Origin of the sequence: Sphingomonas caseinilytica, from assembly GCF_023516455.1 — a bacterium.
GTDB lineage: Bacteria > Pseudomonadota > Alphaproteobacteria > Sphingomonadales > Sphingomonadaceae > Sphingomicrobium > Sphingomicrobium caseinilyticum.
On record NZ_JAMGBA010000002.1, the window covers coordinates 830379 to 942788 of the forward strand.

Here is a 112410-nt window from a genome sequence, read left to right on the forward strand (position 1 = left end):
GCGATCAAGCTTCCCATGAAATCGGGCATGTCGACCAGGTCGGGCGACTGGCCCGCCATGCCTGCGATCCGGCCGACGAGTTCGTGCATCGTCAGCACGTCGGGGCCGCCAAGCTCATAGATTTTGTCGCCATGGCTGCGCGGGTCGAGCGCGGCGGCGGCAATCGCCTGGCCCAGGTCGCGGACAAACACCGGTTGGAAGCGGCTCTTCGGCGCGAAGACCGGGAAGATCGAGTACCCCGCGAGACCGGCGAAGCGGTTGGTGAATTCATCCTCGGGCCCGAATACCACGCTCGGCCGGATGATCGTCGCCTTTGGAAAAGCGGCGCGAACGGCCTGTTCGCCCAGTGCCTTGGTCCGACTATAACCGGACTCGCTTTCGGGGTCGGTGCCGATCGCACTGATGTGCACGAACGAACGCGCACCGGCCGCCTTGGCAGCAGCGGCGAGCTTGCCAGCTCCTTCGACGTGCACGGCATCGAGATTGCCCTTGAATATGCCCACAAGGTTGATGACCGCATCCGCGCCTTCCACCGCCGCGGCGATCGTTGCCGGGCGCTCCAGATCGGCTGCGACTGCGGAAAAGGTCCCGATCGAGCCAAGCGGTTGAAGGAACCAAGCGCGGCGCGGATTGCGTTCCGCGACGCGAATGCGGGCCCCGGCCTTGAACAATGCCTCGCAAACATAGCGGCCGATGAAGCCGCCTCCGCCGAAAACAGTGATGAGTGGCGGAGTGCCGGGGTTCCTCATGGGATGTCAGTCCTTGGCCGGGTTACGCTCTTGGAATCGGCGTGACCCTTGGGCCAAGCGGCCCGCGCTGGCAAGGGGCGCGGGCCGTACATTTCAGGCCGTCAGTAGTAATTGGCGAGTGTCACCTTGACGGTTGCACCGTCAGCCTTGGTCAGAGCGACCTCGGTCCCCGGCGCACCGCGGAACCAGCTGGCCTGCGGGCCGGCGAAGAAGGCTGGTCCGACGCGTTCGCCGCCGATCGCTACCAGCTTGTCGCCCTTCTTGAAGCCTGCGCGGTCGGCCGGGCTTCCCGGCGATACGTGCAGGACGTTGAAATGGTCGCCTTCGAGCAGGGTGAACATTCCGCTGCGATCCTTGGTGAATTCGGCCGGCTTGCCATTGCGTTGAAGCCACAGCCGGTCATTGCCGAGATCGAGCGTCAGCCTGAACGGCTTGAACATCTGGATGCCGACATTGGCCCGGTCCTTATAGGGCCCCTCGGGAAGGGCACCGAGATTGGCGGGCACGCCTTCAAAGGAGAATCCGGCCATGTCGACCTTCGGCACGGTGACCATCTTCATCTCGTGAAGCCCGCCGACGCCGCCGCTCAGGCTGGTCGCAGGGGGGAGGGCGGCGAACTCGCGGTGCGCCTCATGATATTCCTTGGAGATGCTGAGCGCTCCGCCGTTGCCGAGATCGAAGGCGGCATCGACCGGCGGCAGGCCCGCGAGCGATACCGGCATATAATGCAGGGTTTCGTCGCGCTTCAGCTTGACCTCCGTCGCACCGGCCGGCGCCACGAAGCCTTTCGATGGCGACAGGCTCATTTCCTTGCGGTCGAAGTCGATCGAAACAACGCTGTTCACCAGGATCTCGCGACCCAGGATGACCGGCATCGGGCGGCCGACGCCCTTGGCGATCTGGCTTAGGTCGATCGCGACCACGGTGGCCCCAGACAGTTTCAGGTTGCCGGCCTCGATGGTCACGTTCTGGAACAACTCGGCGTCTTGTTCGCCGCCGGTGCCGAACGCGCTGATCTTCTGGCCGTTCGTCAGGCCGATCTTCTGCGCGAACGCCTTGTCGAGCGTGGTCACCCCGGCGCCGCTATCGAGGACCATGGCGGTTTCCACGCCATTGATGCTGCCCTTCAGGAACATCCGATTGCCGCGATAGAGTTCGAACGGGATCGTCGCCGAACGTTCTGCAACGGCGGTGACGGTCGGTGTCGCGATTGGGGGCTCGGCGACCTGCGCGGCCACTCCGGCAGCCGCCGCAATCAACAATGCACCAAGTGCGATTCGCTTATAGCTTTTCATCTTGTTAGCCTTTAAGAGTATGCTGTGAATGAAGAAGAAATTATCGCAAAACGATAATGAGGTCAATATGCAGAATTTTGCCATCGCCCGTTCGGCACGTCGGCTACGGCTCGCGGTGCTTGTCGCGATCGGGCTGATCGTCGCGGTTTACCTGCTGGCCAGGTTCGGTCTCGATGTCGGACCGGTGCGCGTCGAATCGCGCGAAGTGGTCGATGGCTGGGTGGGTCGGGCACTGGTCGACGCGACGCTGGCACTGTTCGTTGTCGCGCTGATACGGCTTGCCCAGATGCTAGGTGCCGTGGCGGATGGGCCCCTATTCGGACCGCGCGTCACAAAGGCATTTCGCGGTTTCGCCTTCTGGCTGTTCCTTGCCATGCTGGTCGAGGTTGCCGCGGGGCCCGTGAGTGCCATCGCCAAGACCGTTTCGGCCGGTGGCGGACGCACCGCGATGGCATTCGAGCTTCGCGACCTGCTGGTGCTGGCCGGGGCCTTGTTCCTCTTCCTGCTGGCCCGGATGCTGGAGCAAGCCCGCGCCATCGAGGCCGAGCTGGAGGAGATCGTCTGATGGCGATCGTCGTCCGTCTCGATGTCATGCTCGCGCTGCGGAAAGTCCGGTCGAAGGAGCTGGCCGATGCGATCGGAATCACCGAGGCCAATCTGTCGCTACTCAAGTCCGGCAAGGTGAAAGGCGTCCGGTTCGCGACCTTGGAAGCGATTTGCGAGCAGCTCGATTGCCAGCCCGGAGACCTGATCGAATATGTCCCGGGCGAAAGCTCGGCATGAGCCTGTTGACAGAATCAGCCGCTGCCATCTAAGCGCCGCGGCCTACCGGCAATCAAATGCACCTGTGCCCAGGTGGCGGAATTGGTAGACGCACCAGCTTCAGGTGCTGGCGCTCGCAAGGGCGTGGAGGTTCGAGTCCTCTCCTGGGCACCACCGGCCATGCGCCGGATCCCGATACGCTAAGCGCTCCAACTGGTCAGGAAGTGGCGGACGAGCTGCGGCTTGTCGATGAGGAACTCATCGTCGAAATCATAATAGACGGCCTTGTCGATTTGCGGACCGGCAAATGCCTGGATCGCGTCGCGGTCGGTCCACAGCGTGACCATCTGAAATTCTGACCATCGAGGATGCTCGTCACTGCGGAGACACGCTGCCATTAGGTTGCCGGGCGTGTCGCGGTAATCGGGCAGCGCCACCTCTTCCATCAGCAATTGATAATCGTCCGCCCGGTCCTTTGGAACGAGCCCGATCCAAATCCTCGCTACGGCACTGCGGATCATCTACTTGGCTCCTGTCTGAAAATCGAAGTCATCAAACGAAGCCGGATCATATTGATGACCACTTCGAAGTTCCTGCATGCAGGACATGACGGTGATTATTAAGACAGTCAGAGTGCTGAACAGCGGAGACTATGCCAAATCGTCGCGCCAAAGTGACAAATTGTCACCGATCAAGAGATCGCGATCGCAGGATCAGGAATATATTGGCGTCGCGTTTGCCGTCACGGTTGGGCGATCCATGACGGGAGAGGTCCTTCCATACATCCGCCGAAAGGCAGCCGGCGCGATCCCGACGACCTTCTGGAATTGTAGCCGGAGCGCGTCGCCGGATGAAAAGCCGACCGCATCGGCGACCTGGTCGACGTTATTGCTGCCCTGCTCCAGCAATTGCATCGCGAGGCCGACTCGTTCCCTCAGGATCCAGTCGTATGGCGTATGGCCGGTGACCGCCCGGAAGTGGCGGTAGAAGGTGCGCGAACTCATCGCGACCCGAGATGCCATCTCGGCGATCGAAAGATGTTCCCGGCAGTTTTCGCGAATCCAGAGGACCAGCCGGTTGATGCGGTCGTCGCTGATCTCCGGAACCGGACGCGGGACGAACTGCGCCTGACCGCCATCGCGGTGGGGAGCGATATTGAGCCTTCGCGCGACCATGTTGCACGCTTCGAAGCCAAGGTCGTGCCGGGTGACGTCGAGCATCATGTCGAGGCCCGCTGCGGACCCCGCGGACGTGATGACCTGTCCCTCGATCGCGTAGAGAATATCGGGTTCGAAATCGACGTTGGGGTATCTGGCCCTGAACAGGTCGGAGTACAGCCAGTGTGTGGTGGCGCGCTTCCCATCGAGGATGCCGGCGGCGGCGAGCAGGAACGAGCCTGAGCAAATCGAGAGGATCCGGGCGCCCCGCTCGTGAGCCCGTTGGATCACCGCAATATCCTTGGCCAGTGGGGGCGTCTCAACAGGATAGGCCGGGACGATGATCGTGTCGGCGGTCTCGAAAGCTTCCGGGCCCTCGATCGAAGCCAAGTGCGCCGAGGTCCCGTATATAGCGAGAGGCGAGGGGCAGTTGCTGGCCAGCGAAAACCGGTATCGGTCGGGCATGTCATCGCGCTCGATCCCGAAAATCTCAATGACGCAGCCCACTTCGAAAAGTGAAACTGGGGGCGTCACCAGTGCGACAACGCGATGTGCAGCCATGGCGGGATTATGCGCCTTTCATCGAATTCCGCCAATGGCGCCTTCCTTGAATTGGCATCGGAATGGCAGTTTTCACGGCAAAATAGGCAAGATTTGATAGATTTGTCCCGACCTTACGATCAGGTCGGTGGGATGTGGCGGGAAAGCTTCGAAGTCCGGCAGGATCTGATGTTCCAACGCTCATCCTGCCATGAAATTGATGCCAGGGCGCCGCGCTGGCGATCCTAGACTGCTCAATGAACTGATTGTCGTGGCTTATTCCGAGATCCAATTGCGAGACTTGCGTGCAGGCGCAGTGGACTCGCTCGCCGCCAGCCCAGCTGTCCTGTTTTTCGGCATTGCATTCGGCGCCGCTTCGACGGCCGCAGGTGTTTCCGCAACCAGTGCGCTTGCGATGAGCATCCTGGTTTGCGCCGGTACCGCGCAATTCTCCGCGCTGTCCGTTTGGACCCAGAATTTGCTTTGGCCCCTGGTGATGATCACCTTCGTGGCCAACGCGCGCTACCTCGTGATGAGCGCCAGCATGGCTCCTCAATTGAAGGGCACCAGCTCCCGCGAAATCGCGCTTGGCTCCGCCTTCCTGTTCGATGCGAACTGGGCGGCGACGCGTGCCAGCGGACTGACCGGTAAGGCCGCGCTGATGCACCTCATCGGGGGTGGCCTGCTGATCTGGGCCGTGTGGGTTGCCGGAACCTGGTTGGGATTGGTTGCGGAAGTGGATCCGGAAACGTCGACGCGCTTTGGCCTCGACGCGATCATACCCGCCTTTTTTGGCGCCCTGCTGCTGGCGATGCCGGGAGGCGGAGCGCGAATCCATCCGGCAATTCCGGCGGGCCTGGCGTCCCTGGTGGCGCTTCAATTCCTCGAGCCGCATTGGGCCATATTGGCAGGGGTTCCGGTCGCGCTGATGACTCTTTGGAGCCGCCGTGACTGACGCGCTTGCCTTGTTCGGGATGGCGCTAGCTGCCTATGCGACGCGCATCGCTGGCCTGGTTGTGGCGCGCAAGGCTGCGCTCGACGAACGCGCGAAGGCGTTCCTGGACACGGCGTCGATCGCCATCATCGCTTCATTGCTGGTCGTCGGGCTGGCGCAACTCAGCTGGCCTGTGTGGGTCGCGACTGCGGCCGCGATGGCCGTCATGCGCCTCACTGGAAATGTCCTCGTAAGCATGGTCGTCGCGGTCCTTGCGACGTCCGCTCTAAGGAGCTTGCTCTAGGTGAACCGGATATCTCAATTTTCAGCCAGTGAACTCCGATCATTCTCGGCCTTGCTGGGCGATCATCTAAAGCCGCTCTCCCTTCTGGAGATTGCGGTGATCTTGGGCGCCGGATGCGTCGGAGGTGCCTTCTTCGCATTCTCGTCGTTCGTGATGCCGGCGCTCGAGAAGATTGACGGGCCGGGCGGAATGCTGGCGATGAAGCAGATCAACGCGACCGTTTTGAATTCAAGCTTCCTCATCGTTTTGATGGGCACCGGCCTGCTGATGGTTGTCATGCTCTACTTTGAGCCGTCGCTTAAGGGTGCGTCCGGCAAGCTCATTGTCGGGTCCTGCTTGCTTTACCTCGTTGGCACGCTTTGCGTGACGATGCTCTTCAATGTTCCGCTGAACGTGAAGCTTGACGAGTTCCGGGGCGACGACGTTTCCAGGTGGAAGGAATATGTGCGCGACTGGACGATTTGGAACTCCGTCCGGGGTCTTGCGGCCGCCGGTTCCTCGGCGATGCTACTATTGGCGGTCGTGCTGAGAAGGCCCGTCTAGCGCCCGAGCGCGCTGGATCCCGCCGGATCGAAGCGCAAGGATGGCAGCTTATCTTCGAAGTCTGGCACCAATTGGCGTTCCATTGAGCCCATCCTCGGCGGATGATCTGGATGCGGCGGACGGGCGCCTATGACCATTTTGCCCCCGGTTGCTCGCGTCAGGTCCGTCGCACCATGCCAAGGACAGGTTGGCGAATAGCTTGCGCCCATACTCAGCAAATTCTTCGGAAGACCGGGCAGGTTCGCGCAGTAAACCAGCTGGCCGGGGCATCGAACCGATTTTGGTTGAACCGAAGGATCTTGGATGAAGGCGCATTTGCTTGGTTGCTTGATATTGCTGGGCTTCAGCTCGTCGTCACTGGCGGCGAGCTCGAACACGAAGAAGAATGCGCCCGCTTCAGCGCCATCGCAGTTCCGGGATTGCGATGCTTGCCCGGAGATGGTCGTTATCCCGGCAGGCCGGTTCCTGATCGGCTCGCCGGCACAAGAACCTGGCCGCGGGCAGGATGAGGGCCCGCAGACCGAGATCGTTTTTGCCCAGCCCTTTGCGGTCAGCCGGTTCGAGATAACACGCGCGCAGTATCAGGCATTTCTCCGTCAAAGCGGTCACCCCATCAGCGGCGGCTGCATTACCGATCGCCGGAAGCCGGGCACCTGGGCTGCAGACGAGCAAACGAACGTCGAAGACCCGGGATTTGAGCAGGACGACAATCACCCGGCCGCATGCGTCAGCTGGAACGATGCGATGGCTTATGTGGGCTGGCTGAACAGCCAAACCGGTGGCGGCTACCGCCTCCTTGCCGAAGCCGAGTGGGAATATGTCGCGCGGGCCGGTTCGACGACCGCCTACCCTTGGGGACCAAGCATTCATGACGGCTGCACGCACATGAACGGCTATGACGAACAGATATTGGGGAAGAAGGGCAATCTCTATCAGGGAGAGCAGGTTCCTTATGCGGCCTGTTCGGACGGCTTCGTCAACACCGCCCCGGTCGGGTCGTTCAAGCCCAACGCCTTCGGCGTTTATGACATGCTCGGCAATATGGGCGAATGGACCGCGGACTGCGCGACGCCGTCCTATGCGGGAATACGGCCTGACGGTGCTTCAGAAGGTGGCGATTGCACCAAGAAGATGGTGCGGGGCGGCTCCTGGGGATCGCAGCCGAGGCAAGTTCGGTCGGCGGAAAGGTACCGCTACCGCCCAACGGATATCGACGATTCCATCGGCATCCGGGTGGCGAAGACCATAAAGCCCGCCGCGCGGGCCAAGTAGCTGTCGCGGTCCCTCGGCTATTGAGGTGTCTAGCCGGGCAAGGGCTCGCCTTCGGGGGCGCCCCTGTCGAGCTTGTCGGGTAGCGGGTCGCCATTGGCCGTGAACGCCAGCGAGACGGAGTTGATGCAATAGCGCTCGCCCGTCGGCGGCGGGCCGTCGGGGAAGACGTGGCCTTGATGGGCGCCGCATCGTGCGCAGACGATTTCGGTGCGGATCATCCCGTAACTGGTGTCGCGGATGTAAGTCAGATGATCTTCCGCGAAAGGCGTGGTGAAGCTGGGCCATCCGGTCCCGCTTTCGAATTTGTCGCCCGCGGTGAACAGCGGCAGCCCGCATAGCCGGCAATTGTAGACGCCCTCGCGCTTCTCATGGAGGAACACGCCGCAGAACGGCGCCTCGGTGCCATGCTCCAGCAGCACGTGGCGCTCCTCATCGGTCAGGTCCGCGGCTAGTTGCTGCAGTTGGTCGTCGGTCGGCCGGGTAAGATCGAATACAGTTGCGGCGACGTCATTCATGGCAATTCCCTTCGACTGGAATGTTGGTCTGGCGCAGTTCGGCTGCAAGTACCTCGACGAGCTTGCCTGCCGGCATTGACCGGAATCGCGGCGCACCTTCTCCGGCCCACTGTGCGCCAAAGCCATATTCGCCGCGAGCCTTGGCCGCCGAGTTCAACGCCTTTCCGAGATCGTACGCGATCGGATAGGCGGGGATTTCGCTGTCCGCGATGTTTTGACCAAGCGCGGTGAATCGGTTGGCGAGACAGCGCGCCGGACGCCCGGAAATAGCACGCGTCATCACGGTTTTATGCGCCGCAGGGCTGACCAAAGCCGCCCGGAAGGCTTGATCCGCCGCGCTCTCATCGCAGGCGATGAATGCGGTCCCCAGCTGCGCCGCGCAGGCTCCGACTTCGAGGGCGCGAGCAATGCCGGCGCCGTCCATGATTCCTCCCGCCGCGATTACCGGGATATCGAGCTCGCCGAGAATCAAGTGGACAAGATCCAGTGCAGGCAGCCGTTCGTCTTTCGCGTCGGGATCCAACATCCCGCGGTGCCCGCCGGCCTCCCATCCTTGCGCGACGATGGCGTCGGCGCCGGCGTCCGCTGCCGCGCGGGCTTCGGCAACACTTGTCGCAGTGGCCAACAGGATGATCCCCGCGTCCCGGAGTGAATGGCACCACTCGCGGCGCGGCAGTCCAAAGTGAAAGCTGACGACCACCGGCCGAACCTTGATGAGAAGGCTGAACATCTCCTCATCCCCGACGAAGCTGCGATAGATCTCCGTGAGCTTGGCAGGGGGCAGCGCGCCAAACTCCGCGAACCGGGGCCGGAAGCGCTCGATCCAGCGACTTTCGATCTCCGCGTTGGCTTGAGCCGGCCGGTGACAGAACAAATTGACGTTGAAGGGTAGCGCGGTCCGCTCGCGCACCTCGGCGATCATTACCTCCGCTCCGGCCGCGTCGGTTGCGCCGACAGCAATCGATCCAAGTCCGCCTGCCTCGCTGACCGCTGCCGCCATTGCCGGCGTGGAGACGCCCGCCATCGGGGCCTGGATGATCGGTAGGGCTATGCCGATCCGGTCGAGAAGACGGGAGTGAGCCATTAGTTGAGTCCGTTTAGCGCTCCTCGCGGCGGACTCGCCAGCATCATCGCTTTTCGCTAGCGTTTCGCCTTCGCTGGGGGTGCGGATGCAGAACGAGCCGTCAGAGCCGTCAGATTCCAAGCGCGCGACGCTGTTCCTCAGCTATTCCCATGCTGACGACGCGAAGGCCCGGCGTATCGCAACCTTGCTTGAGGAGGCCGGCTATACGGTCTGGTGGGACGCGCTCATCGAAGGTGGCGCGGCTTATGCCCGATCGATCGGATCGGCACTGGAAACCGCCGATGCCGTGATCGTCATGTGGTCGGCCAATTCGGTCGAGTCCGACTGGGTTCGCGACGAGGCGGCGCTAGGCCGCGACCGGCAATGCCTGATCCCGATTTCCCTCGACGGGGCGCGTCCGCCGCTCGGCTTCCGCCAATATCAGGTGATCAAGTTCCGCAGCTGGCGCGGCCGCCGCGATTCACCTCAGTTCGAGGCATTGGAGCGTGCGATTTCCTCCTGTTCGGGGGCGCCCGCTCCGGCCGTTCGGACCCGCCAACGTGGGGTGTCGCGCCGCGCCGCTCTGATCGGAGGGGCAGGCGCAGCGGCGGCCATCGTCGGCGGCGGCGCTTACCTCGCCATCGATCGCGGGCTGTTCGGCGGCAAGGCTGACGAATCCAGCATCGCGGTGCTGCCGTTCAAGAATTTGAGCGGCGACAGTTCGCAGGAATATTTCGCGGAAGGCCTGACCGAGGAAATTCGAGCCGCGCTGATCCAGCTGGACGAATTGAGGGTAATGGCGGCGGCATCGTCGGAACGGGCAGGCGAGGATGAAGACGATCTTCAGGCGGTCGCGAAGAAGCTGGGGGTCGGCTATCTGCTGGGAGGGTCCGTTCGCAAATCGGGCGACCTGTTCCGGATTTCGACCGAACTGACCGACGGCAAGACTGGCTTCAGCATGTGGTCGACGACCGTCGATCGACGGCTAAACGACATTTTGGCGCTGCAGGGCGAGATTGCGCACATGGTCGCGGAGGCGCTGTCGATCCAGATCGCGACCGACGAGCCGGTGCCGGGCGGCACGAAGAATGCCGAAGCCTATGATCATTATCTGCAGGGCAAGTCCCTCTATCATCTGGCAAAGGACGAGGAGAGCGATCGCCAGGCGCTTGCCAATTACGATGTCGCGATCGCGGCAGATCCAGATTTCGCGATGGCCCATGCCGCCCGTTCACGGGTGCTCGCGTCCATCGCCGCCGAATATGGCAAGGCGAACGAATTGAAGCCGCTTTATGCGGAGTCGACCGCGGCCGCGCGGCGTGCGGTCGAATTGGCACCCAATCTTGCCGACGCCCAGCTGGCGCTCGGCTTCGTGCTTTTCACCGGTCACCTGGACGTCAAGGGTGCGCGCCCCTCCTATGAGCGGGCTTACCAGCTTGGCCGCGGCAACGCGGACATCATCCTTCTCTATGCCCTTTATTGTTCGCGAGCCGGCCTTCCAGACCAGGCGCATGCCGCCATCGAACGGGCGCTCGTTCTCGATCCGCTGAACGCGCGAGTTCACCGCGCCGCCGGCTCAATCGATTATGCCGCACGGCTCTACGCCGACGCCTTGCCGCCGCTCCACCGGGCGCTGGAGCTCAATCCCAAGATCAGCAACGCCCACGCCTTTCTCGGCTACTGCCTGATGCAACTTGGAAAACTGAAGGAAGCCCGCGCGGAGTTTGATGCGGAGCCAACCAACTTCTTCCGCCTGTCGGGCCTTGCGATCGTCGATCACAAGCTGGGCGATAAGGCCGAGGCCGACAAGGCGATGGCCGATCTCGTCAAGGAAATGGGCGACGCATCGCTTTACCAACAGGCGCAGGTCCTTGCCCAATGGGGAAGTGCCGACGAAGCGGTCGCCAGGCTCGAGCGAGCGAGGCAGGTCGGCGACTCGGGGCTCATCTATCTTGCGACGGACCCCTTGCTCGATCCGATCCGAAAGCATGTCGGATTTTCCAAGCTTATCAGGGAGTTGAACCTCAACTGAGGTCGCAGGCTATCGTTAACCAAGCTTCCATGCGACAATCGGGCATCCCAAGCGAGGGAAGGAAGACTAGGATGGCCAAGCAGCAACGCGGGTCCACTCCCACTGGCGATGGCGAACAGGCACTTGCCCCGTCATCGAGCAGTGGCGATACCCGTAGCCCCAGGACGTCGAGCGGCGATACGCGCAGTCCCAGGACATCAAGCGGCGATACCCGCTAAGTAGACTAGTCCATTTGCCGAATTCCTGACTCGCCCGGCTCCAGGCCGGGCGGGGCCGTTCGTCGTTCAAACGCGGCTCAGCGCGTCGCTCCAACCGGCCAGTCGCCGTTCGCGCTCGGCGCTCGGCATCCTCGGCTCGAAACAGGTGACTTCGCTATCCATGGCCCCTGCCGCCGCGGGCAGGTTGGGATGGATCCCGGCTCCGACCGCTGCCAGCATGGCCGCCCCGAGAGCCGTGGTTTCCACCATGCTCGGCCGTTCGACCTCCAGGTCCAATATGTCGGCCAGGTCCTGTGCCAGCCAGTTGTTGGCGACCATGCCGCCGTCGATGCGAAGCCGCTCCCATCTCACGCCGTCCGCCTCGAACGCCTTCATCAGGTCGTGGATCTGGTGCGCTTGCGCCTCGAGTGCCGCCCGCACGAGATGCGCCCGGGTGGTTGCGAAGCTGATGCCCTTGATCAGCCCCCTGGCTTCGGGCCGCCAGTGCGGAGCGCCCAGCCCCGAGAGCGCCGGCACCATATAGACCCCGCCATTGTCCGGTACGGAGGCTGCCAGCGCTTCGCTTTCCGGGGCACTGACGAGCAGGTTTGCCGAATCGCGGAGCCATTGCATCAGGCTTCCGGCGACGAAGACGCTGCCTTCCAGCGCGTAGCTCCGCCTCCCTTCTTCCTGGAAAAGGACGGTCGACAGCAGGCGATGGGACGAATGTAGCGGCTCCATCCCGCTGTTGGTCAGGACAAATGCTCCGGTTCCGAACGTCGCCTTGGTGTGACCTGCGTCGAGACAGCCTTGGCCGATGGTCGCCGCCTGCTGGTCGCCGGCCATGCCGCAGATCGGGATCGACCGACCGAACAGCGAAGGATCGGTTTCGCCGATTTGTCCGAGGCAATCGACGATTTCAGGCAGGCTGCCTGCATCGATGCCAAACTGCTCGCAAAGCTGCGGGTCCCAGCCCTTGGCGTCCAGCGCCATCAGCATCGTGCGGCTGGCGTTGCTGGCATCGGTGGCATGGGTCGTGCCGCCGGTCAGATTCCACATCAACCAGCAATCGATCGTCCCGAAGGCTAACCTCTCTCCCGCCGCGAGGACGTCCGGCCGGTTGACCAGCATCCACTCCATCTTCGTCGCACTGAAATAGGGATCGAGCAGAAGTCCGGTCCGCTGCTGGATCATCGGCTCCAGTCCAGCGGTGACCAGTGCCTTGCAGCGGTCGGCTGTGCGGCGGTCCTGCCAGACCAATGCGGTCCCAAACGGCCGCCCAGTCGACCGATCCCATGCAACGACTGTTTCGCGCTGGTTGGTGATGCCGATGGCGGCGATCGCCTCCGCGCCGCCCGCCGTCGCAACCATTTCGCGGGCGACGGCCAGGCTGCTGTTCCAGATCTCCGCGGCGTCATGCTCGACGTGGCCGGGCTCGGGGTAATGCTGGGTCAGCGGTCGTTGGGCGGTCCCTGCGATAGTGCCGTCCGCCCGGAACAGCATGGCCCGAGTCGAGGTTGTCCCCTCGTCAATGACCAGGATGAAGTCGGTCACTCGCCGCGGCGCATCCGCTGCTCGACCATGTCGAATACCGCTGCGTGAAGCGGATTCTTGAATTCAATCCCCGCTACCCATTCGTCCACCCAGCAGACCTTACCCTGAATCGCTTCAAGGCCCGGGAAGGTGACCCAGATCAAGTCGTCCACTTTCACGCGGACTGGCAGTTCGACCCTGCAGCCCTGCGGCGAAATGTCGACGACGTTGACTTTCCAGCGATGCTCGCCGGTGCGGCGGAAATCGATATCCGCCTGCAATGGGATGCGTTCTGCCTTGCGTCCATGACTCTGCATGGTTGTCCCCCGCGATTTGGCTCGGCCCACAGTAGCCCCCCGACGCTTCCCGCGCTAGCTTGCTGCGATGTCACTATTCGAAATGGATGGAATTTCACCGACGCTGGGCCAGGGTGCCTGGGTCGCACCGTCGGCCGATCTCATTGGCGACGTTCGTCTGGGAGCACGGGCCAGTGTCTGGTTCGGCTCGATTATTCGGGCGGACAACACACCCATTTTGCTGGGCGAGGAAAGCAATTTCCAGGATGGCGCCGTCGGCCATTCCGACCCTGGTGCGCCGCTGACCATCGGAGCGCGGGTCACCGTCGGTCATCAGGCGATCCTTCACGGGTGCACGATTGAGGATGAGGCGCTGGTCGGGATGGGTGCCCGAATCCTCAATGGGGCGGTGATCGGGGCGCAATGTATCGTCGGCGCCGGGGCACTGGTGACGGAGGGCAAGCGTTTCGAACCCCGAAGTCTCATCGTGGGATCGCCGGCACGGGCCGTTCGTCAGCTCAGCGATGAACAGGTCGAGCTGCTTCGGTTGTCGGCCGCGCACTATGCGGAGAAGGCCGCACGCTATGCCAATGGACTGCGGGCCATCGATCCGTAGCCATCGAAAGCGATGCAAATCGGTACCGGTCGACGCGCGTTAAGCATCGGCTCAGCCCGGAAATGCTTGTCTCGGCACTGGTTTATCGCCAATAGCGCCCTACATGGCGCCGGTCGTGGGGACAGACGGGCTGCTTATCCAGCAACAGCAGGGTGGGGGAGAATGACGGCATTGCGCCGCATGACGATTGGAGGATTTGGCGGCATGGCCGCCGCGCTCGCGCTCGCCTTGGCGGCGCCTGTTGGCGCGCAAAGCACGGATGCCCCAATCGATGTGACCGCGGCGCCGCCGCCATCGGCCGAAACGATCGGCCCGTCCCAGCTTCGCGACTTCAACCTCCAGGGAACGGTCACCCGGCCTGCGGACCGGCCGGCGGCAACCGCTGCGCAGCCGGTGGATACGGCGACCGCGCAACCGCGCCGCGGTGAGGCCGTGCCCGCCGAGGCAGCGGCTCCTTCTCCAGCGCCCGGCCGCAATCTGGCGCAACGCGCGGCCCCCGTCACCGTCAGTGGCAGAACGGCTTTGCCGGCAGGTGTTGCCGCCAACGGGCGTCCCCTGACGCCGTCGTTACCGCTTGAAGTGACGACTGATCCTGCTCCGCAACCCGATGCGATCGATCCCGGCCTTGCCCCCACTGCGTCGAATACGGGCGGCGGGCTTATTTCATGGCCCTGGCTGGCGGCGCTTGTCGCGCTGATCGGCGGAGGCGCGTTCCTGTTCTGGAGCCGCCGCGATCGTGATCGCCGTCATGGAGATCCGGGCCGCATGGCCTTTGCCGGTCTCGCTCCGGACATTGCCGAACCGGACCTTCCGCGGGCTCAACCTCGGCCAGATCCGGTCCCCTCCCGGGGAGGTGCATCGGCTGGTCCACGAGCTGATCCCGTACCTCCGGCAGGAACGGCTCGTCCATCGCCTGCGCCGAAGCCCGCCGGCGATGGGACCATCGTGGCAAGCAAGCTGAAGCCGCAGCTCAATGTCGAATTCGTGCCCGATCGCGTGGTCATCACCGAGAAAGAGGTGATGCTCATGTTCGAAATCGTCATTGCGAACGTCGGCTCCGCCCCCGCTCGCGAGGTGCTTGTCGAGGGGCATTTGTTCACCGCGCATGTCGGGCAGGATCGGGAGATCGCGACCTTCTTCCAGAATCCGACCGCAAGCGACGACCGCATGACGTTGATCGCGCCGCTTGGCCGCGTTTCGCTGAAGAGCGTTGCGCGCCTTCCGCTCGATGAGATTCACCAATTCGAGGCGGGCGGACGGAAGCTGTTCGTGCCGCTGATCGGCTTCAACATCCTCTATCGCTTCGGCGGAACCGAAGGGCAGGCGTCGGCCAGCTTCCTGGTGGGCCGTGGCAATGTAGAAGATGAGAAGCTGGCCCCGTTCCGAATCGACCAGGGTCCGAAGATCTTCCGCGGCCTCAGCTCACGCCCGCACAGCATCGGAATGCAGAACGCCTAATAGCTTCGGATTAGCCCGCAGCTAGTCCAGCGGCGGAGCATTATAGCTGTGCCAGGCGAGAACCGCTGCAGCCCCGCGGTGCGGTCGCCAGTTCTCCGCCATTTCGCGCAGCTGCTTTTCGGTAGGCTTGCCTTCGAGGCCCATCAGCTTGCCGATCTCGATCTGGACGGCGAGATCGCCCGCGGGCCAGACGTCGCCGCGCCCTTCCGCGAACAGCAAGTATATTTCGGCCGACCAGCGCCCGATGCCCTTGATCTTAATGAGTTGCGCGATCGCTTCCTCGTCATCCTCGGGAAGGTGTGCAAGGTCGAGCTCGCCCGACAGCACCAGTCCGGCGAGGCTTCGCAAATAGCCCGCCTTTTGCCGGGACATTCCCGCCTCCCGCATTTCCTCGTCGCTCGCGGCAAGCATTGTCTTGAGGTCGATCGGCTGTCCGAACTTTGCGGCAAGCTTGTTCCACATCGACCGGGCGGCGTGGACGCTGACCTGCTGGCCGACGATGGTTCTCAGCAGCGTTTCAACACCCGGCTTGTTGGCTCGAGGTTCGGGATGGCCGTGCGCCTTGAGCACATTGGCAAAGGCCATTTCGCGCTCGGCGAGTGCGTTGAGGCTTTCGGCCAGCGATTCAGGTGTCCGGACCATCAGGCGACACTAGCGGCGTAGAGCGCCACCGCTGCCGCATTCGAAACGTTCAAACTTTCCACCTGATCAGAAATAGGTAGGCGGGCCAGGGCGTCGCAATGTTCTCTCGTATTGGGCCGCATGCCGGGTCCCTCGGCTCCCAGCACCAGTGCAACCCGCTGCGGGCCTAGAGCGTCCTTGAGCTCCGTCTTCGTTTCACCGGCCAAGCCAATCCGCCAGAACCCCGCCTCCGCGATTTCCTCCAGCGCGCGGGCAAGGTTGACGACGCGGACCCACGGAACCCGCTCCAACGCGCCGGATGCGGCCTTCGCCAAGGCACCGCTTTCCGGTGGGGCGTGCCGATCCTGGGTGACGATGCCGATGACTCCAAAGGCTGCGGCAGATCTAAGGATCGCACCGACATTATGAGGGTCGGTCACCTGATCCAGCACGAGAAGGACCGCCTTCTCCGGCGCCTCCGCCAGCACATCGCCAAGCCAGATTTCCTCAAGCGGCTCGACCTCAATGACGACGCCCTGGTGGGGTGCGTCATGCGGGACCATCCGGCCAAGGTCGGGCGCCTCGGCCATCACGACCGTCAATTCCTTTGGAAACTGCATGAACTGCGCTGCCTCGCGGGTTGCCCAGGCCTTCAGTACCTTGCGGTCGGGATTATCGAGCGCGGCAGCCACCGCATGCTTGCCCCAGAATCGGGGCCGGTTCGGATTGCCGCCGGACTTGCCTTTGTTCTTGCGCGCCATTGCGCCGCCCTAGCGCAGCTTCTTCGTCATTGCGAGGAGCGCCGCTAGGGCTAGTTCAGCCCCTCGGAGTCCAGCGCATATCCTGCAGATCGCACCGTGCGCACCAGATCGGGCTCACCAAGCGCGAGACGCAGGCGGCGGATGTGGACGTCGACGGTCCTCAATTCGATGTCTTCGCTATGTGGCCAAACCGTTTCAAGCAGCTGCTGGCGCGAGAAGACCCGGCCGGGGTTCTCGAGGAAATGGCGCAGCAGACGATATTCCGTTGGTCCAAGCTGGATTGGCTCGCCGTTCCGCCGAACTCGATGGGCGACCAGGTCCATGTCGAGCCCGGCATAGGACAGGGCCTCGGCGGCCAGGGCCGGACGAACCCGGCGCAGGACTGCCCCGGCGCGCGCCACAAGCTCCTTGGGGCTGAACGGCTTGGTCATATAATCGTCGGCGCCGGTATCGAGGCCGCGGATCCGGTCGTCTTCCTCGCCCCGCGCTGTCAGCATGATGATCGGCACATTGGCCGTGGTCTGGCGCCGGCGAAGGCGGCGGCAAACCTCGATCCCGCTGATCCCCTCGATCATCCAGTCGAGGAGGACGAGGTCGGGCTTCACCTCCTCGGCCAGGATCAAGGCTTCCTCGCCGTCGCCGGTACGAGTCACCGCATATCCGGCCCGGTCGAAGTGGAAGCTGACCAGCTCGGCCAGCGCCCGGTCGTCCTCAACCAGCAGGAGCCGCTTGGGCAACATCAGGCCTGTTCCACCATCATGTCATCGGCGCCCTTCGGGCGATCGGTGATGTGCTCGCCCGTGGCCGCATAATAGACCATCTCGGCGATATTGGTCGCATGATCGCCGACGCGCTCGACATTCTTGGCGATGAACAAGAGGTGCGCCGACTGCCCGATGTTGTTCGGATTCTCCATCATGTACGTCAGCAGCGTGCGGAAGATCGAATTGTAGAAATCGTCGACCGCCTTGTCGCGTTCGATCACCCGGATTGCGGTTTCGGCATCGCGCTCGACAAAGGCGTTGAGCACGTCGTGAACCATCTGGGTCGCGATCTTGGCCATTTCCGGCATCAGCGAAACGGGCTCGATATCGCGGTCGACGAGGAGTGGGACGCGCTTGGAAATATTCTTGGCATAGTCGCCAATCCGCTCGACAACGCTGGAGATCTTCATCGCCGCGACCACGTCGCGAAGATCGGCGGCCATCGGTGCGCGCAGCGCGATCAGCTGGACCGCTCGGCGTTCCGTCTCGATCTCCAGCGCGTCCAGCTTCTTGTCGTCCTCGACGATCTTCGCAGCGCCGTCGAGGTCATGCTGCACGAGGCAACGCATGGACTCGCGGATGGCATGTTCGGCCAGTCCGCCCATCTCGCTGATGAGCGCGCGCAGTCGGTCGAGGTCTTCGTCAAACGCCTTGATCGTATGTCCACTGCTGGTGGCCATGTTGCTCTCTCCGATCAGCCGTAACGGCCGGTGATATAGTCCTGCGTGCGCTGTTGGACCGGGTTGGTGAAGATGTCCTTGGTGCGGCCATATTCGACCATCTCGCCCAGGTGGAAGAATGCTGTCCGCTGCGAAACGCGCGCGGCCTGCTGCATATTATGGGTGACGATGGCGATCGCATAGCGGCCGCGCAGCTCGTGGATCAGCTCCTCGATCTTGGCGGTCGCGATCGGATCGAGCGCCGAGCAGGGCTCGTCCATCAGGATAACTTCCGGGTCGACCGCGATGGCTCGGGCGATGCACAGCCGCTGCTGCTGGCCGCCCGACAGCGCCGTCCCGCTCTCCTGGAGGCGGTCCTTGACCTCTTCCCACAGGCCTGCACGCTTCAGCGATTTCTCGACGATCCCGTCGAGATCATCCTTTTTCTCGGCAAGGCCGTGAATGCGCGGGCCATAGGCCACATTCTCATAGATCGACTTGGGGAAGGGGTTCGGCTTCTGGAACACCATTCCGACGCGGGCGCGAAGCTGCACGACGTCCATTCGGGACGCATAGATGTCGTCGCCGTCCAGCTCGATGTCGCCGACCACACGGGCACCCGCGATCGTGTCGTTCATCCGGTTGAGGCAGCGCAGGAAGGTCGACTTGCCGCAGCCCGATGGGCCGATGAACGCGGTAACCTTGTCGTCATGGATGTCGACGCTGACGTCCTTCAACGCCTGCTTCTCGCCATAGAAGACGCCGACCTTGCGAGCGCTCATCTTTGCCGGGCCGTCGACGACCGACGGCTCGTCGGATTCGGTCGGGTTGGGAACGATGGTTTCGATCATTTTCATTCTGCCTACCAGCGACGCTCGAATTTGTTGCGGAGATAAATGGCCAGCCCGTTCATCAGCAGCATGAACACCAGCAGGACGATGATGGCCGCACTGGTCTTCTCGACGAAGCCACGATCGACTTCATCGGACCAGAGGAAGATCTGGACCGGAAGCACGCTCGCCGGCTGGGTGATGCCTTCGGGCGGTGACGCGATGAAGGCGCGCATGCCGATCATCAAAAGCGGGGCGGTCTCGCCCAGAGCTCGGGCCATGCCGATGATCGTTCCGGTGAGAATGCCGGGCAGCGCGAGCGGAAGCACATGGTGGAAGACCACCTGCATCTTGGATGCGCCGACGCCAAGCGCCGCGTCGCGGATCGAAGGCGGGACCGACTTGATCGCGTTGCGGCCGGCGATGACGATGACCGGCATGGTCATCAGTGCCAGGGTGAGGCCGCCGACCAAAGGTGCCGAGCGCGGCAAGTGCATGAAGTTCAGGAACACCGCCAAGCCGAGCAGCCCGAAGATGATCGACGGCACCGCGGCGAGGTTGTTGATCGAAACCTCGATGATGTCGGTCCAGCGGTTTCGGGGCGCAAATTCTTCGAGGTAGAGCGCCGCGAGGACGCCGATCGGGAATGCAAGGGCCATCGTCACCAGGATGGTGAGAAAACTGCCCTTGAGCGCTCCCCACACTCCGACCACCGATGCGTCGGTCGCGTCGGACGCGGTCAGGAATTCGCTGTTGAAGACACGCTTGGTGTCCACCTTGTCCAATAGCTTTTCCAGCGCCGGATCGCCTTCGCCCTTGGCCGCAACATCGGCCTTCGACGACAGCGGAATCCACAGTTCAGCCTTTTTGGTCAGGAGCGACGGATCTTCGATGAGTTGATCGCCCAGGGAGCGGGCGCTGGCGCCGCCGAACAGCTCGCCGGCGCCTTCGCCGAACTGGGCGACCGCGGCTTGCTCGATGACGCCTTCCAGACCGGCGGAGGCAACCGCCTCCTGTGCTTCTGGTCCGCGAAGCGTCGCTTCCTCGAGGAAAAGGTCCGACGTCGCGAAGTTGACGGTCAGCCTGGCTTCGGTCCGGCTGAACCCGCCCAGGCCCTGCCAGGCCATGGTGATCAGCAGGAAGGCGAGGAACGCAACGGAGATACCGATCGCGAAGAAACCGAAGAAGCGGAATCGACGCTCCGCGCGATAGCGGCCGGCGACGCGCTTCTGCATCTCCTCGCCGGTCCAGCGGGATGCGGCTGCGGAGGCGCTATTCATATGCTTCCCGATACTTGCGCACCACACGGAGCGCGATGAGGTTGAGGATCAAGGTGATCACGAACAGCAGCAGTCCGAGCGCGAAGGCCGCGAGTGTCTTGGCGCTGTCGAACTCCTGATCGCCTGTCAGAAGCTGGACGATCTGGGTCGTGACAGTGGTCACGCTTTCGAACGGATTGATGGTCATGTTGGCGGCGAGCCCGGCGGCCATCACCACGATCATCGTTTCGCCGATCGCGCGGCTGACGGCCAGCAGGACGCCGCCGACAACGCCCGGGAGAGCGGCTGGAAGCAGCACCTTCTTGATGGTTTCGGACTTGGTCGCGCCCAGCGCCAGGCTGCCGTCGCGCATCGCCTGCGGAACGGCGGCGATGCTGTCGTCGGCCATCGAGCTCACGAACGGGATGATCATGATGCCCATCACCAGGCCGGCGGCCAGCGCGCTCTCGCTGGAGGCGGAGCTGACGCCGATGGCGATGCCGAAATCGCGGATCACCGGCGCCACGGTCAGCGCCGCGAAATAGCCGTAGACCACAGTTGGAACGCCGGCGAGGATTTCGAGCATCGGCTTTAGCCAGGCCCGAAGCTTCGGCGGTGAATATTGGGTGAGGAAGATCGCGCTCATCAGGCCGAGCGGAATGGCGACGATCATCGCGATGATCGCGCCGATGAAGGCGGTTCCCCAGAATAGCGGGATGGATCCGAAGGCGCCCGACGATCCGGCCTGATCGGCACGGATTGCGGTTTGTGGGCTCCAGGTCGTTCCGAACAGGAATTCGGTGATCGGAACCTGCTGGAAGAAGCGCAGCGATTCAAAAAGCAGTGAAAGGACGATTCCAAGCGTCGTCAGGATCGCGATCAGCGAGGCGGCGACCAGAAGCCCCATGACCCAGCGCTCGACGCTGCTGCGGGCGCGGAAATCGACGCCGATGCGACGCATCGAAAGAAAGGCGCCGAGCAGTGCGAAGACGATGGCGATGCTTCCGCCGACCGCTGCGTAGCGGCTCGTGGCGGCGTCATAGATGGGGGCGAGCTCGGAAGATTCTGCGTTGAAACCCGCTTCTCGGTCACCAGCCGCAATTTCTCGCGCCTCGGTCAGGATGGTGTCGCGGGCAAGATCGAATGCCGGCAGCTTTTGGCCAACGGGTGAGGACAATACCGATTGTTCGATGAGGCCGGTCTGGACCGGCGTCCAGATCGCCAACAGAAGCAGTGCGGGCAGGGCTGCCCACAGGGCGACATAGAATGCGTGGTAGCCCGGAAGGCTATTCAGCCTGGCGCCCCCGCCGCGCAGCCCCACTGCCCGGCGACGGGCAAAGAGGCCGGCGGCGAACGCCAGCAACAGGACTGCGACGAGCGCAATTGAGAGCGTCATGACGCCCGCCGCTCCTGCTTACTTGAGGCTCGAAGGATCGAGCGGCTTCAGGCCGGTCGCCTGGGCCGTCGCTGCCGTTGCTTCGGCGTCGTGAAGCGGAACCAGGCCCTTCTTCTCGAGCGGACCGCCCTTACCCCATGCCTTGGCATAGGCCTCGATGAACGACTTGATCGACGGCTTCGCCGCCAGATGCTCGCCCTTCACGTAAACGTAGAGCTTGCGGCTTCCCGGATAGGAAAGGTCGCTGATGGTCGCTTCGGTCGGCGCAATGCCGGCAATCGACACAGGGCTCACGCGATCGGCATTTTCCTCAAGGAAGCTGAAGCCGAGCACGCCCAGCGCACCGGGGTCGGCCGAAACCTTCTGAACCAGCAGGTTGTCGTTCTCGCCCGCCTCGACATAGGCGCCGTCCTCGCGGATCTTGGTGCAGACCGACTTGTGCTTGTCCTCGTCCGTCTTCTTCAATTCCTTCATCGCCGGATCGCTTTCGCAACCCTTGGTGAGGATCAGCTCGGCCAGGCTGTCGCGAGTGCCCGACGTCGGCGGCGGGCCAAGCACGCGAATCTTGGTCGCGGGGAGCGACGGATCGACGTCCTTCCAGGTCTGTGCCTTGTTGGCGCCTTTGCCGAACGGATCGGCCGCAAGGGCCTTGTAGATCTGGTCGACGGTGAGATTCAGCGGAGCCTGTTCCTTCGCCTGGATCAGGGTCAGCCCGTCAATGCCGATCGGAACCTCGATGACATTCTTGGCCCCGTTCTGAGCGCAAGTTTCATACTCGCTGGCCTTCATCTGGCGCGATGCATTGACCATGTCCGGCGTCTGGCCGCCAACGCCTTCGCAGAACAGCTTGATGCCCGCGCCGGTGCCAGTCGATTCGACGATGACGCTGGATCCCGGGTTCGCGCGCTGGAACACTTCCGCCACCGCGGTCGTGAAGGGATAAACTGTCGACGATCCGACGACCTTCATCTGCGCCGCCGCGTTTCCGCTACCGCCACCCGATCCGCAGGCCGCAACCAGCGCCACCATCGGCAGCGCAACCAGCATCTTCCTCATCGCCAAACTCCCATAAGGTCGGTCTCAAGCCGACGTGCTGCGCCCACTAGCGCCGAGTTCGTCGCGTCCCTGTGACGGTTCTGTTACGGTTTCGTGACAGGGGTCGCGGGAAATTTAGTCGATCGGCAGGGAAATGCTGACTTCGGTGCCTTGCCCAGGTGCGGAATCGATCCGCATCTCGCCCCGGTGGCGCTCGACGATATGCTTGACGATGGCGAGGCCGAGCCCGGTACCGCCGGACTCGCGGCTGCGCGCCGAATCGACCCGGTAGAAGCGCTCGGTGAGCCTCGGCAGATGTTCGGGTGCGATCCCGTCGCCGCCATCCTTGACGGAGAACAGGACCCGCTGGCTATCGCCCGCGACCTTCACCGTGATCGCGGTGCACTTGTCGTTGCAGCCATAGCGGATGGCATTTCCGATCAAATTGTCGGCGAGCTGGAGGAGCTGGCCAAAGTCGCCCTTCAGGATCGGAACCGGATCCTCGATCCGCGCCTCGACGCGGCAACCACGCCGGTCGGCATGGACCGTCGAATGCTCGATCGCGATTCGGGCGATCTCACCCATGTCGACTTCTTCGCCGGGGACCCGGTAACGGTCGGCCTCGATGCGCGACAGGCTCATCAGATCTTCGACGATCCGTAGCATTCGCCTCGCTTCGGCCTCGATCGTGGCACCGAATTTCGCACGCATCTCATCGTCGACCGGGCCATTCTCGCCCAGCGTTTCGGCATAGCCGATGATGGTTGCCAAGGGGGTGCGCAGCTCGTGGCTGGCATTGGCCACGAAATCGGTCCGCATTCGCTCGGCGGCCCTGACGATCGATCGATCGGACAGCAGCACCAGCGTGCCGCCGGGTACCGGACGTACCGACAGATGCCACGGCCGCTCCGCCGATCCGATCCCGATCAGTTCCAGGTCCGCCTGCCGGCCGGCCAGGATGGTATCCAGCGCCAGGGGGTGGCGGATTGCAAAGCGAAGGTCGCGGCCCTGGATCATGTTGCCGAGCAGCGACTGCGCCGCCTGGTTCGCGCCCTTGACCTTGCCGGAACCGACGATCAGCGCCGGCTCGTCGATGGCATCTAGGATGGCCTGGGAAATGACATCGACAGTCGGCACGGCGCCGATCCTTAATCGGCGATTGAGCGCTGCGCTAGGCTGAGCGGCGAACGCGCTGATGGCGCCGATAAGTACCGACGACGAGAATGAGGAGGATGGGGTAGCTCCAGAACTGGAGCGCCGCACCATAAGCGCGCGGCAGCAGGTCCTGGTCGATGCCCTTAAGCAAATGGCCGATGGACGTCGTCAGCTGCAGGCCTGCCACCCACAGCGGCCAGAACCGGTCAGACCGGAGGGCAACAACGACGAATCCGGCCAATACGGCGAGGTCGACCAGCATCAGGCCTTCCTCGACGCCTGCATAGCGTTGGTGGAGCGGCGAGATGGCGAGCAGCGTCGCTAGCGTACCGGCAAGGCAGGTCGCGGCGACGATGCGCTCATCGGTGCCTCCGCGCAGCCAGGCGTAGAAGCAGACTGCGGCTAACAGCGGGATGAAGATGAATGCGCCAAGCATAGAGACGGAAAGCCGGACCACGAAGTCCGTGGTCCGGTCAATTCCTTTTCCCGATCAGGCGACGACGCGGAGGTCGGCGTGGGCGATTTTCGGCGGGCATTCCTGCGCGTCGCCAAATCCGACGGTACGAAGCCCCGGAACCAACTGCGTCGTTTCCTTCAAGGTCATGTGGCAGTGGGCCATTCCGCCGCGGGCCGTGACCAGGCTCTGAAGCGCGATCGCCAGCTGCTCGAAGGCCTCGTGACCGGTTGCGGTCGAAACGCCCATTGTCGCTCGGGCGCGGATCATCCGGCCTTGCAGGTCGGCGATTTCCGCCAGTGCCGTCTCAATGGCGTCTTCGACAGTGCGAACCTGGGTTGCTACATCGAAGGCGGCGTTTTCGATCATCTGTTTGCGCATGGCATATCTCCCCTTGGCGCGAGGAGACCCGCGCCAGGCCGTAATCAGCAATATTGACTGGAGGTGACGGCCTAGCCGCTGATCATCCTGGAGAGGCTTTCCAGACCGGCAAGGTACATTCCCGCCGAAAAGGTCGCGCCCATTGCGATCAGGACGATCCACACGAGCCGGAGGCCAACGCTCATCTCATTGCTGGGATGGCTCCTCGTTGCAAACGGCAGTTGCAGGGGGGAGCTTCGTCCTTCCGGACTTTGCTCGGTCAAGTTACCGGGGGACTGAGCCCCCCCTGCACGGTCTGCGTGCCGAATCTGAGTGCGGACCGTGCCGTCTTCCTGACCTTGCCGAGCGTCGGGGTCGATGTACGGCGATTGATGTATCAAACGCTGATATATGGGGTGATCGACGGGAAGCTCATCCGCGACCATGCGCGCGGCGTCGCCCCGGCGCTCTACGCCAAGCTTGTCCAGGGCGCCCCGGATCCGTTGATCGACCGTATGGGGGCTGATCCCCAGCTTGGATGCGATTTCCTTGCTGCTGTAATGGCGGTCAACCAACAGCAGGCACTCGATCTGGCCTTCAGTAAGCCGAGCGACTGGCGAATCCTGATTATTGATTCGGCCGGGCTCTTCAACGCGATCAGACACCATCAGGTGCACCAATATTCCTTCCGAGCATGGAACAAGTGCTGGAACAGACTCCCCCGTGAAATCCCTTAGTCGAATCCGCAGAAATGCTCAAATTTTGATTGATGTTAACAAGCATCAAGTTGGCTGGTTAGGAAGTCCAACGCTTGACTGCCAAGATTAGCTGTCGAGCTGCGCCAGCAGAGCTTACGAACTGCCGAATTCTGCTGCTGGCGAAGGGTGATGGTGGACAGGGCTGGATTCGAACCAGCGTAGGGCGAAGCCCGGCAGATTTACAGTCTGCTGCCTTTAACCACTCGGCCACCTGTCCAGGTGTTGCCAGGCATCGCCAGTCCGGGGACCGGCAAGCATGACGGGCAGGCGGGCCATGTGGCCGCCAGAAGGTGCGCTGTCAACCTAGGGTTGAACGAGGTTGTTGCCGCTTCGCTTTCGCTCTGCGCGCTCCAGTCGCCGCGCTCGTTATACTCGCGCGCGCTCCAAATTTTTTCAGTCCCCCGGACTGATAAAATTTGGAGCGGGTGAAGGGAATCGAACCCTCGTCGTAAGCTTGGAAGGCTTCTGCTCTACCATTGAGCTACACCCGCCCGGTGCGCCTCGGGCCGAGGGCCTTTGCCATTGCCCCTAGCGATCCGTCAATGGTCAGTTGCCGGCCATCTTCACCAGCACGATCCCCGAAGCCATGATCGACGCGGCGACCAGAAGGATCAGCAGGACCATGAAACCCTGGCCCTCCTTGCGGTCGGCGATGGCGCGCTCGTTGAGATAATAGCGCCCGTCGCTCGTGGTCTTGACCGTCCCTTCGGCCACCGCCTGGTCGAGCAGTTCCTTTTCCTTGCCAGTAAGGTCCAGCGCCACCGCGCTCGTCGGCCCGGTGGCCTTGGCCTTCGTCAGGCGGCCCTCAATGGCCTCTTCGACTTCCTGTTGCCGGGAAGCGGCGATCAGCGCGGCAGTGATTGCAGGGTTGGACATGATGGCTCCCTCTTGTTCCCAATCTAGGCAATTGCGGTTGCGCCGCCAAGGAACGACTCCGCGCTCCGTCGATTGAATCGCGCGGACAGGCTTTGGAGATATTGAATGGCTGCGCGTCCGACCTGGCGCGGGATCATCAAGCTGGTGCTGGTTTCGATCCCGGTGGAAATCTATCCCGCCACCAAATCCGGAAAGTCGATCGCCTTTCACCAGGTGCATGAACCCAGCGGCAAGCGCGTCCGCTACGAAAAGGTCGTGCCCGGGATTGGGCCGGTCGACCGGGACGAGATCCTCAAGGGCTTTGAGATTTCGAAGGGCAATTACGTCCTGCTAGACCCCGAGGAGATCGAGAAGGTCAAGCTGGAGAGCCGCAAGACGCTCGACCTCACCCAGTTCGTCGACCTGACCGACATCGACCCCATCTATTACGACAAGCCCTATTATGTGGTGCCCGCCGACGATTTGGCGGAGGAAGCCTTCGTCGTCCTTCGCGAGGCCCTCAAGAAGACCAAGAAGGTCGGCATTGGCCAGCTCGCAATGCGGGGCCAGGAATATGTCGTGAGCCTTAAGCCTTGCGGCCGCGGCATGGTGCTGGAGACGCTCCGCTACGCCGACGAGGTCAACAAGGCGGCGAGCTATTTTCGCGACATTGGCGACGCCAAGCCCGACGCCGACCTGCTCGAAATGGCGGAAAGCCTGATCGACAAGAAGTCGAGCGACTTCGACGCCAAGGAATTCGAGAACCGCTACATCGACGCCCTGAAGAAGCTGATCGCGGAGAAGCAGAAGAAGAAGGGCAAGCGGGTCATCCAGGACGATGAGCCTGACCGCGTCCCGAAGGGCTCCAACGTCATCGACCTGATGGCGGCGCTCAAGAAGAGTCTTGGCGACGACAAGCCGAAGGCGAAGCCAGCGGCCAAGCGTACCGCGGCGAAGCCGGCACCGCGCCGTGCCGCGGCGAAGAAGTCCGCTCCGAAGCGTGCAGCCGGCCGACGGTAGACATGGCCTCTCGCAAGCTCGACATCCAAACCTACAATCGCAAGCGCGACTTCTCGAAGACGAAGGAGCCCAAGGGCCGCAAGCTCAAGGGGAAGGGCGACAGTTTCGTTGTCCAGAAGCATGATGCGTCGCGACTTCACTGGGACTTCCGGCTGGAGCTGGACGGCGTGCTGAAGAGCTGGGCAGTGCCCAAGGGCCCGTCGCTGGACCCCGACGACAAAAGGCTTGCGGTCCGGACCGAGGACCATCCGCTCGACTATGGCGAGTTCGAAGGGGTCATTCCCAAGGGCGAATATGGCGGCGGCACGGTGATGCTCTGGGACAAGGGCCGCTGGGAGCCAGAGCCCGGCAAGGACCCGAGTAAGACGATCGAGGAGGGCCACCTCCACTTCACGCTCGATGGCGAGCGGATGAAGGGCGAGTGGGTGATGTTCCGCCTGAAGCCGAAGCCCGGCGAGCGGCAGGAACCCTGGATGCTGAAGAAGGTCGACGATGATTTCGCCAAGCCGGACGAGGGCGAAGCGCTGGTCGAGCAATGCGTCACCAGCGTCACGACCGACCGCAGCATGGCGGAGATCGCGGCGGCGGCCGACGTGTGGCATTCCAACCGCAAGGCCACCGGCAAGACCGGGCGCGCCAAGCGCAAGACCGGCGTCGGGCCGCCGCCTTTCCAGGCGCCGCAGCTCGCGACGCTGGTCGATGAGGTTCCGGCCGGCAGTGATTGGCTCCACGAGTATAAATATGACGGCTATCGCCTGCTGGTTTCGACTGCTGGCGGGGCCGCTACCGCGTGGACGCGCAACGGCAACGACTGGAGCGACAAGTTCCGCTCGATCGTCCGCGCCGCCGCCAAGCTTCCACCCGGCTGCCTGATCGATGGCGAAGCCGTCGCGCTCGACAAGAAGGGCAAGCCAAGCTTCCAGCTGCTCCAGGCGACGTTGAAGGGAGGGGACGCGGAGCTCGCTTATTATGCATTCGACCTGCTGGTGGATCAGGGCGAGGACATCACCGGCCTTCCCAACATCGAGCGCAAGGAGCGGCTCGCGGCGCTGCTTAAGCCTGTCAGCCCGCCGATTCTTTATGGCGATCATGTAATCGGCAAGGGCGAGAAGCTGTTCGACGCCATCTGCAAGGAAGGCGGCGAAGGCGTCATCTCGAAGAAGGCCGAGGCGACTTATGCCGGCAAGCGATCGAAGAACTGGCTGAAGATCAAATGCATCCAGCGGCAGGAATTCGTGATCGTCGGCTGGCAGGACAGCGACAAGCGAAAGGGCTTCCGCTCGCTCCATCTGGCGGCGCGCGACGGGCGCAAGCTCAAATATGCCGGAAAGGTCGGCACCGGCTTCGACACGAAAATGATCCAGGACCTGCGCGACCGGATGGAACCGATGGAAATCCACGAACCGGCGGTGGACGTGCCGCGGTCCGCGCGGCGCTCGTCGCACTGGATCGAACCGAAGCTGGTCGCCGAGGTCGCGTTCACGGAATTCACCCGGGATGCTACGCTTCGCCATCCGAGCTTCATCGCGCTTCGCGAGGACAAGCCGGCAAGGGAGGTCGTGCTGGAGAAGCCGAAGAAACTCTCGACCGTCGCCAAGTCGAAGAAGGCGGACGCGGCGTCCGACAGTTTCGGGATCGAGATCAGCAATCCCGACCGGGTCATTTATCCGGGGGACGGCCTGACCAAAGGCGACCTTGCCGCCTATTACGCTGCGGTCGAATCCCTGATGCTGGTCGACATGGCCAAGCGGCCGATCAGCCTGGTCCGCTGCCCGCAAGGCCGCGCCAAGCAATGCTTCTTCCAGAAGCACGACAGCGGGGCGATGGGTCCGCACGTAAAACACGTCCCGATCGAGGAAAGCGACGGCGACGTGGCGGACTATCTCTACGTCCAGGACGCGAAGGGGATTCTCGCCTGCGTGCAGATGGGGACGATCGAATTCCACGGCTGGGGAAGCCGCGTGGCCAAGCTGGAATACCCAGACCGCCTGGTGTTCGATCTCGATCCCGACGAAGGCCTCGACTTCAAAAAGGTGAAGGAAGCGGCACTGAGGCTCCGCGCCCTACTTGCCGACCTTGGCCTCGTCACTTTTCCGCTGCTGACCGGCGGGAAGGGCATCCACGTTATCGCCCCACTCGACCGTTCAGCCGACTGGCCCAAGGTCAAAAGCTTCGCCGAACGGTTCAGCCGCGCCATCGCCGAGGCCGAGCCCGATACCTTCACCGCCAACATCCGCAAGAACCAGCGTAAGGGCCGCATCTTCCTCGACTGGTTACGCAACCAGCGCGGCGCGACGGCGATCATGCCCTATTCGGCCCGCGCCCGCGACGGCGCACCGGTTGCCGCGCCGATCGCCTGGGAGGAGTTGGAGAAGGTCAAAAGCGGGGCGACATATTCGATCCGCGATGCAGACGAACTGATCGAGCGGGCGAGTTCCAAGCAACTCGCTGGCTGGGGAGAGGCCATGCAAAAGCTTCCCAAGGCCTGACTTGGCTTGGCGATCGGCGTCGCCTAGCAATTGCCGATGCGTCCGCTTGTACTACCGCTCGCCCTGTTCCTTGTCGCCGCAGCGCCGCCGCCGGAGCTTTCGACGTGGCAAAGCCAGGCGGCGAAGGTCACCATCACCCGCGACGATTTCGGCATCGCCCATATCAATGGCCCGACCGACGCCGATGCCGTGTTCGGAATGATCTACGCGCAAGCCGAAGATGATTTCCCGCGGATCGAAGCCAATTACCTGACCGCATTGGGCCGCACCGCCGAGGCGGAAGGGGAGGCAGCGATCTGGAAGGATCTCCGCGCCCGACTCTATGTCAGCGAGGAGGAGCTGAAGGCCGGCTATGCAAACAGCCCCGACTGGCTGAAGAAGCTGATGGATGGGTGGGCGGCGGGCCTCAACTATTATCTCGCCACCCATCCGGAGGTGAAGCCGAAGGTGCTGAAACGGTTCGAGCCCTGGATGGCGCTGAGCTTCACCGAAGGAAGCATCGGGGGCGATATCGAACGCATCGACCTGAATGGGCTGACACAATTCTACGGTGGCAAGGCGGTGAAGACCGCGTTCGCGGCCTATGATCCGGAGCCCCGAGGCTCCAACGGGATCGCGATTGCGCCCTCCCTGACCCGCGACGGCAAGGCGCTGCTCCTCATCAATCCGCACACCAGCTTTTTCTTCCGATCGGAATCGCAGGTCACAAGCGGGGAAGGGCTCAATGCCTATGGTGCAGCGACCTGGGGGCAGTTCTTCATCTACCAGGGCTTCAACGCCAAGGCCGGGTGGATGCACACGTCCAGCGGCGTCGACAGCACCGATGAATTTGTCGAGACCGTTTCGGAGAAGAAGGGCAAGCGCTCCTATCGCTATGGATCGGAGTGGCGCGACATCAAAACCCGTCCGATCGCCATCAAATATCGGAAAGCCGACGGCAGTATCGCGGAACGGCGCTTCACGACTTATCGGACGCACCATGGTCCGATCGTCCGGGCAGAGGGGGGCAAGTGGGTCGCCTTCAGGATGATGGACAATCCGGTTTCGGCGCTGCAGCAGAGCTATCTTCGCACCAAGGCGACTGATCTTGCTCATTTCCTCGAAATCGCACGGATCCGCGCCAACAGTTCGAACAACACGATCTTCGCGGATTCGACGGGCACGATCGCCTATTTCCACGCGCAGTTCGTCCCGCGCCGCAACGATCGCTTCGACTATACGAAGCCGGTCGACGGCAGCGACCCTGCAACCGATTGGACATCTCTCCATAATCTGGTCGACCTTCCGAACGTCATCAGTCCGCCCAACGGATGGGTGCAGAATACGAACAACTGGCCCTATTCTTCGGCCGGCGCCTTCAGTCCCAAGGCGAAACATTATCCGCGCTACATGGATACGTACGGAGAGAATTATCGCGGGCTTCATGCGGTCAGGCTGCTGGAGCGTAGCAAGGGTTGGACGCTCGAAGGATTACAGGCGGCCGCCTACGACAGTCTCCAGCCTGGCCTCGAGGTTCTGATTCCTGGGCTGGTCCGGGCGTGGGAGCAGTCGCCGGACAGCGAACGCAAACGTGCGTTGGCGGCGCCGATCGCGCTGCTTCGTGACTGGAATTATCGCTGGAGCAGCGAATCCACCGCCGAATCGCTGGCGATGTTCTGGACGGATGAAATGATGAAGGCGCTCGGCGGCTCTGCCGACGAACCGATCAATCACAAGACCATGCGGCTTGCCAGGGACGTCCCGCCGGACGGTCAGTTGCAGGCGCTGGACAAGGCCATCGCTCGCCTCACCAGCGACTTCGGCGGGTGGCAGGTGCCGTGGGGCGAGATTAATCGATTCCAGCGGATTTCGCCGGCAATCGATCATCCATTCAGCGATAAGGCTCCCAGCATAGCGCTGCCCTTCGCGTCCGGTCGCTGGGGATCGCTGGCGTCCGTCGGTTCCGAAGCAAAGCCGGGTACCAGGCGCTGGTACGGGACGAGCGGCAACAGCTTCGTTGCGGTGGTCGAATTCGGGCCGCGCGTTCGGGCAAGGGCAGTCAGCGCCGGCGGCGAGAGCGGAAACCCGTCATCGCCCCATTTCAATGACCAGGCGGCGCGCTACGCCGCGGGCGCCCTTCGGCAGGTCTATTTCTATCCCGACGAGCTACAGGGCCACATCGAGCGGACCTACACGCCGGGCGAGTGACCCGTCATTGCGAGCATAGCAGCAATCCAGTCTGGATTGCCGCGTCGCTGCGCTCCTCGCAATGACGGCTTAATTCCCCGCGAACTTGTCCGTCGCGCGGATCAGGCCGTCGAGGACGCCCGGCTCGTTGTAAAGGTGTCCGCCGTCGGGGACGATGTTGAGCTCGACCTCCGGCCAGGCGCGCTTCAACTCCCAGGCCGCGCGGGGCGGGGTGCAGCAGTCGTGCCGGCCCTGGACGATGACGCCGGGAATTCCGCGCAGCTTTTTCGCGCCCTCCAGCAGCTGGCCTTCTTCCAGCCAGCCGCGATGAAGCATGTAGTGATTCTCGATGCGAGCGACCGCGATCGCATGTTGGTCCTCGGTGAACTCGGCCAGCATTTCCTCATCGGGCAGCAGGGTGACGGTAACTCCTTCCCACTTGCTCCATGCCTTCGCCGCACGAAGCTGCACCTGGTGATCGTCGCTGGTCAGCAGCCGGCGATAAGCACCCACCAGATCGCCGCGTTCCTCCTGCGGCACCGGGGCCAGGAATTCGTCCCAGCCGTCCGGATAAAGCTCCGACGCGCCGTAGCGATAGAGCCAGTCGAGCTCGCTCTGTCCGAACAGGAAGATGCCGCGGAGAACCAGTTCCGTGACCCGGTCAGGATGGGTCTGGGCATAGGCAAGGCTTAAGGTCGAACCCCAGCTTCCGCCGAACACCATCCATTTTTCGACGCCGCACATTTCGCGCAGCCGCTCGATGTCGTCGACCAGGTGCCAGGTCGTGTTGGCATCCAGGTTGGCATGCGGGGTGGAATTGCCCGCGCCGCGCTGGTCGAATAGCAGCACGTCATATTTGGCCGGGTCGAACTGGCGGCGATGGTTGGGGCTGATCCCTCCGCCCGGGCCGCCGTGCAGGAAGACGGCCGGCTTGGCGCCCGGCGTCCCGCTCCGCTCCCAGTAAAGCTGGTGACCTTCGCCGACGTCCAGCATGCCCGAGTCATAGGGCTGGATTTCCGGGTAGAGGGTGCGGCGTTCGGTCATCACATTCTCCGGACAGAAAAATGGCGGCGGTTGCCGTAACGCACCCGCCGCCACTTTGCGACTGTTTAGAACTTAACGCCCAGCTCGACGCCCCATATGCGCGGCTCGTTGACCATCGCGGTGAGGTTGTTGAAGTCGATGGCGCTGACCGCGCTTTCGTCGTTGGTGATGTTGCGGACGAAGCCGGCGACATCATAACGATCGGTCTTGTAACCGATGCGAAGACCGCCCTCGAGCAGCTGGTCGTCCGTGAACTCCACCGATTCATAGAGGAAGAAGTTGATCTTCGAGCGGTGGTACCAGTCGGTGAAGACGTAAAGCGAACCCGGCCCGACCGGATATTCGTAACCGGCGGTCCAGTTGATCGTCCACTTCGGTGCCTGGGGCAGCGAGTTGCCGTCGATGAACACGTTGGTTGGATGAAGCGGGTCGATCGGATCGAGCACCGTGCAGGCAGGAACCGAGCCGCAAGGTTCGACGGTCAGGTCGTCGTCGTGGATCTTGGTCTTGTTGTAGCTGAGACCGGCCGTCAGCGAGAGGCCGGTTACGGGGCGTGCCTCGAGCTCGGCTTCGAAGCCGCTGCCCTTCACCGCATCGGCGTTGAGCAGCAGGTTGGCGTTCTGCACGCCGCCAACCGCTGACAGCTGCAAATCCTTGGTCTTGAAGAAATAGCCGGTCAGGTTGAAGCGCAGTTTGCGATCGAACAGGACGGTCTTGATGCCCGCCTCGTACGACATGGTCGTTTCGCTGTCGGCGATCGAGGGATCGCGATCGAACAGGATGCGGCCCTGCAGCGACGGTGCGCGATAGCCCTTGGCGATGCGCGCATAGATGTTGATGTCCTGGTTCAGCTCATGGATTGCGCTGACGTCCCAGGTGAGGACGCTGTCGTCGGCCTCGATTGTCTGTTCCGGAACCGGGCCGCCGCCGATGAAATCGGGACGGAGGTCGAATTCGCGGTCGGCAGTCAGCTCCTTGTCGTCGCTGTTCCAGCGCGCTCCGGCCTGCAGCTTCAGGCCGTTGTCGAATGCATAGTTCAGCGAGCCGAAGACGCCCCAAGCCTTGCTGTCCTGGTGCTGACGAACGATAGCCGACGGGTCGGTCGCCGTTGGCGCGCCGAAGTCGAAGCTTTCGATTTCCAATTCTTCGTTGAAGTAGAAAACGCCGGCTTGGTAGCCGAGGCCGCCGCTGTTGTTCGAAGCGATGCGGACTTCCTGGGTGAACTGGTCGAGGTCCGGAATGTCGTCCTGGCTCTGCGCCGCGAACGGAATGAAGCCCGGCTCGCTGTTGTCCGTGAAGCCCGGCCCGCAGAATGAGCAGCCGAAGCCGCCATCGATGTCGCCGCGGCTCTTAAGCTTTCCATGCCAATAGCTGGTGATCGAATAGAGCGTTACCGGACCGAAATCATATTCGATGTTGCCCGCGATATTCTGGGTCTTCAGCTTCTGGAAGTTGAGGCCGTCAGTAATCACCTCGTCGCGCTTGAAGTCGCCGCCGTCGAGCCCGATCAGGTTGTTCGTGCCTGGCTCGATCGCATTGGCGCGGAAAATGCGTGCGTCGCCGTCAAGGTCGCGCAGCTGGCCGGTCACGCGAAGCGTCAGCTGGTCGTTCGGCTGCCACTGCATTTGGCCACGGATCGCGAAATCGTCATATCCCTCGAGGTCGTTGCTGCCTTCCTCGGCGAGGTTGTCGATCCAGTCACTCCGGTGCTGCCACAGGCCCGACACACGGACGGAGACGCCTTCGCCGACTTCGCCGCCGACCGCGGCCTCGGCATTGACCGTCGAATAGCTGCCGTAGCTCAGGCGGGCATAGTTATGGTTGTTCCGGTCCGGACGAACGGTGTCGAACTTGACGATGCCGGCGGGTGTGTTGCGGCCGAACAGCGTGCCCTGCGGGCCGCGCAGCACTTCGATCCGGTCGACGTCGAACGCCGGGAAGCCCTTCAGGATCGGGTTCTCCAGGACGACGTCGTCATAAACCAGGCTGACGGGCTGCGACGCGTTCAGGTCGAAGTCGGTGTTGCCGAGGCCGCGAATGTAGAAGCGCGGGAAGGTCCGGCCGAAAGAGCTTTCGATGTTGAGGCTGGGAACGCGTCCGGAAAGGCCGCGAATGTCCGCGCCGCCCGACATGACGGCATCCAGCGTCTTCTCGTCAACGGTCGCAACCGACACGGGAATGTCTTGCAGGTTCTCGGCGCGGCGGGTTGCGGTGACGACGATATCGCCGACGCCCTGGTCGCCCGCGGTGTCAGCAGTCGGAGCGGGCTGCGCAGCTTCGGTCGTCTCCTGGGCGAATGCCGGCGTGGTTGCGAATGCGCAGGCGGTTGCCAGCGCGATGAGCGAAGTCTGAGAGGTGCGGCGCATCGTCGTCTTTCTTGAAAAGCCAGCGGACGCGGCCCCGTTCAAGAAGTGCCCCGCCCCGATGCGTCTAGTGCCTCTACGTGTGCTTACATGCGAGTCAATGTGACGGGCGCGTTACGTGACATTTTCGCGCGCGTTGCGATGAATCCGCCACAGCGTTTTTAGAAGCTGAATTCCTCGTAAACATGAGAGAGATCGCCGTGCCAATCGCCATGGTAGCGATCGAGCAGGCGGTCGGCGAATGTCTTGCCGCTGGCGACCACGTCGCGCAGCGGATCGAGGAAGCCGCCCTCATTATCGCCTGCCGAATTGAGGTTCGCCCGCTCGGTGAGGCCGGCTGCCGCGATCTCCAGTACCTGCTGCGCAAGGTCACGGACGGTGCCGCCACCCGGCACCTCGGCATCGAGCGCCTGGCGCGGGACGGCATGGCGCAGCGCCTCGCGCTCCTCGATCGACCAATGTTTGCACAGGTCCCACGCTGCATCGAGCGCGCTCTGCGAATAGAGAAGGCCGACCCACAGCGCGGGGAGGGCGCAGATCCGGCCCCAGCGCCCGCCGTCCGCTCCGCGCATCTCGAGGAAGCTCTTCAGCCGCACTTCGGGGAAGGCGGTGGACAGATGGTCGGTGAAATCGGCGATCGTCGGCTTTTCACCCGGAAGCGCGGGCAGCTTGCCTTCAAGGAAGTCGCGGAAGCTTTGGCCGGCCGCGTCGATATATTGGCCGTCGCGGAAGACGAAATACATCGGCACGTCGAGCGCATAGTCGCAATATCGTTCGTAACCGAAGCTTTCGTCGAACACGAAGGGCAGCATGCCGGTACGGGCCGGGTCCGTGTCTTCCCAGATATGGCTTCGAAAGCTCTTGTAGCCGTTGGGCCTGCCTTCGGTGAACGGCGAATTCGCGAACAGGGCGGTCGCGACCGGCTGCAGCGCTAGTCCGACGCGGAATTTCTTTACCATGTCGGCTTCAGAACGATAGTCCAGATTAACCTGAATGGTACATGTGCGAAGCATCATGTCCAGGCCGAGGTTGCCGACTCTCGGCATGTGGCGAAGCATGATGCCGTAGCGGCCCTTCGGCATGATCGGCAGTTCGGAGCGCGCCTTGTCCGGCCACATGCCAAGGCCGAGGAAGCCAAGGCCCAGCCGGTCGCCGATCGCCTTTACCTGCTGGAGGTGCCGTCCACTCTCCGCGCAGCTTTCGTGCAGGTCGCGGAGCGGCGCTCCCGACAGCTCCAGCTGCCCGGCCGGTTCAAGGCTGATCGTGCCGTCCACGCCCGTCAGCGCGATGATCTTCCCGCCTTCCTCGACCGGCTGCCAGCCGAACTCGGTCAGGCCGACGAGGAGGTCGCGAATGCCGCCGGGCTCGTCCCAGCTGGGCGCGCGATGATCGTCGAGACGGTAGACAAATTTCTCATGCTCCGTCCCGATCCGCCATGCCTCGCGCGGCTTTTCCCCGCCCTGGAATACGGAAAGCAGATCGTCGCGGCTCTCGATCGGCGGGCTCGCCGACAGGTCGGTACGGGTCGTCATCGGCGACGCGTCTAGCCGGGAGCCGCAACCCGCGCCAGCACCTTCCGCTTAATGACCCAAGCAATGCCGCTTATCGCCAATCGCCGGCCGCCGACATCCACGCCGCGACCGCGGCCAAAGCCGCCGTTTCGGCGCGAAGGATGCGGGGTCCAAGACTGACGGCGGTCGTATTCCGCGCGGAACGGATTGTTGCGGCTTCCTCAGAAGTGAATCCGCCTTCAGGGCCGGTCAGGATCAGGGCAGGGCCGGCCTTGAACGTCACTGCCGCCTGTTCACCGCCTGTCTCGTCGGCGAAGTAGAGCGTGCGGCCCGTATCGCGCTGCTTGAGGAACGCATCGAGCCGCACCGGCTCGTCGATATCCGCCAGCGCGGTCCGGCCGCATTGCTCCGCCGCCTCGATGATGTGCGCACGCATCCGGTCGAGGTTCAGCTTGTCGACGATGGTCCTTTGGGTGACGACCGGCAGCAGGCGCGCGACACCGAGCTCCACGGCCTTCTCCACTAGCCAGTCGACGCGGCCTTTCTTGACCGGAGCGAAGGCAAGCCAAAGATCAGGCGCTGCTTCCTGCGGGCGGGTCGGCTCCGTGACCGATAGCGTCATGCGCTTCTTGCCCGCCTCGGCAATCTCGGCCAGCCATTCGCCGGACATGCCGTCGAAGACGAGCAGCCGGTCGCCTTCCTTCAGGCGCATGACATTGCCGAGATAATTGGCCTGCGCTGCGTCCAGGTTGACGCGTGCGCCAGCCTCGAGCGGAGTCTCGACATAAAGGCGCGGAAGGCTTTTCGGCGGCCAGGCGGGCGTAGCGGGCATTGGCGCTTCCTAGCCGAAGGCCTGGTGATAGGCGACGGTGCCGCTTGGCATGCCGCCACCAAAGGAAAGCCCCTGGAAATATTCGGGCGGTATCCCCGGAAAGGCGAGGCGCGCGACAGTCTGGAACCCGAAGCGCTGGTAATAGGCGGGTTCGCCGACGAGCACGCATCCCGCCGCACCCTCGTTCCGCAGCATCTCGAGACCGCTTCGGATCAGCCGCGAACCGATCCCGTCGCCTTGTCGATCTGGCAGCACCGCAACGGGGCCAAGGCCGAACCAGCCCAGGTCCGCGCCGTCGATGGTCACCGGGGAAAATGCGATATGGCCGACGAGCTCGCCCGCATCCTCGGCGACCAGCGAAATGTTCAGCGCCCCGGCCTCGCGAAGCCTTTCGACGATCGAGGCCTCCGTACCGTCGCGGTGCGGGGCGTTCAGAAACGCGGCTTCGATCACCGCAGCAATCGCGCCCTCGTCTCCGGGCCGCTCTGGTCGAATGTTCATGTCCTCATAATCGTCATTCCCGCGAAAGCGGGAACCCAGCGCGACAAAAAAACTGGGGCCCATGGCGAAAACCAGCACCGTTTGGGGAACGGTGCGTTTTCACCATTTCGCGGGGATGACGAAGAGGATTAAGTGGCCCCATGCCCATCGACCTTATCTGCCTCGATGCCGACGACACGCTTTGGCATAATATGCGCTTCTTCCACGCGACGCAGGACGCGCTGGTGCGGATGCTGGAGCCGTTCGCGGATGCCGGGATCGCGCGGTCATCGCTTGAGGCATGCGAGATCCGCAACCTCGGCCTGTTCGGCTACGGCGCCAAGGCTTTCACCCTGTCGATGATCGAAACCGCGCTGGATCTCAGTGGCGACGATGTTCCGGCGTCCGTGATCCGAGAGATTCTGGAGGCGGGGAAAGCGCTTCACGCCCATCCGGTAGAACTATTCGAGGGCACGGAGGAAACACTGACCGCATTGGCCGAGCGGGCCCGGTTGGTGCTGGTGACCAAGGGCGACCTGTTCCATCAGGAGGCCAAGCTCGCCGCCTCGGGGCTCGGCGACCTCTTCTCCGGCATTGAAATCGTCAGCGACAAGAAGCCGGAAACATTCACCGGCATTTTCGACCGCAACGCCGTGGAGCCCGGGAACGCGCTGATGGCAGGGGATTCAATGCGTTCCGACATCATCCCGGCACTCGAGGCCGGGGCATGGGCCGCCTACATCCCGCAGCCGCTCGGCTGGAGCCATGAGCAGCGACCGGCGCCAAGCGACAATCCCCGCTTCGTCGAGCTTCCGTCCTTGGCGGCTCTGGTCAACTGGCTCGACCGCGCCGAGGCTGCGTGACAGTCACGGACCTCGTCCCCGACAGCGAGCGAACTGGGCTTATCGGCGGATTGCCGCGTGCAATGCGGCCCTACGCTTCCTTGATGCGGCTCGACCGGCCGATCGGCACCTGGCTGCTATATTGGCCATGCGCGTGGAGCGTTGGACTGGCAGGAGTACGAGGCGAATGGACCTTATTCCTCTGGTTCCTGCTCGGGGCCTTCGCGATGCGTTCGGCGGGCTGTGTTTACAACGACATCGTCGACCGGGACCTGGACCGCCGGGTCGAGCGCACCCGGCTCCGCCCGCTGGCATCGGGACGTGTATCGCCAAGGGCGGCATGGGCGCTGACGATTGGTCTATCGCTGATCGGCCTCGTCGTGCTGCTGCAACTCCCTCGCGTCGCGCAGCTTGTCGCACTTCTCAGCATTCTCCCGGTCGCCGCTTATCCGTTCATGAAGCGGATCACCTGGTGGCCGCAGGCCTGGCTCGGATTGGTGTTCAGCTGGGGGGCGCTGGTTGGTTGGCCCGCGGTCACAGGCGAGTTTGCGCTTACTCCACTGCTCCTCTGGATCGGCAGCATTTTCTGGGTGATTGGCTACGACACCCTCTACGCCATCCAGGACATTGAGGATGACGAGCTTGTCGGCGTGAAATCCAGTGCCCGGGCGATGGGCGACAAGGCCAAGCTTGGCGTGGGCATTTGCTATGTCCTGGCACTTGCCGGCTGGTCCTCGGCCATCTGGACCGTACGGCCAGACTGGCTCGCGTTGCTTTCGCTGCTGCCCGCCGCGATCCACCTTGCGCAGCAGGTGGCCAGAATCGAACCGCGCGACGGTGCGGGGTCGCTCGCCCTGTTCCGGTCCAATCGCTTCGCCGGCCTGCTCCTTTTCATCGGCTTCCTTGTCGTCGGCTTGTCGTCGCTCGATTGAGGGCCTAGTCGCGCCCCATGCTCGATCTCCCCGCCGCCCGCGACCGCGCCGCGTCGCTTGTCGAACTCGCCAGAAAGAAGGGCGCCGACGCTGCTGACGCCGTTTACGTCGGTGACCGCTCTCAAGGCGTCAGCGTCCGGCTTGGCCAATTGGAGGACGTTCATCGCAGCGAAGGCGAGGAAATCGGCTTCCGCGTGTTCATCGGCAAGCGCAACGCGACGGTAGCCTCGTCCGATCTTTCCAAAGAAGCGATGCAGACCTTGGTCGAGCGTGCGCTGGCAATGGCCGCCGAAGCGCCGGAGGATCAATATGCCGGCCTGGCACCGGAAGAATTGCTGTTTCGCGGCGTTCCGGCCGACCTCGACCTCGACGATGGCGGAGATCCCGATCCGGCCGAGCTGCGCCAGCGAGCACTGGCCGCCGAGGATGCCGCGCGTGCCATTGAAGGCGTGACGAACAGCGGCGGCGCAGGCGCTTCCGCTTCGGCTTCGACCCTCGCCATCGCCAACAGCAACGGCTTCGCCGCGGCTACAAGGGCCACCGGCTACAGCAATTCGGTGAGCGTCGTCGCGGGTACGGGTTCGACGATGCAGCGCGACTACGCCTGGCATTCGGCGCGGCATCTGGCCGATCTGGAGGCAGCGGAGGAAATCGGCGACCGGGCCGCCCGACGCGCGGTTTCTCGCCTCAATCCGGTCAGCATCAAGGCTGGTGTCATGCCGGTCCTGTTCGATCCGCGCGTCGCGACCACGCTTCTCGGTCACTTCGTCGGCGCCATCAGCGGATCGGCGATCGCGCGGCAGACCAGCTTCCTTCTGGACGCGCTCGAAACGCAGGTTTTCGCGGAAGGAATCACCATCCACGATGATCCATTCCGTAAGCGCGGGCTACGCAGCCGGGCATTTGACGGCGAAGGCCTTCCCGTCCGCGCGATGAATCTGGTCGACGATGGCGTCCTCACCAGCTGGCTGGCAGACAGTGCATCCGCCCGGCAGCTCGGCATCCAGCCTACCGGACATGCTATCCGCGGAGTTTCCGGAAGCCCGGGTGCCGGACCTGCGAACCTTACCATTGCCGCCGGCCAGCGCAGCCGCGAAGACATGATCGCCGGCATCAAGAAGGGCGTTTTGATCACCGAACTTATCGGACAGGGGGTCAATGGGGTCACCGGCGACTATTCACGCGGCGCTGCGGGCTACCTCATCACCGACGGTGAAATCGGCCCGGCTATCGCGGAGATCACCGTCGCGTCCAACCTCAAGCAGATCTTCGCGACCCTTGAGCCGGCGAACGATCTGAGGCTGCGGCGAGGGATCGACAGTCCGACATTGCTGGTGCCGGAAATGACCGTAGCGAGCGCCTGACGCCGTTTGCCCCAGTCCCGGACTGGGAAATCCGTTGAATCGCCAATGGTTTGCAACTGGTAAATGATTCGATAACCTCCCCCGCGGGACGACTCAGTCGGGGGCAATCATGCGCAAGATCAATCAACTGCTTTGCTTTGCAGCGACCGTAACGATTCTGGGGGGAGCGACGCCGGCTTTTGCCAAGGCGGGCGACAAGATCGAGGGAAGCTATATCTGCGTCTTCAAGGAAGGCGCGGTCGGCAAGGACAAGGTGCGGGAACAGGCCGGCAAGGCTGCGGGCAACGGCGTAAAGCATGTCTATGCCAATGCCATTCGCGGATTCTCGGCCTCGGCGCCGGGCCTCACTGCGCAGTTGCTGCGGGGCAAGAACCCGAACATCGCCTATTGCGAGCAGGATCAGGAAGTGGAGGCGATCCAGTCTTCTGACCCGTTCGAGTTCCGCGTGCTCGGCAAGCCCCCAGCGCCCCAGCCATCAGGACAGACCACGCCGTGGGGGATTACGCGCGTCGGTGGCGGTGTGGGCGTTGAGACAAAGGTCGCCAATGCCAGGGCCTTCGTGATCGACACTGGTATCGACCTCACCCACCCGGACCTCAACACGACGTCCAACCTACACGCGAATTTCGTGGCTCGGGAAACATCGCCCAGCGATCTTCATGGGCATGGCACCCACGTTGCGGGAACGATCGCGGCGAAGGCCAATACGATCGGCGTCATCGGGGTAGTGCCGGGCGCTCAGGTAGTTGCCGTTCGTGTGCTCGACCGCCGTGGCAGCGGCACCAACTCCGGCGTCATTGCCGGTGTCGAATATGTCGCGTCCGTGGGGAGGGCCGGAGACGTCGCCAACATGAGCCTCGGCGGGGGCGTGTCTCAAGCCCTCGACGATGCGGTTCGAGGAGCCGCGAGTGTCGTGAAATTCGCGCTGGCCGCCGGCAATGAATCCGAGTCCGCGATGAACCACTCGCCTGCGCGGGCCGGCGGCGTCAGCAATACCGACAATGTCTATACGATCGCATCCTTTGCGCAGGGCGCGAGTGCAACCGACCTGGTCGATCCCTGGTCGAGCTTCTCCAATTACGGAAAGCCGCCGGTTTCGTTCGCTGAACCGGGATCGAGCATCCTGTCGACCTACAAGGGCGGCGGCTATGCAACCATGTCGGGAACGTCGATGGCCACGCCCCATTTCGCGGGCATTCTGCTCGCAGGCAGCAACGCCATCGATGGCCAGGCCGCGGATGGTCGTGGCGGTTCCTACGACATCGGCGTGGTCAAAGCACCGATACGTAAGTGAAACGGCGGTCAGTCGGCCGCCGGTTCAATCTTCGCTAATCCCAGTCTCATGATCTCGATCTTGGGGCAGTGATCCATGACGACCTTGAGGCCTGCCGCTTCGGCGCGGGCGGCGGCCTCCTCGTCGACGACGCCCAACTGCATCCAGACCGCCTTGGCGCCGATGGCGATGGCCTGGTCGACGATCGGGCCGACTTCCGAACTCCGTCGGAAAATGTCGACCATGTCGATCGGTTCGCCGATCTGATCCAGCTCCCGCCAGACATATTCGCCGTGGACATGTTCGCCGGTGATGGTCGGATTAACCGGAATTACGCGATATCCCTGATTTTGCAGGAATTTCATCACCCCATTGCTGGGGCGGTCCGGCCGGTCCGAAGCGCCGACCATGGCAATGGTCCGGACGGACTGCAGGAGGTCGGCGATATCCTGGGAATTGGTTAGCGGCACTTTCTTGAGACCTTTGCTGTGTCCGCCAACAATGCTCTAGGCCGAAACTTTCTCCAGTTCGGCCAATAATTTGATCGCGATGGCCGAAAATGCTTCGGCTGCCGGCCCTTCCCCTGCAGCCGGCGGGCGGCCAGCGTCCGATGCCTCGCGAAGGCTTGTCGACAAGGGCAGCCGTCCCAGGAAGGGCACGCCGAGCCTGGCCGCCGACGCCTCCGCGCCGCCCTGTCCGAACGGATCGCTGGCCTCGCCGCAATGGGGGCACTGATAGCCCGCCATATTCTCGATCAGCCCCAGCACGGGAACACTGGTCTTGCCGAACAGGTCTATGGCACGGGTCGCGTCGATCAGGGACAGGTCCTGGGGCGTCGACACGATCACGGCGCCGGCCGGACGCGCCTTCTGGACCAGCGACAGCTGCACGTCGCCGGTGCCGGGCGGCAGGTCGACGAGGATCAATTCAGCGTCGCCCCAGTCGCCCTCGACCAGCTGATTGAGCGCGCTCGATGCCATCGGCCCACGCCACGCCAATGCGGTATCGGCCGAGACCAGTTGCCCGACCGACAGCAGCCTGATGCCCTGCACTTCGACCGGGATCAGCTTCTCCTTCACCGCCTGCGGCTTTTCGCTGGTTCCAAACAGAGTGGGCTGCGAAGGGCCATAAATGTCCGCGTCGACGATGCCGACGCGCTTGCCCATGCGCGCCAGTGCGACGGCGAGGTTGGCGGTAAGGGTGGACTTGCCGACGCCGCCCTTGCCGGACCCGATGGCGATCAATGTGCGATGCGGCTTGGCCGCGGTCATCGCAACACGCGCTTCGGTAACGCCCGGTACGGCCAGCGCGGCCGCCTTCAGCTTCGCTTCCAGCGATTGCCTTTCCTCGGCGCCAAGCCCGCTGGCGTCTGCAACGATCGTCGCCACATTTCCCGTCAGCTTTCGCGACCGAATCCGCTCCGCTTCCGGCAGCTGATCGAGGGCGGTCAGGACGTCGTCATTAGTCATGGAGCGCGCCTTAGTCGCCTTTTCGACAGGCGGCACTGTTTTTCGGCGAAACCCCTCCTATTATGGGGCCATGACAATCTTTTCCGAATGGGGAGCACGGGGTCGCGCCCTTTTCAGCGACAGCAAGGGTCCCTGGGGCGCGCCGCCGGGATCCGGCGGAGGCGACGAGCCTCCTTCAGGCAATAGCCAAGGCGGCGGACCATGGGGCGAAGAACCGCGCCGTACCGGGCGGGGATCGGTGAGTTCGCTCGACGATTTCCTGAAGCGCAGCAAGGGTCGCTTTGGCGGACCAGGCGGCGGCAACTTCAATTTCGGTGGTCGGCCGGATCGTTCGCTATTCGGTTGGGCGGCGATCGCCGTCGCGCTGGTGTGGCTCCTGCTCACCACGATGCATCGGATCGCGCCCGAAGAGCGCGGCGTCGTCACCCGCTTCGGTCGCTACAGCCACACGCTTTCGCCGGGCATCGGCCTCACCTTGCCGTCCCCGATCGACCGGGTCGAAAAGGTCAATGTGGAGGAAATCCGCAACGAGGATATTGGTTCGGCCGCGGAAGAAACGCTGATGCTGACCGGCGATCAGAACATCATCGACATCGCCTATCAGGTCCGCTGGAACATCCGCGATCCCGAGCAATATCTCTACGAGCTAGCGACGCCGCAGGAAACGATCCGCCAGGTTGCCGAGAGCGCGATGCGACAGATCATATCCCAGGTCACCCTGCAGGATGCGATGGGCGCCGCTCGCGGATCCATCGAAACGCGCGTCCAGGAAGAAATGCAGCAGACGCTCGATGCCTATCAATCCGGCGTCGTGATCCAGGGTGTCGCGATCCGCCAGGCCGATCCGCCGGCTCAGGTAAATGAAGCGTTCAAGCAGGTTACTGCGGCCCAGCAGGCCGCCCAGAGCGACATCAACCAGGCCAATGCCTACGCCCTCCAGCTGCGCCAAATCGCGCAGGGCGAGGCGACGGCGTTCGACAAGGTCTATGAGCAGTACAAGCTTGCGCCGGAAGTGACCCGCCGCCGCATGTATTATGAAACGATGGAGCGAGTGTTGCGTAACGTCGACAAGACGATCGTCGAAACGCCCGGCGTAACGCCGTACCTGCCCTTGAACGAAGTCCGGCGCAGCCCGGCAGGAGCGCGCTGATGGACGCCCTTCGCCGTCACCCGATCGCCGCTGCCGCCTTTGGCTTCCTGCTGCTAGTCCTGTTGCTAAGCAGCGTGTCGATTGTCCCCGAAACTCGGCAGGGAATCATTGCCCAGTTCGGTAAGCCCGTACGGATTATCAATCGGTACAAAGAGGGCGACCAGTTCGGCGGAGTCGGCGCCGGCCTCGCAATCCGCATACCGTTCGTCGAAAATATCGTCTGGATCGACAAGCGCGTCCGCGACCTCGACATGGACAAGCAGCAGGTACTTTCGACCGACCAGCGCCGGTTGGAAGTCGACGCCTTCGCCCGTTACCGCGTCGTCGATCCGCTCCGCATGTATTTGGCGGCTCGGTCGGTCGACCGGGTTGAACTGGCATTGAAGCCGATCCTGGGCTCCCAGCTTCGCAACGAGCTTGGCAAGCGTCCGTTCGCCTCTCTCCTGTCGCCCGAGCGCGAGGGCGCGATGGAGAATATCCGTGGCGGACTCAATCGCGTTGCCCGGCAATATGGCGTCGAAATCGTTGATGTGCGCATCAAGAAGGCAGACCTGCCGAGCGGGTCGCCGCTCGACTCCGCATACGACCGGATGCGCACGGCGCGCGAGCAGGAGGCTCGTTCTATCCGTGCCGAGGGTCAAAAGCGCGCACAGATCATTCGTGCGGAGGCCGACGCTGAAGCTGCCCAGGTCTACGCCGCGGCCTTCGGCAAGGATCCGCAATTCTATGATTTCTACCGGGCGATGCAGTCCTACCAGACTACCTTCCTGCCGGAAGGTCAGGGCAAGGCGGGGCAAACCAACATCATTCTGTCGCCAAACAACGAATATCTGAAGGAATTCACTGGACGATAGGACCCGGTACTGTTCAATTCGCGTTCATGCGCTTGACCTAGCGTCGCTGCGTGCATCGCGAAGCCAAGCGAGGATGAGAATGAATTCGACGAAGGAGTTTCGACCCGTGCGCTACGCCTATGGGGTCGCCATGGCCCTGCTTTTGGGAGGTACCGCTTTTTCTGTCGCAACCGGCCAGGCCGGTGCGCAGGTGGCGCAGAATGCGCCGTCCGCCATCGTTCCGCGCGCCGGCGCGCCGGTGTCATTTGCGGACTTGGCGGCGAAGCTTGCGCCGGCGGTAGTCAACATCTCGACCAAGCAGCGGGTGCCCGTCCGGCGACAGGTCGATCCGTTTGAAGAATTCTTCCGCCGTTTCGGCGGGCAGTCGCCGCAGGGCCAGGGACAGGGACAGGGTCAAGGCCAAACGCCGGGGCAGGATTCGCCGCAGACCCGCGAAACCGGTTCGCTCGGCTCCGGCTTCATTATCTCGCCGGACGGCTACATCGTCACCAACAATCACCTGATCCAGGGTGTGGACGGTACAGGTACCGTCGACAGCGTGACCATCACCTTGTCCGACCGCCGCGAATTCCCGGCCCGGATCATCGGCCGTGACAGCGCTTCCGACCTCGCCTTGCTCAAGATCGAAGGCGCCGACCTTCCCTACGTCAATTGGGGCGATTCCACCCGGTCGCGGGTCGGCGACTGGGTGGTCGCGATCGGCAATCCCTATGGCCTTGGCGGAACCGTGACGGCCGGAATCATCTCCGCGCTGCATCGCGGAATCACCGGCATCGGCGCCTATGACCGCTACATCCAGACGGATGCCAGCATCAACATGGGCAACTCCGGCGGTCCGATGTTCGACATGGCTGGCAACGTCATCGGCATCAATTCGGCCCTGATCTCGCCGACCGGCGCAAGCGTCGGCATCGGCCTCGCCATTCCGGCGGAAGCTGCCAAGCCGGTCATCGAGGCGCTTCGCCGCGGCCAGCGTCCGGAGCGCGGCTATCTCGGTGTTTCACTGCAACCGCTCGACGAGAATATCGCGGGCGCCCTGAGCTTGCCGAAGGATCGTGGCGAACTGGTCCGCTCCGTTGTCCCGGGCGAAGCTGCGGCGAAAGCCGGGATCCAGCAGGGCGACGTCATCCTGAAGGTCGGCGGGCGCGATGTGACCCAGGACGAAACGGTCAGCTACCTGATCGCCAATTCGGGCGTTGGCAGCCGCGTGCCTCTGGAGATTGTCCGCGATGGCCGACGGCAGACCTTGCAGGTCCAGGTCGGGCAGCGCCCGACGGATGAGGAACTGGCCAAGCAGGCCGGCGGCGGCCAGGACCAGGAACAGGTGCTGGGCGAGGAAACGCCGGTTGCACCAGGCACGGCACTCGGCCTGTCGATGCAATCGCTCAACGAGCAGATCATCCGCGCGCTCAACCTTCCCACGGGCACGCGCGGCGTGGTCATCACCTCGATCGACCCGAGCAGCGACGCAGCCGAAAAGGGCATTCGCCGCGGCGACGTGATCATTTCGGTCAATCGCCAGCCTGTAAGCAGCCCGGCGCAAGTCCAGGCGGCGGTCGACGGTGCACGCCGCGCAGGGCGCAGCAGCGTCCTTCTACTGGTCAAACGCGGCCAGGCGCCGGAAGCCTTCGTGGGCGTCAACATTTCGGCTCGGTAAAGGTCCGGGTTGTTGACAGCTTCCCTTCGGCCTAGGCTTTCATTGCCTAGGCCGAAGGAGCGTGCTCCGTAGGCGTTTGAGCCGAAGGAGTGACTCGACCTGATGGCAAGCCAGTCTTCGACCAGTATCTTCATTGGTGCCGGCCCCGGTGGGGCCAATCCACAGCAGCTCGAGTTGAAGCGCGCCAACCGGCACGGACTCATCGCCGGCGCTACTGGTACGGGCAAGACCGTCACGCTGCAGGGGATCATCGAAGGCCTGTCTTCGGCCGGTGTCCCGACGTTCGTCTCCGACGTTAAGGGCGACCTCGCCGGCCTCTCGATGCCCGGCGCCGCCACCGCCAAGCCCCATGAAGCCTTCGCCGCCCGTGCGGCGGAAATCGGATATTCCGACTGGGCCTATGAAGGCTATCCGGCGCAATTCTGGGACCTGTTCGGGGAGCAGGGCCATCCGGTCCGCACCACCGTCAGCGAGATGGGGCCGTTGCTCCTGGCCCGCCTGATGAACCTCAACGAGGTTCAGGAAGGCGTCCTAACCATTGCCTTCCATGTCGCCGACAAGGAAGGGTTGATGATCCTCGACCTCGACGACCTGCAGGCAATGCTGGTCAATATCGGGGAGAGGGCGGACGAGCTGACCCTCGAATATGGCAATGTGTCGAAGCCGAGCGTCGGCGCGATCCAGCGCTCTCTGCTTCAACTGCGCGCCCAGGGCGGCGATCATTTCTTTGGTGAGCCTGCGCTCGATCTCGAGGATTTCCTGAAGCTCGACGAAAACGGCAAGGGGATCGTCAACATCCTCGCCGCGGACAAGCTGATGCAGAGCCCGCGGCTTTATTCGACCTTCCTGCTGTGGCTGCTGTCGGAACTGTTCGAGCTGCTTCCCGAGATCGGCGATCCGGACAAGCCCAAGCTCGGCTTCTTCTTCGACGAAGCGCACCTCCTGTTCGAAGATGCGCCGCCGGCGCTCCAGGAAAAGGTCGAGCAGGTCGTCCGGCTGATCCGGTCCAAGGGCGTCGGCGTCTATTTCATCACGCAGAATCCTATCGACATCCCCGACGATGTGGCGGGACAGCTCGGAAACCGTGTCCAGCATGCCTTGCGCGCCTTCACGCCGCGCGACCAGGCGGCCGTGAAATCGGCCGCCGAAACCTTCCGGCCCAATCCCGAAATCGACGTCACCAGCGCGATCACCGAACTGAAAGTGGGTGAGGCACTCGTTTCGCTGCTGATGCCGGACGGGGCGCCGACGCCGGTCGAACGAACCCTGATCAAGCCGCCGGCTTCCAGGGTCGGGCCCTTGACCCAGCAGGAACGGGCGATCCTGATCCAGACCGATGCGATCGGCGCCAAATATGACACGCTGCTCGACCGCGAGAGCGCCGAGGAGATTTTGAAGGCGAAGGGCGATGAAGCCGCCGCCGCCGCTGCCGCGACCAAGGCGCAGAATGATGCGGAGAAGGCGGCTGCGGAAGCAGCGCGGCTACAAGCCATCGCCGACAAGGAAGCCGCTCGCCAACGCGCCGCCACGGAGAAGGAAGAGGTACGCCAGCAGCGCGAAGCCGATCGGCTGGAAGCCCAGCGCCAGCGCGAACTGGAGCGCGAGGAAGCGCGCCGTGCCCGCGAGGCCGCAAAGCCCAGCATGGCTGACAAGATGATCCAGTCGGCCGGACGTTCAATCGCTTCATCCGTAGGCCGGCAGCTCGGCAATTCCTTGCTGCGCGGCATTTTTGGAGGTCTGCTTCGTGGCCGCTGATGCACCCTGCATGGATGTTCGGGACCTTGAACGGGACTGGCGCGACGCGCTCATCGATAAGGATGAGGCTGCGCTGCGCCGGCTGATCCACCCGCAATATAAGCTGGTGGGAATCCGCTCGACCGGCTCGGTTGCGGTCAATCTCGAACAGTGGATCGAGGCGCTGAAGCGAATGGATATCGCCAGCCTCGAGGTGAGGGTGATCGAATGCGTCGCCCTCGATAATGTGATCGTCGCGACGGTCGATGCCCAATGGAAGGTGCGTTACCTCGGGCAGGTCATCGACGAACGCGTTCTCCTGACCGATGTCTGGGTCAGGGTGGGCGATAGTTGGCAGGTAGTGCGGCGGCATAGTTCGCCGGTCCCGCCGGGGATCACTATCGGCGCCTGAGAATGGGCGCTGGCCCCAGCTCCGGTTGATTTTCCGTAAGGATCAGGCATTCTCTTCAAACGTTGATTGTCCGTGGAGGGGACGGGTATGATCACGTTTGTGCTGGCGCTCGCGTTGGCGGCGCCCAATCCTGCGTCAATCGACGCTCCACGCCATACGTTTCAGGCGTGCCTGAAGACGTTCGAAAGCAACCAGTCGAGAGCAAAGGTCGCGCCCGATGCCTATGCGACGGCGGTGAAATCCGCTTGTCCGACAGAGGCCCAGGCGCTGTCAGACGCGCTCGTCAAATTCGATACGGCGATGGGGACGAAGCGTCCCGCCGCGCTCGCCAATGCCGAGCGCGACGTCGACGATTATCGGCTGACCAGCGAGGAACGGTATCGCGACCTCAACGCGCCGCAATAGCGCGTTGAGCATGAGAGATTGTGCGGCTAGGCTTCCCTGATGGGAGTCCTGATCGCAGCGCTGCTGCTTGCCGCCACTGATGCGCCTCCGGTCACCGGTTTCTATCGTTCCAATCAGATGGAAGTGGGCGCGGCGCTCGAGCTCGATCCCGATGGCCGCTTCATGTACCAGCTCGATTATGGCGCCGTGTCCGAAGCGGCCGAAGGCACTTGGGTTTCCGATGGAGCAACAGTCTATCTGACGGCCACGCGAATGGAGGGTGCGTACAAGACGCATAACTTCAACCGCGAGCCGCTTAAAATCGATGGTGACCGCCTGCTGCTAGGCCGGTACGACACCGTCATCCGTTTCGAGCGGGAAGATTTGCCCGCTCCACCTGACAAGAAATGAGTGGAGGCGCTTGATGGCAACCGTGGCCGCACCAACGATGGGCATCAGGGAATTGACGCTTCGCGGCGTCATCCTCGGCGGCCTCATCACCCTGCTGTTCACGGCGGCCAACGTCTATCTTGGGCTCAGGCTCGGCCTCACCTTCGCCACGTCGATCCCGGCGGCGGTCATCTCCATGGCCGTGCTGCGCTATTTCCAGGGCGCGACGATCCAGGAAAACAACATCGTCCAGACGATCGCTTCGGCGGCCGGCACGCTTAGCGCGATCATCTTCGTGCTTCCCGGCCTGGTCATGGTCGGCTGGTGGACCGGCTTCCCCTTCTGGCTGTCGGTCGCGGTGATCGCCATCGGCGGCATCCTTGGCGTCATGTATTCCGTGCCGTTGCGGCGCGCGCTGGTGACAGGCTCCGATCTTCCATATCCCGAAGGCGTCGCGGCGGCCGAGGTGCTGAAGGTTGGCGCCGGCGTGGGCGGCGTCGAGGAGAATAAGCGCGGCCTTGCGGCGATCCTGATCAGCTCGCTGGTCGCGGCCGGCTATGCCATCCTCGCTCAGACCCGGATTCTTGCCGCCGACGCAGCCAAGACCTTCAAGTTCGGAGCCGGTGCGACGACCGTCTCCACCAGCCTGTCGATGGCGTTGATCGGTGTCGGCCACTTGGTCGGCCTTGGCGTCGGCATCGCCATGCTGGTCGGCATGATATTGAGCTGGTTCGTGCTGGTGCCCTGGCAAACCGGACTTGGCGGCGTCACAACCGCAGTCGATGTCGAGACGATCGTCGGGACGGTATTCCGGGAGAAGGTCCGCTTCATCGGCGCCGGAACCATCGGCGTCGCCGCGATCTGGACTCTGCTCAAGATCATCGGCCCGATCATCAAGGGCATCATGAGCGCCATCGCCGCCAATCGCGAACGCCGCGCAGGGCGGGGCGAAGGATTGGCGCTGACCGAACGTGATTTGCCGATCACCATCGTCGGCGGCGTCATCATCGCCTCGATGATCCCGATCTGGTTCCTGCTGGCCGCCTTTGCGCAATCCGGCCCGATCGCCGACGCGGCGGGCAGCACGCTCATCGTCACCATCGTCTACATATTGTTCGCTGGTGTCGTGATCGCGGCGGTCTGCGGTTATATGGCCGGCCTGATCGGTGCTTCGAACAGCCCGATTTCTGGTGTGGGCATCCTTGCCGTCCTCGGCATTTCACTGATCCTCGCCGCGCTGTTCCCAGCTGTGGACGCGACCGCGACGCAGAGCCTTGTCGCGTTCGCCCTGTTCGTGACCGCCATCGTGTTCGGCGTTGCGACCATCTCGAACGACAATCTTCAGGATTTGAAAACCGGCCAGCTGGTCGGAGCGACGCCATGGCGGCAGCAGTTCGCGCTGGTGCTGGGCGTCCTGTTCGGTGCGGTCGTCATCCCGCCGATCCTGACGCTTCTCAACGACGCATTCGGATTCCAGGGTGCTCCGGGCGCGGGCGAGAACGCTCTTGCCGCACCGCAAGCGGCCCTGATCTCCGCAATCGCGCAGGGCGTCCTTGGCGGGAACCTCGACTGGAACCTCATCGGCCTCGGCGCAGCGATCGGCATTGCCGCTTGCGCGATCGACGAGATATTGCGCGTGACCAAGCGCGGCATGCTCCCGCCGCTGGCGGTGGGCATGGGGATTTACCTGCCGATGGCCCTCACACTGCTGATCCCGGTCGGCGCTCTGATTGGCCACTTCTACGATCGGTGGGCCAAGACCGCGCCGAACCCGGCGTTCGCCGAACGGCTCGGCGTATTGATGGCCACCGGCCTCATCGTCGGAGAGTCGCTGTTCGGCGTTGCCTTCGCTGCGATCGTCGGCGCCACTGACAACTCCGCGCCGTTGGCACTGGTTGACGAATTCCAGTGGGCGGTCCCGCTCGGGCTCATCGTCTTCACCGGATCGATCCTCTGGCTCTACGCCAAGACCCGATCGGGTGCCGCGAAGCCGCTAGCGGCCTAGGACCTCGCGGCGAAGCGCGGCGGGCGGCAGCGGCGGCGCACCGCTCTCCGCCTTGCGGATCAGCTCGACGACCTTGCGATTGACGGGGGCATCGACGCCGAGCCGGTCGGCAAGCCGCACCAGTTCGCCATTGATATAATCCACCTCGGTCTTTCGCCCGGCGGCGAGGTCGTCGGCCATGGAGGATCGCGCCTTCTCGTCGATCTTCCACGCCTTCATGAAAAGGTTGCGGAACAGCCAGTCCGGCGATCCGATTACCGTGGGCAAAAGGGCCGGGCCCACCGCGCCGACCTTGGCGGGTTCGATGCCGGCCCGCTTCAACAGTTTGACGCCCTCGCGCTGGGAGGCCGCCACCACCCGGCGATAATCGCGCTGTAGAAGCTGTTCGACCAACGGCCGTCCCGAAAGTGCATTCACGGCATTGTTGAGATTGATGAGCAACTTGCCCCACGCAATCCCAAGCATGTCGTCCGACAGGTTCAAGGTGGCCGGGGAGGTGCCGATCGCCTTGGCCAGCGCCTGCGTTACCGGCATGTCCCCGGCATAAAGATCCCCGGCAACACCCTTGTGGAAGCGTCCATCGCCCAGATAGGCGACGTTGTAGGGCACCATTCCTCGAACGACGATAAAGCGATCCGCCAATTGCCGCTCTAGCACCTCGACGTTGCTGATGCCGTTCTGGAAGCTGATTACGGTGGTGCCCGGCCGTCCATGGGCGGCGATTTCCTTCGCCGCTTCCTCCGTCGCACCGCTCTTGACGCAAAGCGCGATAACATCCGCATCGGCAAGCGCGTCCGGATCGACCCGGTAATCGACTTCATCGGGCGCGAATGACTTTTGCCAGCCGTTATAGTCGCTGACCGTCATCCCGTTTCGGCGGATGTCGTCCGCGAAACCCTTGCGCCCGATAAAGCGGACATCCAGCCCCGCGGCCTGCCAGCATCCGCCGACAAAGCAGCCGATCGAGCCGGCCCCGAACATGGCGACCTTGGTCAGCCGCGGCCCCGATAGGAACTGACACCCTGTTCAGGCAGCCACAGCCCCTTGGGCGGCTCGCCCGATTGCCAGAAGACATCGATCGGCATCCCGCCGCGCGGATACCAATAACCGCCGATGCGGAGCCACTGCGGCTTCATCTCTTCGAACAGGCGCTGGCCGATGCCGACCGTCACATCCTCGTGGAACCCGCAATGGTTGCGGAACGAGCCGAGGAACAGCTTGAGGCTCTTCGACTCCACGATCGTTTCCGCGGGCGCATAATCGATCACGAGATGGGCGAAGTCGGGCTGCCCGGTGACCGGGCACAGCGAAGTGAACTCCGGCGCGGCGAAGCGCACCAGGTAGAGCGACCCGGCGCGCGGATTCGGCACATAATCGAGTTCGGCCACGTCGGGAGAAGAAGGTAGGGCGCTGGCCTGGCCCAGATGTTTCGGTGTAGTCGACATGGCGCGCCTCTTACGCCGCACTCACGCATTCCGGCAACGCCCAGTCGATCGGCGCCATCCCGTGGCTTTCGAGGAATGCATTGGCCTTGGAGAAATGCCTGCAGCCAAGGAAGCCGCTGTGGGCCGACAGCGGCGAAGGGTGGGGAGCCTTCAGCACGAGGTGGCGGGACTGGTCGACGAACGCTGCCTTCTTCTGCGCATAGCTGCCCCACAGCATGAAGACGACCGGCTGCTCCTTCGCATTCACCAGCCGGATCACCGCATCGGTAAACCGCTCCCACCCCTGGTCGCGGTGCGATGCGGCAAGGCCCATCTCCACGGTCAGGACGCTGTTGAGCAGCAGCACGCCCTGCTTCGCCCAATGCTCCAGAAATCCATGTGCAGGCCGGCGGATACCGAGATCGCTTTCCAACTCCTTGTAGATGTTGACCAGGCTCGGCGGCGGCCGGACCCCCTCAGGGACCGAAAAGCACAGGCCGTGCGCCTGCCCCGGCCCATGATAGGGATCCTGGCCGAGTATCACGACCTTGACCTCATCGAGCGGCGTCAGGTCGAGCGCTCGAAACCAATTGGCGCCCGCCGGGAAGATGCGCTTCCCTGCCTCGCGCTCGGCCATCAGAAACTGCTTCAGTTCGCCCATATAGGGCTGGTCGAACTCCGCCTGCAGCGGGGTGAGCCAGTTCGGGTGAAGCTTTACGTCGCTCATACCGTCGTCATTGCGAGCGCCGGAGGCGCGTGGCAATCCAGCAAATTGAACTGGATCGCTTCGCTCCGCTCACAATGACGGGAGAGAAACTATGGACTCGCTGGTTTCCACCGAATGGCTGGCGCGCAACCTCGGCGCAGCCGACCTCGCGATCGTCGATTCCAGCGCCTTCATGCCGAACGACGGCCGCGACGGAGGGGCGGAATTCCTTGAATCTCACATTCCGGGCGCGCGGTTCCTGGATATCAACCGGGTTTCGGACCGCTCGAACCCCGCGCCGCACATGTTGCCCTCGGCGGAAGATTTCGGCCGGGCGATGGCGGAACTCGGCGTTGGAAGGGACGACCGCATCGTCGTTTATGACAATTCGCCGCTTCGGACTGCGGCGCGCGGATGGTTCATGCTCCGTCATTTCGGCGCGGATCAGGTCGCGATCCTCGACGGCGGCTTCCAGAAATGGCGTTCCGAAGGGCGGCCGATCGAAGCCGGCGAGGCTTCGCCGCGCCAAGCCCGCTTCGATACTGAGGTCAGGAGTGGGGAGGTGGTGACGAAGGAGCAGATCCTTGCCGGCGTCGGCGCTCCAATCCTTGATGCCCGAGGGAAGGCCCGTTTCGAGGGCAGCGAACCCGATCCCCGGCCCAATGTCGGCACGGGCCATATTCCCGGCTCGAAGAACCTGCCCTTCGCGTCGCTATATCGCGAGGACGGTACGTTGAAGTCCGATGAGGAACTGCGTGCGGCGTTTGAACAGCTTCGGGTAGATCCGACCCAGGATTTCATCGCTACCTGCGGTTCAGGAGTAACCGCCAACTCGCTGATCTTCGCGGCTCAGCGTCTCGGCTGCCGGCGAGGCAAGCTCTACGATGGCAGTTGGAGCGAATGGGGCGCCGATCCGTCTACGCCCAAGGAGCAAGGCCCAGCCTAGAGGCTGAACAGCAGGTCGATCGAATTGACGCCGTCACGCAGTTCGCGCTTCAACCGTTCGAGCGTCGCGGCATGCGGCTCGCCGCCATTGTCGTGCAGCCTTGCAAGCGCCTCGAGGCCCGCCGCTGCCGCGGCGGCAGTCCGCGTCGACCGCGCATCATAGACGCGCTGCCTCGCTGCAGACGCTCCCGGCCAGGCCGCTGCCAGCTTGGCCTCGGCCATGCTGTCCGATGGCGCTTCCCCCGAAAACTGCTCGACGCAGGCCAGCGCCTGGCGAATCGACGCCAACCGCGCGACTGCCTCCGCATATGGCCCGGCATGCCCGCCGATAGCCTCGGCGGCGTCCACTTCCGATGCCTCGTCGGCCGATTCGGGTATGAAATGAATCATGCCCGACCGTTTGCCACGGTCGGGTAAATCTTCGGTAAATCAGCAAAACCGATTAAGCTGCGGTCGCTGCCTCGATGTCACGGAGGATCCAGCCGCGCTGCGGGATCGTCTCGATGAATTCCGCTCCGCCGCTGGCCGAACGAAGCTTCTTCCGAAGCTTGGAGATGAACACGTCGATGATCTTCGGCTGCGGCTGGTCGTCGGCGCGCCGGTAGAGATGCTTCAGCAGCATCTGCCGGGTGACGACGTTGTTGCGGGCGAACGCCAGCAGCTCGAGCACGCGATATTCCATCTCGGTGATTCCGATCGGATGACCGTCGATGCGGATGAGGCGCTGGATCGGGTCGACCGCGAGCCGGCCGCCGCACAGCGTCTCCGGCAGTTCGCTGCCGCTCGCCTTGAGGCTCGCCAGAAGCCGCGATGCCGCTTCTTCATTATCCTCGGGGCTCAGCGAAACCGGCGATCCAAGGATAAGCTGCTGGACCTCGGCAAGCGCCTGGTGCGCTTCCTCGACCAGCCGGCTGCCTTCCTCGAACCGGCGGCGCGAGCGATCAAGCAATGCCTCGATTTCGACGAGGCGCGTAGACAGGTTATCCGAACTCATGCTCCCCCTTTCGCCGCTTACTGCGGCGTCTGGGCCGAAGCGGTTTCGCTGTCGGCGGGTTGGGCGGCGATGATCGCCTGGGTCGACTGACCCTTGTCGAGGACCTTGGTCTCCGGATCGCCGGCGGTCGAGCGGATGCCGATAGCGGCACGATCGCGGCCGGCGCGCTCAAGTACCGACGTCTCGGTCGAGCTGCGCGGTGCCGGGCCGCCGAACAGTGCTTCGATCGCCTGGGTCTGCGCATCCTGCGCCGACATGCTGACGGTGCCGGCGACCGGCGGGGTCAGCGAATAGTCGGGCGGGATCACCAGCGGCGCGTTGCGGGCGACGGCGAATTCGTCGAGCGACTTCTGCTTCGGCCCGAAGGCGCCGCAGCCGGCAAGCAGGATCGCCGGTGCCAGGACGAAGAGGTACTTACGCATGTTCATTCATTCCTTCAGGCGCCTTGTCGCGGATGAGAAAGGCGCGGAGCAGCAAGATCACGACGCCGATGCTAATCGCCGCGTCGCCGACATTAAAGACATAAAACGGCCTGAACGTGCCAAAATGGAGGTCGAGGAAGTCTACCACATATCCGTAGCGCGTCCGATCGACGATATTGCCCAGCGCTCCGCCCAATACCATTGCCAGCGCAAGCTGGTCGCCGCGGGCCTCTTCCTTGCGAATCCATACAGCGACTCCGACCGCGATCGCGGCGGTGACGGCGACCAGGATCCAGCGGTGAGTCTCGTTCTGCGCCTGGGCGATTCCAAGGCTGATCCCGCGATTCTCGACCCAGGTGAAATCGAAGAAGGGGAGCAGCTGGATGTTCTGCACCGCCTCAAGGTTCAGCGGCCCGATGATGTACCATTTGCTGATCTGGTCGACGGCGAAGATCAGCAGCGCAAACAGGTATGCAGTAGTACGCTTATCCATTCACGACTTCCTCGCAACGCGCACACAGGTCGCCGTCCTCGACGACTTCTGGCAGGAGCCGCCAGCAACGGCCGCATTTGTGATAGCTGGACTTGGCCACGGACAGCTCATTGCCCCGACTGACTGACGACACAATGAACAGTTCCGCAAGCAATGCCGGGGCGGCATCGCTGGCCACCGTAACCGCAGCTTCCAGGCTTGATCCCACCACCTTCTCGCGGCGCAGCGGCTCGATCGCTTCGGTCACGCTTTCGCGAAGCTGGCGAAGTTCGGCCCAGCGGGCCTCCAGCGCCGTGTCTTCCCGCCATTCGGTGTCGATCAACGGCCATTCCAGCAGGTGGACGCTACCTTCTTCCGGATAACGCGTGCCCCACACTTCCTCCGCCGTGAACACCAGCACCGGCGCGGCCCAGCGGACCAGCGCATGGAACAGCGTGTCGAGCACCGTCCGATAGGCGCGTCGCCTGGGATCGCTCGGGGCGTCGCAATAGAGGCAGTCCTTGCGGATATCGAAGTAGAAGGCGCTGAGGTCGTTATTCGCGAAGTCCGTCAGCGCGCGGGTGTAATCGTTGAAGTCGTAATCGCTGACCGCTTTTCTGAGCCGCGCATCGAGCTCGGACGTCAGCGCCAGCATATAGCGTTCAAGCTCGGGCATCTCGGCGACCGGCAGCCGCTCTTCCTCCGTGAACCCGTCCAGCGCGCCGAGCAGGTAGCGGAACGTATTGCGCAGCTTGCGATACTGGTCGCCGACGCCGGCCAGGATTTCCTTGCCGATGCGGTGGTCCTCGGTGAAGTCGACCGACAGCGCCCACAGCCGCAAAATGTCCGCCCCATAATCGCGCATCAGGTCCAGCGGGCTGATCGTATTGCCAAGGCTCTTGGACATTTTCATGCCCTTGGAATCCATGGTGAAGCCATGGGTCAGCACCTGGTCGTAAGGCGCCCGACCCCGAGTGCCGCAGCTTTGCAGCAGCGACGACTGGAACCAGCCTCGATGCTGGTCGCTGCCTTCCAGATACAGGTCGGCGGGCCAGCGCTGCTCCGGCCAGTGCCCGCTTTCCAAGGTGAACACATGGGTGCAGCCACTGTCGAACCAGACATCGAGGATGTCGGTCACTTGCTCATAATCGTCGGCGTTATAAGCGTTGCCGAGGTATTCCTGGGCGCGGTTCTCTTCCCACGCGTCGACGCCCTCGGCCCGAACCGCGGCCACGATCCGCTCGTTGACCTCATGGTCGACCAGCAGCCTGCCGGTCTTCTTCTCGACGAACACGGCGATCGGAACGCCCCAGGCGCGCTGGCGGGACAGCACCCAGTCCGGGCGGTCCTCAACCATCGATCCGATACGATTGCGGCCCTTTTCGGGGACGAAGCGGGTCTCGCTGATCGCCTTCAGCGCGAGGCCGCGCAGGGTTGCGGTCTCGTCGGCAACATGCTGCTCGGGATCGAGCAGCGCACCGCCCTCATTTTCCCAGCGCTTCTCGGCCTTCGACTTCAAGTGATGGAGCCCCAGCGGCTTGTCCATCGCCACGAACCACTGCGGCGTGCAGCGGTAGATGACCTTGGCCTTGGACCGCCAGCTGTGCGGATAGCTGTGCTGGTAGTCATAGCTTGCCGCGAGCAGCGCCCCGGCGTCGCGCAGGTCGTTGTTGATCGGGCCATCCGGCGCGTTGAACTTGGGATTGATGACACTTCCCTGGCCACCCAGCCACAGCCAGTCGGACCGATACTTGCCGTCGCCCTCGACCGCAAAGACCGGGTCGATCCCGTTCGCCTTGCATAGTTCGAAATCGTCTTCGCCATGGTCAGGCGCCATGTGGACCAGCCCGGTACCGCTGTCCGTGGTGACGAACTCGCCCGGCAGGAACGGACGGGGTCGCGCGAAGAAATCGCCGAGATTGTGCATCGGGTGCCGGGCCACCGAGCCGGCAAGGTCGGTGCCCTTGTACGTCCCAAGCGCGTGTTCTTTAATATCGAACGGCTCGGTCAGTCCTTCGGCATGTGGGCCCATTCCGGTACGTTCGAAAAAGCCTGCGAGCAGCTCGGTAGCGACGAGGAACTTCCGGCCGTCAGGTTCCGGTGCGCGATACAGGTGATATTCTACCTCCGGACCGTAGGCGATGCCTTGGTTGACCGGAATCGTCCACGGTGTCGTCGTCCAGACGACTGCATAGGCGCCGACCAGTTCCGGGATCGGACTTTCGACGATCTCGAACGCCACATCGATCTGGGTCGAGGTGATGTCTTCATATTCTATCTCGGCTTCGGCCAGCGCGGTCTTCTCGACCGGCGACCACATCACCGGCTTGGCGCCGCGATACAGCTGGCCGCTCTCCGCGAACTTGTAGAGCTCGGAGACGATCGTCCCCTCGGCTTCGAAGTTCATGGTGAGGTAGGGCTGGTCCCACTGGCCAGTGATTCCGAGCCGCTGGAACTGCTCGGTCTGGACCGTCACCCAATGCTCCGCATAGGCGCGGCACTCGGCCCGGAACTCCTTGATCGGCACCTCGTCCTTGTTGAGCTTTTTCTTGCGATACTGCTCCTCGATCTTCCATTCGATCGGCAGGCCGTGGCAGTCCCAGCCGGGCACATAGGGCGCGTCCTTCCCCAGCAGCGTCTGGGTGCGGACGACCATGTCCTTCAACGTCTTGTTGAGCGCATGGCCGATGTGGATGTCGCCGTTGGCGTAGGGCGGGCCATCGTGGAAGATGAACTTCTCGCGCCCCTCGCGGTGCGCACGAACCTGCTCGTAAAGGCCGCTCTCCTGCCATTTGGCAAGGATGACGGGCTCCTTCTGCGGAAGGCCGGCCTTCATCGGAAAGTCGGTCTTGGGCAGGAAGACGGTGGACCTGTAGTCGGGTTTCACGGGCGTATCAGGCTTATCAGACATCGCGCGCGGCATTAGCGGGCGGTTTGCCGCTTGCAAACCTTTCCGTCATTGCGAGGAGCGCAGCGACGCGGCAATCCAGCCTGGATTGCTTCGCTACGCTCGCAATGACGGCATTAGCAACCGCCTCGCCTCTCTCGCATCCGCATCCATCTGCGCCTTCAGCGCATCGAGGCTATCGAACTTCATTTCAGGCCGCAGATAATGGTGAAGCGCGATCTCGATCGTGCGCCCGTACAGGTCGCCGTCGAAATCGAACAGCACCGCTTCCAGCAATTCGGTAGGCGGATCAAAAGTCGGCCGGACGCCAAGGTTTGCGACGCCCGCATGCTCGCTGCCGTTATCCAGCGTCACGCGCACCGCATAGATGCCGTACTTGGGTCGAAGATATTTGCCGAGTTCCACATTGGCCGTCGGCCAGCCAAGATCGCGGCCGCGCTTGTCGCCATGGATGACGGTGCCCTGGATCGCGAACGGTCGGGTGAGCATCTTTGTCGCGGCTCCGGGATCGCCCGCCTGCAGCGCTTCGCGGACCCGGCCGGACGAGATGCGCACGCCGTCGATCAGCACGGCTTCCACCGTCTCTGCACCGATTCCATATGTGGCGCCTTGCACCCGAAGCACCTCGGCATTGCCACCTCGGCCCTTGCCGAAGGTGAAGTCCTCGCCCGTGACGACTCCCGCGGCGCCGAAGCGATCAGCCAAAATCCCGGCGACGAAATCCTCGGCTGTCGTACTGGCCAGCTCGGCGCCGAAGTTGAACACCAGCATCGCGTCCGCGCCCGCCTGGGCGAACAGCCGCTCGCGCTGGTCCAGCGTGGTCAACCGGAATGGCGGGGTATCCGGCCTGAAGTGGCGAACCGGGTGCGGATCGAAGGTTGCGACGATGACCGGCCGCCGCTCGTGGGCACCGCGCTGCACCGCCCTGCCGACCACCGCCTGGTGACCGAGGTGAAAGCCATCGAAATTGCCAAGCGCGATGATCGCGCCGCGAAGCTCGTCGGGGATCGGCTGGTCATGGAACAGGCGCTGCATCGCCGCTTGCCCTAATGGCTAGCGCTTTCGGCGGCAATCTTGGGGAAAATCCTGTCCTACAGGGTACGCGATCTGGCATGGACAACGCTCGCTGCTCTTTCTTATCGTCCGCAACCTGTCGAGTTTCCATTCGGATTGCCGTAAGGTCACTAAGGTCGCACGAAATGGCCTATGTCCTTGAGACATTTGTGACCTTAAGGGCCAACGGGTCGCTTGACTCTCTTCGGGGCCACTCCTACATGCCCGCCATCCCGTTTCACCGGTTGACCGGCGGCGCATTCGTGCGCGCGCCGTTTTTCCATTGGAGCGGGTCAACGCTTTGAGATGGGATAGTCGGGTGCCCGCTGTCCTGTGGAGCTAGGAGAATATCGTTCATGGCACGTATTGCGGGCGTCAACCTGCCCACCAACAAGCGCGTTGTTATCGCGCTCCAGTATATCCACGGCATTGGCCAGGCCAAAGCCAAGGAAATCACCGAGAAGCTGTCGATCGCTCCGGAACGCCGCGTTCAGGACCTGACGGACCAGGAAGTGCTGCACATCCGTGAAGCAATCGATGCCGGATACACCGTCGAGGGTGACCTTCGTCGTGAGACGGCGATGAACATCAAGCGTTTGATGGACCTCGCCTGCTATCGCGGCCTGCGTCACCGCAAGGGCCTGCCGGTCCGCGGCCAGCGCACGCACACCAATGCGCGCACTCGCAAGGGCAAGGCCAAGCCGATCGCCGGCAAGAAGAAGTAAGCTCGAAGTGAGTGACCGCGTGGGACGCGGTTGCGAGACCGAGCTCAGCTAAAGATTTAGGGATTTCCTATGGCACAAGCACCACAGCGCATTCGCCGCCGCGAGCGCAAGAACATCACTTCTGGCGTCGCGCATGTGAACGCCAGCTTCAACAACACCATGATCACCATCACCGACGCGCAGGGCAATGCGATTGCCTGGTCCAGCGCCGGCATGATGGGCTTCAAGGGCAGCCGTAAGTCCACTCCGTACGCGGCACAGGTCGCGGCGGAAGACGCAGGCCGCAAGGCCGCCGAGCATGGCGTCCGCACCCTCGAAGTCGAAGTGAAGGGCCCGGGTTCGGGCCGCGAGAGCGCGCTTCGCGCACTCCAGGCGGTCGGTTTCCAGATCACGTCCATCCGCGACGTGACCCCGATCCCGCACAACGGCGTCCGCCCGTCCAAGCGCCGCCGCGTCTGACCGTTTCGCCCGAACTCATCCTTCGGGCGAGTGGTTGGAAAGAAAGTAGTTCAAAATCAGGAGTTTAGCGGGACGCCGCGACTCCGCACTGCCAAGGAAGAAACATGGCCGTCAACGCAAAGAACTGGCAGGAACTCAAGAAGCCGAACGCTCTGGAGCGCAAGCCCGGCACCGACGTTCGCCGCAAGGCGGTGTTCGTGGCCGAGCCGCTGGAGCGCGGTTTCGGCATGACGCTCGGCAACAGCCTGCGCCGCGTGCTCCTGAGCTCGCTGCAGGGCGCCGCCGTCACCTCGATCAAGATCGAAGGCGTGCTTCATGAGTTCTCGAGCCTCGCAGGGGTTCGCGAGGACGTTACCGACATCATCCTCAACGTGAAGCAGATCGCGCTGAAGATGGAAGGCGAAGGCCCGAAGCGGCTTCAGCTGTCGGCCACTGGCCCGGGCGAAGTCACCGCCGGCCAGATCGCCACCACCGGCGACATCGAAGTCACCAATCCGGAACTGGTCATCTGCCACCTGGACGATGGCGCGACGCTCAACATGGAGCTGACCGCGGACGTCGGTAAGGGCTATGTCCCGGCCGCCGCCAACCGTCCGGCCGATGCGCCGATCGGCCTGATCCCGGTTGACGCTCTCTACGGTCCGGTCCGCCAGGTCGCCTACAAGGTGGAAAACACCCGCGTCGGCCAGGAACTGGACTATGACAAGCTGACCCTGACCATCGAGACTGACGGCACGATCACGCCGGAAGACTCGCTGGGCTACGCCGCCAAGATCCTTCAGGACCAGCTGCAGCTGTTCGTCCACTTCGACGACAGCCAGATCCGCATGGCTCCGGCCGCCGGCGTGGTTGGCACCGCTGGTGTCCCGGGAGCACCGGAAGGCGCAACCACCGACACCAACCAGCTCAACCGCTACCTCCTCAAGAAGGTCGATGAGCTGGAACTGTCGGTCCGCAGCGCCAACTGCCTGAAGAACGACAACATCATCTACATCGGCGACCTGGTCCAGAAGACCGAGGCCGAGATGCTCCGCACGCCGAACTTCGGCCGCAAGAGCCTCAACGAGATCAAGGAAGTCCTTGCCTCGATGGGCCTGCGCCTCGGCATGGACATCCCAGGCTGGCCGCCGGAAAACATCGAAGAGATGGCCAAGAAGCTCGAACAAGAGCTCCTGGGTTAAAGCCCAGCCGCTTTTTCAGTTTGCGTAAAGAAGGGTCGTGGCGAAAGCCGCGGCCCTTTTTGCTTGGGCTCCGGTGACAGGGCGGGCCTCGCATCGGACAGGCCGAGCGCCCGCGTCCAACTGCCACTCGTTCATTACCTTTCCCCGAAGATCGAGGAGTGTACGAGTATGAAACTCATTCTTGCGGCCATCGCCGCTGCCGGCCTAGCCGCGCCCGCCATGTCACAGGGCGTGGGCGGAATCATCCTGACAAACACCGAATTCCAGGGTGGATTCAGCAACAACGGCCAATGCACCGCTGCGCTCGCCAAGGTGCGCAACAAGCAGCGGCTCGACGCGTCCCTGCGCGGCGAAGCCTATCGCAGCCTGTCCGCTTCGGCCTTCCAGAAGGCCAGCCTTCGCACGACCCGATGCGAACGGATCGACGGGCGCCATCGTGTTGTGTTCTATGCCGACGGCTTTCCGGGGTAACCGGACGCCATGAATCAGAAGGCCCGCGGCAATCGCTGCGGGCCTTTGCTATTCCGGTCTTAGCGGACGGTCAGGCCATTTCTCTGAAGCAATAGGCGCCAGCCGTGCGATGGGCCTGCGCCATTTCCGCGTCGCTGAACGGAAGCGGCGCCTTCAATGCCTTCAGATGCTGGAGATAGGTCTCGACCAATTGGAGCCGGCGAAAGCGCGCGGCTTCGGTGACGGCGCGCGACGCGGCAGCCATCTCCTCATAGGCGCGGCGTCGATAATAGCGAATGTCAGACTCCACGGCCGTCCCCTCCCAAAGAACAGTCGCCTCGTTAACGCACGAGTCGGAGCGCGCAATTTAACGGATGCTTGCCCAACGTCGAGTCCGGACGCTTAACCAGCCACTGCTTGGCGTGGGCTTGCGCGGAAACCGACAACGCAAAGAACCAGCATCGCCAAGTTCGCCGCGAAGTCGAGCATCATCCACTCGTTGAACAGCGGCACGACGAAGACGAACCAATAGTTGAACCAGAAGAACGGGAGCAGCGCCAAGCCGTAGGCCAGGAAGGTGGCCCGGGTGAACCGGCTGAAGGCGGCGAAAATTCCGGCCAGCATCGCTTGCGCCCCGAAACAGCCCATCATCACCGCAGAGGTCGCAGTGCCATGGTAATGTTCGGGCCGGAAGGTCAGTCGCTCGACCATTTGCGGGAAGAACAGGCACCAGGCACCCAGGACAAGGAACGGTACGGCGATGAGCCGTTGCGCGACGATCGGGGTCATTGCGCGCGGCTAAAAACGGTGCCGTGAACCATTGCCTTGCCTGACGCGCCATGCGGCCAGTCGGGGCGATCGAACTGGATGCCGCCGCCGGTCCCGAACCGCTCGTCCAGGGCAAGCTGGCCGGTTTCCTGGTCGAACTTCAGCATAGCCAGCCAGCTATCGACCATGCCGGTGACAACGACGCGGTCGCTATTCCGGTCCGCGGCAATCCAGTGGGGCACGTGGAAGCCATGGGGCATCGTCAGCCTTGATACCTCGACCGGCTTATCGGGATTGCTGGTATCGAGGACGACCAGGCCGTTAATGGCGCCGACCGTCTGGATCCAGTATTTGCCGACGACGAGCGGGACCGCGCACATGTCGTGTAGGCCCGGGCCTGACGGAAAGGCGTGCACTTGCCTGGCGGTGGGCTTCGCGGAGGTGATCCCGTCGATCTTGAACAGGCCGCAGGTGAAGGTGTTCACATAGACGCTTCCGTCGGCGAGCAGGCGCGGCTCCGCCGGGAAGATATTGTGCTTGCCCTTGTCGCCGTCCGGAAGCGCGACGCTGGCCAGCAGCTGCAATTCGCTCAGCGACCAGACCTGGACGTGGCTGGTATCCGGGCTCTTCCAGCTTGGTCCCATGCCCATATCGGTGCTGGTGGTGATGACGCGGTCGGCGGCCGGTGCGATTGCCAGGCTGTAGGGCCAGTTGATCGCGGTTGGAATGTCGGGCGTGGCGGAAGGCGTCGCGCGGACCAATTGACCACGCTCGTCGAGTTCGACGAGCCCGCCGGGCGGGGCATATTTGTCGCCGATCGACTGGAAGGTGACGAGCGTGTTCCCGCTCGGCAAGCGGGCAAAGCTGTGCGGATAGCTATACTGACCGGCGCGCTTGAAATCGGCCGCGACACGCGGTTTCAGCGGGTCGGCGATGTCCAGGACGAAACTGTGGCTCGCCTTCCAGCCGTTGGCGAACAAGGTCGTGCCCGGCGGCGTTTCATATTCGATGTGATGCGGCATCGTCGCCTTGGTGCCAGTCGGCGCGGTAGCAACGACCTTGCCATAGCTCGCACTTGCCGGATCGGCATCGATGACCGCGAGAAAGTCGCTGTCCTTCTCATCCGCATCGCCTGCCCAGGCGTAGAGATATTGCGCCGGTCTTGTCGTTTCTGCAGCCGCAGCAGCACCGCTGAAACCCGCCAAAAAAATAGCTGAAATTACTAGTGCAGCGTTCGCCATGGCCTGCCCCTCACGGCTGTGGAAAATTCGCTGGCGTCGAGGCTGGTCCCGGGAGGGGCACTAGTCAAGGTAAGCGAGCCGTCCGGCCCAACCGTCCCGTCCCGTCATTCCATCTCCGAGCCCTTGGCCGCGCCCCGATGGCCGAGCACGAAGCCCGCAATGCCGCTGAGAAGCGCGATCACCGCTTCGCCCTCGATGACGCCCATCAGGCCCAGCAAAGATGCTGCCAGCACGATCATCATGATGGTCGCAAGCTTGGGAACGTCCGTCTGCCGCAGGATCCCCGCAATACCGGACGCGGACAGATTGCCCTTCCAGAACATCGTGATGTAAACGATGGCCGCGCCACCGATCAGAATTCCAAATGCAATCAACAGGAACTGGGCGAGCTGGAGGATGAAATCCAGAAGCTCGGGGGTTACGCCATTCGCCATCGCAGGTCTCCCACCGTCCTCATGCCGGAATTTATCCGATGCCGTTGAAGTCGCCAATGAAATAACGGGGCCGGAATGAGCGCCGCTCAAACTTGACTCCGCGCGCGTAATCGGGTTGAGGAGCCCGCGACGGCGGGGCTCGTGGCCTCGCCATTGCTTTTTAAGGGAAAAGGGGCGGCTCCCAATCAAGTCCGCCTGGCTGGGGTTACCTTACACGGACCCCTGACGAACGAAGGAAGAAGATCATGCGTCATCGCGTCGCCGGCCGTAAGCTGCAGCGCACCTCGGCCCACCGTGCGGCAATGTTCCGCAACATGGCCGCAGCCCTCATCAAGCATGAGCAGATCACCACCACCACCGCCAAGGCGAAGGAGCTCCGCCCCTACGTCGAGAAGCTGGTCACGCTGGCCAAGAAGGGCGGCCTTTCGAACCGCCGCCTGGCCCATGCGCGCCTGATGGACGACACGCAGCTTGTGAAGCTGTTCGACGTCATCGCCGCGCGCTACGCCGACCGCAACGGTGGCTACACCCGCGTCATCAAGGCCGGCATCCGCGCGTCGGACGCTGCCCCGATCGCGATCATCGAATTCGTCGACCGCGACACCTCGGCCAAGGGCCAGGATTCGGGTCCGGTCATGATTGACGAGGAAGCCGAAGCCTAAGCCTTCGCTTTCACAGCCAGGAACAACGAAGGGTCGCGGCCGATGCCGCGGCCCTTTTTGCATGCTGGCATGAAGGGGCGTGGGCGCCTATCTGAGCCCCATGAGCAAGCCCATCAAGATCGACTTCGTTTCCGACGTGTCATGCCCGTGGTGCGTCATCGGCCTTAAGGGGCTGGAACAGGCTTTGGAACGTGTCCCTGAGGTGCAGGCGGAAGTTCGGTTCCAGCCGTTCGAGCTTAATCCGAATATGCCACCGGAAGGGCAGCGGCTGGTCGATTATGCGGCGCAGAAATATGGCTCGACACCTGAGCAGCTGGCTGAACGGCGGGCGATGGTCCGGGAACGGGCGGGGGATCTTGGGTTCACCATCGCGCTGCCCCCGGAAGAAGGGCGGGTGTACAACACGTTTGATGCGCACCGCTTGCTGCATTGGGCGGGGCAGGAAGGACGGCAGCGGGAGCTGAAGCTCGCGCTGTTCGATGCCTATTTCACCCAGTGCCTCAATCCTGCCGATCACGGCGTGCTTGCCGATGCGGCGGAGAAGGCCGGCCTGGACCGCGAAGCCGCTGCGGCACTGCTCTCGTCGCATCGGTTCGCGCGGGAAGTGCGGGAAGAGGAAGAGCAATGGCGGGCAAAGGGCATCAACGCGGTGCCAGCGGTCATCATTAACGATCGCTACCTGATTTCCGGCGGCCAGCCGTCCGAGGTATTCGAGCAGGCGATCCGGAAGATCGCCGCGGAAGGTGCCGAAGCGCCAGCCGCCTGATCCAGCCTAGAATTGCCGGACGGTCTCCCCCATATGTCCGCCATGCAGAACGAACGGAAAGCGGCCGAAGCGGAATTCTGGCGGATGGCCCGATGGATCGCCGTCATCGGCGTTGTCATGGCGGCCGGTGCGATCGCCTACCTCGCGGCGACCGGAGAGCTTTATTTCCATCTGGTCGTGGCGACGATCCTTGGCGTCTTCTTCTCGGTGCTGCTGGGTTGCGGACTGTTCGCCTTGTCCTTTTTCAGCGACAAGAGCGGCCACGACCAGTCGGTCAGCGACGCGACCAGCCGCAAGGAATAACCCGGCATTTCGGCAATGTGACAGTCATGTTGCCTCGAATCTGGACAAGTTGAACTTTCGGCTGGAAAGTATCCCGGTTGCGGGCGTTATTGCCGTTCACAACTCGGGATTTCTGACAGCCTATGAAGCTTTCCTATTTCGCAGCCGTGCCCGCAGCATTTGTGGTCGTGGCGGCTGTTAGTCCAAGTCTGTGGGCGGCCGAGCAGAAGTCCAGCGCAATGAGCTTCTTCGAAGGGCGGACGGAAAGCCTGGCGACGATCAAGCTGGTCATGAAGAAGCCCTACAAGTCGCGAAGCATCGGACGCGGCGAAATCAAGCCTGACGGTTCCCTGCTCCTCGTCCAGCGGGTCGAGGATGAGGGGAAGCCGCCCCATGAGCGGCGATGGCATATCCGGGAGACTTCGCCGGGCAAGTTCACCGGAACCATGTCGGAGGCCAAGGGCCCGATTACGGTCGACGAGGTGGGCGGTCGATATCGCTTCCGCTTCAAGATGAAGGGCAATGTCTCGGTCGAGCAATGGATCGCGCCATTGCCGGGCGGAAAAACCGCGAGCACCAAGGTCACGATCCGCAAGATGGGGATCACGGTCGGCCAATCCGAAGGCACGATCAAGCGGCTCGACTAAAATCGACCTGCGCCCGCGTTCAGAAAGCTGAACGCAAGGCATCAACCATATTCAGCATCGATGCAGCCGATGACGCATAAAAAGCGTTTCATAGGCGGGCCGAAAAGTGTGGCCCGAGTTTGAGTAGGAGGATGTCTCATGTCGGTGACGACGAAATTACTGACCGGTGCAGCTGGTCTTGCGGCTCTCGCGGGTTTCGCGACCCCGGCAGCGGCGCAATATTATCCGGGCTACGGATATCCCAATAACAACAACAATATCGTTGGCGCGATCATCAACAGCGTCACCGGTTACGGCCGCTATCCGTACGGCAACTATGGGTACAACCAGTATGGCAACCAATATGGCAACCAGTATGGCGGCCAGTACGGGTACAACCAGAACGCGGCGGTCGACCAGTGCGCCCGCGCGGTCGAGGCCCGCTTGAATGGCGGCAACGGCTATTACGGCTACGGCAACATGCCTTATGGCGGCGGTTACAATGGCTACGGCTACAACCAGGGCAATGCCGGCGGTCGCGTCCAGGGCATCACCCGGGTCGACCGCAAGAGCTACGGCCTGAAGGTCCATGGCGTCGCCAGCTCGGGTTACCGTGGCTACGACGGTTATGGCCGCCAAGGTTACGGCAACTACGGCTACAACGCAGGTGCGGACCTGAGCTTTAACTGCGAAGTCCGCAACGATGGCCGGATCCGCGACATCGATATCAACCGCCGTTCGGCTAGCTGGCGCGGTTACTAATCGATTGACTTGAGTTTCCCCTTTCCGGGGGAACGGGGTGCGCCGGGCTCGAAAGATCCCGGCGCATTTTCTTTAGACCGAACGCAGACGCGGTTTGCCGCGGGGGGATCGCCCCTCGCTGCTAAGCAGAGCGGCAACGGCGCGCGCCAGGTCCGCTTCCCGAAACGGCTTCGACAACCTTGGCAGGCCAGCCGCTTCTCCCTTCGCGAGATTGGCGTATCCGGTCAGCAACAGCACCGGTAAGCCGGGCCGGATAGCAAGCGCATCTTCCGCCAGCTCGCTGCCCCGCATCCCCGGCATCAGATAGTCGGTGATCAGCAAATCGACCTGCTCGCCGGAATTGAGCCGATCGAGGGCGGCCGAGCCGCTTGCGGCCTCGATTACCGAATGGCCCATTTCGCGGAGCATTTCGGCCGTTGCCGAGCGCACCAGATTTTCATCGTCAACGATCAGGATCGACGCGCGGCGCGGCTGTTGCGGCAATTCGCCGTCGGCCGTGTCCGGCGCTTCCACCCGGCCATCGGCAACCGGCAGCCACAGTTCGGCCGTAGTGCCCTGGCCGACCTTGCTTCGGATCTTGAGTGCGCCCCCGGATTGCGCGGCCAGACCATGAACCATGGAGAGGCCAAGACCGGTGCCTTCGCCTTGCCCCTTGGTGGTGAAGAACGGCTCGATGGCACGGCTGAGAGTGGCTTCGTCCATGCCCGTGCCCGTGTCGGTCACAGCCAGGCGGATATAGCGGCCAGGCCGCAAGGATTCGTCGTCTGCTGGAGTTACCTCGACGTCGTCCAACGCCAGGCGGATTTGACCGCCGCCCGCCATGGCATCCCGGGCGTTGACCGCCAGATTCAGGACCGCCAGCTCGAGCTGGCCGGGATCGACCCGCGCGGCGGGCACATTGGCCGCCGTATCAACGCGAACCGCGATATGGGGGCCGATCGTTCGCTGCATCAGGTCGTGCATGCCTTCGACCAGCGATTTCACGTCGACCGTCCGCGTCTCAAGATGCTGGCGTCGGGCAAATGAGAGCAGTCGCTGAACCAGGGTCGCGGCACGTTCGGCGGCCTGCATGGCGCCCGAGATCAGCCGATTTGAACGTTCGTCGGCTTCGTGTTGCCGACGGAGCATGTCGAGCGCGCCGACGATGGGCGTGAGGAGATTGTTGAAGTCGTGGGCAACGCCGCCCGTCAGCTGCCCCAGGGTTTCAAGCTTGGCCATCTCATGCATTTGGGCGGTCGCTTCGGCCAGCCGTTGATGGTCGCGAACGCGGTCCGTCACGTCATAGGCGAACTGATAGGCTCCGACCTGCTTGCCGCTTGGGCCGTAAAGCGGGTTGAACTTCATCTCAAAATGGAGAGTGCCGCGCCGCGGATCGTTGACGTGCGAGATCTCGGTGAAGGCTTCGCCATCGATGGCGCGTTGCCAGACCGTTTTGGCGTTTCGAAGCAAGTCCGGGTGGTCCGCCAGGAGCGCAAGCTTGTCGTCGCCGACCTTGGGCCGTTTTCCCGTAAGCCGTTCGGTTTCGTCCGCCGCGGCCTTGTTGATCGCCAGTATGCGGAAATTCTTGTCGACGACCTGGACGATCGCGTCCGTCCCTTCGACCAGTTCCGCAAGCAGCTTCCGTTCAGCCAAAGCCTCTGAGATGCGCTGCTCAAGCGTCGCATTGAGCTGCTGCAGCGCGATCTCGGCATGTCGACGGGCCGTGATGTCCTGGAACAGCACTGCCACCTGTTGCTTCGAGGATGGTTCGACACGGAAGGCCGCCAGTTCCAAATGCCGGCCGGTTGCGACCAGCTCCTGCTCGAAGCGGATCGGCTCACCAGTTTCAAGGACTGCCCGGTACCGCTTCACCCAGCTGTCGGCTTCGTCCGGCACCATGTCCCGGACCCGCTGGCCCACGACGTTCGGAATGCCGGCATGCCGCTCATAGGCAGCATTGGCATCGACATGGATATAGTCGCTCAATGGCCCATGCGGACCATCGAGAAACTCGATGATGCAGAAGCCTTCGTCCATCGTGTCGAAGAGCGTCCGATACTTGGACTCGCTTTCCCGAACGAGCTGCTGGCTCTGATGCAGCTCGGCGATGTAGGTTTCGGCCTCATGCTGCCTGGCGCGGGCGCGCAGGGCCGCGCGGGCCGCGGAAACGAGTGTAACCGGGTGAAGCGGCCGTTCAAGGATGGTGACGTTGCCGAGACGGCCCGCCAGGCCGAGGTTCGCTTCCGGCCCTGAACGGCCACGGGTCAGCAACACGATCGGCAGGTCCGACCATGGCGGTTGCGCCGACAGATATCGTTCAAGCTGGACCAGCCCCTCTTCACCCAAGGCTTCCTCGGCAAGGATGATTCCGCCGGCGCGCGGCTCCTCGAGCGCGTGGATCAAGCTGTCGATGCCCGCTTCCACGGTCGTATCCAGCCCCGCACCTCTAAGAATGCCGTTGATGACCGTGGAATCGCGCCCGGACGGCGCCAGAATTGCGAGGCATTGCGGCACGAGGCTAGGCGTCCTCTTTCAGTTCGAGGAGCTTTTCGTTCGCCCCCGAGAATTTGGGAACGCCCGTCAGGATGCCGCTGAACTGGGTAAGCGGCTCACCTACCTTCACTCCCGATTTGTCGATACGATATTCGCGAATTGACGGCTCATGGTCGCCAGTTCGCTTCTTCAGTACAGAGATTGCGCGACGCAACTGGCCGGCGGCCTCAAAGTAGCGGAGCAGCAGGACGTTATCCGACAGGTAGGTCAGATCGACCGGCGATTGCATCGCGCCGACAAGTCCGTGTTGCGCCAGAACGAGGATCGTCAGCACGCCTTGCTGGTTCAGGTAGGTCAGCATTTCATGCATCTGAAGCAGCAGGAACTGCTCTTCCGGCATCGCATTCTGATAACCGGACAAGCTGTCCAGCACGACGATGGTGGTCCCTTCCGCAACATGATCCCGGACGATGCCCGACAATTCGCCCGGGCTTAGCTCGGCTGGATCAACCTGTTGGAAGCTGAAGTTCTCTTTCCGCTGATCGAGATTGATGTGCAAGCCGCCCGCGCGCTTGTAAAAGTTGCGGCGTGTTTCGTCGAAGCTGATGAACAGCGCCTTCTCACCGCGTTCAAGCGCTGCGCAAACATATTGCATGGCCAACGTCGACTTCCCGCACCCTGCCGGCCCCATAATGAGGGTGCTTGTGCCTCGGTCGATCCCGCCTTTCAACAAGTTGTCGAGGTCGGGCAGCCCGCTGCTGACCGGTTGATCTTCTTCAAATCCGATATTGTGGTCAGAGGCCACCAGGCGCGGGAAAATGCGCAGGCCGCCGGTGCGGATGATATAGTCGTGAAAGCCCCCACGAAAGGCGCGGCCGCGCATCTTGAAGACCCTTAGGCGGCGGCGCTCGGCACCATAGGCGATGGTAAGCTGTTCCAGGCGGGTGACGCCGTGGACCAGGCTATGGAGGTTGGCATCATCCATCTCCTCCGTGAGGTCGTCGACGAAAATGGTCGTGACCTGCTTGCCGGTGAAATAATGCTTCAGGGCCAGCACTTGCCTTCGGTAGCGAAGCGGAGATCCGGCAAGCAGCCGGATGTCTGAAAGGCTGTCGAACACTACGCAGTCGGGTTTGAGACGCTCGACGCAGTCCATCACCAACTTGACGGTTTCGCCAAGCTCCAGGTCGGACGAATAGACCACCGATTGCTCGCGCGTCGGATCGAGGCTGAGCTCTGCCGGGACTAGCTCGTAGATTTCGATGCCGTCCAGCGACCAGCCGTGGGTCGCGGCCGCGGCGATCAATTCATCGCGTCCCTCCGATAGAGTGACGTAGAGGCTGGTCTCACCGCGTTCTCGCGCGGCCATCAGGAATTGAAGGGCGAGGGTTGTCTTGCCCGATCCTGGCCGGCCTTCAATCAAATGTACGCGCGATCGGGCGTAGCCGCCGGCCAGGATGTTATCAAAGGCTTCGATGCCGGTCGGAATGCCGACTTCCGGCTGAACGTCGTTTTTGGCTTTCATAAATTCCTGCTTTAACCCCCGCCACATTCCCCCTTGTCGGGGGAACGCAACGCAGGAATGCAGGAAGGGTTTCCGTTAATTTACCGAGTGACGGAATCCATGTTCAGTGGTCTCAGGCGTGAGCCGCCAAGCCCTGGGCAAGTTCCTCAAGCTGCTCGGCACATTTGCCCCAGCCGCCCTCGAAGCCCATTTCCGCATGGGTGTTGCTGTCGGCTTCGTTCTTATGCAGCGCAACGGCACGATAATTGGTCTTTCCGTTTCCGGCGTCTGCCAAGGTGACGATCACGGTCATCGGGAAAGACTCGCAACCTTCACCGACCCCTTCCGCGGGCCGATATTGCGGCGCCAGTGCGCTGGTCCAAACCAGCTTTTCGCCATCGACCACTTCGAGGAAGCAGCCTGGATTACCATGGCCGGTGTCGAACCCGTCGGGCCCAACCATGCCGATCCGGAACACGCCGCCCGGCTTCAAATCCATTTCGACTTCGCTGATCTCATAAGGCTTGGGCGCAAACCACTGCTTCAAAAGCGCAGGGTCGGTCCACGCCTTCCATACGAGGTCGCGCGGGGCGTTGAGCGTGCGTTCCAGCACCAGGTCATGTTTACCAGTCATCGTCATCCTCCTTGAACCTAAAGTTTGCTGAGAAATTTTTCGAGGCGATCGGCCTGGGCTTCCCATTCCTTGCGCCGGTCGGTGAGCCATTGCTCCGCCTCCGCAATCGCATTGCCTTGCATTTGCGCGGTCCGGACCCGGCCCTTCTTTTCCGTTCGGATCAGTCCGCTCTCTTCCAGCGCCTTCAGATGCTGCAGCACCGCGGGAAGGCTCATGGGCAGCGGCTGTGCCAGCTCACTGACCGAAGCGGGTCCGCGTGACAGGCGCGCCAGCATCGCCCTCCGCGCCGGGTCAGCCAGCGCGGCGAAGGCATTGTCGAGAAGTGATTCGTTAAGCATGGGCTTAACTATCGACTCGGCAGCCCCGCTTGTCAAGATAGTTAAGTCACTACCTAACTATTGCGTGGTTAGCCCCCCGGCGGAGAAGGTGGTTCGGGCAAGTCCTTCGGCTCGGACTCGAACTTCGCATTCTGTCGGGCGCCGGTGATCGCGATTGCCCCAAGAGTGATGATAAGGGCGAGAAGGAGGATCCACCTGCCCAGCGCCTTCCAGTTCACCGATTGAACCGGCAAGGCCGTCATTTGCTGAAGTGTAGTATGGTCCGCAATATCACCGCCATTCGAGGCGGCCGGGTCGATGTGAATCCGAAGATCACGGACGAGCCTCGTCAACTGTGCATGGAAATCGCGGCCGCTGTCGACGGGCAGTGCGTTGCGGCGGAGAAGGGGCCAGAGGCTTTCCGGAAGCTGGTCGCGAGTTGGCAGTGAGGCTCCGTCGATCAGCAGCGGGACCACCGGAATGCCGCGATCAAGTGCGGTCTCAACTTCGATGCGGACCCAATCGTCCGGATCCATGATCCGCGCTGGCTGCCCCTTGCGCTGCGACCGCCACGACTTGCCGACGACGACCAGCAATGCGCCGCAGTCGGCGAGGATCGCTTGCAAATGTTCGTGGAAGTCGACGCCGGCGGGCATGGAATCGATGTCCATAAAGACGCGGTCCGTGCCGAATTCCTGGGTGAGACGGTCAAATATCCGCCCGGTTACGCCCGCGCTGTCCTCGCGGCGGTAAGAGAGAATGACGGTCGACTGCGCCCCGGACATGAGCGCGGCGTAGCAAGAATTCGGAAGTGCGAGAAGCACGCCCGGCGGTTTACAGCGCCAGATCACCTCACTATCGGCCCGCCATGCAGCCCAACGAATCCATCCTCATCGTCGACTTCGGCAGCCAGGTGACGCAGCTGATCGCGCGCCGTGTGCGCGAGGCCGGCGTCTATTGCGAGATTGCGCCCTTCAGCCAGGCCCTCACCGCCTTCGAGCGGATGAAGCCGGCCGGGATCATCCTTTCGGGATCGCCCGCCGGAGTGCCGGAGGAGGGGAGTCCCCGCGCTCCTGTCGAGCTGTTCGACGCCGGACTGCCGATCCTCGGCATCTGCTACGGCCAGCAAGTGATGAGCCACCAGCTTGGTGGCCGGGTAGAGCCTGGCAACCAGGGCGAATGGGAAGGCGAGTTCGGCCGCGCCTTCATCGCCATCACCGAGGAATGCGCGCTGTTCGATGGCCTATGGGCGGTTGGCGAGCGGCACCAGGTGTGGATGAGCCACGGTGACAAGGTCACCGCCTTCGCGCCCGGCTTCAAGATCGTCGCGGTCAGCGACGGCGCGCCGTTCGCGGTGATCGCGGACGAAGAGCGCCAGTTCTACGGGACGCAATTCCATCCCGAAGTCGCCCATACGCCAGACGGCGCCAAGCTCATCGCCAACTTCGTCCACCGCGTGTGCGGTTTGAAGGGCGATTGGAGCATGGCCGCCTATCGTGAGACCAAGGTCGCCGAAATCCGCGAGCAGGTTGGAACTGGCAAGGTGATCTGCGGCCTGTCAGGCGGCGTTGACAGCTCGGTCGCCGCGATCCTGATCCATGAGGCAATCGGCGACCAACTCACTTGCGTCTTCGTCGACCACGGCCTGCTGCGGTTGAACGAGCGTCAGCAGGTCGAGAGCCTGTTCCGCGATCATTACAACATCCCGCTGGTCGTGGTGGACGCTGAGGAGCGCTTCATGGCCGGCCTCGCCGGCGTTACCGACCCCGAAGCCAAGCGCAAATTCATCGGCGGCGAGTTCATCGCCGTGTTCGAGGAAGAAGCGAAGAAGCTCGGCGGCGCCGACTTCCTGGCCCAAGGCACGCTCTATCCCGACGTGATCGAAAGCGTCAGCTTCACCGGCGGGCCGTCGGTGACGATCAAGAGCCACCACAATGTCGGCGGGCTCCCTGAGCGGATGAACATGAAACTGGTCGAGCCGCTTCGCGAACTGTTCAAGGATGAGGTCCGCGATCTCGGCCGCGAACTTGGGCTCAACGAGCTGTTCGTTGGCCGCCATCCCTTCCCCGGACCGGGCCTTGCGATCCGCATCCCGGGTGAGGTGACCAAGGAGCGCTGCGACATCCTTCGGAAGGCCGACGCGGTCTATCTCGACGAGATCCGCAATGCGGGCCTGTACGACGCGATCTGGCAGGCTTTTGCGGTCCTTCTTCCGGTCCGGACGGTCGGCGTCATGGGCGATTACCGAACCTATGACAGCGTCTGCGCGCTTCGTGCGGTGACCAGTGTGGATGGAATGACCGCTGACATCTATCCGTTCGACGCCGCCTTCCTGTCGCGCTGCGCGACTCGGATCATCAATGAGGTGAAGGGCATCAACCGGGTGGTGTACGACTATACGTCGAAGCCGCCCGGCACCATCGAGTGGGAGTAGGGGCTAGCCCTGGAGCTGCCCGCGAAGAGCACCGTCCGGATATTCAGTGGTGTAAAGGTTCACGTAGAAGTCCGACGGGTTGGCGACGATCTCGGTCAGCCACTTTTCGACCCACATCACGCAATCGTCGAGTTTGCCTCCAGGGCCGGTGAAGAGAGTGACGACGGTGGGACCGGTGCTGTGCTCGCCGCCCTTGTGGATATGCGCCATCAGCGGCGTTGCGAGATGGGACAGGGTGAAACCGTAGCAGATCTGGTTCTTGTCGAGGTCTACCGTCAGCCTGACCTGGCCTGACCCGTCCATGTCGCCGCTCCATCGGTGCGATGGCGCCACCTCGGCTTGCCCGGACAGAGCGACTACGTAGGTCGCGGCATTGCGATGAGTCGGAATAGATGGGGACGCGGCGCCGAGAAGCGCTGGCGCGGCGATCGCGGCGCAAGCGACGCGGGGGAACGAACTCATGGCAATACTCCTGCCCGTCGCTCACGGTCACGAACCGTCGGGGCGTCGGTCAGTTCCACGCGTCAGCCGGGCTGTGACTAAGCTTGGACAATTACGCCCTTCGTCGAAAAAAGCGGTGACGGAAGGCCGGCCTCGGCTAGGCTTTACCCCATCGTCTGGAGGGTTTTCCCATGCTTCGCCATGCTGCTTTAGCTTTCAGCCTTGCGGCCTCATCCATCGCTTGCGCCGCGCAATCGCCCAAAGGCCCAGTGCTGCTGATCGGCAACAAGGGGGAAGACACGGTCAGCTTCGTCGACCTTGGGACCGGGACGGAACTGGGCCGCAGCCCGACGGGGAAAATGCCGCATGAGATCGCCATCTCGCCCGACGGGAAGCAGGCGGCAGTTGTCGCCTATGGCGACCAGACCATCGACCTGTTCGATATCGCGACCCGGACCAAGCTGAAGACGATCGACCTTGCACCCAATGAAGGCCCGCATGGCATCGCCTGGCTAAGGGACGGGCGGATCGTGGTTACGACTGAGCGAAGCCAGTCCCTGGCGGTGGTCGATCCCGCCGCCGGCAAGCTTCTGTCGAGCATCAAGACCGATCAGGCGGGGACGCATATGGTTGCCGTCACGGCGGACGGAACGACTGCCTACACCAGCAACATCCCGGCAGGCACCGTTTCGGTTCTCGATCTGAACCGTGGGAAGAAGCTGCGCGACATTACGGTTGGCGGACGGCCCGAGGGGATCGCGCTGAGCAGGGATGAATTGGTTCTGTGGGTCGGCGACCTGGAAGGTAGCCGGGTGCAGGCCTTCGATACGGATACGTTCGACAAGCTTGCGGAGGTCAAGACCGGCGGCGTCCCGATCCGGGTCGCGGCCAGTCCCGACGGCCGTTGGATCGTCACCTCCAACCTTGGCGCGGGAGGGATTACAGTGATCGATGCGGTTTCGCGCGCGCACGTCCGTGACGTGCCTCTGTCCGGCGATGAAAAAGCGGGCCAGGTCACCATCATCTTCTCAGCCGACGGGCAACGCTTGTACGCGGCCGAAACCGGATCCAACGTCATTGCGGAGGTCGACCTCAAAAGCGGCACAGTCCTTCGACGCCTTCCGGCCGGAAAGAATGGTGACGGCTTGGCGATCGCTCCCAAGCCTCAATAGCCATGTCGCCGCCGATCAGGTGAGGGCGCGCCGCCTTGCCTGCTGCAAAAGCACCCACCCAAGGATCGCCAGATAGGGGATTCCGATGGCGGTGTTGATCCGTTGCCAGATGCCGACATTGGCACGGGTCACCAGCCCGCCGACCCCCATCATGATCGCGAACAGCGCGAAGCTGGCCACGAATATCGCGATGAGGAACATCTTTAGTCCGGACAGGCCCTCGACCCTGCGCAGGGCTATCCATGCGAACAGCGACGTGAATTGACCGGCGATCGCCAGCCCGTAGGCGCCGTGGCGATCGTCTGGCATCGGATAAAGACCGGCCACGACGATCGCGAGGCCCCACAAGGAAATGCTGACCCCCGCTGCGACCGACCATGCGCGGTTGCTCGTCAGGCGGGTTAGAACATGGGTAAGGCCGAAGCCGCCGATCAGCGCAGAAAGCCCACACAGGATCACATTGCCATTGAAGAACATCGGATTGGGCGAAGCCGACGAGCCCAGCTCGCTGGCATATTGGGTAACATGGCTATAGCCCGGCCAAAGCAGCGATCCGCCAATCAGTGCGACATAGTAGAAGAGCGGAGCCAGGATCAGGCCCCACAGCAACGTCGAACGGTCCATCGCAATCCCTCCCCAGTTGCGAGACCCATCGGGTCATTTCACTTGCTAAACGGATTCGCACGTCGGACAAGTGCCTGGCCAAAATGTGAGGGAGGCGCGCGTGGACGAAGGAGCGACAAGGGCAGCGGTGCCAGCTTGGTTCTGGGCCGTGGCAATCGGAGCGCTCCTGTTCGAGGGGGCGGGCGCATTTCTGTTCGCCAACAGCCTGACGCTCGACCCCGCGACCCTCCCGCTCGACCAGCGCGCGATCTACGATGCGACACCGCAGTGGATGACGATCGCCTGGGCGGTGGCGATCGGCGCGGGCCTGTTCGGGGCCGTCGGCCTCATCATGCGGCGGCGCTTTGCGGAGCCTGCACTGCTGCTCTCGGTGATCGCGGTCGCCGTGCAATTCTCCGGCCTGTTTCTGGTCAAGCAACTCCGGGAGCTCACTCCAGAAGATCATCTGCTGGTGCCGGTGGTCATCCTCGTCATCGCTTACGCCCTTTGGCAGACCGCCAAGCTCGCGCGCCGAAAGGGCTGGCTAAGCTAGCCGGGGTTGGCTGTCCCGCCAGCGAGCGGCTAGAAGGAAACCCATGTCGACCTTCACCATCGATACGGCGACCAGCCGCGCCACGCCGACGCCGGTTCCCGGCAAGCGCATGACCGTTCCCGCCATCCGCGCACACAAGAAGGACGGCAAGACCGACCAGCCGCTCGTGATGCTGACCGCATACACGATGCGAATGGCGCAATTGCTCGACCCCCATTGCGAAATGCTGCTGGTCGGCGACAGCCTTGGCCAGGTGATCTACGGCCTGCCGTCGACAGTTCCGGTGACGCTGGAAATGATGTGCGCCCATGGTGCGGCCGTGGTGCGAGGGAGTTGGCACGCCTTGGTGGCGGTCGACATGCCGTTCGGAAGTTATGAGGGCTCTCCGGAGACAGCGTTCGAAAGCGCATCGCGGATCATGAAGGAAACCGGCTGCGCCGCCGTGAAGCTTGAAGGCGGCGAGGCTATGGCGCCGACAATCGATTTCCTGACGCACCGCGGAATTCCGGTGATCGGACATGTCGGCCTGACCCCGCAGGCGGTCAACGTGCTTGGCGGCTACGGCGCCCGCGGCAGGAGCGCCGACGAGGCGAAGAAGATATTGGCAGACGCCAAGGCGGTGTCCGATGCGGGCGCTTTCTGCATCGTCGTTGAAGGCGTGATGGAGCAGATCGCCGAGCAGGTCACCGAGGCGGTTCCGGTGCCGATCATCGGGATTGGCGCGTCTCCCAGGTGCGACGGGCAGGTGCTGGTCACGGAGGACATGCTGGGCCTGTTCGAGCGCACTCCCCGGTTCGTAAAGCGCTACGCCGACATGGCCAGCGAGATCGGCGATGCCGTCGGCCGCTATGCCGACGAAGTTCGCAATCGCTCCTTCCCGACCGACGAGCAGACCTACCGGCCGAAGGCCTGACCCATCCATGACCGGCGCCGCGCCCTTTCATGCCCATATCTATTATTCGGATGCAGAGCGCCCAGTCGCCGAGGCACTGCGCGCGAAATTCCAACAACGCTTGTCGATCGAGGGCGATGGGCGCCTGCTCTTCGTCGGAGCGATGACGGATCGGGCAGTCGGGCCGCATCCGATCCCGCAATATGAGATTCACTTCCTGGAAGCCGCGCTACCATCAGTTGTTGAAGCCATCGAAGTGTCGGGCCTCCAGGCACTGGTCCATCCGCTGACCGATGACGATCTCGCCGATCATACGAGCCTCGCCCGCTGGATTGGCGAGCCGATCGATCTCGATCTCACCGTCCTCGATCCGCCGGGCATGAATCAAGGCGTCGAACGCTTCGGCAAGGCGGACTTCTAGCCACACTTGCTCGGGCCAGTTCAACGCCGGTTCATGCGCCCGGGCGACTATTGCCGTCCATGACTAGTCTGCCTCAAGTTCAGGCCCTGCCGAGTGAAGCCGAGCATGATGGGCCGGCGCGTGGAGTAAGCGAAATGCCAGTTCAGACCCAGCTCAAGCAGGTCAGCGAGCCGTCCGTGGAGGATATGGTGATTGGCCCGCCGCGGCAGCTTCCGCTGTTCGAAGGGCTGGAAGATGAAAGCCTGGTCTGTCCGGGCTGCGGCGATGAAATCACGATCGGCGTGTCGGCACTGACGGTGCAGGCGCTATTCAAACCGCCAGGGCGATTGCTGTTCCATTGCAACTGCGATGCCTATGGCGAAGTCGACCGGCCAGGTTCCTTGTCCCGTCAATGAGGCGTGGGCTCTGAATGAGAGAGCGACGGTGGGGCTTTGCCTTTCGCCGCGCGCGCGCTAGACGGAGCGCCGCCAGCTTCTGTTCAAACGGGGTGGGGAACGAAGCGATTGGCGCCCCACCGGTAATTTTTGAGGACCCCCTTGGCGCTTCCTAACGATCCGGCCGAAAGTTTCGTCCGCGAAGTCGATGAAAATCTCCGCCGCGACCAGCTTCGTGATATGGCCAAATCCTATGGGAAATGGCTGATCGTCGCGGTCGTCCTGCTGCTCGTCGCAGTGGGCGGCTACCTCTTTTGGCAGGATCGCCAGAAGCAGGAGGTTGCCGAGCAGACCGAAGCCATGTCCGCCGCGATCGACAAGATCGGCGAGGGAAATGTGAAGGGCGCGACGGCCGACCTTCAGTCTCTGTCGAACGCGTCCAACGACGTCGTTCGGGCTGGTTCCGAACTGGCACGGGCCGCCATGGCGCTTCGTCAGAACGACCGAAAAACGGCGCTCGACATCTACAAGCGAATCGCGGCCGACGATGGCATGCCCCAGCCGTATCGCGATCTTTCCACGGTGCGCGGGACGATGATCGAATATGATCAGCTGAAGCCCGACGAGATTATCAGCCGCCTGTCGCCGCTGGCACAGCCCGGCAAGCCCTTCTTCGGGACCGCTGGTGAAATGGTCGCGCTCGCGACGCTTGCCAAGGGTGACCGCAATGGCGCTGGTCAGCTGTTCGCCCGCATCGCGGAAGACCGCCAGGTTCCCCAATCCATCCGCAGCCGCGCCGTTCAGTTCGCGGGCTCCCTGGGAGTCGACGCTAGCGCTGCCCTTCCGGCGGAACCCGCCGCCAATCCTGCTCAGTAGGACGATCACTCATGCGTCACGTATCTCGCGTTACCCTGCTTCTCCTGTCGGCTTCGATGCTGGCGAGCTGCGGCGGCGGCCTCGGACTGTTCAAGAAGTCGGACAAGATCACGGTTCCGGGTGAGCGGACGCCGGTCCTCGTCAACGAGGCGGACATCGACATCGACACCGCCACCGCGACGGAGCCGATGACCCTGCCGGCGGCGGTCACAAACGACAGCTGGGCCCAGTCGGGCGGCAATGCCAACAAGTCGGTCGGACATCTAAGCCTGGGCCAGTCCCTCGGCGTCGCCTGGACCGTTTCCATCGGCCGGGGCAGCGACAAGAGCGGCCGGCTGGGCGGCGGGCCGGTCGTGGCCGATGGCAAGGTCTTCACGATGGATACGTCCGGAACGGTTCGCGCCTTCAGCACCCAAAATGGCGGTCAGCTCTGGTCGACCCGGTTCGGCGAAGTCGGCGATAATGCTGCGTCGATCTACGGCGGCGGCGTCGCCTATGATTCGGGCAGGGTCTACGCGACCAACGGCATCGGCTATGTCGCCGCGCTCGACGCCACGAACGGCGGAATTGTATGGACGGTGAAGCCGGCTGGTCCGCTTCGCGGCGAACCGTCGGTCGATGGCGGCTCTGTCTACGTGATGAGCCAGGACAATCAGATCTACTCGCTCAAGGCCGCCGATGGGACAACCAACTGGTCGAACGCCGCCGCGCTGGAAATCGCGGGTGTGTTCGGTTCGGCCGCCCCCTCGATCGGACAAGGCACCGTAGTCGCCGGATTCTCGTCGGGTGAGCTCAACGCCTATCGATATGAGAATGGCCGCCAGGTTTGGCAGGACGCGCTGGCCCGGACGACCATGTCGACCAGCGTCGCCTCGCTGTCGGACATCGATGCGGACGCGGTGATCGACAATGGCGTGGTCTATGCGATCGGGCAGGGCGGACGAATGGTCGCCCTCGACCTCTTCTCCGGCCAGCGCATCTGGGAACTGAACTTCGCGGGTATCGCCACACCATGGGTTGCCGGCGACTGGATTTTCGCGGTCAACGACAAGGCCCAGCTGGTGGCGATCGCTCGCCGCACCGGCAAGATCCGCTGGATCAACCAGCTGCCCCGCTACCGCGACCAGAAGGACCGCAAGGGACCGATCACCTATGTCGGACCGGTCCTCGCCGGCGAGCGTTTGATCGTCGCCGGATCGAACGGCGCACTGGTCAATGTCAGCCCGGTTGACGGCACCTTCCAGAGCCAGGTCGACCTCAAGGACGGTGTTAGCTTCCAGCCGGTCGTGGCCAATAATACGCTCTACCTGCTGACTGACGCAGGTCGGCTGATTGCCTACCGCTAGTTGACGCCTGCGCAGCGGGCGGGCAGGGGCGTCCACATGTCCCTCCCCACCGTCGCCATCGTCGGCCGCCCTAACGTCGGCAAATCGACGCTGTTCAATCGGCTGGTCGGCAAGCGCATCGCGCTGGTCGACGACCGGCCCGGAGTCACGCGCGACCGCCGCGAGGGCGAGGGGCGGTTGCTGGACCTCGAATTCCGCGTGATGGATACCGCCGGTTTCGAGGATCATGACCCGGCCAGCCTGCCGGGCCGGATGCGGGCACAGACGGAAGCGGCGGTGCGCGAGGCGGACGTTGCGCTGTTCCTGATCGATGGCCGCGAAGGCCTGACGCCGCTGGATGAGGAAATTGCCCGCTGGCTTCGCTCCGGCAAGACGCCGGTGGTGGTTGCCGCGAACAAGGCGGAAGGCAGCGCCGGCGAGGCTGGCCGGCTCGAAGCCTTTGCGCTTGGCCTTGGCGAACCGATCGCCATCAGTGCCGAACATGGCGAGGGACTGGTCGACTTGTTCGAAGTGCTGCGCCCGCATGTCGAGCATGAGCATTTCCAGACAGAGGCGGAGGAGGTCGAAGAGGGCACCGGCCCGCTGAAGATGGCCATTGTCGGTCGTCCTAACGCCGGCAAGTCGACACTGGTCAACAAAATGCTGGGCGAGGAACGGATGATCACCGGTCCGGAAGCCGGCATCACCCGCGACAGCATCAGCCTTGACTGGCAGTGGAACGAAAAGGCCGTACGGCTTGTCGACACCGCTGGGCTCCGGAAGCGGGCCAAGGTCGAAGACAAGCTGGAAAAATTGTCGGCGATGGATACGCGCCGCGCGATCGACATGGCCGAGGTCGTCGTCCTCCTGCTTGATGCTACGCGCGGTTTGGAAGCGCAGGACCTCAGGATTGCGGACCAGGTGATCGAGGAAGGTCGGGCACTCGTCATCGCGATCAACAAGTGGGACGTAGCCGAACATGCCTCATCGCTGTTCAACGGGGTCAAGGCCGCGCTCGAGGAAGGGCTGAGCCAGCTGAAAGGCGTTCCCGTGCTCACGGTTTCCGCCAAGACCGGCAAAGGAATCGACCAGCTGTTAGGCGCGGCGTTCGAGGTCCGCGACAGCTGGTCGAAGCGAATCCCGACCGGCGAACTCAATCGCTGGTTCGAACGTGCGATCGAGCAGAATCCGCCGCCAGCGCCCGGCGGCAAGCGGATCAAGCTGCGTTACATCACCCAGGTGAAGAGCCGGCCGCCAAGCTTTGTGGTGTTCGGGACGCGGGTCGACCAGCTGCCGACCAGCTACCAGCGCTATTTGCTCAATTCGATGCGCCGCGACCTTGACCTGGGCCCGGTGCCGCTTCGCCTGACGATGCGTGCTCCGAAGAACCCGTTTCACAACAAGGGTTAAGACGGAAAATAACCGGTCCTTTACCCTTTGCGCGTACGCAAGGCATGTGGACCCGCGCCTTCATTGAGGGCGTCACGGAGATTGGAACAAGTGGAAGACGGCTCGGACATCATCGACTGGGTGCATTTCGAGAAAAGCCGGGGCGAGCTCGGACCGGGCTTTATTCGCATTCTCTCCTATTTTCGCGAAGATGGCGAAAAAAGCCTCTCGGCGATCGAATTGGCGATGCACCAGCAGAATACCGTGGCCTTGGTCATCCCCGCCCACACGCTAAAGGGTGAGGCTCGTCAGTTCGGTGCGGAGCCGTTGGCCGCAGTAGCTGAAAAGATCGAGCAGACGGCCCGCTTCTGCATCGAGACCCATCGCTTCCCGGACGAGCTGGTGCCCGACGTTGTCGAGCTGCGCCGGCTGTGGAACCGGACGATCGAATTTTTCGACAAGGCGACCAATCCGTTGCAGAGCCGCCCGGGCTCGCCCGGTGGCTTTGGCCGCAAAGTCGCCAACCAGGGCTTCGGCAGGATCTAGACGACGGCCGGCAGGGCGGGCTTGCGCATGGGCTGCAACGATCCTCGTGACAGGCTTCGCCACAGCCATTCCAGCGGGCCATATTCGAACCGTTCCAGCCACGGCTTCGACCAGGCCAGCATCACCACCCATGCGGCAATGACGACGAGCCAGAGCTCGGCGCGGCTCAGCTCTCCGAACAACCCAAGCCCCCATCCGTAGAACAGGCCGGTCATCAGGATCGACGTGCCGAGATAGTTGGTGAACGCGGCGCGGCCGGCGGCGGCGATCCGTTCGACGAGCCAGCCTCCCTGGTCGGTCAGGATGATGATCAATGCGGCAACGGCGACGATCATGATCGGGCGGACCAGGACAGTGGCCACCATGGCCAGCCAGAAAAGGCCCACTGGAGAGAAACCGTCGAGGAATATCAGCGAGACGATGACGAGATAAATCGGAATGCCGATCAGGAAGCCACGGACGGCAACCCGCGTATAGGATTGTTCATCCCAGCTACCGGCAAAGAAGCCGCTCTTCAACGCCGCCATCCCGAACAGCATGTACCCAAGTGTCTCGGGTCCAAACGTCAGCGAGAAGATAAGGGGTTCCCACCGATGTTCGGTCAACTGGTAGTGGACCAGGCTGGTCCAGGGTCCGAGCGCGCGGCCCATTTGCTCGGCCAGCTCGACACTGCTCGGGACGCGCACCCACAGCGACATTTCCTTCCAGGCCGCGACGGTATCGGCGCTCGCGCCCGGTTGGGAGGCCGCCACCGAAAGGCCCTGGGCGCTGTAGGCGAAGCTGGCCATGATCAGGAATTGGAGGAAAATGAGGGTGGCGCCGAGGGCGATCAGCTTGCGCGGCGCCATGTTGCGGAAGAACCAGGCGACCATTCCGATCAGGGCGTAGCCGAACAGGATGTCGCCAAACCAAATCAGGTAGAAATGCATCGCTCCGAATAGCAGCAGGACGAGCATCCGGCGGTAGTGGACCGATGCCGAGTTCAGGCCCTTCGCCTCAGCCTTCTCGATCACCAGCAGCATGCTGGCTCCGAACAGGAAGGAGAAAAGGCCCCGCATCTTTCCGTCGATCAGGATGAAGTTGAAGGCGTAGGCGGCAAGGTCGAGCGACGTCTCGCTGCCGTATGCCATGGGGTTCATGTAGGCCCCGACAGGCATTGCAAAGGCGACGATATTCATCGCCAATATTCCCATCACCGCGACGCCGCGGACAATGTCGAGCGTTGCGATGCGGTCCGGCGATGATGATGTCGTGGCCATGGGTCCCCCGGGGGCGTCACCCTGAACTTGTTTCAGGGTCCATTTTCTCGCCCGGTACCACACTCCCCCAAGATGGATGCTGAAACAAGTTCAGCATGACGGCAATGCGGGGCATTGCCGGCCCGGTGAACTCAGCATGACGAATTCCAGGCTAGTCTTCCGAGCCCTCGCTCTGAAGCTGGATATAGTTCTGAAGGCCCATGCGCGCGATCATGTCGAACTGGGATTCCAGCGTATCGACATGCTCTTCCTCATTCTGGAGTATCTCGCTGAACAGGTCGCGACTGACATAGTCCTGGACCTTTTCGCAGTGGGCGATTGCGCCCTTGAGCTGGACCAGCGCCTCCATTTCGAGAGCCAGGTCACACTTCAGCATTTCCTCGACATTCTCTCCGATGCGGAGTTTGCCGAGCAACTGGAAATTGGGAAGTCCGTCGAGGAACAGGATCCGCTCCGCCAATTTGTCGGCATGCTTCATCTCGTCGATGGATTCGTGCCGCTCGAACTCGGCGAGCTTGGCGATGCCCCAATTGTCGAGCATCCGATAATGCAGCCAATATTGATTGACCGCGGTCAGCTCATTCTTGAGCGCTTCGTTGAGGAGTTGGATGACCCGTTTATCGCCCTTCATCGCGACCTCCCTTGGCTGTCACGGCTCTAACGCCTTGGTGGCACAAAAGGAAGCAAGAATTTGGCGGAAATCAGGGAAAAATAATGCGACTTAGTCGCATTACGCGGCGCGCGGGAACTCGATGACCACGCGGCTCGACTTGGACCGTGACGCAACACCGCGTTCCTCGTCGATGATGTCCTGCGCGCAATTGAGGCAGCAACCACACTGCGGCTCAAAGCCGAGAGCCTTATAGGCCTCAAGCGGACATGTAGCGCCCTTGCGAGCTTCGGCCCGGACTTCGTCTTCGCGAATCGCATTGCAGACACAGACGATCATGAAGATCGTTTACACGATAATGCGAACCATTCGCAAGAGTAAATTGGAATCCGATCAGGCGATCAATCGGCCCCGCAAATTCTTCGCGGTGATAAGCGCGATCGGGATACCCACCAGCGCAATATGCGCGAACAGCTGGGAGACGATCGCGCGTGTCTGCGGAGGCAATGGCGAGTCAAAGCGGATCGGCACGACGATCCAGTTCATCACGACATAGGTAATCAGCCCATAGGCAACGCCCGCGTGAATGGGCTTGGCAATCACTGCAGGCCAATTGCGCGCCGCAATCACAAAACAGGCCGCCATGATCGCCATCAGGACGAAATGGACGACGAGGCCGAGTATGGATCCGGTCGCTCCCCATTCGGTCGCTCCGGGGAAGGGGCCCGATGCCACCGTGCGCAGCATTGATGCCGGCCCGCGGCCAAAGATCGAACTCATCAGAGCCGCGTAGAGAATATCCAGTGCGCCCGCGACCAATGTCGCCATGGCGATCGTTCGACCCATTCTTGCCTCCCCTTGTATCGGACTGGAAGGCTGCCTTGGGTCGGGCCGAAGTCAAGTTGGCGCTCGTTGAACGTTGCCGCTGCGTCGCTCAACGTTCGAGCGGGACGCTAGATCGGCCATTGGCTGTCAGCGATGCTCCTTGCGGATCACCAGCTTCAGCCCGGACCAGATCTCATCCACTGCGCAAACCTTCACGTCGACCAGTTGAAGCGGCAAGGCGACTTCCCGAATGACGTCTTCGGTAATGTCCGTCGGCACTTTCGACGCCTTCTTTGGCCAACTGACCCAGATCATCCCGGCGGGGTCGAGAAGCGGAAGAAGCATGCGCAGTTCGCAATCAAGCACGGCGCAGCTTGTCACAAATATATGGGCAAATTCGATCGGCGGTTCTGGAAGGCTCAGCCGCTGCAACGATGGCGCATCGCGGTCGATCGCCGCGCGGACGGCGTCCGGCACGTCCTGGAACCAGGCGCGCATACCGGGCTTCAGGCCGAGCTTCTGGGCTAGCGGCCTGGCTGAATAGCCCGCCGCCGCCATGGCTCAGAGTTCGCCCGACATCAGTGCGGGGAAGAAGCCCTCATGCGCCGCACGCAGGTCGGTGAGGCTGACTTCGCCATCGGTCGCCGCTTCCTTTGTCCCGATGTAGATCGTCTCGCCGCCGGTCCAGCCGACGAAGCAGCAACCGATGCCGTGCTCCGCCGCCAGCTTTTCGACGATGTCGCGGTCGAGCGGCTCGGTGACGATGTAGCGCCCCTGGGTTTCGCCAAACAGCGACCAATCGTGGCGGATGACCTCGCGGTCGACATACTCTTCGAAGCTTCGGATCATCAGCCGCGCGCCGATATTACCGGTGAGCGCCATTTCCGCGACGGCAACGGCGATGCCGCCGTCGGAAACGTCGTGGACGGCGGTGACATATTCTTCTTCGATCAGCTTTCGCACGAATTCGCCATTGGCGCGCTCGCGGGCCAGGTCGACCTTGGGCGGTTGTCCGTCGCGCGATCCGCGGCAGACGTTCAGCCACAGGGACTGGCCAATCTCGGTGTCCATGTCGGGATCCGCGCCGATCAGCAGGATCTTCTGCGCTTCTGCCTTGAATGCGATCGTCGCCGACTTCTGCCAGTCATCGAGCAGGCCGACGCCACCGATTGCCGGCGTTGGGAGGATGGCGCTGCCGCCACCGGTCGCCTTGCTTTCGTTGTAGAGGCTGACATTGCCCGACACGATCGGGAAGTCGAGCGCGCGGCACGCTTCGCCCATGCCTTCCAGGCAACCGACAAACTGGGCCATGATTTCCGGCCGCTGGGGATTCCCAAAGTTCAGGCAGTTGGTCACGGCGAGCGGCGTTGCGCCCACCGAAGAGAGGTTGCGATAGGCCTCGGCAATCGCTTGCTTCCCGCCCTCATAGGGGTCGGCATAGCAGTAGCGAGGCGTGCAATCGGTCGTGACGGCGAGGGCCTTGTCGGTCCCATGCACGCGGACCACAGCTGAGTCGCCGCCGGGCCGTTGCACGGTATCCGCCCCGACCTGGCTGTCATATTGCTCCCAGATCCAGCGGCGCGAGGCGAGGTTGGGCGATCCCATCAGTGTCAGCAGGTCCGCGGCACAGTCGCTGCTCTTGGGGATGTTGCCCAGCGGACCGACCTTCGCCCAGGCCTTGTAATCGTTGCGGGACAGATAGGGCCGCTCATATTCGGGAGCCTCGTCGGCCAGCGGGCCAAGCGGGATGTCGCAAACCGTCTCGCCGTTCCAATCAAGGACCATGTGGCCGGTATCGGTCACTTCGCCGATCACCGCGAAATCGAGTTCCCATTTGCGGAAGATCGCTTCTGCCTCGCCCTCGCGGCCGGGCTTCAGCACCATCAACATGCGCTCCTGGCTTTCGCTGAGCATCATCTCATAGGGCGTCATGCCTTCTTCGCGGCACGGCACCTTGTTCATGTCGAGCCGAATGCCCGCTCCGCCCTTCGAAGCCATTTCAACCGAGGAGCTGGTGAGGCCTGCGGCGCCCATATCCTGGATGGCAACGATCGCGTCGGTCGCCATCAATTCGAGGCAGGCTTCGATCAGCAGCTTCTCGGTGAAGGGATCGCCGACTTGCACCGTTGGGCGCTTCTCGTCGCTGTTCTCATCGAAATCGGCGGATGCCATGGTCGCGCCGTGGATGCCGTCGCGCCCCGTCTTGGAGCCGACATAGACGATCGGATTGCCCAGCCCGGTCGCGGCCGAATAGAAGATCTTGTCGGTATGCGCGACGCCGACGGTCATCGCATTGACCAGGATGTTGCCGTCATAGGCGGGGTCGAAATTGACCTCGCCGCCGACGGTCGGAACGCCGACGCAATTGCCGTAGCCGCCGATCCCGCTGACCACGCCGGCGATCAGGTGGCGCATCTTGGGATGGTCGGGCCGCCCGAAACGCAGCGCGTTCATATTGGCGACTGGCCGCGCCCCCATGGTGAACACGTCGCGGAGGATTCCTCCAACGCCGGTCGCCGCGCCCTGATAGGGTTCGATGTAGCTCGGGTGGTTGTGGCTCTCCATCTTGAAGATGGCGGCCTGCCCGTCGCCGATGTCAATCACACCGGCATTTTCGCCGGGACCCTGGATGACCCAGGGCGCCTTGGTCGGCAGCTTCTTCAGATGGAAGCGCGACGATTTATAGGAACAATGCTCCGACCACATGACCGAGAAGATTCCGAGCTCGACCAGGTTGGGCTCGCGGCCCAGCGCGTGGAGAACGCGGTCATATTCTTCCGGGCTGAGGCCATGTTCGGCGACGATCTCGGGGGTGATGCGGGGGGCGTCCAAAACGGTCATGCGCGGCCCCTTAGCCTCGGCGAGCCGTTACGGCTAGCCGCGGAGACGCAAGTCGGAGAACTATGGCCAAAGAAAAAGCCCCCGGCATTGCCAGGGGCTTCCCAAATCTACCGAGCTGTAAGGCTTAGCCCTTACAGACCTGCGCGCCCTTGCCTGGGAGGGTAAGGTTCACAGTCGACGCGGTTGCACTGCCCTTCAAGACATAGCCGCCTTCGGCAGTGAGATCGGTGCTTGCGGGCTGGCCTTCAACGGCCTCTGCCGGCTTGACGTGCGTCTGCGTCCGGTCGGCGCCGTGGACGTAGGCACCCTTGTTTTCAGCAAGCCAATCAATCTGCACCAGGCTGTTGTCCTTGCAGCGATAGGTCTTGCTCGCCGCGATCGACGGCGGCAGCTCGACCGGCGCCGCATTTGCCAGTTCGTGAGCCATCGGATCCGGCTGCTCGCCACCAGTGATGGTTTCAGGTTTGCAAGCGGCCAGAGCCAGCAAGCCAACGGCGATGAGTGAAAGATTGCGAATCATGGATTCGCCTTTGTCAATGAAATGCCTCCGCGTAAAGCACCTGATCGACGAGCGTCACTTCGTTGCAATGAAACGTCCGGGCGCATAGTGTGTCGCAATGAACCGCGCCCAAGGCGAAGAGCGGATGCAGCGCATCCGCATCGGACTGACCGGCCTGGCCTTCGTTTTCCTGCTCGTTTTACTCGGCACGGCGATCAGCCGATCCAGCGAGGACAGCGTTGTCTCGCCTGCCCAGAATGAGCTGGCTGCCGACAAGGAGCCGAACGAACCGTTGGCCGAGATCGGCGCAGCTCCAGGCGCCACGCTGGAAAATGAAACCAGCGAGGGCGCTGCCAGCAACAAGCAATGAAGCGCTCGACGATCGCGATGCTGGGCGCGATTGCGTTCCTGGCGGCGATCGCCGCCTGGGCGGTCACCGGATCCAGCGATCGCCTGGGGCCACGACCGGAAGCGGAGCGGGCTCCACTGGCACTCATCACCAGCCTGCCGCTGCTATTCGGGGAAGAGTTCGGGTTGGACAATGGCGGATCGCCGGCACTGACCCGGCTTGAGCAACGCTATAATATCTTGCCGGTCGGGGTGGCGGATCAAAAAAGCCTGCAAGGGAAGAGCCTTTTGTTGATGGCACACCCGCGCGCGCAGCCTGCAGACGTCCTGGTTCAGCTCGACCAATGGGTGCAAGGTGGCGGGAAGCTTCTGTTGCTTGCCGATCCCAAGCTCGACTGGCCAAGCAGCCGCCCGTTCGGTGACAAGCTCCGTCCGCAACCGGCGTTCGCCGATACCGGCTTGTTACAGCATTGGGGATTGAAGCTGAGCGGTCCGGAAGCCGACGGATCCGACACCAGAGGGCATCTCGCAAGCACTGGCAAATGCATCGTGGTGGGCGGAGGGATGATTGCTCGCTGCTCCATCGGTCGCGGCTGGGTAACAGTAATTGCGGACGCGGACTTCCTTAATGTCGACGACAGCGAAGCCGACAATCTGAGCTTGCTGGTCGGGGAACTGAACCGGCTCGAATCCCGCTAAGTCCACGAGTCATGGCCAATTCCAACAGACTTATCCACAGGGTTGGCCGACCAGAACAGGCGAAGAACAAATCCCTAACAGACCCTTAAAAAACCGTTGAAAATCCGCCACACGGCATGGAATCCCGCTGTATGGCATGAAAATCCATTGTATCCCGCACCTCGTTGAGTTACCAACATCAACTGTAGCGCGGGGCATTCCTGACTGAGTCGATGGGACGCAGGGCGCACGGGGAACCGTGCATCCTGCGAACGGGAAAGCTTGTGCCCGCGCCAAGGGGTGTAGGACGTGGCACTAGAGCATCTGTTTCAAGGCAGTGCTTTGAACGCGGTAGACGCGAAGGGTCGCGTTTCCGTGCCCGCTTTCCTTCGCTCCGTGATCGAGCGCCGCGGCGATGCCCGCACCATCGTGCTCGCCAAACATGACGCCTTCACCTGCCTCAGTGCCTACGACCCCGCCTACGCCGCGCTGAAGCATCAGAAGCTTGAGCGACTGCTGGAGAAGCAGGAAACAGATCCCAGCGCCGAGCTCGACTATGCCCGCCGCACAATGATGGCCTTCGGCGCTACCGAGGAGGTCCCCTACGACAGTTCAGGCCGCGTCATCTTGCCCCCGATGATGCGCCGGAAGGGCCAGGTCGACGACCTGGCCCTGTTCATCGGTGTTGGCGAGACGTTCCAGATCTGGAACCCGAAACTGTTCCTCGCCGACCCCAATGTGCCCGAAGACATGAAGGATATCGCCCGCTTCCGTCTCGAGGAGCGCGGCCAGTGACCGACAAGGCTCCACATTTACCCGTCCTGATCGAAGAGGTCGTTGCGGGTCTCGCCGTCGTCCCCGGCGAGACCCTTGTCGACGGCACGTTCGGTGCTGGCGGATACACGCGTGCCTTGCTGGGGGTGGGAGCGGGACGAGTGATCGGCTTTGACCGCGATCCCGACGCGATCGCCAGTGGTCCGTCACTCGTCCCAGATCCCCGCCTTACACTGATCAACGAACGCTTCAGCCAGATGGACCGGGTGCTCGCCGAGCGCGGCCTGCTTCCGGTCGATGGTATCGCGCTCGATATCGGTGTGTCGTCGATGCAGCTCGACCAGGCCGATCGCGGCTTTTCCTTCATGAACGATGGTCCGCTCGACATGCGCATGAGCCAGTCGGGCCAGACCGCAGCTGAATTCCTCAACCATGCCGATGAGGGCGAGATTGCCCGCGTCCTCAAGGAATATGGGGAGGAGCCGCGCGCCCGCGCGGTTGCCCGCGCCATCGTCGCTGCGCGGCCGTTGACCCGAACGGCCGAGCTCGCGGCGGTGGTGCGGAGGGCTCTTGGGTTCCGCCAGGGTCAGAAGAGCGACCCGGCGACCCGCACCTTCCAGGCGATCCGAATCCATTTAAACGCCGAACTCGACGAACTTGAGCAGGGCCTGAGGGCCGCCGAACGCTCGCTTCGTCCTGGCGGGCGTCTGGCCGTCGTCACCTTCCACAGTCTTGAGGATCGCATCGTCAAGCGCTTCCTCAAGACCCGCAGCGGGGATGTTCCTTCCGGATCGCGCCATCGTCCGATGGTCGCCAAGGGGCCCGCCCCGACATTCGAACAAGTTGCCAAGCCGGTCTCACCGTCTGAGGCCGAGCTGGCCCGTAACCCGCGCGCGCGCTCGGCTCGTTTGCGAACTGCGGTCAGGACCGATGCGCCCGCGTGGGACCAGGAAAAGGCAGTCTCTGCCGGGAGGGCAGTACAATGAGCGCGCGCGGATTCGGTTCGGTCATTTGGGCCGGAGCAGTCGCTGGCGCCGCGCTCGGCTTTTATCTGGTCTCGTTGAACGTTGCCTCGGAGCGCGCCGAGCTGGAGCAGGTCGAGACAAAGATCGCCCTCGCCCAGCGCGACATCCGGCTGCTGCAGACCGAAATCGGTACGCGTGGTCGGCTGGCGCAGCTTGAGCGCTGGAACGTCAAATTCATCCGCCTGTCGGCGCCGACCGCCGACCAGTTCGTCGAAGGCGGCTTCCAGCTGGCGACGATGGTCACGCCGCATAAGAAGCCGGCGATCGAAGCGCCGGTCGTGCTCGCCTCTGCTCCTGTTGAGCAGGCCATTTCGAGTCGCCCGAAGCTGACTGGCGATGCCGATGGCCCAGCGGTCCCGGCGACTGCACCCAAGTCGGCAAGCGACATGATGTACGTTGCGAGCTACGGCGTCTCGAGCAAGGCGATTACCAGGCCGTCCTCAGTCAAGCCGCAACCCATCAAACCGACCGCGACCGCACCGGCCAATACTGTTGCCGACAAGCCGCAAAAACCCGCCGCTGCGACGAAGCCAGCCAAAACCGCGACGGCTGATCCGCTCGCGCCCTTGCCAACCGCCAAGCCCAAGGCCAAAGGCGGCGCGCCCACGGCATCCGCCGGGGCGGCAACCCCGAAACGCACTCACAAGGACAGCGATTCCGACTGATGAACGCCCCGACGCCCGCTCTCGTCGCACGGCCCGAGCGGCTCCGTCTGGTCGGACAGCGGCGGCAGATACTGGCGCTGATGCACCAGCGGCTGATGTTTGGCATGCTCCTCTTCGCCGGCATCATCGCGATTATTTGCCTTCGGCTCATCTGGCTCGCGGCCTTCGGCGACCATGCCGGGCGGAAGGGCGGGGCACTCGACCTTACTCCTGAGCGCGGCGACATCGTCGACCGTGAAGGCCATGCGCTGGCGCGGACGATCGACGCCTGGATCATCGGTCTCCAGCCCGCGAAGGTGATCGGCAACAAGCTCGACCTGGCGCGCAAGCTGGCCCAGCTCATGCCGGAGAAGGATGAGGCACAGTATCTGGCGATGCTGCGCTCAGGTCGCAGCTTCTATTACCTTCGCCGCCGGGCGAGCCCCAGTTTGGTTGCCGCGATCAACTCGCTCGGCGAGCCGGGCCTGGCCCTGCAGCGGGAGCCCGACCGGCTCTATCCGCAGCTTAGCCTCGCCGCCCACGTCGTCGGCTACACCGACATCGACGGCAAGGGTAATGCGGGCATCGAACGCGCCTTCGATGAACAGCTCCGCGATCCCGCACGGCGCGGACAACCGATCGTCACCAGCGTATCGAGCCGCGTGCAGCAGGCGCTGGAGCATGAACTCGACGCGGCCAAGACCCATTTTTCCGCGATCGGCGCGGCCGGCGTCATCATGAACATACATACTGGCGAAATCCTGGCGATGACGTCGTTGCCGCAGCTCAATCCGAACGCGGCGGGGCAGGGCACGCCGGAAGCCCGCTTCAATCGCGCTACGCTTGGCGTTTACGAGCTTGGCTCGACCTTCAAGCCGTTCACTGTGGCAATGGCCATGGACGCCGGTGTCGTGAAGTCGTTCGGCCAGATGTATCCTTGTCCAAAGTCGCTTCGCGTCGGCAATCGGTCGATCAGCGATACCCATCCATTCGGTCGCGCCTGTTCCGTTGCCGAAATCATGAAGGAAAGCTCGAACATCGGCACGGCGCAGATCGCCGACCAGCTTGGCCCGACGCGGCAAAAGGAATTTCTTCGCAAGATGGGGTTCCTCGATAAGGTTGAGATCGAGCTCAAGGAGCGCGGCCGGACTCTGACCCCGGGCAACCAGTGGAACCAGGTTGAAACGATGACCGTCGGTTACGGTCACGGCATTGCGGTCACTCCGCTGCACCTGGCGACCGGATATGCGACGCTGTTCAACGGCGGCATCTATCGCCCGGCGACCTTGCTCAAGGTCGACAAGAACCACGCTCCGGGCAAGGGCCACCGCGTGTTCACGGAAGAAACCAGCTACAAGATGCGCTCGCTGCTGCGCCTCGTTGTCACGGAAGGCACCGGCAAGAAGGCCGACGCGCCGGGCTACCGTGTCGGCGGCAAGACCGGCACCGCCAACAAGCCGGTCGCCGGCGGATATTCGAATACAAGGGTTGTAACCAGCTTCGCCGGTGTGTTCCCAATGGACGAGCCGCGCTATGTCATGGTGGTGATGCTGGACGAACCCCAACCGACCAAGGAAACCTACGGCTTCCGAACCGCCGGTTGGAACGCCGCACCGATCTTCAGCAAGACGGTTAGCCGGATCGCGCCGATGCTTGGCGTGCGCCCCGACAAGAATCGCGAGCCCAACATGGCCGAGGTGCTGCCCTTCGTTCACGAGGACAAGTAAGGGCATGAACCTGGGCGCACTGGCCGGCATCACCAGCGATTCCAACGTTACCGGTTTTGCGCTGGATCACCGCAAGGTGGCCGCCGGCAATGTGTTCGGTGCCTTCCGCGGCGCGCGTTTCAACGGCGAGGATTTCATTGCTGAGGCCGTGCGCCGAGGTGCGGTCGCGATCGTCGCCCGCCCGGAGGCCGTCGTTGAAGGCGTTCCCCACCTGAAGGGCGACGAGCCGCGCAAATTGTTCGCCGATCTTGCCGCCCGCTACTTTGCGCCATTTCCCGAAACGATCGTCGCGGTGACGGGTACCAATGGGAAAACGTCGACCGTCGAGCTGACCCGGCAACTGTGGCGGATGGCGGGGCATCGATCGGCGTCTATCGGCACGCTCGGCGTCACAACTGCCGACGATCAGGTTTCCACCGGGCTCACGACACCAGATATCGTCACCTTTCTCAGCAACATGGCAGGCCTCAGGAAATTGGGGATCAGCCATGTCGCCTATGAAGCTTCATCCCACGGACTCGATCAGTTTCGCGCCGAGGGTGTGAAGGTGAACGCGGCCGCTTTCACCAACTTCAGCCGCGATCATCTGGATTATCACCGCGACATGGACTCCTATTTCGCGGCCAAGATGCGCCTGTTCGACGAGGTCGTCGCGCAGGACGGCGTAGCGGTCGTGTGGACCGGCGACCCTAAGTCGCAAGATGTGATTGGTCGCGTTGAGCGGCGGGGGCTGAAGCTTATTACTGTGGGACCGGGCGCCCGGACGATCGAGCTGGTCTCTCGTGCATCAACCCCGCTTGGACAGCAGCTCATCCTTCGCCACGAAGGGAAGGAGTATAAACTCAGCCTTCCGCTCATCGGCGCTTATCAGATGAACAATGTGCTGACCGCGGCGGGACTGGCCCTGGCGACCGGCGCGGATTGGTCGACGACATTGTCCGGCATGGGGCGGGTAGCGCCTGTCCGAGGCCGCCTGGAACGTGCCGTCATCAGCCGCGCCGGGGCGCCAGTCTATATCGATTATGCGCATACGCCCGATGCCATCGAAGCGGCGATTGCGGCACTTCGCCCGCACGTCGAGGGACGCTTGATCACCGTGCTTGGCGCGGGCGGCGATCGCGACCATGGCAAGCGGCCCGAAATGGGCGCGGTTGCGGCGCGACTTTCGGACGTCGTGATCGTTACCGACGATAATCCGCGAAGCGAGGATCCAGGCGTGATCCGGCATGCCGTGCTTCAAGGGGCGCCCGGAGCGATCGAGGTCGGTGACCGGCGGGCGGCTATCGGCGAAGCAATCGCGATGGCGAAAGCGGGCGACATTGTGCTGGTGGCCGGTAAGGGCCATGAGCAGGGACAGATAATTGGAGACCAGGTGCTTCCCTTCGACGATGTGACCGTGGCGCGGGAGTGCGCCGCTTGAACGCCCACCAGACAGCGCTGTGGACCAGTGAAGAGATCGTCGCTGCGACCGGCGGAGCCCTTCATGGCACGGCCTTTGAAGTATCGGGGGTCACCTTCGACAGCCGCGAGGTTGAACATGGCTGGCTGTTCGTTGCCATGCCGGGAACGGTCGCGGACGGGCATGATTATTGCGCGAAGGCTTTTGCCGCCGGTGCGCCCGCCGCGCTTGTTTCGAAGCCTGTCGACGGCCCGCACATCCTCGTGGATGATGTACCCAACGCGCTCACGAAGCTAGCAGTTGCTGCCCGCAATCGTTGCCACGGAAAAATAATTGGAGTGACCGGATCAGTCGGCAAGACGTCGACCAAGGAGGCCCTCTATGCGGCGCTGGAGCGCTATGCGAAGGGCAGGGTCCACCGTTCGGTGAAAAGCTATAATAATCACACCGGCGTGCCGCTGAGCCTGGCGCGGATGCCGCGCGACAGCGAGTTTGCGGTGCTGGAAATGGGCATGAGCGCCAGGGGCGAGATTGCTGCGCTGACCAGGCTGGTTCGGCCGCACATTGCGGTGGTGACGACGATTGCCTCGGCACACATCGAACATTTGGGATCGATGGAAGCGATCGCCGACGCCAAGGGCGAGATCTTCGAAGGGCTGGAGCCGGAGGGGATCGCCATCGTTCCGGAGGATAGCGATCACCGCGACCGGCTGGTGAAAGCGGCGCGGAAATATGCGGGGCGGACCGTAACTTTCGGCCAGGGCGAGGCCGACGTCGTGGCATTGCATGCCGTGAGGTCTGAGAGTGGCGGCAGCCTGGTGACTGCCCAGCTGCTCGACAGCGAGTTGACCTATACGATCGCCCAGCGCGGCGACCATTGGGTGCAAAATTCGCTCGCCGTGCTGGCAGCAGTTGAGGCCGCCGGCGCGGACTTGGCAATCGCCGGCCTGGCACTGGCCGACATGGGCGGCCTCAAGGGCCGGGGCGAGCGTCACCGGCTGGAAGTCGCCGGCGGTAGCTATCTGCTGATCGACGAAAGCTACAATGCCAATCCGGCGTCGATGGCCGCGACTTTGAAAGCCCTTGGCGAAGAGCGCGACGTCGGTCGGCGGATCGCCGTCCTCGGCCCGATGCGTGAGCTTGGCACCCATTCCGCGGCACTTCATGCCGGCCTCGCTTCGTCGGTTCGGGAGGCTGGCGTGGACCGGTTGATCCTGGTCGGTGAGGAAATGGCGCCGCTGGCCGACGCGTTAGGCGACGACCTGCCGATCGAACGGGCCGAAACCGTCGAGCAGGCAACCCGGATGCTTTCGCAGCTCGTTCGCCCCGGCGACGCTGTTCTGGTCAAGGCGTCCAATTCGATCGGGCTTGCGAAGCTGGTCGAACGGATGGCAGGGGGATTGCAATTGGCGGACGCTGGTGAGGGGGCCAGGCACTAATGCTCTACATCTTGGCCGAGCAGCTGGGCTTTCCGGGTCTCCTCAACCTCATTCGCTACATCAGCTTCCGTGCCGGCGCGGCGACCGCGACCGCGCTGATGATCGGCCTGCTGATCGGCCCTGCCTTTATCAACTGGCTTCGGGCCAAGCAGGGCAAGGGCCAGCCGATCCGCGCCGACGGTCCGCAAAGCCACCTCGCAAAGCGCGGCACGCCGACCATGGGCGGGCTGATGATCCTGATCTCGGTCGGCATTTCGGTCCTTCTCTGGATGGACCTCGCCAATCCCTATGTATGGGCCTGCCTGCTCGTGACGGCCGGGTTCGGCCTGATCGGGTTCCTCGACGACTACGACAAGGTGAAGAAGGCGCATCATGCCGGCCTCAAGGGCCGTACGCGCCTGTTGCTGGAGTTCCTCATCGCCGGTGCCGCCACCTGGCTGATGGTTCGTCATTCAGGAACGCAGCTGTACCTGCCCTTTGTCCAGGGCGCGGTAATCGACCTTAGTTGGGCGTACATTGCGTTCGGCGCTTTCGTCATTGTCGCATTCGGCAATGCGGTAAACCTGACCGACGGGCTCGACGGGCTGGCGACAATGCCCGTGATCATCGCCGCGGTAGCTTTCACCCTGATCGCCTATCTCGTCGGCAATGCCGTCTATTCGCAATATCTCGGCATCCCGAACGTGAAGGGTGCCGGCGACCTTACCGTCCTGCTGCTCGCCATCGTCGGCGCAGGGCTCGCCTTCCTCTGGTTCAACGCACCGCCGGCCGCGGTCTTCATGGGCGATACGGGCAGCCTTGCACTCGGTGGGGCGCTAGGCGCGGTCGCGGTTGCGACACATCACGAGTTCGTGCTTGTGATCGTCGGCGGCCTGTTCGTGCTGGAAGCGGTTAGCGTCGTCGTCCAGGTCTTCTGGTTCAAGCGATACGGCAAGCGCATCTTCCGGATGGCGCCGATCCATCACCACTTCGAGCATCTGGGCTGGAGCGAGCCGACCGTGGTCATCCGCTTCTGGATCATCAGCTTCATTCTTGCCCTTGCCGGCCTCTCCACCCTGAAGCTGAGGTGATCACCGCCAGGGCCTTCGCCGGAAAACATTATGCTGTCCTTGGTCTTGCGCGAAGCGGCCTGGCGACGGTCGAGGCGCTGCTTGCCAGCGGGGCGCGGGTTACGGCCTGGGACGACAAGGAAGAGGCGAGGGCGAAGGCGCCTGTCGGCGTCGAGCTTGAGGATTTCGTCGGTGGCGATCTCTCACGCTTCGACTCCATCGTTGTAACCCCGGGCCTGCCGCTCAACCGGCACCCAATCGCGGGCCAAGCGAAGAAAGCCGGCGTCGAAATCATCGGCGATATCGAGTTGTTCGCCCGGGCGCGGGCCGAGCTACCGGCGCACAAGGTCGTCGGGATCACCGGCACCAATGGCAAGTCGACCACGACCGCGCTGGTTCACCACATCCTGAAGACCGCAGGCGTGCCGACGGAAATGGGCGGTAACATCGGCCTTCCGATCCTGGCGCAGGACCCACTGCCGGAAGGCGGAGTCTATGTGTTGGAGTTGTCGAGCTACCAGATCGACCTGACCCAGAAGCTATATTGTGAAGTTGCCGTGCTTCTTAATGTCACCCCTGACCACCTAGATCGGTATGACAGTTTCGAGGCCTACACTGCTTCGAAAATCCGCCTGTTTGAAATGCAAGAGGCGGGAGACTGGGCCGTATTCAACGCGGACGATCCCGTTGCCGATGATTGGTACATGCGCATCGAGCAAGAAGAGTACATGGGCGACAAGTGGCAGTGGACTACGTTCTTTGAGGCTTACCAAAACGACAAGTTCAAACGGGCGCAGGAACATTGGCCTTCGCTCCAAGGCCCTCACAATGCTCAGAATGCTGCAGCAGCCATCAAGATCTGTGAGCTGCTGCGCGTCTCGGAAAATGACATTGAAGAGGGACTTTGCACCTATGCCGGCCTTCCGCACCGGATGGAACGCGTGCGCGAAAAGGGCGGCGTCCTGTTCGTCAATGACAGCAAGGCGACCAACCCAACCGCGACCGCTCCGGCGCTGGCTGCCTTCCCGAAAATCCGCTGGATTCTTGGCGGGCAGGCCAAGACGGACAATCTCGACGAATGCGCTCCGCACTTCGGCCATGTCGTCAAGGCCTATACCATTGGCGAAGCGGGAGAAATGTTCGCCAGCCTCTTGTCCCCGCATATGGCTGTGGCAGAGTGCGGTACGCTGGGCGAAGCGGTCAGGACAGCCGCGTCGGAAGCTGAGGCAGGTGACACGGTTTTGCTGTCCCCTGCCTGCGCTTCCTTCGACCAGTTTCGGGATTTCGAGGCGCGGGGCGATGCCTTCCGCGACCTGGTGGGGGGATTATGAACCAGACGATCACCGGCAGGATCAAGGCCAGCACCGCCTGGGCTGATCCCAACCGCTATGGCCGATCCGACCGGTCGGCGACGGGCCGTTGGTTCTGGGAAATCGACCGGGTCCTGCTGTTCATGCTGGCACTGCTGATCGGCTTCGGCCTGATCGCGGTCGCGGCAGCGTCGCCTGCCGTGGCACAGCGCTACTCGGGCGGCTCGGTCCGGATCGACGAACTCTATTATTTCTACCGGCAGATCGCCTGGATCGCACTGTCGATGCCGGTGATGATCGCTATCTCGATGCAACCGCGTGAGAGACTCAAGCGGCTTTCGCTGATCGGCGCGATGATCTGTCTTGTCGCACTGGCCCTGGTTCCCTGGCTGGGCACAGAGGTCAACGGCGCCAAGCGCTGGTTCAACTTGGGCGTCGGTTTGTTCCAGCCGTCCGAATTCTTGAAGCCCTTCTTCGTCGTGTCGATGGCTTGGCTGCTTAGCCTCAAGGAAACCGACAAGTCGCTGCCTATCTTCACCTTCTCAGCCGGCATCATCGGCATCGTTGCGATCTTGCTGATGCGCCAGCCCGATTTCGGATCGACCATCATTTTCGCCGCCGTCTGGATCGCGATGCTGGCAATCGCCGGCCTCAACATGCGCATCCTGATCGGGCTTGGCATTGCCGGCATCATCGGCGTCGTGCTGGCCTATTTCTTCTATGACGTTGCGACCCAGCGGATCGACGCTTTCATCTTTGGGGCGGGCGACAATTTCCAGACCGAGAATGCGATGCGGACCCTGACTGCCGGCGGCCTGTTCGGAATGGGTCCCGGCGCCGGGACCCGCAAGTTCGGTCTTCCGGAGCCGCATACCGACTACATCTTCTCGGTCATCGGCGAGGAGTTTGGCCTGATTGCCTGCCTGATGATCGCGCTTCTCTACCTCGGTATCGTCGCCCGAGTGCTGATCAAGCTCCTCGACGAGGAATCCAGCTTCGCGATCCTCGCCGCGGCTGGCCTGGTCATCCAGTTCGGGCTCCAGGCGCTGATCAACATGGCGGTCAACGTCCAGATCGCCCCCTCCAAGGGCATGACCCTGCCGTTCATCAGTTACGGCGGATCGTCGATGCTGGCACTGTCGATTGCGATGGGATTGCTGCTCGCCTTCACGCGCCGAAACCCCTATCTGAGCCGCTCGCCCTATGTGGTGAAATGGGGCGGGGAGAATTTGCGGGGATGAACGTCACACTCGCCGCCGGAGGTACCGGCGGGCACATGGTTCCGGCCCACGCGCTAGCCGCAGAGCTGAAGTCGCGCGGCCATGGCGTGATGCTGATCACCGACGAGCGCGGTGCGAAGATCCCTGCGCTGTTCGAGGATGTGCCGACCTATATCCTTCCGGCCGGACGTCTCGGCGGCGGGCCGATCGGCTGGTTGAAAGCGGCAGCTGCGGTTCTTGCCGGGCGTAGGCAAGCCAAGGCGCTGTACCGCGAGTTCACGCCCGACGCGGTGATCGGCTTTGGCGGCTATCCGGCATTTCCGGCCCTGTTGGCGGCCAGCGCGCTCAACATTCCGACGATCCTCCACGAACAAAATGCGGTGCTTGGCCGGGTGAACCGGCTGCTTGCCGGCTCGGCCGATGCGATTGCCACGTCCTACGCCGAGGTAGATCGGCTGAAGCCCGGCCACCAAGGCAAGGTAGAGCTGGTCGGCAACCCGGTCCGCGAGTCCGTCGCCAGGCTCGGCACCTTGCCATTCCCGGAATTCGACGACACCGCACCGCTGAAGATTCTTGTGACCGGCGGCAGCCAGGGTGCGACCGTGCTCGGGCAGGTAGTACCCGATGCCCTCGGCATGCTGTCGCCCAAGCTCAGGCATCGGCTTCAGGTCGTGCAGCAGTGCCGGCCCGACGATATCGAGGCGGTGCGCAACCGCTATGCCGCATTGAACATTCCGGCTGAGCTTTTGACCTATATTGAGGACATGCCGGACCGGCTTGGCGAAGCGCACCTCATCATCGCCCGCGCCGGAGCCTCGACCATAGCCGAGCTCACTGCCGCCGGAAGGCCGGCGATCCTTGTACCGCTACCGATCGCAACCGATGACCATCAGACTGCAAATGCTCGGGAAATGGCGAAAGCAGGTGGTGCTCGCATGATTGCACAGACGGAGTTCTCGCCGGAGCTTCTCGCCAAGCAGGTCGAAGCCATAGCAGGCGATCCGCAGGCGCTTTCCAATGCCGCCGAGCGCGCGCTTTCGGTTGGCAGGCCGCACGCCACCAGCGACCTTGCCGACCTGGTCGAGCGGATTGCTGGTGGCACTGCGCCATTGCTGGTTGGGCCGGCCGAAACGCAGTCGGCGCCTGGCATCGGCGGCATGGGAGTGCCGGCATGAAGGCGATGGGCACCGAGATCGGTACGATCCACTTCGTCGGAATCGGCGGGATCGGCATGTCCGGCATCGCCGAGGTCATGCACCACCTCGGCTACAAGGTGCAGGGCAGCGATAACAACGACAGCTATGTCACCGAAGGCCTGAGGAAGCGCGGCATCCCGGTGATGATCGGACAGGACGCCGACAATCTCGGCGATGCCGCGGTCGTCGTCTGCTCGACTGCCATCCGCGACGACAATCCGGAAGTGAAGGCAGCGGCTGAACGGCGCCTGCCGCGCGTTCGCCGCGCGGAAATGCTGGCCGAGCTGATGCGGATGCAGTCGACGGTCGCGGTTGCCGGCACCCACGGCAAGACCACGACGACGTCGATGATCGCGGCGATGCTCGACGCTGGCGGGATCGACCCGACCGTGATCAACGGCGGGATCATCAACGCCTATGGCTCCAACGCGCGGCTCGGCAAATCCGACTGGATGGTGGTCGAGGCGGACGAAAGTGACGGCAGCTTCCTGCGCCTCGACGGTACGATCGCGGTCGTCACCAACATCGATCCCGAGCATCTCGAACATTATGGCGACTTCGACACGGTGAAGGACGCCTTCGTCGAGTTTGTCGAGAATGTTCCTTTCTACGGCCTTGCCGTGATGTGCGTGGACGACCCCGACGTGCAGCATGTCCTGGCCGAGATCCGCGATCGGCGCGTCGTGACGTATGGCACTTCCGCGCTGGCTGACCTTCGCGCCGAAAATATCGTGCCGGAAAAAGGCGGCAGTCGCTTCGACGTTTCGGTCCGTCAGCTCGATGGCGAGCGGCGCGTGATCGAAGGCGTGTTCGTGCCGATGCCGGGCCGCCATAATGTACTCAACGCGCTTGCTGCGATCGCGGTCGGCCTGGAATTCGGCTTCTCGGACGAGATAGTCAAAAGCGGCTTCAAGAATTTCTCAGGCGTGAAGCGCCGCTTCACCAAGGTTGGTGAGGTGGGCGGAGCGACCGTGGTCGACGACTATGCGCATCACCCGGTGGAGATCCGCGCCGTCCTGTCGGCTGCGCGCGAAGCGGCGGAAGAGCGGGTGATCGCGGTCGTCCAGCCGCATCGCTTTACCCGGCTTCGCGACCTGATGGACGACTTCCAGAATGCCTTCAACGACGCGGACGTCGTGTTCGTGGCGCCGGTCTATCCGGCCGGCGAAGAGCCGATCGAGGGTGTCGACGCTGCCGCGCTTGCCAACGGCTTGCGCGCTCATGGGCATCGGATGGTCAAGACGGTCGACAGCCCGGCCGACCTTGCCGCGTCGCTTCGGGACCTGGCTGCCGAGGGCGACATCATCATCTGCATGGGGGCTGGAGACATCACGAAATGGGCCGGCGGCCTTGCCAACGGTATTGTGAAGTCGAGGGCGGCCAAGTGAGCTCGACAGCCACTCTTCCCAGCGTCCGCGGCAAGCTGAAGGCCGATGCGCCATTGGCACCGCTGGTCTGGTTCAAATCCGGCGGCAATGCCGAGCTATTGTTCGAGCCGGCCGACCGCGACGACCTGGTCGAGTATTTGAAGGGCCTCGATCCGGATATGCCGGTGATGGCGCTAGGCCTCGGCTCCAACATGATCGTCCGGGACGGCGGCGTTCCGGGCGTCACGGTTCGCCTGGGCAAAGCCTTCTCCAAGATCGAACGGCTGGACGAGACCACCCTCAAGTGCGGCGGCGGAGCGAGCGGAATTCTCGTGTCGTCAACCGCGCGCGATGCGGGCATTGCGGGGCTGGAATTCCTGCGCGGTATTCCCGGCACGGTTGGCGGCTTCGTCCGGATGAATGGCGGCGCCTATGGCCGCGAAGTTCAGGACATCCTCGTTTCCTGCACGGTGGTCCTTCACGACGGGACGGTCGAGGAATGGCCTGCCGAGCAGCTCGGCTACACCTATCGCCACAGCGAACTGCCGGAAGGCGCGGTGGTGGTGGAGGCTGTGTTCCGCGGGATGGCCGGGGACCCGCTGATCATCGGCCAGGAGATGGACCGGATCGCCCAGGCCCGCGAAGAGTCTCAGCCGCTTCGGAGCCGGACCGGCGGCTCGACCTTCAAGAATCCGCCCGGCCACAAGGCATGGGCCCTGGTCGATGCGGCGGGATGCCGCGGCCTCAAGATCGGTGACGCGCAAGTGTCGGAGAAGCATTGCAATTTCCTGCTCAATCTCGGTAACGCTAGCTCTGCCGACATCGAGGAATTGGGCGAGGAAGTCCGGCGCCGGGTGCAGGCCAAGACCAACATTTCCCTTGAATGGGAAATCCAGCGGATCGGAGTAGCTTAATCGTGCCCCAACAGCTCGACCGGAACCTTAATATCGTTGTGCTGATGGGCGGCTGGTCGTCCGAAAGTGACGTTTCGCGCATGAGCGGCCAAGGCATCGTCGAGGCGCTGAAGGACCGCGGGTTCACCAATGTCACGCCGGTCGACATGGACCGTAACGTCGCACAGGTGCTGGCGGCGATCCGGCCGGACGTCGTATTCAATGCCCTCCACGGCACGCCGGGCGAGGACGGCACCGTTCAGGGCCTGCTCGACCTGATGCAGATCCCCTACACCCACAGCGGTCTCGAAACGTCGGTCATCGCGATCGACAAGGAACTGACCAAGATGGTCCTCGTCCCGCACGGGATCCGCATGCCGAAGGGCAAGGTGGTCGAAAGCCGCTCGCTCTACGAAGGCGACCCGATGGCGCGGCCCTATGTGCTGAAACCGGTAAACGAAGGTAGCTCGGTCGGCGTCGCAATCGTGACCGACGAGGGCAATTACGGCCGCCCGATCAGCGCCAAGGCGGAAGGCCCGTGGCTCCATTTCGAAAGGCTTCTGGCCGAGCCTTTCATCAAGGGCCGCGAGCTCACGGTTGCTGTGTTGGGTGACGAATCCTTGTGCGTCACCGAATTGAAGCCGGTGCAGGGCTTCTACGACTATGACGCCAAATATACCGACGGCCTCACCGAGCATGTCTGCCCGGCCGACGTACCGGCGAATATTGCCCAGGAAATGATGGACATGGCGCTGGCGGCCCATCGCCTGCTGGGATGCAAGGGAGCTTCGCGCAGCGACTTCCGCTGGGACGATACGCAGGGCGAAGCTGGAGTCTACTTGCTCGAGGTTAACACCCAGCCGGGCATGACCCCGCTAAGCCTGGTGCCGGAACAGGCCCGGCAGAAGGGCATCAGCTACGGCGAATTGGTCGAGCGGATCATTGCCGAAGCTATGGTTCCGGTGGCCGACAAGACCGAAGCGCTCGAAGGAGTGAAGGACGGGTGACCTCAGCGCATGTCCGGCGGGGGGCGTCGAGCCGGGCACGATCCCGTAAGGGAGGCTCACGCGTCTCCGTTCCCAGGAAATTGGCAGGCAAGCTGCCGGTCAAGGAAGCCCAGGCCAACAAGCTGGCCGGTTGGGCCTTTGCGCTTTTTGCCATTGCGGTGACCGGCGCGGCTGCTGTCGCACTCGATGTCCCAGCCAAGGTCGGCATCGCTGCCGGTGAGGCCGTGGGCGACGCGGGTTTCCGGGTGCGAAGCGTCGACGTGCAGGGCATCAAGCGAATGGATCCGCGGCCCGTTTACGAAATTGCGCTCGACCAGAAGACGACGGCCATGCCGCTCCTCGACGTGGCGGCGATCCGGCAACGGCTGCTTGAATATGGCTGGGTCAAGGACGCGCGCGTTTCGCGCCGCTTCCCGGATACGCTGGTCATCGACATCGTCGAGCGAAAGCCCGCCGCGCTATGGCAGGATGAGGATCGGCTGACCCTGATCGATGCGGAGGGCGTGGTGCTGGACCGGGTCCCGGTCAGCCAGATGCCCGATCTGCCGTTGTTGATCGGCAAGGGCGCCAACGCTCATGCCGTCGCGCTGGACGCGCTGCTGTCGCAAGTTCCCGCTTTGAAGGCGCAGCTCGTTTCGGCGACCTGGGTCGGTGAGCGCCGCTGGAATCTCAGCCTGCAAACTGGTGAGACAATTATGCTGCCGGAGGGCAACACGGCTGCGGCGACGGCGCTGACGAAATTTGCCAAGATGGATAAGTCGTCCGGCCTGCTCGGTCGCGGCTATATCCACTTCGACATGAGAAATCCCAACAACACGATGACGGTCCGGCTGCCTCGAAAGCCGGGCGAACCGATCGTTCCCGAACCGGTTTCAGAGAGTTAAGACCAACGATAATGGCCGACACCGACCAGCCTTTAATTGCAGCACTCGATATCGGATCGTCGAAGGTCAGCGCGCTGATTGTGACGCGCGACCCGGACGGGCGACTGCGCGTGCTCGGCACCGGCCAACGGGAAAGCCGCGGCGTCAAGCGCGGCTATGTCACCGACATGGAAGCCAGCGAGGTCGCGGTCCGCGAAGCCGTCGAGATCGCCGAGCGCATCTCCGGCGTCACCATCGATGACGTCTGGGCAAGCTTTGCCGCCGGCGGACTGGTCAGTGACATTGCCAATGTCGAAGTCGAACTGGGCGGCCACCAGGTCGAACAATCGGACATCGAGGAATTGCTTGCCGCGGGCCGCGGCGCGATCGACCGCAACGGCCAGGTCGTCCTCCATGCCCATCCCGCCCTTTACACTGTCGACGGCGTCGAGGGCGTGCACCATCCGATCGGGCTTCATGCCGACCGATTGGGCGTCGACATCCATGTCGTTGCCGCCGATCCGGCGCCTCTCCGCAATATCGATTTCGTCATCCGCTCGGCGCACCTCGGCGTGAAGGCGATCATCGCCTCCCCGGTTGCCGCTGCGCTCGCCTGCCTCACGCCGGAAGAGCGAGAATTGGGCGTCGCCCTCGTCGAAATGGGCGCCGAAGTGACCAACATCTCGCTTCACGCCGGAGGCATGCTCGTAGGCCTTCGCTCGATACCGCTGGGTGCCAAGGATATCACCGACGACATCGCCTGTGCGTTCGGCGTCCAACGGCGGGAAGCGGAACGGATGAAATGCCGGTTCGGTTCGGCGATGACATCCCCGCGCGACAATCATGAAATGGTCGAGGCAACGCCAATCGGCGGCGATGACGGCGGAGAGCCGCTGCGCATCACCCATGCCCAGCTGATCACCGTCATCCGGCAGCGCACCGAGCAGATCACCAACGAGATCGAGCGCGCGCTGAAGGAACTGGGCTTCGCAGGACCGGTCGGCCGGCAGGTGGTACTGACGGGCGGTGGCGCAGAGCTGAAGAACATCGCCGACTATATGCAGGGCGTGCTTGGCCGTGCCGTCCGGGTCGGCCGTCCGAAAACCATCACCGGTCTGCCGGAGGCGCATAGCGGGCCCGGCTTCTCCACCTTGGTGGGTCTCGCCATGCTGGCGGGCGAAGGAAGCGGCGACATCCGCGACCTGGCGCTGGTTGGTGTGACCCAGAAGAAGCCGGCGACCGGGATGATGGGCCGGCTTATCGCCGCGATGCGGGGCGGGTTTTAGTCCGCGAGACTAGCTGTTAGCCTCCTGCGAAAACAGGGGGGATTGAATGGCGACCATCGCGACGACGAAGAACGCCACGGGGGCACTGATCCTCCTGCTGGGAGCGGCGGTCTTCCTCAACTATGTCGATCGCGGTGCGATCGGGATCGCCGCGCCGGTAATGAAGGGCGACCTCGGCCTGTCCGATGAAGCCTATGGCGTCGTTTTCTCCGCCTTCTTCTGGATCTACGCGCCGGTTCAGCTCTTCGCCGGTTGGCTGTGTGATCGCTTTTCCGTCTATCGGCTGATGGCCGGCGGCATCGTCCTTTGGGCGGCGAGCACCCTCTTAATGGGTTTCGCGGGGGGCTTTGCCTCACTCCTTGTCCTCCGCGTCATGCTCGGCATCGGCGAAAGCATCTCCTTTCCCGGAAGTTCGAAAATCATTGCCCGCCACGTTCCGCCCGAACGGAGGGGCGTCGCAAATGCTGCGGTGGCTGCCGGAATTGCTCTCGGGCCGGCGGTCGGAACTCTTGCAGGCGGCTTGATCCTGGCGAAGTGGGGCTGGCCAGCAATCTTCTTCGTCTTTGGTGCCGTGACGTTACTGTGGGTGCTGCCGTGGCGGCAGGTGGTGGGAACGCTTCCAACAACGGGTCATCATGACGAGGGGCCAAGGGTTCCGCTCGGCGAGCTTCTCACCAAATGGCCGCTATGGTCGATGTCGATCGTGCATGCCCTCGGAAACTATTGTTTCTATTTCCTGCTTGCCTGGCTGCCCCTGTTCCTGACCAAGTCTCGGGGCTTCAGCATCGGCGAGATGACCATGCTGGCGACGCTCGGCTATGCGGTTCAGGGCGCCTGTGCGCTCGGCTATGGCCACTTCTCGGACTGGTGGACGCGGTCCGGAAGGTCGGAGGCCGCTTGCCGTCGCTGGATGATGGTCGTCAGCCAGTTGGTCGCTGCGGGAGCGATCCTCGGACTGGCATTCGCGCATACTGCGCTATCCATCGCGATCCTGCTGTGCCTCGCGGGGGCGGCGTCCGCGGCGCTATCGCTCAATCTCTATGCCGTTGCGCAAATGTTTGCTGGTCCGCGAGCATCCGGGACCTGGGTCGGCGTGCAGAATGCCATCGGCAACCTGTCCGGCATCATTGGGCCAATTGTTACCGGCATTGTGGTCCAGCGCGCTGGTTACAACAGCGCATTCATCCTCACAGCGATCGTAGCCGCAATCGGTGCAATTTGGTGGGCAGTCTGCGTTCCGCGCATCGAGCAAGTAAATCTGAAAGATTAACGTTAACGACGAAGCGGGCTTTTCATGGCTGTGCCATTTTGAATCATGGTGAGTCTGTACGGGCACAATCCACGCTTTTTTTCGTTTTACGTTAACTTTTACGCTTGTCGCGGGACTCGCAATGATTCATGGATTCTCGTTGACGGTTCAACGCGCTAGCAGCGCAGGGGGAGGGGTTAGTCCATGAGCATTGATTTCATCCGGCCGGAAGTGGACGAGCTTCGCCCGAGGATCAGTGTCATTGGTGTCGGCGGCGCCGGCGGCAACGCCATTGCCAACATGATCCGCTCCGACGTCCAGGGCGTCCAGTTCCTGGTCGCCAACACTGACGCGCAGGCACTCAATGCTTCCGAAGCCGACCAGCGCATCCAGCTGGGCCTCAAGATCACGCAAGGCCTGGGTGCCGGCTCGCGGCCCGAGATCGGTCGCGCCGCAGCCGAAGAGACGCTCGAAGAGATCGAGCGCTCGCTCGACGGTGCGCACATGTGCTTCATCGCCGCAGGCATGGGCGGCGGCACCGGCACTGGCGCCGCGCCGGTCATCGCCAAGGCCGCGCGCGACCGCGGCATCCTGACCGTCGGCGTCGTGACCAAGCCCTTCGCGTTCGAAGGATCGCGCCGCATGCGCTCGGCCGAAAGCGGCATCGAAGAGCTGCAGAAGCATGTCGACACGCTGATCGTCATTCCCAACCAGAACCTGTTCCGTCTCGCCACTTCCGAAACCACCTTCAAGGAAGCGTTCGAGATGGCGGATGAGGTACTGCAGCAGGGCGTCCGCGGAATCACCGACCTGATGGTCATGCCGGGCCTCATCAACCTCGACTTCGCCGACGTCCGCTCGGTGATGGGCGAAATGGGCAAGGCGATGATGGGAACCGGCGAAGCTTCGGGCGACAACCGCGCCATCGAAGCCGCGGAGAAGGCGATCTCGAACCCGCTGCTCGATGGCGTCAGCATGAAGGGCGCCAAGGGCGTCATCATCTCGATCACCGGCGGCGACGACATGCGCCTGATGGAGGTCGACGAGGCCGCCAGCCACATCAAGGAACTGGTCGACCCCGACGCCAACATCATCTGGGGTTCGGCGTTCAACAACGACCTTGGC

At 63.0% G+C, this 112410-nt stretch carries 117 protein-coding genes, 3 tRNA genes and 1 pseudogene (2 of these 121 running past the window's edge); 64 read left to right on the forward strand and 57 right to left on the reverse strand.

The features are described 5' to 3' along the window. Together LZ496_RS10745 and LZ496_RS10750 are read right to left on the reverse strand one after the other, a co-directional pair. Positions 1 to 749, reverse strand: partial view of a complex I NDUFA9 subunit family protein gene (locus LZ496_RS10745; RefSeq protein ID WP_249904676.1) — the 5' portion only. Its footprint begins 208 nt before the window's first position; only the first 749 of its 957 coding nucleotides appear in the window; it begins with the start codon at positions 747 to 749; the stop codon falls past the left edge of the window. A gap of 101 nt (positions 750 to 850) precedes the next feature. Further along, complete coding sequence (locus LZ496_RS10750; RefSeq protein ID WP_249904677.1) at positions 851 to 2044, reverse strand: aspartyl protease family protein; 1194 nt, start codon at positions 2042 to 2044, stop codon at positions 851 to 853. A 67-nt stretch (positions 2045 to 2111) separates the two neighbouring features. Between LZ496_RS10750 and LZ496_RS10755 the strand changes: the two genes are divergently transcribed. From LZ496_RS10755 to LZ496_RS10765, 3 genes are all read left to right on the forward strand, one after another. Beyond that, a complete protein-coding gene (locus LZ496_RS10755) occupies positions 2112 to 2609 on the forward strand; it encodes a DUF2975 domain-containing protein (protein ID WP_249904678.1) in 498 nt (165 codons plus the stop codon). Next, positions 2609 to 2827: a helix-turn-helix domain-containing protein gene (locus LZ496_RS10760; protein WP_249904679.1), complete on the forward strand. Its 219-nt coding sequence runs from the start codon at positions 2609 to 2611 to the stop codon at positions 2825 to 2827. Before LZ496_RS10755 ends, LZ496_RS10760 begins: the two co-directional genes overlap by 1 nt. Positions 2828 to 2893: 66 nt before the next feature. Continuing rightward, positions 2894 to 2980, forward strand: a tRNA-Leu gene (locus LZ496_RS10765). A 26-nt stretch (positions 2981 to 3006) separates the two neighbouring features. Here LZ496_RS10765 and LZ496_RS10770 read toward each other — a convergent pair. Both LZ496_RS10770 and LZ496_RS10775 read right to left on the reverse strand, forming a co-directional pair. Then, positions 3007 to 3327, reverse strand: a complete 321-nt coding sequence (locus LZ496_RS10770; RefSeq protein WP_249904680.1) for a hypothetical protein — start codon at positions 3325 to 3327, stop codon at positions 3007 to 3009. 192 nt (positions 3328 to 3519) lie between these two features. After that, positions 3520 to 4524, reverse strand: coding sequence for a helix-turn-helix domain-containing protein (locus tag LZ496_RS10775; RefSeq protein WP_249904681.1), 1005 nt, complete (start codon positions 4522 to 4524; stop codon positions 3520 to 3522). A 295-nt stretch (positions 4525 to 4819) separates the two neighbouring features. On the opposite strand from LZ496_RS10775, the gene LZ496_RS10780 reads away from it, so the two are divergent. The 4 genes from LZ496_RS10780 to LZ496_RS10795 all read left to right on the forward strand — a co-directional run bounded on the left by LZ496_RS10780 (position 4820) and on the right by LZ496_RS10795 (position 7556). Further along, entirely contained in the window at positions 4820 to 5458 is a 639-nt protein-coding gene (locus tag LZ496_RS10780; protein ID WP_249904682.1) for an AzlC family ABC transporter permease, read from the forward strand. Next, entirely contained in the window at positions 5451 to 5741 is a 291-nt protein-coding gene (locus tag LZ496_RS10785; protein ID WP_249904683.1) for an AzlD domain-containing protein, read from the forward strand. The genes LZ496_RS10780 and LZ496_RS10785 overlap by 8 nt, the downstream gene beginning before the upstream one ends. Beyond that, positions 5742 to 6284, forward strand: coding sequence for an anthrone oxygenase family protein (locus LZ496_RS10790; protein WP_249904684.1), 543 nt, complete (start codon positions 5742 to 5744; stop codon positions 6282 to 6284). Positions 6285 to 6587: 303 nt separating this feature from the next. Further along, positions 6588 to 7556, forward strand: coding sequence for a formylglycine-generating enzyme family protein (locus tag LZ496_RS10795; protein ID WP_249904685.1), 969 nt, complete (start codon positions 6588 to 6590; stop codon positions 7554 to 7556). Between the two features lie 29 nt (positions 7557 to 7585). Here LZ496_RS10795 and msrB read toward each other — a convergent pair whose 3' ends face one another. Further along, positions 7586 to 8071: a peptide-methionine (R)-S-oxide reductase MsrB gene (gene msrB / locus LZ496_RS10800; protein ID WP_249904686.1), complete on the reverse strand. Its 486-nt coding sequence runs from the start codon at positions 8069 to 8071 to the stop codon at positions 7586 to 7588. Next, positions 8064 to 9155: an NAD(P)H-dependent flavin oxidoreductase gene (locus tag LZ496_RS10805; RefSeq protein ID WP_249904687.1), complete on the reverse strand. Its 1092-nt coding sequence runs from the start codon at positions 9153 to 9155 to the stop codon at positions 8064 to 8066. Before LZ496_RS10805 ends, msrB begins: the two co-directional genes overlap by 8 nt. 85 nt (positions 9156 to 9240) lie before the next feature. On the opposite strand from LZ496_RS10805, the gene LZ496_RS10810 reads away from it, so the two are divergent. Further along, complete coding sequence (locus LZ496_RS10810) at positions 9241 to 11166, forward strand: TIR domain-containing protein (RefSeq protein WP_249904688.1); 1926 nt, start codon at positions 9241 to 9243, stop codon at positions 11164 to 11166. Positions 11167 to 11450: 284 nt separating this feature from the next. Here LZ496_RS10810 and glpK read toward each other — a convergent pair whose 3' ends face one another. Together glpK and LZ496_RS10820 are read right to left on the reverse strand one after the other, a co-directional pair. Continuing rightward, positions 11451 to 12917 (reverse strand): glycerol kinase GlpK, encoded by a 1467-nt coding sequence (glpK, locus tag LZ496_RS10815; RefSeq protein ID WP_249904689.1) that lies wholly within the window; start codon positions 12915 to 12917, stop codon positions 11451 to 11453. Next, positions 12914 to 13213, reverse strand: a complete 300-nt coding sequence (locus LZ496_RS10820) for a PilZ domain-containing protein (protein ID WP_249904690.1) — start codon at positions 13211 to 13213, stop codon at positions 12914 to 12916. Before LZ496_RS10820 ends, glpK begins: the two co-directional genes overlap by 4 nt. A gap of 67 nt (positions 13214 to 13280) precedes the next feature. Here LZ496_RS10820 and LZ496_RS10825 point away from each other — a divergent pair, with 67 nt between their 5' ends. Then, positions 13281 to 13808, forward strand: coding sequence for a gamma carbonic anhydrase family protein (locus tag LZ496_RS10825; RefSeq protein ID WP_249904691.1), 528 nt, complete (start codon positions 13281 to 13283; stop codon positions 13806 to 13808). Positions 13809 to 14012: 204 nt separating this feature from the next. Then, positions 14013 to 15266 carry a hypothetical protein gene (locus tag LZ496_RS10830; RefSeq protein WP_249904692.1) on the forward strand — a complete coding sequence of 418 codons (1254 nt, stop codon included), beginning with the start codon at positions 14013 to 14015 and terminating at the stop codon, positions 15264 to 15266. 21 nt (positions 15267 to 15287) lie between these two features. Here LZ496_RS10830 and LZ496_RS10835 read toward each other — a convergent pair whose 3' ends face one another. The 15 genes and pseudogenes from LZ496_RS10835 to LZ496_RS10905 all read right to left on the reverse strand — a co-directional run bounded on the left by LZ496_RS10835 (position 15288) and on the right by LZ496_RS10905 (position 26194). Then, entirely contained in the window at positions 15288 to 15908 is a 621-nt protein-coding gene (locus tag LZ496_RS10835; protein ID WP_249904693.1) for a DNA-3-methyladenine glycosylase family protein, read from the reverse strand. Beyond that, on the reverse strand, positions 15908 to 16648 hold the full coding sequence (gene rlmB, locus LZ496_RS10840; protein ID WP_249904694.1) for a 23S rRNA (guanosine(2251)-2'-O)-methyltransferase RlmB: 741 nt from the start codon (positions 16646 to 16648) through the stop codon (positions 15908 to 15910). Before rlmB ends, LZ496_RS10835 begins: the two co-directional genes overlap by 1 nt. 50 nt (positions 16649 to 16698) lie before the next feature. Continuing rightward, the gene (gene phoB / locus LZ496_RS10845; protein ID WP_249904695.1) at positions 16699 to 17388 is read right to left on the reverse strand and encodes a phosphate regulon transcriptional regulator PhoB; all 690 of its coding nucleotides are present in this window, start codon (positions 17386 to 17388) and stop codon (positions 16699 to 16701) included. Beyond that, positions 17388 to 18092, reverse strand: a complete 705-nt coding sequence (gene phoU, locus LZ496_RS10850) for a phosphate signaling complex protein PhoU (protein WP_249904696.1) — start codon at positions 18090 to 18092, stop codon at positions 17388 to 17390. Before phoU ends, phoB begins: the two co-directional genes overlap by 1 nt. Before the next feature lie 14 nt (positions 18093 to 18106). Further along, the gene (gene pstB / locus LZ496_RS10855; RefSeq protein ID WP_249904948.1) at positions 18107 to 18853 is read right to left on the reverse strand and encodes a phosphate ABC transporter ATP-binding protein PstB; all 747 of its coding nucleotides are present in this window, start codon (positions 18851 to 18853) and stop codon (positions 18107 to 18109) included. A gap of 80 nt (positions 18854 to 18933) precedes the next feature. Next, the gene (pstA, locus tag LZ496_RS10860) at positions 18934 to 20181 is read right to left on the reverse strand and encodes a phosphate ABC transporter permease PstA (protein ID WP_249904697.1); all 1248 of its coding nucleotides are present in this window, start codon (positions 20179 to 20181) and stop codon (positions 18934 to 18936) included. Beyond that, positions 20174 to 21556, reverse strand: coding sequence for a phosphate ABC transporter permease subunit PstC (gene pstC / locus LZ496_RS10865; RefSeq protein ID WP_249904698.1), 1383 nt, complete (start codon positions 21554 to 21556; stop codon positions 20174 to 20176). The genes pstA and pstC overlap by 8 nt, the downstream gene beginning before the upstream one ends. Positions 21557 to 21574: 18 nt before the next feature. After that, complete coding sequence (locus tag LZ496_RS10870; RefSeq protein ID WP_249904699.1) at positions 21575 to 22612, reverse strand: substrate-binding domain-containing protein; 1038 nt, start codon at positions 22610 to 22612, stop codon at positions 21575 to 21577. 114 nt (positions 22613 to 22726) lie between these two features. Next, complete coding sequence (locus LZ496_RS10875) at positions 22727 to 23728, reverse strand: ATP-binding protein (protein WP_249904700.1); 1002 nt, start codon at positions 23726 to 23728, stop codon at positions 22727 to 22729. Between the two features lie 34 nt (positions 23729 to 23762). Further along, a complete protein-coding gene (locus LZ496_RS10880; RefSeq protein WP_249904701.1) occupies positions 23763 to 24182 on the reverse strand; it encodes a hypothetical protein in 420 nt (139 codons plus the stop codon). Positions 24183 to 24236: 54 nt separating this feature from the next. Further along, positions 24237 to 24581, reverse strand: coding sequence for a hypothetical protein (locus LZ496_RS10885; RefSeq protein ID WP_249904702.1), 345 nt, complete (start codon positions 24579 to 24581; stop codon positions 24237 to 24239). Between the two features lie 479 nt (positions 24582 to 25060). Beyond that, positions 25061 to 25228: pseudogene (locus tag LZ496_RS14080) on the reverse strand (helix-turn-helix transcriptional regulator); the annotation flags it as partial. 220 nt (positions 25229 to 25448) lie between these two features. Next, positions 25449 to 25535, reverse strand: a tRNA-Tyr gene (locus LZ496_RS10895). 200 nt (positions 25536 to 25735) lie between these two features. Next, a tRNA-Gly gene (locus LZ496_RS10900) sits at positions 25736 to 25809 on the reverse strand. A gap of 55 nt (positions 25810 to 25864) precedes the next feature. Continuing rightward, positions 25865 to 26194: a hypothetical protein gene (locus tag LZ496_RS10905; protein WP_249904704.1), complete on the reverse strand. Its 330-nt coding sequence runs from the start codon at positions 26192 to 26194 to the stop codon at positions 25865 to 25867. A gap of 105 nt (positions 26195 to 26299) precedes the next feature. Here LZ496_RS10905 and ku point away from each other — a divergent pair, with 105 nt between their 5' ends. From ku to LZ496_RS10920, 3 genes are read left to right on the forward strand one after another with little or no spacing between them, the layout of a single operon-like run. Then, on the forward strand, positions 26300 to 27193 hold the full coding sequence (gene ku, locus LZ496_RS10910; RefSeq protein WP_249904705.1) for a non-homologous end joining protein Ku: 894 nt from the start codon (positions 26300 to 26302) through the stop codon (positions 27191 to 27193). 2 nt (positions 27194 to 27195) lie between these two features. Then, positions 27196 to 29682, forward strand: a complete 2487-nt coding sequence (gene ligD, locus LZ496_RS10915) for a DNA ligase D (protein WP_249904706.1) — start codon at positions 27196 to 27198, stop codon at positions 29680 to 29682. A 36-nt stretch (positions 29683 to 29718) separates the two neighbouring features. After that, entirely contained in the window at positions 29719 to 31869 is a 2151-nt protein-coding gene (locus LZ496_RS10920; RefSeq protein WP_249904707.1) for a penicillin acylase family protein, read from the forward strand. A 69-nt stretch (positions 31870 to 31938) separates the two neighbouring features. Here LZ496_RS10920 and pip read toward each other — a convergent pair whose 3' ends face one another. From pip to LZ496_RS10945, 5 genes are all read right to left on the reverse strand, one after another. Then, positions 31939 to 32892, reverse strand: a complete 954-nt coding sequence (gene pip / locus LZ496_RS10925) for a prolyl aminopeptidase (protein WP_249904708.1) — start codon at positions 32890 to 32892, stop codon at positions 31939 to 31941. 65 nt (positions 32893 to 32957) lie between these two features. Then, on the reverse strand, positions 32958 to 35258 hold the full coding sequence (locus LZ496_RS10930; RefSeq protein ID WP_249904709.1) for a TonB-dependent receptor: 2301 nt from the start codon (positions 35256 to 35258) through the stop codon (positions 32958 to 32960). A 158-nt stretch (positions 35259 to 35416) separates the two neighbouring features. Next, entirely contained in the window at positions 35417 to 36787 is a 1371-nt protein-coding gene (locus LZ496_RS10935) for a glutamate--cysteine ligase (protein ID WP_249904710.1), read from the reverse strand. Positions 36788 to 36857: 70 nt separating this feature from the next. Continuing rightward, positions 36858 to 37598, reverse strand: coding sequence for a 16S rRNA (uracil(1498)-N(3))-methyltransferase (locus tag LZ496_RS10940; protein WP_249904711.1), 741 nt, complete (start codon positions 37596 to 37598; stop codon positions 36858 to 36860). Between the two features lie 9 nt (positions 37599 to 37607). Next, positions 37608 to 38099: a GNAT family N-acetyltransferase gene (locus LZ496_RS10945; RefSeq protein WP_249904712.1), complete on the reverse strand. Its 492-nt coding sequence runs from the start codon at positions 38097 to 38099 to the stop codon at positions 37608 to 37610. Between the two features lie 140 nt (positions 38100 to 38239). On the opposite strand from LZ496_RS10945, the gene LZ496_RS10950 reads away from it, so the two are divergent. The 4 genes from LZ496_RS10950 to LZ496_RS10965 all read left to right on the forward strand — a co-directional run bounded on the left by LZ496_RS10950 (position 38240) and on the right by LZ496_RS10965 (position 42510). Further along, a complete protein-coding gene (locus LZ496_RS10950; RefSeq protein ID WP_249904713.1) occupies positions 38240 to 38941 on the forward strand; it encodes an HAD family hydrolase in 702 nt (233 codons plus the stop codon). After that, positions 38938 to 39852: a 4-hydroxybenzoate octaprenyltransferase gene (gene ubiA, locus LZ496_RS10955; protein WP_249904714.1), complete on the forward strand. Its 915-nt coding sequence runs from the start codon at positions 38938 to 38940 to the stop codon at positions 39850 to 39852. Before LZ496_RS10950 ends, ubiA begins: the two co-directional genes overlap by 4 nt. A gap of 17 nt (positions 39853 to 39869) precedes the next feature. Further along, positions 39870 to 41216: a TldD/PmbA family protein gene (locus LZ496_RS10960; RefSeq protein WP_249904715.1), complete on the forward strand. Its 1347-nt coding sequence runs from the start codon at positions 39870 to 39872 to the stop codon at positions 41214 to 41216. 109 nt (positions 41217 to 41325) lie between these two features. Further along, on the forward strand, positions 41326 to 42510 hold the full coding sequence (locus tag LZ496_RS10965; RefSeq protein ID WP_249904716.1) for a S8 family serine peptidase: 1185 nt from the start codon (positions 41326 to 41328) through the stop codon (positions 42508 to 42510). Between the two features lie 8 nt (positions 42511 to 42518). On the opposite strand, the gene LZ496_RS10970 is transcribed toward LZ496_RS10965, so the two are convergent. Together LZ496_RS10970 and LZ496_RS10975 are read right to left on the reverse strand one after the other, a co-directional pair. Next, on the reverse strand, positions 42519 to 42959 hold the full coding sequence (locus LZ496_RS10970) for a CoA-binding protein (protein WP_249904717.1): 441 nt from the start codon (positions 42957 to 42959) through the stop codon (positions 42519 to 42521). Positions 42960 to 42995: 36 nt separating this feature from the next. Beyond that, on the reverse strand, positions 42996 to 43958 hold the full coding sequence (locus tag LZ496_RS10975; RefSeq protein ID WP_249904718.1) for an Mrp/NBP35 family ATP-binding protein: 963 nt from the start codon (positions 43956 to 43958) through the stop codon (positions 42996 to 42998). A 70-nt stretch (positions 43959 to 44028) separates the two neighbouring features. Between LZ496_RS10975 and hflK the strand changes: the two genes are divergently transcribed. The 8 genes from hflK (at position 44029) to LZ496_RS11015 (ending at position 52544) form a co-directional block, all read left to right on the forward strand. Continuing rightward, positions 44029 to 45108, forward strand: coding sequence for an FtsH protease activity modulator HflK (hflK, locus tag LZ496_RS10980; RefSeq protein ID WP_249904719.1), 1080 nt, complete (start codon positions 44029 to 44031; stop codon positions 45106 to 45108). Then, positions 45108 to 45962, forward strand: coding sequence for a protease modulator HflC (hflC, locus tag LZ496_RS10985; RefSeq protein ID WP_249904720.1), 855 nt, complete (start codon positions 45108 to 45110; stop codon positions 45960 to 45962). Before hflK ends, hflC begins: the two co-directional genes overlap by 1 nt. A 106-nt stretch (positions 45963 to 46068) precedes the next feature. Next, a complete protein-coding gene (locus tag LZ496_RS10990; RefSeq protein ID WP_249904721.1) occupies positions 46069 to 47619 on the forward strand; it encodes a Do family serine endopeptidase in 1551 nt (516 codons plus the stop codon). Positions 47620 to 47721: 102 nt separating this feature from the next. Beyond that, the gene (locus tag LZ496_RS10995; protein WP_249904722.1) at positions 47722 to 49374 is read left to right on the forward strand and encodes a helicase HerA-like domain-containing protein; all 1653 of its coding nucleotides are present in this window, start codon (positions 47722 to 47724) and stop codon (positions 49372 to 49374) included. Further along, the gene (locus LZ496_RS11000; protein ID WP_249904723.1) at positions 49364 to 49765 is read left to right on the forward strand and encodes a nuclear transport factor 2 family protein; all 402 of its coding nucleotides are present in this window, start codon (positions 49364 to 49366) and stop codon (positions 49763 to 49765) included. The genes LZ496_RS10995 and LZ496_RS11000 overlap by 11 nt, the downstream gene beginning before the upstream one ends. A gap of 87 nt (positions 49766 to 49852) precedes the next feature. Next, positions 49853 to 50170 (forward strand): hypothetical protein, encoded by a 318-nt coding sequence (locus tag LZ496_RS11005; RefSeq protein WP_249904724.1) that lies wholly within the window; start codon positions 49853 to 49855, stop codon positions 50168 to 50170. Positions 50171 to 50209: 39 nt separating this feature from the next. Continuing rightward, positions 50210 to 50560: a hypothetical protein gene (locus LZ496_RS11010; protein WP_249904725.1), complete on the forward strand. Its 351-nt coding sequence runs from the start codon at positions 50210 to 50212 to the stop codon at positions 50558 to 50560. 13 nt (positions 50561 to 50573) lie between these two features. Next, positions 50574 to 52544 (forward strand): OPT family oligopeptide transporter, encoded by a 1971-nt coding sequence (locus LZ496_RS11015; RefSeq protein ID WP_249904726.1) that lies wholly within the window; start codon positions 50574 to 50576, stop codon positions 52542 to 52544. Here LZ496_RS11015 and LZ496_RS11020 read toward each other — a convergent pair. From LZ496_RS11020 to ung, 3 genes are read right to left on the reverse strand one after another with little or no spacing between them, the layout of a single operon-like run. Then, positions 52533 to 53525 carry a 2-dehydropantoate 2-reductase gene (locus LZ496_RS11020; protein WP_249904727.1) on the reverse strand — a complete coding sequence of 331 codons (993 nt, stop codon included), beginning with the start codon at positions 53523 to 53525 and terminating at the stop codon, positions 52533 to 52535. The two genes, LZ496_RS11015 and LZ496_RS11020, sit on opposite strands and share 12 nt — an antisense overlap. A gap of 11 nt (positions 53526 to 53536) precedes the next feature. Further along, positions 53537 to 53989 (reverse strand): preQ(1) synthase, encoded by a 453-nt coding sequence (queF, locus tag LZ496_RS11025; protein WP_249904728.1) that lies wholly within the window; start codon positions 53987 to 53989, stop codon positions 53537 to 53539. 10 nt (positions 53990 to 53999) lie between these two features. Continuing rightward, positions 54000 to 54695: a uracil-DNA glycosylase gene (ung, locus tag LZ496_RS11030; protein ID WP_249904729.1), complete on the reverse strand. Its 696-nt coding sequence runs from the start codon at positions 54693 to 54695 to the stop codon at positions 54000 to 54002. A gap of 91 nt (positions 54696 to 54786) precedes the next feature. Here ung and LZ496_RS11035 point away from each other — a divergent pair, with 91 nt between their 5' ends. After that, a complete protein-coding gene (locus LZ496_RS11035) occupies positions 54787 to 55620 on the forward strand; it encodes a sulfurtransferase (protein WP_249904730.1) in 834 nt (277 codons plus the stop codon). On the opposite strand, the gene LZ496_RS11040 is transcribed toward LZ496_RS11035, so the two are convergent. The 6 genes from LZ496_RS11040 to LZ496_RS11065 form a co-directional block, all read right to left on the reverse strand. Continuing rightward, on the reverse strand, positions 55617 to 56009 hold the full coding sequence (locus LZ496_RS11040) for a hypothetical protein (protein ID WP_249904731.1): 393 nt from the start codon (positions 56007 to 56009) through the stop codon (positions 55617 to 55619). The genes LZ496_RS11035 and LZ496_RS11040 overlap by 4 nt on opposite strands. A gap of 52 nt (positions 56010 to 56061) precedes the next feature. After that, the gene (locus tag LZ496_RS11045; RefSeq protein WP_249904732.1) at positions 56062 to 56613 is read right to left on the reverse strand and encodes a winged helix-turn-helix domain-containing protein; all 552 of its coding nucleotides are present in this window, start codon (positions 56611 to 56613) and stop codon (positions 56062 to 56064) included. A 17-nt stretch (positions 56614 to 56630) separates the two neighbouring features. Continuing rightward, positions 56631 to 57035 carry a DUF3035 domain-containing protein gene (locus tag LZ496_RS11050; protein ID WP_249904733.1) on the reverse strand — a complete coding sequence of 135 codons (405 nt, stop codon included), beginning with the start codon at positions 57033 to 57035 and terminating at the stop codon, positions 56631 to 56633. After that, positions 57028 to 57528 carry a signal peptidase II gene (gene lspA / locus LZ496_RS11055; protein WP_249904734.1) on the reverse strand — a complete coding sequence of 167 codons (501 nt, stop codon included), beginning with the start codon at positions 57526 to 57528 and terminating at the stop codon, positions 57028 to 57030. Before lspA ends, LZ496_RS11050 begins: the two co-directional genes overlap by 8 nt. After that, entirely contained in the window at positions 57521 to 60418 is a 2898-nt protein-coding gene (ileS, locus tag LZ496_RS11060) for an isoleucine--tRNA ligase (protein ID WP_249904735.1), read from the reverse strand. The genes lspA and ileS overlap by 8 nt, the downstream gene beginning before the upstream one ends. A gap of 93 nt (positions 60419 to 60511) precedes the next feature. Then, positions 60512 to 61450, reverse strand: a complete 939-nt coding sequence (locus tag LZ496_RS11065) for a bifunctional riboflavin kinase/FAD synthetase (protein ID WP_249904736.1) — start codon at positions 61448 to 61450, stop codon at positions 60512 to 60514. A 374-nt stretch (positions 61451 to 61824) separates the two neighbouring features. Between LZ496_RS11065 and rpsM the strand changes: the two genes are divergently transcribed. The 4 genes from rpsM (at position 61825) to LZ496_RS11085 (ending at position 64304) form a co-directional block, all read left to right on the forward strand. Beyond that, positions 61825 to 62193: a 30S ribosomal protein S13 gene (gene rpsM, locus LZ496_RS11070; RefSeq protein WP_249904737.1), complete on the forward strand. Its 369-nt coding sequence runs from the start codon at positions 61825 to 61827 to the stop codon at positions 62191 to 62193. A 69-nt stretch (positions 62194 to 62262) separates the two neighbouring features. Then, positions 62263 to 62652, forward strand: coding sequence for a 30S ribosomal protein S11 (rpsK, locus tag LZ496_RS11075; protein WP_249904738.1), 390 nt, complete (start codon positions 62263 to 62265; stop codon positions 62650 to 62652). Positions 62653 to 62756: 104 nt separating this feature from the next. Further along, positions 62757 to 63833, forward strand: a complete 1077-nt coding sequence (locus LZ496_RS11080) for a DNA-directed RNA polymerase subunit alpha (protein WP_249904739.1) — start codon at positions 62757 to 62759, stop codon at positions 63831 to 63833. A gap of 168 nt (positions 63834 to 64001) precedes the next feature. Continuing rightward, positions 64002 to 64304, forward strand: a complete 303-nt coding sequence (locus tag LZ496_RS11085; protein ID WP_249904740.1) for a hypothetical protein — start codon at positions 64002 to 64004, stop codon at positions 64302 to 64304. 70 nt (positions 64305 to 64374) lie between these two features. Here the strand turns inward: LZ496_RS11085 and LZ496_RS11090 are convergent, their stop codons facing one another. From LZ496_RS11090 to LZ496_RS11105, 4 genes are all read right to left on the reverse strand, one after another. Further along, complete coding sequence (locus tag LZ496_RS11090; RefSeq protein WP_249904741.1) at positions 64375 to 64593, reverse strand: hypothetical protein; 219 nt, start codon at positions 64591 to 64593, stop codon at positions 64375 to 64377. A 92-nt stretch (positions 64594 to 64685) separates the two neighbouring features. Further along, positions 64686 to 65072 carry a hypothetical protein gene (locus tag LZ496_RS11095; RefSeq protein ID WP_249904742.1) on the reverse strand — a complete coding sequence of 129 codons (387 nt, stop codon included), beginning with the start codon at positions 65070 to 65072 and terminating at the stop codon, positions 64686 to 64688. After that, the gene (locus tag LZ496_RS11100; RefSeq protein WP_249904743.1) at positions 65069 to 66256 is read right to left on the reverse strand and encodes a selenium-binding family protein; all 1188 of its coding nucleotides are present in this window, start codon (positions 66254 to 66256) and stop codon (positions 65069 to 65071) included. The genes LZ496_RS11095 and LZ496_RS11100 overlap by 4 nt, the downstream gene beginning before the upstream one ends. 140 nt (positions 66257 to 66396) lie before the next feature. Further along, a complete protein-coding gene (locus LZ496_RS11105) occupies positions 66397 to 66726 on the reverse strand; it encodes a hypothetical protein (protein WP_249904744.1) in 330 nt (109 codons plus the stop codon). A gap of 245 nt (positions 66727 to 66971) precedes the next feature. On the opposite strand from LZ496_RS11105, the gene rplQ reads away from it, so the two are divergent. The 5 genes from rplQ (at position 66972) to LZ496_RS11130 (ending at position 69824) form a co-directional block, all read left to right on the forward strand. After that, positions 66972 to 67388 (forward strand): 50S ribosomal protein L17, encoded by a 417-nt coding sequence (gene rplQ / locus LZ496_RS11110; protein ID WP_249904745.1) that lies wholly within the window; start codon positions 66972 to 66974, stop codon positions 67386 to 67388. Between the two features lie 100 nt (positions 67389 to 67488). Further along, a complete protein-coding gene (locus LZ496_RS11115; protein ID WP_249904746.1) occupies positions 67489 to 68154 on the forward strand; it encodes a DsbA family oxidoreductase in 666 nt (221 codons plus the stop codon). A 42-nt stretch (positions 68155 to 68196) separates the two neighbouring features. Continuing rightward, positions 68197 to 68457, forward strand: coding sequence for a hypothetical protein (locus LZ496_RS11120; RefSeq protein WP_249904747.1), 261 nt, complete (start codon positions 68197 to 68199; stop codon positions 68455 to 68457). A 122-nt stretch (positions 68458 to 68579) separates the two neighbouring features. Then, the gene (locus LZ496_RS11125) at positions 68580 to 69083 is read left to right on the forward strand and encodes a DUF3833 domain-containing protein (protein ID WP_249904748.1); all 504 of its coding nucleotides are present in this window, start codon (positions 68580 to 68582) and stop codon (positions 69081 to 69083) included. Between the two features lie 138 nt (positions 69084 to 69221). Beyond that, entirely contained in the window at positions 69222 to 69824 is a 603-nt protein-coding gene (locus LZ496_RS11130; protein ID WP_249904749.1) for a hypothetical protein, read from the forward strand. A gap of 72 nt (positions 69825 to 69896) precedes the next feature. Here LZ496_RS11130 and LZ496_RS11135 read toward each other — a convergent pair whose 3' ends face one another. The 5 genes from LZ496_RS11135 to LZ496_RS11155 all read right to left on the reverse strand — a co-directional run bounded on the left by LZ496_RS11135 (position 69897) and on the right by LZ496_RS11155 (position 75536). Further along, a complete protein-coding gene (locus LZ496_RS11135; RefSeq protein ID WP_249904750.1) occupies positions 69897 to 72317 on the reverse strand; it encodes a hybrid sensor histidine kinase/response regulator in 2421 nt (806 codons plus the stop codon). A 4-nt stretch (positions 72318 to 72321) separates the two neighbouring features. Further along, positions 72322 to 73821, reverse strand: a complete 1500-nt coding sequence (locus LZ496_RS11140; RefSeq protein ID WP_249904751.1) for an ATPase domain-containing protein — start codon at positions 73819 to 73821, stop codon at positions 72322 to 72324. A 112-nt stretch (positions 73822 to 73933) separates the two neighbouring features. After that, positions 73934 to 74434 carry an SRPBCC family protein gene (locus LZ496_RS11145; protein WP_249904752.1) on the reverse strand — a complete coding sequence of 167 codons (501 nt, stop codon included), beginning with the start codon at positions 74432 to 74434 and terminating at the stop codon, positions 73934 to 73936. Between the two features lie 17 nt (positions 74435 to 74451). Further along, on the reverse strand, positions 74452 to 74772 hold the full coding sequence (locus LZ496_RS11150) for an ArsR/SmtB family transcription factor (protein ID WP_249904753.1): 321 nt from the start codon (positions 74770 to 74772) through the stop codon (positions 74452 to 74454). 68 nt (positions 74773 to 74840) lie between these two features. After that, the gene (locus LZ496_RS11155) at positions 74841 to 75536 is read right to left on the reverse strand and encodes a toll/interleukin-1 receptor domain-containing protein (RefSeq protein WP_249904754.1); all 696 of its coding nucleotides are present in this window, start codon (positions 75534 to 75536) and stop codon (positions 74841 to 74843) included. A gap of 83 nt (positions 75537 to 75619) precedes the next feature. On the opposite strand from LZ496_RS11155, the gene guaA reads away from it, so the two are divergent. Beyond that, positions 75620 to 77185, forward strand: coding sequence for a glutamine-hydrolyzing GMP synthase (guaA, locus tag LZ496_RS11160; RefSeq protein WP_249904755.1), 1566 nt, complete (start codon positions 75620 to 75622; stop codon positions 77183 to 77185). A 3-nt stretch (positions 77186 to 77188) separates the two neighbouring features. On the opposite strand, the gene LZ496_RS11165 is transcribed toward guaA, so the two are convergent. Then, on the reverse strand, positions 77189 to 77647 hold the full coding sequence (locus LZ496_RS11165; RefSeq protein WP_249904756.1) for a CHRD domain-containing protein: 459 nt from the start codon (positions 77645 to 77647) through the stop codon (positions 77189 to 77191). 170 nt (positions 77648 to 77817) lie between these two features. On the opposite strand from LZ496_RS11165, the gene LZ496_RS11170 reads away from it, so the two are divergent. Then, positions 77818 to 78798, forward strand: coding sequence for a YncE family protein (locus tag LZ496_RS11170; protein ID WP_249904757.1), 981 nt, complete (start codon positions 77818 to 77820; stop codon positions 78796 to 78798). 15 nt (positions 78799 to 78813) lie between these two features. On the opposite strand, the gene LZ496_RS11175 is transcribed toward LZ496_RS11170, so the two are convergent. Beyond that, complete coding sequence (locus LZ496_RS11175; RefSeq protein WP_249904758.1) at positions 78814 to 79422, reverse strand: DUF998 domain-containing protein; 609 nt, start codon at positions 79420 to 79422, stop codon at positions 78814 to 78816. Positions 79423 to 79549: 127 nt separating this feature from the next. On the opposite strand from LZ496_RS11175, the gene LZ496_RS11180 reads away from it, so the two are divergent. The 8 genes from LZ496_RS11180 (at position 79550) to LZ496_RS11215 (ending at position 85777) form a co-directional block, all read left to right on the forward strand. Continuing rightward, positions 79550 to 79954 (forward strand): hypothetical protein, encoded by a 405-nt coding sequence (locus tag LZ496_RS11180; protein ID WP_249904759.1) that lies wholly within the window; start codon positions 79550 to 79552, stop codon positions 79952 to 79954. Between the two features lie 43 nt (positions 79955 to 79997). Beyond that, positions 79998 to 80867 (forward strand): 3-methyl-2-oxobutanoate hydroxymethyltransferase, encoded by an 870-nt coding sequence (gene panB, locus LZ496_RS11185; RefSeq protein ID WP_249904760.1) that lies wholly within the window; start codon positions 79998 to 80000, stop codon positions 80865 to 80867. A 7-nt stretch (positions 80868 to 80874) separates the two neighbouring features. After that, a complete protein-coding gene (locus tag LZ496_RS11190) occupies positions 80875 to 81267 on the forward strand; it encodes a DOPA 4,5-dioxygenase family protein (protein WP_249904761.1) in 393 nt (130 codons plus the stop codon). A gap of 134 nt (positions 81268 to 81401) precedes the next feature. Further along, positions 81402 to 81662 carry a hypothetical protein gene (locus tag LZ496_RS11195; protein ID WP_249904762.1) on the forward strand — a complete coding sequence of 87 codons (261 nt, stop codon included), beginning with the start codon at positions 81402 to 81404 and terminating at the stop codon, positions 81660 to 81662. Between the two features lie 141 nt (positions 81663 to 81803). Continuing rightward, entirely contained in the window at positions 81804 to 82517 is a 714-nt protein-coding gene (locus LZ496_RS11200) for a tetratricopeptide repeat protein (protein WP_249904763.1), read from the forward strand. An 11-nt stretch (positions 82518 to 82528) separates the two neighbouring features. Then, positions 82529 to 83863 carry an outer membrane protein assembly factor BamB family protein gene (locus tag LZ496_RS11205; protein WP_249904764.1) on the forward strand — a complete coding sequence of 445 codons (1335 nt, stop codon included), beginning with the start codon at positions 82529 to 82531 and terminating at the stop codon, positions 83861 to 83863. A 36-nt stretch (positions 83864 to 83899) separates the two neighbouring features. After that, the gene (gene der, locus LZ496_RS11210) at positions 83900 to 85252 is read left to right on the forward strand and encodes a ribosome biogenesis GTPase Der (protein ID WP_249904765.1); all 1353 of its coding nucleotides are present in this window, start codon (positions 83900 to 83902) and stop codon (positions 85250 to 85252) included. 90 nt (positions 85253 to 85342) lie between these two features. Further along, on the forward strand, positions 85343 to 85777 hold the full coding sequence (locus LZ496_RS11215; RefSeq protein ID WP_249904766.1) for an Hpt domain-containing protein: 435 nt from the start codon (positions 85343 to 85345) through the stop codon (positions 85775 to 85777). Here LZ496_RS11215 and LZ496_RS11220 read toward each other — a convergent pair. The 7 genes from LZ496_RS11220 to LZ496_RS11250 all read right to left on the reverse strand — a co-directional run bounded on the left by LZ496_RS11220 (position 85774) and on the right by LZ496_RS11250 (position 91832). Then, positions 85774 to 87036 carry a DUF418 domain-containing protein gene (locus tag LZ496_RS11220; RefSeq protein ID WP_249904767.1) on the reverse strand — a complete coding sequence of 421 codons (1263 nt, stop codon included), beginning with the start codon at positions 87034 to 87036 and terminating at the stop codon, positions 85774 to 85776. The genes LZ496_RS11215 and LZ496_RS11220 overlap by 4 nt on opposite strands. 151 nt (positions 87037 to 87187) lie before the next feature. Beyond that, positions 87188 to 87667 carry a bacterioferritin gene (bfr, locus tag LZ496_RS11225; RefSeq protein WP_249904768.1) on the reverse strand — a complete coding sequence of 160 codons (480 nt, stop codon included), beginning with the start codon at positions 87665 to 87667 and terminating at the stop codon, positions 87188 to 87190. 99 nt (positions 87668 to 87766) lie between these two features. Next, positions 87767 to 87985 carry a (2Fe-2S)-binding protein gene (locus tag LZ496_RS11230; RefSeq protein ID WP_366516723.1) on the reverse strand — a complete coding sequence of 73 codons (219 nt, stop codon included), beginning with the start codon at positions 87983 to 87985 and terminating at the stop codon, positions 87767 to 87769. A 54-nt stretch (positions 87986 to 88039) separates the two neighbouring features. Further along, positions 88040 to 88492: a hypothetical protein gene (locus tag LZ496_RS11235; RefSeq protein WP_249904769.1), complete on the reverse strand. Its 453-nt coding sequence runs from the start codon at positions 88490 to 88492 to the stop codon at positions 88040 to 88042. Between the two features lie 126 nt (positions 88493 to 88618). After that, entirely contained in the window at positions 88619 to 89029 is a 411-nt protein-coding gene (locus LZ496_RS11240) for a DUF3052 domain-containing protein (protein ID WP_249904770.1), read from the reverse strand. Positions 89030 to 89032: 3 nt separating this feature from the next. Continuing rightward, entirely contained in the window at positions 89033 to 91312 is a 2280-nt protein-coding gene (gene purL, locus LZ496_RS11245) for a phosphoribosylformylglycinamidine synthase subunit PurL (protein ID WP_249904771.1), read from the reverse strand. Positions 91313 to 91436: 124 nt separating this feature from the next. Beyond that, the gene (locus tag LZ496_RS11250; protein ID WP_249904772.1) at positions 91437 to 91832 is read right to left on the reverse strand and encodes a hypothetical protein; all 396 of its coding nucleotides are present in this window, start codon (positions 91830 to 91832) and stop codon (positions 91437 to 91439) included. Between the two features lie 97 nt (positions 91833 to 91929). On the opposite strand from LZ496_RS11250, the gene LZ496_RS11255 reads away from it, so the two are divergent. The 19 genes from LZ496_RS11255 to ftsZ form a co-directional block, all read left to right on the forward strand. Further along, positions 91930 to 92181, forward strand: a complete 252-nt coding sequence (locus LZ496_RS11255) for a hypothetical protein (protein WP_249904773.1) — start codon at positions 91930 to 91932, stop codon at positions 92179 to 92181. Continuing rightward, entirely contained in the window at positions 92178 to 92858 is a 681-nt protein-coding gene (locus LZ496_RS11260) for a GldG family protein (RefSeq protein ID WP_249904774.1), read from the forward strand. Before LZ496_RS11255 ends, LZ496_RS11260 begins: the two co-directional genes overlap by 4 nt. A 354-nt stretch (positions 92859 to 93212) precedes the next feature. Beyond that, positions 93213 to 93632 carry a division/cell wall cluster transcriptional repressor MraZ gene (locus LZ496_RS14085; protein ID WP_249904775.1) on the forward strand — a complete coding sequence of 140 codons (420 nt, stop codon included), beginning with the start codon at positions 93213 to 93215 and terminating at the stop codon, positions 93630 to 93632. Continuing rightward, positions 93629 to 94597, forward strand: coding sequence for a 16S rRNA (cytosine(1402)-N(4))-methyltransferase RsmH (gene rsmH, locus LZ496_RS11270; RefSeq protein ID WP_249904776.1), 969 nt, complete (start codon positions 93629 to 93631; stop codon positions 94595 to 94597). Before LZ496_RS14085 ends, rsmH begins: the two co-directional genes overlap by 4 nt. Further along, positions 94594 to 95301 (forward strand): hypothetical protein, encoded by a 708-nt coding sequence (locus LZ496_RS11275; protein ID WP_249904777.1) that lies wholly within the window; start codon positions 94594 to 94596, stop codon positions 95299 to 95301. Before rsmH ends, LZ496_RS11275 begins: the two co-directional genes overlap by 4 nt. Beyond that, positions 95301 to 97007, forward strand: coding sequence for a peptidoglycan D,D-transpeptidase FtsI family protein (locus LZ496_RS11280; RefSeq protein WP_249904778.1), 1707 nt, complete (start codon positions 95301 to 95303; stop codon positions 97005 to 97007). Before LZ496_RS11275 ends, LZ496_RS11280 begins: the two co-directional genes overlap by 1 nt. 4 nt (positions 97008 to 97011) lie before the next feature. Beyond that, entirely contained in the window at positions 97012 to 98427 is a 1416-nt protein-coding gene (locus LZ496_RS11285; protein ID WP_249904779.1) for a UDP-N-acetylmuramoyl-L-alanyl-D-glutamate--2,6-diaminopimelate ligase, read from the forward strand. Then, positions 98424 to 99845, forward strand: coding sequence for a UDP-N-acetylmuramoyl-tripeptide--D-alanyl-D-alanine ligase (locus tag LZ496_RS11290; protein WP_249904780.1), 1422 nt, complete (start codon positions 98424 to 98426; stop codon positions 99843 to 99845). The genes LZ496_RS11285 and LZ496_RS11290 overlap by 4 nt, the downstream gene beginning before the upstream one ends. Next, positions 99845 to 100915, forward strand: coding sequence for a phospho-N-acetylmuramoyl-pentapeptide-transferase (mraY, locus tag LZ496_RS11295; RefSeq protein ID WP_249904781.1), 1071 nt, complete (start codon positions 99845 to 99847; stop codon positions 100913 to 100915). Before LZ496_RS11290 ends, mraY begins: the two co-directional genes overlap by 1 nt. Then, positions 100912 to 102225, forward strand: coding sequence for a UDP-N-acetylmuramoyl-L-alanine--D-glutamate ligase (gene murD / locus LZ496_RS11300; protein WP_249904782.1), 1314 nt, complete (start codon positions 100912 to 100914; stop codon positions 102223 to 102225). The genes mraY and murD overlap by 4 nt, the downstream gene beginning before the upstream one ends. Next, entirely contained in the window at positions 102222 to 103445 is a 1224-nt protein-coding gene (locus LZ496_RS11305) for an FtsW/RodA/SpoVE family cell cycle protein (protein ID WP_249904783.1), read from the forward strand. The genes murD and LZ496_RS11305 overlap by 4 nt, the downstream gene beginning before the upstream one ends. After that, positions 103442 to 104599, forward strand: a complete 1158-nt coding sequence (gene murG, locus LZ496_RS11310) for an undecaprenyldiphospho-muramoylpentapeptide beta-N-acetylglucosaminyltransferase (RefSeq protein WP_249904784.1) — start codon at positions 103442 to 103444, stop codon at positions 104597 to 104599. The genes LZ496_RS11305 and murG overlap by 4 nt, the downstream gene beginning before the upstream one ends. Further along, entirely contained in the window at positions 104596 to 106008 is a 1413-nt protein-coding gene (gene murC / locus LZ496_RS11315; RefSeq protein WP_249904785.1) for a UDP-N-acetylmuramate--L-alanine ligase, read from the forward strand. The genes murG and murC overlap by 4 nt, the downstream gene beginning before the upstream one ends. Further along, on the forward strand, positions 105957 to 106901 hold the full coding sequence (murB, locus tag LZ496_RS11320) for a UDP-N-acetylmuramate dehydrogenase (protein ID WP_249904786.1): 945 nt from the start codon (positions 105957 to 105959) through the stop codon (positions 106899 to 106901). Before murC ends, murB begins: the two co-directional genes overlap by 52 nt. After that, positions 106871 to 107887, forward strand: coding sequence for a D-alanine--D-alanine ligase (locus tag LZ496_RS11325; RefSeq protein ID WP_436286471.1), 1017 nt, complete (start codon positions 106871 to 106873; stop codon positions 107885 to 107887). Before murB ends, LZ496_RS11325 begins: the two co-directional genes overlap by 31 nt. Before the next feature lie 80 nt (positions 107888 to 107967). Next, a complete protein-coding gene (locus LZ496_RS11330; RefSeq protein WP_249904787.1) occupies positions 107968 to 108771 on the forward strand; it encodes a cell division protein FtsQ/DivIB in 804 nt (267 codons plus the stop codon). Between the two features lie 11 nt (positions 108772 to 108782). Then, positions 108783 to 110036: a cell division protein FtsA gene (gene ftsA, locus LZ496_RS11335; RefSeq protein WP_249904788.1), complete on the forward strand. Its 1254-nt coding sequence runs from the start codon at positions 108783 to 108785 to the stop codon at positions 110034 to 110036. Between the two features lie 46 nt (positions 110037 to 110082). After that, positions 110083 to 111306 (forward strand): MFS transporter, encoded by a 1224-nt coding sequence (locus LZ496_RS11340; protein ID WP_249904789.1) that lies wholly within the window; start codon positions 110083 to 110085, stop codon positions 111304 to 111306. A 183-nt stretch (positions 111307 to 111489) separates the two neighbouring features. Continuing rightward, on the forward strand, positions 111490 to 112410 hold the 5' portion of the coding sequence (gene ftsZ, locus LZ496_RS11345; RefSeq protein ID WP_249904790.1) for a cell division protein FtsZ. Its footprint extends 465 nt past the window's final position; the window shows 921 of its 1386 coding nt (coding positions 1-921); its start codon is at positions 111490 to 111492; the stop codon falls past the right edge of the window.

Coding starts and splice junctions, on each gene's coding strand:
- LZ496_RS10750 (WP_249904677.1), bottom strand. CDS start 2,044: ATGAAAAGCTATAAGCGAATCGCACTTGGTGCATTGTTGATTGCGGCG.
- LZ496_RS10755 (WP_249904678.1), top strand. CDS start 2,112: ATGCAGAATTTTGCCATCGCCCGTTCGGCACGTCGGCTACGGCTCGCG.
- LZ496_RS10760 (WP_249904679.1), top strand. CDS start 2,609: ATGGCGATCGTCGTCCGTCTCGATGTCATGCTCGCGCTGCGGAAAGTC.
- LZ496_RS10770 (WP_249904680.1), bottom strand. CDS start 3,327: ATGATCCGCAGTGCCGTAGCGAGGATTTGGATCGGGCTCGTTCCAAAG.
- LZ496_RS10775 (WP_249904681.1), bottom strand. CDS start 4,524: ATGGCTGCACATCGCGTTGTCGCACTGGTGACGCCCCCAGTTTCACTT.
- LZ496_RS10795 (WP_249904685.1), top strand. CDS start 6,588: ATGAAGGCGCATTTGCTTGGTTGCTTGATATTGCTGGGCTTCAGCTCG.
- msrB (WP_249904686.1), bottom strand. CDS start 8,071: ATGAATGACGTCGCCGCAACTGTATTCGATCTTACCCGGCCGACCGAC.
- LZ496_RS10805 (WP_249904687.1), bottom strand. CDS start 9,155: ATGGCTCACTCCCGTCTTCTCGACCGGATCGGCATAGCCCTACCGATC.
- LZ496_RS10810 (WP_249904688.1), top strand. CDS start 9,241: ATGCAGAACGAGCCGTCAGAGCCGTCAGATTCCAAGCGCGCGACGCTG.
- LZ496_RS10820 (WP_249904690.1), bottom strand. CDS start 13,213: ATGCAGAGTCATGGACGCAAGGCAGAACGCATCCCATTGCAGGCGGAT.
- LZ496_RS10825 (WP_249904691.1), top strand. CDS start 13,281: ATGTCACTATTCGAAATGGATGGAATTTCACCGACGCTGGGCCAGGGT.
- LZ496_RS10830 (WP_249904692.1), top strand. CDS start 14,013: ATGGCCGCCGCGCTCGCGCTCGCCTTGGCGGCGCCTGTTGGCGCGCAA.
- LZ496_RS10835 (WP_249904693.1), bottom strand. CDS start 15,908: ATGGTCCGGACACCTGAATCGCTGGCCGAAAGCCTCAACGCACTCGCC.
- rlmB (WP_249904694.1), bottom strand. CDS start 16,648: ATGGCGCGCAAGAACAAAGGCAAGTCCGGCGGCAATCCGAACCGGCCC.
- phoB (WP_249904695.1), bottom strand. CDS start 17,388: ATGTTGCCCAAGCGGCTCCTGCTGGTTGAGGACGACCGGGCGCTGGCC.
- phoU (WP_249904696.1), bottom strand. CDS start 18,092: ATGGCCACCAGCAGTGGACATACGATCAAGGCGTTTGACGAAGACCTC.
- pstB (WP_249904948.1), bottom strand. CDS start 18,853: ATGAGCGCTCGCAAGGTCGGCGTCTTCTATGGCGAGAAGCAGGCGTTG.
- pstA (WP_249904697.1), bottom strand. CDS start 20,181: ATGAATAGCGCCTCCGCAGCCGCATCCCGCTGGACCGGCGAGGAGATG.
- pstC (WP_249904698.1), bottom strand. CDS start 21,556: ATGACGCTCTCAATTGCGCTCGTCGCAGTCCTGTTGCTGGCGTTCGCC.
- LZ496_RS10870 (WP_249904699.1), bottom strand. CDS start 22,612: ATGAGGAAGATGCTGGTTGCGCTGCCGATGGTGGCGCTGGTTGCGGCC.
- LZ496_RS10880 (WP_249904701.1), bottom strand. CDS start 24,182: ATGCTTGGCGCATTCATCTTCATCCCGCTGTTAGCCGCAGTCTGCTTC.
- LZ496_RS10885 (WP_249904702.1), bottom strand. CDS start 24,581: ATGCGCAAACAGATGATCGAAAACGCCGCCTTCGATGTAGCAACCCAG.
- LZ496_RS10905 (WP_249904704.1), bottom strand. CDS start 26,194: ATGTCCAACCCTGCAATCACTGCCGCGCTGATCGCCGCTTCCCGGCAA.
- ku (WP_249904705.1), top strand. CDS start 26,300: ATGGCTGCGCGTCCGACCTGGCGCGGGATCATCAAGCTGGTGCTGGTT.
- ligD (WP_249904706.1), top strand. CDS start 27,196: ATGGCCTCTCGCAAGCTCGACATCCAAACCTACAATCGCAAGCGCGAC.
- LZ496_RS10920 (WP_249904707.1), top strand. CDS start 29,719: ATGCGTCCGCTTGTACTACCGCTCGCCCTGTTCCTTGTCGCCGCAGCG.
- pip (WP_249904708.1), bottom strand. CDS start 32,892: ATGACCGAACGCCGCACCCTCTACCCGGAAATCCAGCCCTATGACTCG.
- LZ496_RS10930 (WP_249904709.1), bottom strand. CDS start 35,258: ATGCGCCGCACCTCTCAGACTTCGCTCATCGCGCTGGCAACCGCCTGC.
- LZ496_RS10935 (WP_249904710.1), bottom strand. CDS start 36,787: ATGACGACCCGTACCGACCTGTCGGCGAGCCCGCCGATCGAGAGCCGC.
- LZ496_RS10940 (WP_249904711.1), bottom strand. CDS start 37,598: ATGCCCGCTACGCCCGCCTGGCCGCCGAAAAGCCTTCCGCGCCTTTAT.
- LZ496_RS10945 (WP_249904712.1), bottom strand. CDS start 38,099: ATGAACATTCGACCAGAGCGGCCCGGAGACGAGGGCGCGATTGCTGCG.
- LZ496_RS10950 (WP_249904713.1), top strand. CDS start 38,240: ATGCCCATCGACCTTATCTGCCTCGATGCCGACGACACGCTTTGGCAT.
- LZ496_RS10960 (WP_249904715.1), top strand. CDS start 39,870: ATGCTCGATCTCCCCGCCGCCCGCGACCGCGCCGCGTCGCTTGTCGAA.
- LZ496_RS10965 (WP_249904716.1), top strand. CDS start 41,326: ATGCGCAAGATCAATCAACTGCTTTGCTTTGCAGCGACCGTAACGATT.
- LZ496_RS10975 (WP_249904718.1), bottom strand. CDS start 43,958: ATGACTAATGACGACGTCCTGACCGCCCTCGATCAGCTGCCGGAAGCG.
- hflK (WP_249904719.1), top strand. CDS start 44,029: ATGACAATCTTTTCCGAATGGGGAGCACGGGGTCGCGCCCTTTTCAGC.
- hflC (WP_249904720.1), top strand. CDS start 45,108: ATGGACGCCCTTCGCCGTCACCCGATCGCCGCTGCCGCCTTTGGCTTC.
- LZ496_RS10995 (WP_249904722.1), top strand. CDS start 47,722: ATGGCAAGCCAGTCTTCGACCAGTATCTTCATTGGTGCCGGCCCCGGT.
- LZ496_RS11005 (WP_249904724.1), top strand. CDS start 49,853: ATGATCACGTTTGTGCTGGCGCTCGCGTTGGCGGCGCCCAATCCTGCG.
- LZ496_RS11010 (WP_249904725.1), top strand. CDS start 50,210: ATGGGAGTCCTGATCGCAGCGCTGCTGCTTGCCGCCACTGATGCGCCT.
- LZ496_RS11015 (WP_249904726.1), top strand. CDS start 50,574: ATGGCAACCGTGGCCGCACCAACGATGGGCATCAGGGAATTGACGCTT.
- LZ496_RS11020 (WP_249904727.1), bottom strand. CDS start 53,525: ATGTTCGGGGCCGGCTCGATCGGCTGCTTTGTCGGCGGATGCTGGCAG.
- queF (WP_249904728.1), bottom strand. CDS start 53,989: ATGTCGACTACACCGAAACATCTGGGCCAGGCCAGCGCCCTACCTTCT.
- ung (WP_249904729.1), bottom strand. CDS start 54,695: ATGAGCGACGTAAAGCTTCACCCGAACTGGCTCACCCCGCTGCAGGCG.
- LZ496_RS11035 (WP_249904730.1), top strand. CDS start 54,787: ATGGACTCGCTGGTTTCCACCGAATGGCTGGCGCGCAACCTCGGCGCA.
- LZ496_RS11040 (WP_249904731.1), bottom strand. CDS start 56,009: ATGATTCATTTCATACCCGAATCGGCCGACGAGGCATCGGAAGTGGAC.
- LZ496_RS11045 (WP_249904732.1), bottom strand. CDS start 56,613: ATGAGTTCGGATAACCTGTCTACGCGCCTCGTCGAAATCGAGGCATTG.
- LZ496_RS11050 (WP_249904733.1), bottom strand. CDS start 57,035: ATGCGTAAGTACCTCTTCGTCCTGGCACCGGCGATCCTGCTTGCCGGC.
- lspA (WP_249904734.1), bottom strand. CDS start 57,528: ATGGATAAGCGTACTACTGCATACCTGTTTGCGCTGCTGATCTTCGCC.
- ileS (WP_249904735.1), bottom strand. CDS start 60,418: ATGTCTGATAAGCCTGATACGCCCGTGAAACCCGACTACAGGTCCACC.
- LZ496_RS11065 (WP_249904736.1), bottom strand. CDS start 61,450: ATGCAGCGCCTGTTCCATGACCAGCCGATCCCCGACGAGCTTCGCGGC.
- rpsM (WP_249904737.1), top strand. CDS start 61,825: ATGGCACGTATTGCGGGCGTCAACCTGCCCACCAACAAGCGCGTTGTT.
- rpsK (WP_249904738.1), top strand. CDS start 62,263: ATGGCACAAGCACCACAGCGCATTCGCCGCCGCGAGCGCAAGAACATC.
- LZ496_RS11080 (WP_249904739.1), top strand. CDS start 62,757: ATGGCCGTCAACGCAAAGAACTGGCAGGAACTCAAGAAGCCGAACGCT.
- LZ496_RS11085 (WP_249904740.1), top strand. CDS start 64,002: ATGAAACTCATTCTTGCGGCCATCGCCGCTGCCGGCCTAGCCGCGCCC.
- LZ496_RS11095 (WP_249904742.1), bottom strand. CDS start 65,072: ATGACCCCGATCGTCGCGCAACGGCTCATCGCCGTACCGTTCCTTGTC.
- LZ496_RS11105 (WP_249904744.1), bottom strand. CDS start 66,726: ATGGCGAATGGCGTAACCCCCGAGCTTCTGGATTTCATCCTCCAGCTC.
- rplQ (WP_249904745.1), top strand. CDS start 66,972: ATGCGTCATCGCGTCGCCGGCCGTAAGCTGCAGCGCACCTCGGCCCAC.
- LZ496_RS11115 (WP_249904746.1), top strand. CDS start 67,489: ATGAGCAAGCCCATCAAGATCGACTTCGTTTCCGACGTGTCATGCCCG.
- LZ496_RS11120 (WP_249904747.1), top strand. CDS start 68,197: ATGCAGAACGAACGGAAAGCGGCCGAAGCGGAATTCTGGCGGATGGCC.
- LZ496_RS11125 (WP_249904748.1), top strand. CDS start 68,580: ATGAAGCTTTCCTATTTCGCAGCCGTGCCCGCAGCATTTGTGGTCGTG.
- LZ496_RS11130 (WP_249904749.1), top strand. CDS start 69,222: ATGTCGGTGACGACGAAATTACTGACCGGTGCAGCTGGTCTTGCGGCT.
- LZ496_RS11140 (WP_249904751.1), bottom strand. CDS start 73,821: ATGAAAGCCAAAAACGACGTTCAGCCGGAAGTCGGCATTCCGACCGGC.
- LZ496_RS11145 (WP_249904752.1), bottom strand. CDS start 74,434: ATGACTGGTAAACATGACCTGGTGCTGGAACGCACGCTCAACGCCCCG.
- LZ496_RS11150 (WP_249904753.1), bottom strand. CDS start 74,772: ATGCTTAACGAATCACTTCTCGACAATGCCTTCGCCGCGCTGGCTGAC.
- LZ496_RS11155 (WP_249904754.1), bottom strand. CDS start 75,536: ATGTCCGGGGCGCAGTCGACCGTCATTCTCTCTTACCGCCGCGAGGAC.
- guaA (WP_249904755.1), top strand. CDS start 75,620: ATGCAGCCCAACGAATCCATCCTCATCGTCGACTTCGGCAGCCAGGTG.
- LZ496_RS11165 (WP_249904756.1), bottom strand. CDS start 77,647: ATGAGTTCGTTCCCCCGCGTCGCTTGCGCCGCGATCGCCGCGCCAGCG.
- LZ496_RS11170 (WP_249904757.1), top strand. CDS start 77,818: ATGCTTCGCCATGCTGCTTTAGCTTTCAGCCTTGCGGCCTCATCCATC.
- LZ496_RS11175 (WP_249904758.1), bottom strand. CDS start 79,422: ATGGACCGTTCGACGTTGCTGTGGGGCCTGATCCTGGCTCCGCTCTTC.
- panB (WP_249904760.1), top strand. CDS start 79,998: ATGTCGACCTTCACCATCGATACGGCGACCAGCCGCGCCACGCCGACG.
- LZ496_RS11190 (WP_249904761.1), top strand. CDS start 80,875: ATGACCGGCGCCGCGCCCTTTCATGCCCATATCTATTATTCGGATGCA.
- LZ496_RS11195 (WP_249904762.1), top strand. CDS start 81,402: ATGCCAGTTCAGACCCAGCTCAAGCAGGTCAGCGAGCCGTCCGTGGAG.
- LZ496_RS11205 (WP_249904764.1), top strand. CDS start 82,529: ATGCGTCACGTATCTCGCGTTACCCTGCTTCTCCTGTCGGCTTCGATG.
- der (WP_249904765.1), top strand. CDS start 83,900: ATGTCCCTCCCCACCGTCGCCATCGTCGGCCGCCCTAACGTCGGCAAA.
- LZ496_RS11220 (WP_249904767.1), bottom strand. CDS start 87,036: ATGGCCACGACATCATCATCGCCGGACCGCATCGCAACGCTCGACATT.
- bfr (WP_249904768.1), bottom strand. CDS start 87,667: ATGAAGGGCGATAAACGGGTCATCCAACTCCTCAACGAAGCGCTCAAG.
- LZ496_RS11230 (WP_366516723.1), bottom strand. CDS start 87,985: ATGATCGTCTGTGTCTGCAATGCGATTCGCGAAGACGAAGTCCGGGCC.
- LZ496_RS11235 (WP_249904769.1), bottom strand. CDS start 88,492: ATGGGTCGAACGATCGCCATGGCGACATTGGTCGCGGGCGCACTGGAT.
- LZ496_RS11240 (WP_249904770.1), bottom strand. CDS start 89,029: ATGGCGGCGGCGGGCTATTCAGCCAGGCCGCTAGCCCAGAAGCTCGGC.
- purL (WP_249904771.1), bottom strand. CDS start 91,312: ATGACCGTTTTGGACGCCCCCCGCATCACCCCCGAGATCGTCGCCGAA.
- LZ496_RS11250 (WP_249904772.1), bottom strand. CDS start 91,832: ATGATTCGCAATCTTTCACTCATCGCCGTTGGCTTGCTGGCTCTGGCC.
- LZ496_RS11255 (WP_249904773.1), top strand. CDS start 91,930: ATGAACCGCGCCCAAGGCGAAGAGCGGATGCAGCGCATCCGCATCGGA.
- LZ496_RS11260 (WP_249904774.1), top strand. CDS start 92,178: ATGAAGCGCTCGACGATCGCGATGCTGGGCGCGATTGCGTTCCTGGCG.
- LZ496_RS11275 (WP_249904777.1), top strand. CDS start 94,594: ATGAGCGCGCGCGGATTCGGTTCGGTCATTTGGGCCGGAGCAGTCGCT.
- LZ496_RS11280 (WP_249904778.1), top strand. CDS start 95,301: ATGAACGCCCCGACGCCCGCTCTCGTCGCACGGCCCGAGCGGCTCCGT.
- LZ496_RS11285 (WP_249904779.1), top strand. CDS start 97,012: ATGAACCTGGGCGCACTGGCCGGCATCACCAGCGATTCCAACGTTACC.
- mraY (WP_249904781.1), top strand. CDS start 99,845: ATGCTCTACATCTTGGCCGAGCAGCTGGGCTTTCCGGGTCTCCTCAAC.
- LZ496_RS11305 (WP_249904783.1), top strand. CDS start 102,222: ATGAACCAGACGATCACCGGCAGGATCAAGGCCAGCACCGCCTGGGCT.
- murG (WP_249904784.1), top strand. CDS start 103,442: ATGAACGTCACACTCGCCGCCGGAGGTACCGGCGGGCACATGGTTCCG.
- murC (WP_249904785.1), top strand. CDS start 104,596: ATGAAGGCGATGGGCACCGAGATCGGTACGATCCACTTCGTCGGAATC.
- murB (WP_249904786.1), top strand. CDS start 105,957: ATGGGCCGGCGGCCTTGCCAACGGTATTGTGAAGTCGAGGGCGGCCAA.
- LZ496_RS11325 (WP_436286471.1), top strand. CDS start 106,871: ATGGGAAATCCAGCGGATCGGAGTAGCTTAATCGTGCCCCAACAGCTC.
- ftsA (WP_249904788.1), top strand. CDS start 108,783: ATGGCCGACACCGACCAGCCTTTAATTGCAGCACTCGATATCGGATCG.
- LZ496_RS11340 (WP_249904789.1), top strand. CDS start 110,083: ATGGCGACCATCGCGACGACGAAGAACGCCACGGGGGCACTGATCCTC.